Raw genomic sequence first — 115,343 nt, 5'->3', positions numbered from 1 at the left:
AAGCGTAAGCAAAAAGCACCCATAGCATAGTTGCATTCCTGAAAGACGGGGATAATTCATAAACTGGATTAGCTTGATTGCAGAGTTCTTTTTTTACGCAAATACGCACTGGGGTTCCTTCTCTCCTCGCAAAGGAACCCTTTTCTTTTGATGACGTTACGAACAAACATAAATCCTGAAACATAAAGAAAACTTTACCAAGTAATGACGGTGCGATCGCTACCTCGAATACTCCTTGGAATTAAGTTGGCTAAATACTGGACATCACCTAGAACTAGAGGTTATGACATAAAGGTCTTATTTGGGACTCGGTATGCACTACCTCAACGATTTAACTTTTCAGCTATTTTGGCATTTGCCGATGAATGTAATGGTGTTGGCGCAGCAAGTTAGTGACCCCAATCTTATGGGTCAGGTGCAGAAAGCTTGGAATCACTTTATACAAACAGGTCAAGTCTGGGCTTTACTGATTGGTTTGGTGATTGGTTGGCTATTTCGCAATCTTACCAGCTACGGTTGACACAGACAGGGGGTTGGTAGTAGGGATTAGAGTATTTGCCTACTTCCAATTCCCCTTTGTTTTATGACGCAACAACAAACCTGGAGCCAGCGATTTGAATCAGCCTTACATCCTGCGATCGCTCGTTTTAATGCCAGCATTAATTTTGATATTGAATTAATCGAATACGACCTGACTGGTTCTCAAGCTCATGCCAAAATGTTGGCGCATACAGGGATCATTTCTGCTGAAGAAGGCGAACAACTCGTTACAGGTTTAGAACAAATTCGTCAGGAATATCGCCAAGGCAAGTTTCAACCAGGAATTGATGCTGAAGATGTACATTTTGCCGTAGAACGACGACTTACCGAAATTGTCGGCGATGTGGGGAAAAAGTTACATACGGCGCGATCGCGTAATGACCAAGTAGGTACAGATACTAGACTTTATCTCCGCGACCAAATTCAGCAAATTCGCACTCAACTGCGAGAATTTCAACAAGTTTTATTAGATATAGCCGAAAATAACATTGAAACCCTGATTCCTGGCTATACTCACCTCCAACGCGCCCAGCCTTTGAGTTTAGCCCATCACTTGTTGGCTTACTTTGAAATGGCACAGCGCGACTGGGAACGTTTGGGTGATGTTTATCGCCGCGTGAATATTTCGCCTTTGGGTTGCGGTGCTTTGGCGGGAACTACTTTCCCCATTGACCGCCATTACACAGCCCAATTGCTAAATTTTGATAATGTTTATGCTAACAGCTTAGATGGCGTGAGCGATCGCGATTTTGCCATTGAATTTTTGTGTGCGGCTAGTTTGATTATGGTTCACCTCAGCCGTCTTTCAGAAGAAGTGATTCTCTGGGCTTCTGAAGAATTTCGCTTCATCACCATCAAAGATAGCTGTGCTACTGGTTCTAGCATTATGCCCCAAAAGAAAAACCCCGATGTACCAGAATTAGTACGCGGCAAAACTGGGCGTGTTTTTGGTCATCTACAAGCAATGTTAGTGATTATGAAGGGCTTGCCTTTGGCGTATAACAAAGATTTACAAGAAGACAAAGAAGGTTTATTTGATGGCGTGAATACTGTCAAAGCTTGTTTAGAAGCAATGACAATCTTGCTACGGGAAGGTTTGGAATTTCGTAGCCAGCGTTTAAACGCAGCCGTCGCGGAAGACTTTTCTAATGCTACCGATGTCGCAGATTATTTAGCTGCTAGAGGTGTTCCCTTTCGAGAAGCTTATAATCTGGTGGGCAAGGTAGTAAAAACTAGTATTGCTGCTGGCAAACTCTTGAAAGATTTAACATTAGACGAATGGCAACAAATACATCCTACATTTGCGGCTGATATTTATGATGCGATCGCCCCACGGACAGTTGTCGCCGCCCGTAATAGTTATGGTGGGACAGGTTTTGCCCAAGTCAGCAAAGCAATTTATAATGCCCGCAATCAAATCAGGGAATAGGTAATAGGTTACATATTATATCATGTCCGGTTAATTAGTTGTGATTCCCACAATCTTTGCACCCCACCCCCAACCCCTCCCCGTTGACGGGGCGGGGAGACATAGCGTAGCTGTGGCGGGGTGGGGTTCTTCGGTTTTTGTAAGTAATCAAGCGGACATGATATTACAAGGTTAAAAGTCTTGTATTGCCTTCATCCTTCAAAAAATAAGAGCGTACATCTGTACGCCCTTAAAATTAGAATCACTTAGAGAATCAGAAACTAAGCTGGCGGCTTACTCAGCGTCAACTGCTGCTGCGCCCTCATCTTCCTCACTCTTCGGTGATCTTTGCTGGAATCTTCTTTGCATTCTTCCCGTTGTAGTCCGTTTACGAAACTTTCTGGCGTATGCCTGGTTCCGTAGCGCCTTTTCTTTTTTCGGGTTACGGCGCTTTGCCATGTTCACCTCATTAATAAACAACAAAAAAAGATAAACTAGGCATCTCTTAGGCATTATCAGCTACTAAGGCTGATGCTATTGATATGATTTTCCCCTAGTTTAGCAGTCTAACTACTTTATTTGAACAGCATACAATTGTATCGCATTAATTTTAAGCATGTCAATATAAATTTTGCTGATTTATATCAGGCGAACAAGTCAAACACTGAAATAATCGCTAAAAGCAGCAATTAGTAAAACTTGAATTGGAAATTTTGAGAATAGCTTTATTTAAAAATCACAGGCGATCGCTAACTCAAAATTAGGACGATGATTTATATAATTTAGATAATGTTTTTCTACAAATAAATCAACTATTTTCTATAAATTAAATATTTCGTCAGGACAATTTCAATATATTCCTATCTATTCACCCACTTAAATAATGTATATAATACTACAAAAATAATTATTTAATTCAGTGCTAAAATTGATATATCATACAAAAACTATTAGATGATATTTGAAAACCATCAAGTATTTTGCTTGATTTTCTTAGTATAAATGTCCTAAATGAGACTCAAACAAATCTAGTTCCTGCGATGCAATGAACTTGTCGAAGTGTTCCCTGTTTCTCGTTCCCTGCGTTTGTGAATTAGTTTGTAAATCAAATAGGACTAGTCTGTGTCAATAGTTATCAGTTAGCCAAGCCTTGTAGCAATTCTTTGGGGAAAGACTTAACTGAATAATTGTCGATGAAAGTGCTTTCTCAATCAGTTGCCAACAAGTTAGTATAGATGTAGACGTATATTAAATTACTAAGTAAATCACTTAATACTTTTCAAATAACCTCTAAGAAGAAACTCTCAAAGCACAAGCATCTTTGTGTGGAATCAATCTCAATAATTAGCTATTTGAGTAAATGCGAGTGCAAGAAATCAAAAAACATAACACCAAAATTTTGAGCTTGAACGTTCTGGCTTTTTTTGGAGCATTTGTCCAGTCTATACGTGGTTTATGGCGCTATGGACAAACAGTATTAGGTATTATTTTTCGTCATCCTATTACTGGTACAAGTATTATTCCGATATTACCTGATGGTCGAATTGTCTTAATTCGCCGACGGGATAATGGTCTTTGGTCATTACCAGGGGGAATGGTGGACTGGGGAGAAGATATTCCCAGTACAGTCGAACGAGAATTGATAGAGGAAACAGGACTGGAATTAGTAACGATTAAACGTTTAGTAGGTGTTTATTCTGCACCAGACAGAGATCCTCGCATTCATTCGATTTGCGTTGTGGTGGAAGCCGAAGTCAAAGGAGAAATGGAAATTCAAGATGCTTTAGAAGTCTTGGAAATTCAAGCTTTTTCTCCGAGTGCTTTACCAACAGGGCCAATGTCCCATGACCATTCTCGACAGCTAAAGGACTACTTAAACGGCTTGACAACACTGGCGTAACAATACTTTAGATTTTCTCTGGGAGTTTTAATTACAAAATCCAATATAAAAACTACAATCTACTATGATGTAATTTTTATATATAAAATGGATACACTACTACGTAACTCCCGCAGAAAACTCTCCCAAGGATTGTTATTTTGGAGCGAAGCTGGTCAAGGTATTCCGGTGGTTTTGTTACATGGCGCTTGGAACGATAGTAGCCAGTGGTCATCAGTAATGGAAAAACTGGCGAAAAATTTCCATTGTTTTGCACCAGACTTGTTAGGCTTTGGGGAGTCTGATAAGCCAAACATTCATCACTCGATAGATTTACAAGTAGAGTCTATCGCGGAACTACTACAAGCCTTAAGACTGGAAAGAGTGTACTTAGTAGGTCATTCTCTAGGAGGTTGGATTGCAGCGAGTTATGCTTTGAAATATCCAGAACAGGTAGAAGGTTTAGTTCTCTTAGCACCAGAAGGTGTAGAAGTTGAGAAACAAGAAAAAACGTTGGCAACAACGACGCAAATTATTAGAATTTTCTCCGTTATTAGTGAAATTTTTCAAATTTATCAGACCCATCATTAAAATATTCGGTTGGCACGAAAAAATCGAGCAAGACTTACAGCAACGTCAACATTTACTCAAATATCCCGCAGCTTGTCAGTTATTATTTCAAAGACAGACAGCAGAAATTAAAGCTGAGTTATTACAAGATAAGTTGCATTTAATTGAAGTTCCCGTGTTAATTTTACAAGGTGGACAAGATACTTCTGATGCTGTTTTTCAAAGCCAAACTTATAAACAATTAATTCCCCAAGTTGATTTTAAATTAGTGGCTCATGCTGGCAATGATTTACCAGAAGAGTGTGCCGGAATTGTGGCAGAAGAGATTCATGATTTTATTAAACATATATGATTCCCCAAAAAATTAAGTTTGGTTCTACAATTAAATGGGCTGTTATTTCAGGGTATAAAGTTTGCAGATAGTTAAATAATAAAGTGCGATCGCCTCCTTTAATCGCCACTTTACTATTAGGATATAAATCCCACCATGCTGTCATAAAATCTTTGATTCCGGCTAACAAGGTGTAGATAACACCACTTTGAATAGCCTCTGGTGTATTTAGTGCAAAACGTGGTGGTAATGAGGTGAAGTTTTGTGTTTCTAATTGTGGTAATTGGCTGGTTTTTTGACCTAAAGTCGCAAATTGTAAACCCAATCCTGGCAAAATTGCACCGCCAACTAAATTCTGTTCGCTATCTGCGCCTGTAAAAGTTAAGGCGGTTCCAGCATCAATGACTAATATGGGAAATCCCAACTTTATACCTGCACCCCACAAAGCTAAGGCGCGGTCAATTCCTAATGTGGGATAGGTATTTTTTAAAGGTACATTCTCTAAGGTAATTACTCGCACATTGGGGTAACTTTGCCAAAGTGCGGTTTGACTGGGAACAACAGAAGCAATTACTAAAGGAAGGGAACTAGGAAGGGTAAAAATCTTGGCTGGGAACTCATCTAAGGTTCGACCGTTACCCAACTGCTGTATAACTGAATCAGGTAGATAGTCTGTATTCCATGTACAGTCAAGGGTTTCGCCTACGAATAATCCCCAATGCAGTCGGGAATTCCCTATCTCCAAAGCCAACCAAGGTTTCTGTATATTCATACCACCCGAACGACTAAAATCGCGGCTATACAAACAAAGTCCGCCTGCGCGGACTAGAGTAGAGTCTAGTTTTTCCAGTCTGGGTTGGCAGGCTTTATTCTTGTAGCTGCGATTCTAATGGTTAGCGCCAGATTTCAATATATGCGGTTTCATTCTTTTGATTTTTTTAAGTTAACTATAGAGTTTTTAATAAAAATTAACATTTAAACCGTGTCAAAATAGAACAAGCGGAATAAATACTCATTGTGTTTGAGAGGGGATTTATGGTATCGCTCACCGAGAAAACGGAAAAACGGCTGACTATACAGACTGAGGATATTGCTCAAGATACGACGGCAATTCGCTCTCTAGATTGGGATCGCGATCGCTTTGATATTGAGTTTGGGTTACAAAATGGTACTACCTACAACTCATTTTTGATTCGCGGTGAGCAGATTGCCTTAGTTGATACCTCCCATGAGAAATTCCGTAAGCTGTATTTTGATACGCTCACAGGGTTGATTAATCCTCAAGATATCAATTATTTGATTGTCAGCCACACTGAGCCAGACCATAGTGGCTTGGTGAAAGATTTGTTACAAATGGCTCCAGAAATTACCGTAGTGGCTTCCAAAGTCGCAATTCAATTTTTGGAAGATTTAGTACATCAGCCATTTAAACGGCAAATTGTCAAAAATGGCGATCGCTTAGATTTAGGTAACGGTCACGAGATGGAATTTGTCATCGCTCCTAATTTACATTGGCCGGATACAATCTTCAGCTTTGACCATAAAACCCAAACTCTTTTCACCTGCGATGCTTTCGGAATGCACTATTGTTCCGATGCGACCTTTGACGAAGACTTAAAAACTATTGAAGCTGATTTTAAATATTACTACGAATGTTTGATGGGGCCGAATTCGCGCTCGGTACTGTCTGCAATGAAGCGGATGGGCGAATTACCTGGGCTGAAAATGATTGCTACAGGTCACGGGCCGTTACTCTATCACAACGTTGAGGAACTTACCCAGCGTTACCGCAAATGGAGTCAGAACCAAGCGAAACCAGAAACTACTGTAGGTGTATTTTACGTTTCAGAATACGGTTATAGCGATCGCCTAGCCCAATCAATTATCAACGGTATCAGCAAAACCGACGTAGCCGTAGAAGTAGTAGATTTGGGTTCAGCAACGGATTTACAAGAATTGCGCGAACTAGTTGGGCGTTGTTCTGGTTTAGTCATTGGTGCGCCGCCATCGGCTGGTGATACCATTGCTCAAGCCGCACTCAGTACCGTGTTAGGTTCTGCTAAAGATAAACAAGCCATTGGTATATTTGAAACTGGTGGCGGTAATGATGAGCCGACTTACCCCCTATTAACAAAATTCCGTGCGTTGGGATTACACGTAGCATTCCCGGTCATCCAACTTAGTGACAAACCCAGCGAAAATACTTACAAGCAGTGTGAAGAAGCTGGCACAGACTTAGGACAATGGGTAACACGCGATCGCAGTATCAAGGCGATGAAATCTCTGAGTGCAGACTTAGATAAAGCCCTAGGTAGACTCAGTGGTGGATTGTATATTATTACTGCCAAAAAAGGCGACGTATCCAGCGCGATGTTAGCTTCTTGGGTAGCGCAAGCCAGCTTCAAACCCTTGGGATTCTCCATCGCAGTCGCTAAAGACCGGGCGATTGAATCCTTAATGCAAGTAGGCGATCGCTTCGTGTTAAATGTCTTAGAAGAAGGCAATTATCAAACACTCATGCGCCACTTCCTCAAACGGTTCGCCCCCGGTGCAGACCGCTTTGCAGGTGTGCGAACCCAGCCCGCCGAAGATGGTACACCTATCCTCGCCGACGCTTTAGCATATATGGAATGCGAAGTCGTCAGCCGGATGGACTGCGGCGACCACTGGGCAGTATATAGCACAGTCAATGGCGGTCGAGTTTCCAAACCTGAATCACTGACAGCCGTGCATCATCGCAAAGTAGGAAATCACTATTAAGGAAGTCTGAAGTCTGAAGTGTACTATTTTCGCTCAAGACTTTTCAAATGAAAAAGACGTTGCACTGCAACGTCTTTTTCATTACTCAGCACTACTTATTGCATCAAAATTTGCCGAGTTAAAATACTCATCACCTCATCTGGATTGTCGGTTGGGAGCAGTGGACTCCAATCTGCAACATTAGCGTAGCCCAGCAGATGCAAGTGATGAATTGTACTGGTGACAGCTTTGGGAGAACCGATGAGTAAATGTTTGATTGGTTCTCTGTGGGGAAATGGCTGTGGTGCGAATTGCTGGCGGCTGGGGCAGTTGGTATTTGCGCCTAAGAACTGCACTAATTTGGATTGGGCAAATTGTAGTAAATATGCAATCATGGTGTTGAAACTCCAGGTTTGGGTTTTTATAAAAGCGATCGCCGCCTTCTTGCCGGAATTACGCGATCGCTTTTATTCAGTTTTGGGTTTAGATAAGGGCGATCGCTTGTTTCTTGGTGGAATTGGGCGATCGCCTTTATCATGACTTTATATTAAAGTATAAAATTATACTTGTCAATCACTAAAGCAAAAAAATTTTATGAGAAATATCCCAATTTTTAGAGAGAAAAATAATGTTTAATTTAGAGAAAATCATTATAATTTTTTAATATAAAAATTGTTAATTTCAACTTGTTTTAATAAGAAGAAAATAGTGATTTAATGAGGTTTTAATATAAATCAAAAATGATAAAATTAATCTTGCAATAATTCGCATATTTAAATACTTTTGTGAAACGGGACTCTATTTATTATCAAATTTTCAAGCGATTTCCGGCGTTAATATTTGAACTCGTTGATAACCGTCCTGTACAGGCGCAAAACTATCGCTTTGAGTCAGTGGAAGTCAAAGAAACCACTTTTCGGATTGATGGGGTTTTCTTACCACCAGAAGACGCAACACCCAAAATTATCTTTTTTGCTGAAGTGCAATTTCAAAAAGATGAGGGTCTTTATCATCGTTTTTTTACTGAATCATTGATGTATTTGAACCGCAATCAATCTCAATACGATGATTGGTACTGTGTGGTAATATTTCCATCACGCTCTTTAGAACCAAACGATAAAAGAACTCATCGCATCTTTTTAAACAGCGACCAAGTGCAGCGCATTTATTTGGATGAATTAGGTACTTCTGATACGCTGCCAATAGGCATCAACTTAATGCAGTTGACAACCGCATCCTCGGAAACAATGGCAGAAAAAGCCAAGCAACTAATTCAACGAGTAAAATTAGAAGAAACAGGCAAACTGCCAAAAACCGAAATCATCGAAATTATTACGACAATTGCTGTTTACAAGTTTTCGTCTTTGAGTCGAGAGGAAGTAGAAGCTATGCTAGGACTGACTATAGAGCAAACAAGAGTATATCAGGAAGCCAAAGAAGAAGGTCGAGAAGAACGGGAAGCTGAAATTTTAAAAGTTGCTGTCCCACTGTTACTAAAAACTGGGATGAGTGTCGAACAGATTGCTCAACAATTTAATGTGGCTGTAGAATCTGTGGAGAAATACAGATAAGATTACCTTTTATGAGTTATGGCGATCGCACTTCATCTTACCCAATAATTAACTAAACAGCCGCTAAGAGCGATCGCCCTAGGTTTAGCGCATCAGTAGTTTTACCAGTAGAATAGACACATAAAATTTTGACGCTATTTGGTTTATTGATAGTGAATTTATGACACTTGATAGCTTCTTGATTGCTGTGGCTACTGTACTGTGGACTAAAGCACAGGAGAAAGTTGGCGAAAACATTGGTGATGTTTTATGGACTGCTCCTGGTAAGTTGATAGAATTACTGCGCCGCAAGAATCAAGCACCATCTCTTACCAGTGATGAACCACAAAGATTAGATTATGGTCAAGCAGTGCTGGAACTGACACAAGCCGCACAAGACCCCGAAATTGCTCAAGCTGTTGTGGATGTGGAAGCAGCAGTTAATAATGATCAGTCTGAAGCTGCTAAGGAAATTAAACATAAAGCAGATGAAATTAAATCTCATCCGTCAGTTGTAAATAACTTTGCGAAGTTAGCAGAGAACCTCACTGTAAAGAAAGGTGGAATTGCTGGTCAATCAATCACTATTGGGACAATCAATAACAACTGACTACAGTCGTCTCCAGGGGAGGAGGGGACAAAGTTAACTCCCGATGACTGGCGTGAAGTCTGTCGTGAAATAATTGCAGAACGGCGAAAGCTGACAACAAATCCTTTGACATCAACTGAAGGCGTTGCACTGCAAGTTGATGATGTATATATACCACTGGGATTAGTTGAGCGTAAAAAACAGTCGAAGCCTCAAGGTGATGTTTTTCCAGAACAGGGTTCAGAACTGTACAAGGAGACAGAAATCACTAAAACATTTGAGCATGATGCTTTTTTAGAAGAAGTTCTCAAACAGCAGAACACGCCAAAAAGCAAAGGTAAGCGAATTGCAATTATTGGTGAACCAGGCGCAGGAAAGACAACACTATTACAGCAGATAGCGGATTGGGTATCGCGTGAAATTGCCCAGTCGATTGTGATTTGGGTATCTTTAGCAGATTTGCAAGGGCAAAAATTAGAGGAATATCTATTAAAGACTTGGCTAACTGCTGCTGTGAGGAAAAAAGGTAAAGCTAAACCTACTCAGCAACAGGAAAATGATTTTGTTGCTTTGTTTAAACAAAATCATATCTGGCTGGTACTAGATGGATTAGATGAAATGTCTGCATCTTCAGGGAATCCGCTAACAGAAATTGCCCGACAATTTCGTGAATCAGGATTAATTAGTCAAGCGCGAATTGTGTTAACTTGTCGGGTTAATTTGTGGGATGGCGGTATTAATGCACTTGATAATTTTGATATTTATCGCACTTTAAATTTTTCTTATCCAGAACAAGTAGAGAGATTTATTCACAAATGGTTTGCGGCTAATCCCGAAGCTGGAAAGCAGCTATGTAATGCTTTGAAAGAACCAGGTAAAGAACGGATTCAAGATTTAGTAAAAAATCCTCTGCGGTTGACGCTGCTGTGCTTTAATTGGCAATCAGGAGATGGCAAGTTACCAGAGACACAAGCAGGACTTTATCAGCGATTTGTTGATGATTTTTACAAATGGAAACAAGACGAATTTCCTACAACATCTCACCAAGAGCAAAAACTCAATATCAAACTTGGGGAATTAGCTAAAACAGCAATAGATAAAGAAACAAGGCGTTTTCGCTTGCGGCAAGATTTGGTTAATTCCGTTTTTAAGAAAGAAGAAGATGAGGTGCTGCTGAAATTGGCACTAAATCGCGGCTGGCTGAACTGTATAGGGGTAGATGAGCAGAAAGTTTACGCTTTCTTTCATGCTTCATTTCAAGAGTATTTTGCTGCTACAGCAGTTGATGACTGGCACTTTTTTCTCAACCACGTTCCCAAAAATCCGAATCAAGGAACTTATCGTATCTTTGAGCCACAGTGGAAACAGCCTTTTTTGCTCTGGCTTGGACGAGAAGAGTTAGCTAAAGATAATAAACAAGCGTTAATTACAGCTTTAATTAAATTTAGAGATAGATGTGGAGTAAGGTTTTTTCACAATAAAGTAAACAAAGGTTTTTATGAGTATCGAGCGTACTTTCTAGCCGCAGCAGGAATTACAGAGTTTAAGGATTATTCAAGAACAGATGAAATAGTAGTCCAAATCGTTAATTGGACTATTAATGGTCTAAGCTCCATTGAAGAGCAAGCTAGGTTAACACTGCAACAAACAGATCGTACACAAGTAATAGATGCTCTGGAGATACTGTTGGATTCAAAAGATGTGTTTGATATTCACGTCTGCCAGATAGCAGACAATTTAGGACAACTCGACCCTGGTAATAAAAGTGCGATTGCGGCATTGGTAAAATTACTTCATTCAACTGATGAGTATTATGAGATTATCCGTTGGCTGGCAGCAAAAAGCTTAGGACAAATCGACCCTGGCAACGAAAAGGCGATCGCAGCATTGGAACATCTGCTGCAATTAACTGATTTGCATAAGAATACATATATGCAAGCAGCAAAAAGCTTAGGGCAAATAGACCCTGGTAATCAAAACGCAATTGCCGCTTTGGTGCAGGTGCTGCAATCAAGCGAATTAGATGAGGATATACGTTGGCAAGCAGCCCATAGTTTACAAGAAATCGGCACAGGTAATAAAAATGTAATTGTCGCTTTGGCGCAACTGCTGCAATTAACTAATTTAGAAAAGGATACCCGTAAGATGGCGGCATCTATTTTACGGGAAATAGGTACTGGTAATGAAAATGTTAGTGCCATCTTAGTACAACTGCTGCAATTACCAAACCTTGATCAAGATACCCGTTGGCTGGCTGCATATAGCTTACAGGAAATCGGCACTGATAATAAAAATGTGATTGTCGCTTTAGCACAACTGTTACAATCAACAGACTTAGACGAAGACACCCGTATTATGGTGGCATATAGCCTCTGGGAAATTATCATTAGTAGTGAAAATGAGATCGCCACTTTGGTAAAACTAATAGAATCAAAAAAAATTTGATCACGAGATTTGTAGACAAGCAGCATTTAGGTTAGGGCAAATCGATCCTGGTAATGCACAAGCGATCACAGCCTTGGTGCAAATACTTCAATCACCACAAGTGGATGTTAGTATCCGTATGTATACAGCAGAAAACTTAGGGCAAATCGATCCTGGCAATGAGCTTACCATTGCTACCTGGGTGCAACTAATAGAATCAACACAAATGGATGACTACATCTGTAAGCGGGCAGCACAAAATTTAGGAAAAATTGGTAGAGGCAATAAGAAAGCGATTGCTGCTTTGGAAAAACTGCTGGAATTAATCTATTTAAATGACGACACCCGTATGTGCATAGCAGAAAACTTAGGGCAAATTGACCCTGGTAATGATGGTGCAATCACGACCTTGGTACAACTGCTAGAATCAGCACAAGTGAATAGAGATACGCGTAGGCTAGCAGCACGAGGCTTAGGGAACATTGGCACAGGTAATGAAAAAGCTATCATCGCTTTAGTGCAAATACTACAATCAAAAAACGAGGATAGCCTCATCGGTAGGTTAGTAGAAGAAAGCTTAGGACAAATTCTCGATAATAAGTATCAATTTGCGGTAGTTCAAACTTTAAGTGGTTATCAGCAATTTGATGATAATTGCTACAATGTTTTGTGGAATTGCGCCCAGAATATGCCTTACCCCGATTTCTATCAAGCTTGGCATCAGCATAATTTTGCTACTCGTGCAATGCGAAGCTTAAAGAAAATCTTCTCCACTAGAATAATTTAAGCACTTTTGCAACAGCAACGTTACTAATTAAGTTCTTGTGGTAACAACAGCTTTTCCATTCGTCACGAACCAAGAAGCAGACGTTAAGAATAAAGTTGTTGTCGTTACCACAGCTTATCCGTTCGTCACGAACCAAGAAGCAGACGTTACGACAGCTTATTCATTTGTGGCGATCGCTTATGTTGTCGTTACGCCTGCATTAACAAAACTTATGAATGTATTTGTTGTCGTAACGACAGCTTGTTCATTTGTAGCGATCGCTTATGTTGTCGTTAGCACAGGATAAACAAAACTTATGAATACAAGCGTTAAACTGTATATTTATAGTCATTGTTTACAAAAATTCTAAAAATCATCTATCTGAGCGTATTTTAAACTTCAATTCTCCACGCAGTATAGGCAAAGTCCTATACTATTAACAGCAAACTCAGATTCACGCCAATGAAAGCAATTGAGGTTCAAGGAACTGTTGATGAACTTGGTCAACTTTCCTTAGACGAACCGTTAACCATAGCAAAACACAGCCGCGTCCGAGTCATTGTCCTCATTACAGAAGAGAATGAAGATGATGAGGAACTTGTTGAATCAGCAAAAGAAAGTTTTCGTCAAGGTTGGTACGATGCGATGAATGGAAATACTGTACCTATTTCTCAACTTTGGCAAGGGATTGATGCAGAGTGAGCCACCATTGATTCAGGTTGAAGCTACTGCTAAATTTCAACGCAACCTGCGTATTCTAGCCAAGAAGTATCGCAGTATCCGTAATGATGTACAGCCAGTTGTAGAACAACTGCAATCAGGGGAATTACCAGGAAACCCAATACCTGGAGTTGGATACATAATTTTTAAGCTACGAGTTAAAAATAGTGATGTTCAAAAAGGTAAAAGTGGTGGGTATCGAATAATTTATTATGTCAAGACAGATACAAATATTATTCTAATAACCATTTACTCGAAATCCGAGCAAAAAGATATATCAGCAGAAGAGATTAAACAAATATTAGCTGATTTTGAGCAACAGCAGGAAGAATAGGCGATCGCTTTCGCAAATCCCAATCTCAGCAAGATGCGATCGCTAGTACAGGTCGGCGTAAATAAACAGACCATAAGAAATTGCTAAAAGGTTTGTGGTATCAATATTCTTTCTTTTTCCTTTTGACTTTTAACTTTTGCCTTGTTGTACTAGATATCTGCAATTAATTTTGTTATCCTCTTCATAAGAAATGCTAAAAATTTAATCAACACAATTAAGCTTTAATTTAAATGGGTACTCTTGTGCGGCAATTGTGGACTTCTGTGTAGCAATTGCTGTTTAATTCAAGATAAATGCTTAAAAATAAAGAATTTATTCAAAAATTATGCCAGATACTAAACCGCGTGACGTGCAGATTCTACCCATTGCTACCGATACAACTGTAATGCGATCGCGCAGTTGGGCAAGACTGAGATTTGAAATAGAATATGCCTTAGCCAAAGGAACTACAGCTAACTCTTATTTAATTCAAGCAGATAAAATTGCTTTGATTGACCCGCCTGGGGAGACTTTCACGCAAATTTATCTGGATGCGTTGCAACAGCGTATTGATGTAACAGCAATTGATTATGTCATTCTCGGTCACATCAACCCTAACCGCGCCGCTACTTTAAAAGCTTTACTAGAAATTGCACCCCAAATTACTTTTGTTTGTTCTAACCCTGGGGCGATAAATTTACGCGGTGCTTTAGAAAATCCCGACTTACCAATTATTGTGATGCGGGGGGATGAAACCCTTGATTTGGGTAAGGGACATAACCTGCAATTCATCCCTACACCCAACCCCCGCTACGCCGATGAACTCTGCACCTACGACCCCCAAACTGAAATTCTCTATACAGATAAGTTATTTGGGGCGCATATCTGCGGCGACCAAGTATTAGATGAAGGCTGGGAAATTATTAACGAAGACCGCCGTTATTATTATGACTGTCTCATGGCTCCCCATGCGCGGCAGGTGGAAACAGCATTAGAAAAACTGGCGGATTTTCCAGCACGTTTGTATGGTACTGGACACGGGCCTTTGGTACGTTACGGCTTAATTGAGCTAACTAAAGCTTATCGCCAATGGAGTCAACAGCAAACCTCTGCTGACTTGACAGTAGCCTTAATTTATGCGTCGGCGTATGGCAATACTGCCACCTTAGCCCAAGCGATCGCCCGTGGCATTACAAAAGCTGGTGTGGCAGTAGAATCAATTAACTGCGAATTTACCGAACCCGAAGAAATCCGCGCGGCTGTGGAAAAGTCGGCTGGTTTTGTCATGGGTTCGCCAACTCTGGGCGGTCACGCACCCACACCAGTACAAACAGCTTTAGGGATTGTTCTCTCCACCGCCACGAATAATAAACTAGCGGGTGTGTTTGGTTCCTTTGGTTGGAGTGGTGAGGCTGTCGATTTAATTGAAAGCCGACTCAAAGATGCAGGCTATCGCTTTGGTTTTGATACCATCCGCGTTAAGTTTAAACCTGACGATGCGACTCTGCAATTGTGCGAAGAAGCCGGAACCGACTTTGCCCAAGCCTTGAAGAAAGCCCAAAAAAGTGCGATCGCAAAGCGTCCCCGCGACCAATGTCGAACAAGCAGTTGGACGCATCGTTGGTTCTCTGTGTGTGCTGACAGCTAAACAAGAAGATAGAGCCAGTGCGATGTTAGCCTCATGGGTAGCCCAAGCCAGCTTTAATCCGCCGGGGTTAACTATTGCCGTTGCCAAAGAACGGGCGGTAGAACCACTGACTCACTCTGGTAATGAATTTGTCCTGAACATTCTTAAAGAAGGCAGTCACATAGGGTTGATGAAACATTTCCTCAAACCCTTCGGCCCTGGAGAAGACCGATTTGCAGGTGTCGCCACCGAAGAAAGTAAAAATGGTTCTCCAATTCTGGCAGATGCTTTAGCATATCTGGAGTGTAAAGTGCAGAACCGAATGGAATCGGGAGATCACTGGTTAGTTTATGCCACTGTAGAGGACGGTAAGGTGTTAAATCAAGATGGTGTGACGGCTGTGCATCATCGCAAGACAGCTACGCATTATTGAGTGCTGAGTAGGGAGTAGAGGGAGACAAGGTAGAGGGAGTAGACAAGGTAGAGGGAGTAGACAAGGTAGAGGAGGGAGACAAGGTAGAAATAGAAATATTGCTCCCTTGTCCCCCTACACCCTGCACCCCTACACCCGCCCCTGCCTTCCTCTTCCCTCCTGCCTCCTGCCTCCTGCCTCCTGCCTTCTTCCCCCGCCAAATCAGCCAACTGCGGCCAATACGCCACAGCCGTTTGCCAATCAGCATTGTGTAGGCTATAGACAATGGTTGGTTGTGTAGTTTGCCAACTGCCTTCTTGAGGATATATATAGATGTTGCCGGATGTTAATATTCGTCCGTCAGCGTGGAGTAATTTGCCGCGACGCAATAGCCAAAGTCTAGTGTCTTGAAATAATTTAGCTGGAGGTGCGCCAGTCTCTAAATTGTGTCGCCGAAAGAGAGATAAAGCTTGAAGCATCTCTTCGACAGAGCCATTGAGGGTGATGGGCGCACTTTGGCAACATAATAAAAGTAAGTTCCAAAGTTCGGCTCTTTTTTGCAGGCGATCGCTCATACTAGGATATTGCTGCATCATCGCCTGCAACAGTGCTTCCGGTAAATAGCCTAATTTGAGGTTAACAGAAGCCCTCGCCACGTAAGAACGAAACTCTTCTTCGGGAAACAATGTTGATTCACCAAACGCACCCCCAGCTGTGAGGGTAGTGATTAAGTTATTGGCATTATCCAACAGTCTCACTTTCCCAGTAACAATAATATAAATCCCTGGATTTGCGCTTGTTGCTTGCCAAAATTGTTTAGCAACAGGCGGTTCGACAATTTGCACTTCTGTCAAGCATCTTTCCATATCTTGACTTGATAATGTCTCGCCCAAAGTATGAGTAATTTGTTGCGCTAACTGTTCTTGAGAAAATCCTAATGGCATTTTTCCACCTTCAGAAATTGGATCTATACAAATTAGATCCCCCCCGCCTACGGCGACACCTGAAAAAAGGGGTAAAAAATGTTATATATAAGCCCCCCTTTTTAAGGGGGGTTGGGGGGATCTAAAATTCTTCAAGGTCATAAAGAGTATTTTCAAAACCAAGTTTAGGGGCTAAGAGTAATTATTAAAACTTCTGCCTCCTGCCCCCTGCCTTCTGCCTTTTATTGATTTGTCTGCATTAAATTAAATGACCAAGGAAAAGTAGGCTCACTGTGAGTTTGTAAGTCACCAATAGTAATACTGTTATCTTTTGTCTCTTCTATTTTTTGTTGGTTGGAACTTTTAGGTTTAGTCGAAAGTCCCATTTGTTTGAGTAGACGATTAACATGGCGATCGCTAATCGAAATCCCCAATTCATTTGCTAAATGTTTGCTTAACCATTGGGCTGTCCAATAAGTAAATGCGTAGCCATAATCACGCGGACTATGACTTACCAATTCTTTCAATCTATCCATATATTGAGCATTCACAATTTTTGGTCTCCCAATTGGTCGCTCATTCCATTTATGCGCTAAACCTGCTTCTGCTATGCCAATCCAGTAACGTGCCATTTCTTGAGAACAACCCACAATTTCACATATTTGAGTTTGAGATTTACCCATATCTGCCAGCAACATAATTTCAATTCTGCGGAGATATTCTGGCTGTAAATTACTTTGTAAGTTTTTCAACAAAGCTTTCCTTTGAAAAGGTGTTAAAAACTTACTGTCTTGCGGATCGTAATTTTCTAAACCTTGGTATTGGCTAGAATAGTTTGACATAATTACTACCAGTTATTGTTGACAGTTGTGTGTTTGATGAGAAGTCAGAATTTGGCAATGATGAAGAGATAAACGTACTCTTGAAAACCTGTTGATTTTGAAGGCTGACTTCTGACTGATGAAAAATGAAAACTTTTAGCCGACGTTGAATGTTTACCCCTTGATATTTGTGAATAATCAGGGGAACTTTTCATATTGCATTTGTTGGGACAATCTAGGATTTTGTCTGAATAGCTGCTACTAGAATCATCAAATTACAAGTATTTCTAGTAGTAACTATTCTACCTTTAGAGAAAAATTGTGTTAAAAACTGCGCTCCTAAATTGTGAGCGCAGAGCATTGAGCAGTAGTAGTTTATAAACTTGACAAAATATTTAGCCAGCATAGCTGTTGTTTGCCTCAATGAACAGCAGTTTCTGGTAAACACCTAAACACAATAAACTATGAACTAGTAAGACTGAATACTGTGGCAAACTTTCCTATAGTTTGGTGTAACGCTGGTATTAGTTTCACAAAATTGCTTGATGAGTATAGGAAAGTAAGTTATAAGAGAAATTTTGCCGAAAACCTGTAGTTCCTCACTTTGTTAAGTTAGCCTAACTGTTATTCTTTTAAGAATTTTTCTAAATATAGTCAATAGGTTTTATGAAAAAAAGGTGAACTTAATGAAAAAAATATATTTTCTTTATCAAAAATTTAATAATCAGATTTATGTCAAATAAAATAACCAATATTTAGGACAAAAAGTACATTAAAAAATATGGCAGTGTTTAATATATCCCAGTAAGTGCATTCAAGATAGGTTGGATGAAGCGGAGCGAAACCCAACCTATAATTTTTTTTACAATATTTTAGCTTAGTATGAATTATTAGCTTAAATCTAAGTATCCTCTGAGCCATTGAGTTATTTGATATTGAGAATACATTGCAGTTCTGTATTCAGCCAATGGAGAAACATTTTATTCATAATCTCTTGATATCTTTCTTTGTTTAATTCAGCCGGGATAAATTCTTCAACTAAAAAAAAGGTGATAACCTTGCTCGGTTTTGTAAGGTAATGTTACCTGTTGTGGTACTGCTCGAAATACAACAGTGGCTATATCTGGTTGGAGCGCAAAACGCTCAACTATACCTTCATATCCACATTTACGCCGACGATTAATATCAATATCATAAATTTTGGCGGTATGATAAAAACTAATTTCACCATCTTCAATTTGATAGTATAGCTCTTGTGCCAATGTTTCTGAGTCAATGATCATTTGATACAAAATCACTTGCTCAAATTCGGCACGATTTTGCTGAAAAAAATGCTCTACTTTATCTGCAAATAATACTTGTGCGAGTTTGTGAGATAATAAGCGATCGCAAATTCCCCTTTCCCAATCATTAGGCGTAATTAATTGATCAGCTAACCACTCCAGTGTATCTGCGGCTCTTTCTAAATGTCTTTCCCGGCGCTGCTTTTCTGCTTCCGCTTCAATTTCTGCCGATGTGATGGTAATACCTCTAGCCTCGGCGGTTTGCCGGATAATTTTGTGAAATAAAATCTGTTGATATACTTCCTTCAACCTCATTTCTTTTTTGAGGAATTGCATCACTTCCTCTGATTCAAGCAAAACTTTTGACAAATCACTCATTGGTATTAGTACAACTTAAGAACATACCAGCTTATATAAAAAACTGGAAGCTATTTGGGCTTTTAGCTTCCAGCCAATACTGTATCCATTATGTGTTATTACAGCAGAGATTATCCTGTTTGGTAGAACTAGGATTTAGAGCATCAAAACAAAAGTGTAGTAGTTATATGCTCTATCAGTTACAACAACTGTTAACTGTTAGGTTGTCTATTTCTCTAACTACAAAAGTATGGAAGGCTCTACTAAGTTTCCCCCACCATTGAGAAACTGACTAGAGGGCATTTAAAGTTAAAGTTGCGGAAATCCAACTTTTTAACTTGTTAATGCTCAGGCTTCCTGAGAAACAAAACCACCAGTAGCAACAGTTCGATTGTCTGTCTTGGTTTCAGAGTTATGTACTCTTTGGGATACTGACTGCTTCAGCAAAAACAATCAGTTAAATGTATTTCATAGTCAGATATTCAATGATTTTATCATTGTTGATGAGCTTATTGACTCATCTGCTCTATGTATAATTTAAATGATATTGATAGTTTAAATTTGCCATTTTGGCACATTTTGGTAGATATTTTTATCCTTAATTTCAATCTTTATACCAAGGCTAAATTAGACTCTCTATACTCTAGAAGCTGGAATCTATAACAACAAAACCCATCTTGAGAAATTGTCTCAAAGACGGGTTAGTTAATTGGAAACAGTACAATTAACGTGATAATTTTACATAAATTTCAATAATTAGTATCATCAAGTTATTTGCTGTTTGTCAAAGTTTCACATTTAGGATTTACGCATAAAGATTGTCTGTTAAGAATGGGTGTAAGGGTATGAGGGTTGAAGAGTGTATGAATACTTACCTCCTGACACCCCTATACCCTTTCATCCTTCCCCAAACTCTTGATTTTTCGTCTTATTGCGTACTCCTAGGCTTATAAGGTAGGCAACTGAAAGCGGAAATGAAAATGTCCACCCTACACCTAAAATCTAAAATCCAAAATATTATTAGCACCACTGAATTTTAAGGAAAACTCTTGAGTGTTGTCGCTATTTGATGCGGATGTTTGGGGTTGTTCTTCTTGAACTTCTTGAGCTAACCATTGCTCCATATTACCCCCACGAATTTCGGTTTTTTGTTTACCTACAACCTCAAGGTAAGTTAAGTCTTTAATTTTGCCCAAGCAATTAGTTGCTACAGATTTATCCACAGATGATACTTCTTGTTGTTGCGTTCTACTTGGGGAAGAGTTTTCTTTGAGCAACCTGTTATAAGTGCGATAAGGAATGTAATGTAATGGGTTGTAACCAGCCACACGCAGCATTAACACACATGCCCAAGAGTACTTACCAGCCAGAATTGCTTCTACTATTTGGTCAAATTGTTGGGGATTGATACCTTTATTAAAGTTACTGACGCTAGTTATGTTGTGATTCATAGTGTTAATTGCACTGGGGAATTAGGTGTTACAGGTAGTCAATGATTAATCAATAGTTGTTGCAGTTGTATGTTGTAACAACTACCCTCTAAATTTATGTTTAGTTTTATCTATAAACCTGTGGAGAATGACTAAATAGAGCCGTGAAAGCTGCTTCATTCTTTGTACTGAGGTTAGAACTGCATGTGTTCTGATGGTGATGTCCATGAGCTTGACTTTGGAGTAGAAAGTTAACTGTATTTCATGTAGTAGTTAGTTACTTTTCAACCTTTGGTAATGTCATTTTAATGACTATAAAAGTCTGGTTTGGCTCTTGGTAGATGCAGTTTTTCCTCTATTTTGCTTCTCAATACTTAGTTTAATCTACTGCCCTGATAATTTTACCGTATAATCTTTCGCTTTAGTTTTTCTAACAAAACTTTATGAAAAGGCTATAGTTTTCCCTGAGAACATCAAAGTTATTGAGCAAAAAAATTAATAGCTACTTTAGTATTTATACTACGTTTTTTCCTAAATGTCATCTTCTCAATTAAAACTTTACCAGTGAAAAATACGGAATTTTTTTGATGTCTCCATTTGTATTATCTAAGTTTTAGTATTGTCACGGATTCGCTGTTTGCTGAGGGGTTTGACCCCTCATTTATTGTTCATTAGAAACTTTTATTTGGTTCAAATTCATATAGAAATTTACCATTAACTTGTCTAATAAACAATCACTAAATATCGTAATTCCGAGAGCATTATCAATTACAAAGTAATTTCATGTATTTGGTGTTGTTAAAAATATTTTTAACAAAATATAAATTTCATCCGGAATCGTGAATAGGAATTACGCACCACAATTATGTGTGGGGATTGGGTGAAGGGGTATAGGTCAGTAAAATCAGTCTGGGGCTATACAAACAAAGCTTGCCTAGCCTATCGCCTTCAAGTTATTCCCGCCTAGAACTAAAGTTCCAGGCTCATAGCCAAAGTCCACTCAAGTGGACTGGAATACATTTTTCATATATTGCACCAAGCGACTGAAGTCGCGGCTACACGAACAAAACCCGCCTGCGCGGGTTCAAAACCCTTGATTTGATATTAGTCCGTCTAAGCGGACTTAGTTTTTATAGCAGCGAATTCCAACTGGACTGTATTGATTAATCAAGACCTTTAGTTGCCATCAAATTTTGATGGGTGCTTTGTTCAACTAACATACCTTGGTTAAGAACTAGGATGTGGTCGGTGTGGCGCAGACTAGAAAGCCGATGGGAGATGATAAAGGTAGTGTGGTGCTGGTTCAAACGAGCTAATTTTTGGTACAAACAACGCTCAGATTCAGAGTCTAGACCGCTAGTAGCTTCGTCTAGAATTAAAATTTTGGGGTTGCTCATTAAAGCACGAGCAAGAGCAATTTTTTTGTTTTTGTCCACCAGAAAGCCGCAAACCCCTTTCCCCGACTGGGGTGTTGTAGCCTAAAGGTAGTTCGCGGATGAAACTGTGAGCTTCGGCTAATTTGGCTGCGGCGATCGCTTTTTCATGATTCAAATCTGGATTATACAAGGTAATATTTTCTAAAATCGTGCCGGAAAACAAAAAGTTATCCTGTGGGACAAAACCTATTTGACTGCGTAACGATTGCGGCGATACCGTACTAATATCGATGCCATCAATTAAAATCCGCCCACTTTCGGGACGATATAAACCAGCCAGTAAATTGACTAAAGTACTTTTACCGCAACCACTCTGACCAATTATCCCGATGGTTTGTCCTGGTTTGACACGAAACGAGACATTTTGCAAAGTCTGACGCTGGTCATCAGGATGATAACGGAAAAATACATTCTCAAACTGTACTTCACCGCGAATTGTCGGCATTACCTGTAAAGGTTTTTGGGAATTTTCTTCTGCCTGAAAATCTAAGACATCGTTAACTCGCTCTACGGCTGTGAATACTGCGGGTAATTCATCCCATAACTCTACCAACGCCAACACAGGATTAATCACATTACTCATCAGCATATTAAATGCCACCAATTTACCCAATGACATATCCCCAGTGATGACTAGTTGCAACCCACACCATAAAACAACTGTTGTCGCAACGTGACTAACTAAATTCCGCAGCATTTGTAAGACATTGGCTAACTTCTGTCCCCGTAACCGTGCCTTGAGCATTTTTAGTAATCGCTTTTGCCAATATGTCTGCACTGAAGCTTCGGCGGCGGCGGTTTTGACGGTGACAATTCCTGTAATGATTTCCCCTGCGGCAGAATTTTGGCTGGCTGATGTTTGCAAAACTTCCCGCGATATCTGCTTGAGGAATGAATTTGCGCCTACAGTCAACATCACAACGGGGATAATTCCACCAACAACTAATAATGTGAGTTGCAAATTCAGATTAGCCATCACCCCAAAATAGACAAAAATCATCACCGCATCAATTGGACTAGTAATAGCGCGACGGGTGAAGAACTGTTGAATTTTGCGATTTTCGGGAATGCGGCTGAGAATGTCTTCGACTTGGCGAGTGGTAAAAAACTGCAATGGTAGCTGTAAGGTATGTTTGACGAAACCACCAATTAAATTAACATCGATGCGGCTGGCAAAATAATCGAGCAGATATTGTCGCTGTGCATTTAAAACAATACCCCAGACACCCAAGCATAAAAAGCCGAGTACAAAAGCATTTAATGTGGAAAAATTCTTCAGTAATAGTATTTGGTCGAGAACAACTTGAGTAAGTAGAGGAATTGCCAACCCAAATACTTGTATGACCAGAGAAACCAAAATAATGTATTGAATAAGTTGGCGATCGCGCTGTAATGTCTGCCAATAACGATGTAAGGAAAGTTTCTCGCTGTTGCGGCTGTGAAAGTTGGCTGTTGGATCTAATAAAAGTGCGTATCCTGTCCAATTTGCTTCAAAGTCTTGGCGCGACAGCCATTTTTTTCCCTTCGCTGGGTCAGCAATTAAAATGCGATCGCCTTGAATTTGCCAAACCACTATATAATGATTACCTTGCCAATGAGCAATCCAAGGATGAGTTTGCGACTCTAGCTTAGTTAAACTCGCCCGCACTTGTAACGCTGTGTAACCCAAGGTTTCGGCGGCTGTAGCTAAACCTGCTAAAGATGCGCCTGTACGGTCTATGGCTGTTAAGTTGCGTAAAGTATTGAGGCGGAAGCGTTTACCCCAATATTGGCTAATCATTGCTAAACAAGCCGCACCACAATCTGATGAACTTTGTTGCAAAATCAAGGGATATTTCCGCCTTGGTTTAGCTGTTGGCTGTTGGGGAAAATCAATTTCTGAGACTGGGGAAATTTCTGCTGGGGAAGAGTCTGGTTTAGGAAGTGGAATTTGGGTGACTGCGGAATGATCAACTCCCTGCGGGAGAGGGAACAGAGAACGGGCAACAGGGGAAAGTTCGTTTGTTTGTTGCCTATTCCCTGTTCCCTGTTCCTTGTTAATAACTGGGGCTGTTGGTTGTAGATTTTGACTAGTAAATATTTGGGCTGATTCCCACTGTTCAATCGGTAGCTGGTAAATCAACAAATCTGTCTCAGCAATTGCATCGGGAGATGCCACATCAGGATATCCCCAGCTATCGCCAATTAAGAGTGAGGTTGTTCCTCCGGCTAACCAAAAACGTCCTGTATTGGCTGGTGTGGCTGTATTTAAAGATGCGCCAGCCGGAATTTTGTTAGTAATTATATAAGGTAAAAATTGCCGTAAACTGACACTGTTGAGCGATCGCAATTCTGTATAACTTTTAAAGAATATCAGTGCTTGACGCTCGACTGCTAACTTTTGCCAATGCTTTTCAAGATTTGGTAAGCGTTGCAACCACAGTTGTAAATCGGCAATTGTAATTTGCGCTACAAAACCCGGACTAGCACCAATGGCACGGTATGATAAAGGGCGATCGCAAAACAAATGATCTGCGCCAAATGTTTGTTCTGCTAATAACAACTGTGGAGAAACTTCCCTGCCCAAAGTCTCATCAAAACTCAACAAGCGCACTCTACCTTGACATACCAAGTAAAAAAAAATTGCTGTTACCTGATGTAGCTGTATTCTCAAGGTATTTAGTTAAATCATCACCTAGTTGAAATTCCTGAATTGTCCACAACTGAATAAATTCTGCTGCTAAATCTGTATCCCCAGTAACTAAGTTCAAAAGTTTAATAATGATTACTGCTAAAATATTAGACTGCTTTTGTTGACTTAATTTTAGTTCTCCCTGAACTCTGGACGAAGAAGCGGGGTTCATGATTTACTTGCTGTTCTTGGTGTAAGTTTTTTGATGTAAATTAATGATAATTTTTTGGGTTATACATAGCAATTTATCAATGATTGTTATATCAATTTTCGCACTTAATTAATTTTTTTTTATTTTAAACATGGGCTATTTTTTATTACTAATTGAGCAAATAAAAGGTGAGGATTATTTTGATTTATTTCTGAAATATGTTAGCGATTATTCAATTTTTCCTGAGTATTACTTACATTTTCTGTTAATTTGTGCAACACCCGGAAAATAAAATGACATTCTGTACAAGTCATATTTGTGCAGGAAACACAGTACTGTCCAAGACAGGAATATTAAGCCAGCTACAGTTTTTGTAATGTAACTAAAGTTACTGTTTTGTTAGGGCGATCGCTTGTTCATGCACCACATCGCTGATTTAGCTGCTTTGATGAGTGAAGTTGTGTAGAATACATCAACTTCATCAGAGCGATCGCATCATTAATCAATGGCATTGATAAAATCTAGTGTATTTACTTAAAGCATTTATTATGATGTTAATATGTTGTAAGTAGATTTAAAGGATTGATTTAAAAATCATAAATAAAAATAGACCAGTAAATAAAAAGCCCAAAATCTCACACAAACGGTCGAATTAGAGTAGAATATCAGGTAACTAACTTAAAATAACAAATTTGGGGCTGAATAAAGCCTGAAATAGCTAATAAATCAGGATTTACAGTGTTTTATACATTTTAGTATGAGACTAAAGTACTAATTTTTTCTGAATTTAAGCGTTCGAGCTTATTCTGCAACAAATTTCATTCGCTGATATAACAATCTGTCAAGTCATGGTCAGCAACTTTATAATTTCGTAATATTTTTTACACTGATATTTAGTAATGATACTGTATTAAAATCCCTTTTTTTATACAATGCTTTTGTTGGTGGTTTCTACGGTTGTTAAAACTTGAAATTCGGAATGTTTGACGCTGTTTAAATTCTTGGAGTAGTTGGATCATCAGATTCTACACAGCACTTCTTGCAAAAGTTGTAATTTGCGTGCTTCTATTAAGATTTTTGCGCTTATCCTCCGGGAAAGCCCACAGGGGAATGCACGAGGCGAAAAAGTATTGATGTAAGAAGATGAAAGTAGATTTTGTGTCCACAAAAAGTTGTTGGAACAAAGCCTATGCAAGTGAAACAAACTAAAAGCAAGAGAAGACGAGGCGTTATATTAACTCCTACTGGACTACAACGTTTGCAAGAAGCGATTGTATCTTGGGAGATGGCTAGAAAAAAAGGCGATCGCCTAACCCTACAGGAACTCAGCACACAGATTAGTATCTCGACAAAAACTCTCAGTCGATTATGGTCTTTGAGTAAAGCTGTAGATCAAAAAACTCTCAAACTATGTTTTAGTGCATTTAACCTCAAATTAAATGAAGCAGATTATGCTGTTTCGAGTGTAGAAGATGAAAGCGAAATCTTGGAATTTCTACCCAGAAATTCATACACAAAACTAGAAAACTCGCCTCGGCTTTCTACTTACGAAATCGAAAGTCGTTGGTCTTATCCGGATGGCCCTGTAGCGTTAGACTCGCCCTTATATATCGAGCGTCCACCTATAGAACAACTAGCTTATCGAGAAATTACTCGACCAGGCTGCGTAATTCGGATTCGCTCTCCCAGACAGATGGGAAAAACTTCTTTAGTACTACGTATTTTAGCTTTTGCTCAGAGACAAGGATACCACACTGTTAATATCAATTGTTATCAAATTGATGATTCTTGTTTAACCAATTTAAACAAGCTTTTGCGTTGTCTTTGTTGGCAAATTGCTCAACAATTAGACATTGAGCCGAACCTAGATGAAATGTGGGATGAAGAAGTTGGCTATAAGTTAGTTTGTAGTTTTTACTTGCAAAAGTATCTTTTTAAACAGATTGATAATCCCATATTGCTGGTTTTAAGTGATATTGATCGCTTTTTTGAGTGTCCTCACATTGCTCAGGAATTTTTCGCTTTGTTGCGTTCTTGGTGTGAAGAAGCCAGACAAAATTATGGTTGGCAGAAATTAAGATTAGTAGTGGTATACTCCACAGAACAATATATTTCTTTAGATATTAACCGTTCACCATTTAATATCGGTATACCTCTACATCTGAGTGAATTTACACAGTCCCAAGTAGACGAGTTAGCGAGTAGATACGAGTTAAACTGGAGAGTCGGTCAAGAATCTGCGGAATTAATGTCTTTGGTTGGGGGTCATCCAGCCTTAATTCAACTAGCCTTATTTCATCTGGTTTCTGGCAAGATGACTCTTAAAGAGTTGATTCAAGAAGCAATAGTTAATGGTGGTATCTACCGCCATCACTTGTGGCGACACTGGTTAAAACTCCAAGCCTATCCTCATCTGATCAAGATATATGCTGAACTTGTCGAAGCCAAACTCGGTCTAGTGATTGATCCTGTGGATGCTTATAAGCTCGAAAATCTAGGATTGATTTGTTTTGATGGCGATCGCATCTTACCGCGATGCAAACTCTACCGCGCTTACTTTCAAAAACAACTATCTATTATTGTCTAATACTGTTTTGATATCAAACTTCTGCAATCAACTCTTACCTAGTTACTATCTCATTGATCAAGTATCAACTTTGTGAAATCAATTTTCACAGCACTTTAAATTACTGAATAACAATAACATTTATCAAGTGGTGCGTTAGTCTGGAGTCATAACACACCCTTGTGTATTACCAATCTATAAACTTGTCATCACTTGAGTTAATTCATTCGCTAAATCGATATTTGATGGCTGGAATTTTTTAAATAGCACTCCAGCCAAGAAATAATAATCTCCAGAGTAAAATGCCTTATGATGTTTCTTTAATTCTTCTATATGTTTTTTAACTTTTGGCTCCGAGCTATAGTAACCAAACTGCAAAGGTAAAACCACAAATTTATTTACGCTGTAGCCGTTTTCTTGTGCTGTTTTAATAGTACTAATAGGATTGGAATAGCTAGAAACTAAAACCAAAACATTTTCATAATCCAAAGATAACAACTCGTTGGTAATCGCTGCTCCATCTATACCGCCAAATAATAACGGCATATAGATATCATCATCTGGAGCTGGCAGATATGGTGGATTAGCTACAAGATAATTGGCTTGAGGTTTATCAGCATCAAATAAACAAGAATTATGAATAACATATTTACTAGTCAGATTATATTCATCTATGGTTAAATTTGCAGCTTTACAGGCTGATTTATTCAGTTCATAGCCTTGAATTAATCCTTCAAACTTATTTCGCAGTAGTGAGTTGATTACTGGGCTGCCATCACCAGAACCAAATTCCACAATCGAGGTCGGATTTTGGCAATCTCTCATTACAAAATTTTCTAAACAGTTGGAATAGAAATTAGATTCTTCCGGACAGAAAAATATGTCTTTCATTTGATGGTAATACTTCCTGAAAGTAGAGTATTGAATTGGGCTGTAGTTAGTAATTTGTCACTACAGTAAAATCAAGTTAGCAAAAACTTAAAAATGCGATTTTTTGCTTGGTAAGTTATTTTGTAGGAAAAGTTGCTTGTTCGGCTGCTCGAATAGATTTGACAACAGCACAAGCAGCGCGATCGCCCATGAGTTTCTCTTGGTCGTATCCTAGTAGTAATTCCCACGCATCATGGGGATACTGCTCGGCTAAAGGTAACGCCACACTATCTAACATCCATTGGCCGTGGCGTTCATCTTCGCGGATGTGCAGTTCCCAATAACCCATTGCTGCATCTGAAAGTTTCAATCTTTGTGCTGCTGCTAAATAATTTTTGTAAGCTGCTGGGCCTGCTACTTCAAAATAAGTTAACGCACCACTATAACGGAGGAAATAACGTTTGCGTTCGGTGGTTAAAAAGTTTTGATTCGCGCAAGCTAACACTTCCCAAGGTACTAAATCAAAGTAACCTTCTGGTTCGGTATTCATCTCAAACTCAGTTAACATTTGGGCAAAAAATGTTGAGTGCTTGCGAGATAAGCGCCCATTGCCATATTCTTCTAAAAATACCCGCACCAAAGTACATTGCACCTCGTTGGCTGTACCGCCTAAAATCCGCGATAAACGACTACCTTCTACTAAACCATCAAATGAAGCGATCGCCAGTAAATGACGATAGCCAATTTCACTCATTTGTTCACGAATGTAGCGGCTTTCTGGTGATAATGGCGGATTTAAGTCAGCCGTAGCGCGTGCAATTAATGCTTGTTTGACATCTAATTTTTGTAATGCTGGCACATCAATTTGCGCTAATTCCCAAGCTTGCCAAGCAAGTTCAATTTGATTACGGCAACAACTTAAATAAAGCGATCGCTCATTTGTATAATGGCGTAAATCGTCATACCAAAATAACTTTAGGCGATTAATCCAATATAAAATTCTTTGCAGAAATAAATGCGCGCGATTATCCCCATTACCATTTTGATAAGCTGCTACAATTGCCGCAAAGAGTGTTTGTTCAAATTCTTTAACTTTCGCTGATACTTGATGTAATTGATTGTCTAAATCATCTATTGCTAGTAATTCTAAAAATACCTGTTCAGCTTGGTAATAATCATTAGCTGACCTTGCTTCAACCTCTAAATTAGGTAATCTCAATAAATTGCTCTGCATGGAATCTTAGATAACTTTTTTCCAGAGTGGATATAATTCCATCTCTAATATCTAAAATTCCACAATTCAGCCTACTTAACCTCTTTCGGTAGTTATAAACAAATATTAACTCTAGAGACACAGAATTACAGATTTCTAATTTTATTGTCGTATACTCCTTGGTAAGCGACTTTTGAGTGCTTTATTGAAAGCTGCTTTTCATGCAATGATCAAATTCCATCGATTTTATCGTGATTTAGACTTGTCATAATTTCCTTGGGGGACTAGGAGTACAGACTATATTTCGCCCACTTTCAGATAGATACAATACAATTGCGCGGATGAGGTATATCTGAGGGTAGGTATTTTTTGAGAACATTTTTTCTATATTCAAGCTAAATCGACAAACTTAAAAATATAGATAAGCTATTGGACATTTAACTAGCATATTTTTGATTTAGAAGAAAACGGTTAATTATTACTTTGATGATTATAAATCGCTGTAGTTGTGAGCTTTTTGGAAAAAAGAATCAATTATGTTTAATTTAAAATTATTTTCTACTAGTTTAGTGGCGATCGCTTTATCTCTAGCCACTGGTTGTACAACCACTCCTCAGCAAAATCAGAACACATCTGAAGCTCCATCTGGGACAACACAACCAGTACAGCAAGCTGAGACTCCATCACCAACTACAACAGAACAAAATAATCTGAGTTCTTCAGACAGACAGTTTATCAATGAAGCCGCGCAAGGTGGTTTAGCAGAAGTCCAACTAGGACAACTAGCATCACAACGTGCAGCTAACAATGCTGTAAAACAATTTGGACTGCGTATGGTGCAAGACCATACACAGGTAAACAATCAACTCAAACAGTTAGCTGCTCGAAAAGATGTAAAATTACCAACTACTCTCAACAGAGAAAATCAGCAACTCCAGCAACGCTTATCTAAGCTTTCTGGTGCTAACTTTGACCGCGAATATATGACTCACATGGTTCAAGATCATCAGAAGGATGTTTCTGCATTTCAAACTGAAGCAAAACAGGGGCAAGATGCAGATGTGAAAGCATTTGCCACCCAAACACTACCAACCCTTCAAGAACATTTGCAACAGGCTCGTTCTATTGTTAATGCTGGTGCTAATACGGGAACTTCGACTAGTAGCCCTAGTCCGACTAATGCACGGTAATTCGTCATTAACCGGACTTACACATTTTTGAGTCAGGAATCAGCTTCAGACCCATTGTAAAACTCTCATCTTGGTGTTTCGGCTGGGGAATTGAACTGTTCCGGTGGCAAGTGTTCCAAAGGAATTAAGGTTTCCATGACTGATTTGACAATTGGTGCAGCCACAGTAGAACCATAAGCGTTTTCACCCTTTGGCTCATCAACAATTGCCAAAATTACATAGCGGGGAGATTCCACAGGCAAAACTGCAACAAAACTGGTGATTCTCGCACCAGGGATATAGCCACCATTCGGACTAGCCTTTTGGGCTGTACCTGTTTTACCACCAATGCGGTATCCTGCTATTTTGGAAGGTTTACCAGTACCTTCAGAAACAACGGTTTCCATCATTTCCACAACTTGTTGGGTGGTTTTAGCGGAAAAAATTTGCCTTGGTGCGGGAAGTGTGGGTGAATAGTGCATTTTGCCATTGCTATCAACTAGTCCGCGAACTACATGGGGTGTGACTAATTTACCGCCATTAGCTAAAGCGCCGTGCAGTTGTACTAGTTGGAGGGGAGTGAGTGAAAAACCTTGTCCAAAGGAGGCGGTTGCTGGTTCAATGGGTGAAGCAATAAATCTGGCTTGGCTTTTCAGGGAACCACTCACGCCAAAAGGTAAATCTGTTTCTAATGATTGTCCTAAACCCAGACGTTCTAACCAAGTGTAGTAGACCGAGGGGCGCATTTTTTGAATGATTTGCACCATCCCGATATTGCTGGAATGCTGCAAAATTTGCGCTATGCTAATCCGCCCATAACCATTATTTTCTGCATTTTTAATAAACCGATCGCCAACTTTCAGCGAACCAGGATCATTAAAGGTATCATTTGGTTGAATCACTCCATTTTCTAATGCGATCGCGACATTTAATGGTTTAAAAGTTGACCCTGGCTCGTAAAGATCCGCTACCGTCCAGTTTTTAAATAAGTCAATTTTCGCCTTACCATACTCATTCGGGTCATAAGTCGGCTGCGACACCAGTGCAAGTAAAGAACCATCTAAGGCATCCATGACAATGACAGCCCCACGTTTAGCGCGGAATTTATCTACCTGGGCTTTTAGCGCCAAGCGAGCCGCCCTTTGTAAGCGTGTATCAATTGTGAGTTGCAATTTTAAGTCATCAGCATGAAGAAAACCTTCCGGCGCATTATCTGGCTTTAATTCACCTCTCCCAGACTGCATTAACCGTACCTTCTGCACAGAACGTTCTAGCAGTTTTTCTTGACTATATTCCACACCAGCTTGACCGCGACGCTCTAAATCTACATAGCCCACTACATCAGATGTGACATCGGCTTGCGGATATAAGCGCGAATATTTGGGCATGAATTCTAAGCCATTTAAGCGCAGAGCAATCACCCTATTGGTAATTTCTTCGGGTAGCGCCGGCATCAAGATAATCCCACTTTTGCGACTTTGAAAAGTGTTCACTAACTCCGCCGCATCTTTATCAATGATTGGTGCTAACTTTTGGGCGATTTCTTCATTAGACTTATCAAATAATTTGGGATGGGCATAAACAGTATATACAGGGCGGTCAACCGCCAAAACATTATTATTGCGATCGATTACTAAACGACGCGGCATAAACGTCCGCAAACTCACAATTTGTTGATTGCGTGCCTTCTGGGTGAGTTTTTTGCCTTGGAGAATTTGTAAATTATATAAGTTAAAAGCTAAACCTAATGCTGAAAATATTAAAATAGCCCAAACCGTTAACAGTCGGACTTTGCTGCTTTGTACAGGTTCTGGGGTTTTAGGTGTGAGTTTCTCCAGAAACCTTTGTCGGGAAACTTTCTGCCGCTTTTTAACTGATAGATTGCGAGAATTTCTAAATTTTAATCTACTGGATGACTTTTGCATCGGCTTCGTCCTTTGTTAAGTGTCATTTGTCTTTGAGAAATGACCAATGACTATTGCCTTTAATATCCTAATGGTGAAGAAGTTGGCTGTTGTACGGGAGAATTTGGTCTTGTATTTGATAGCGCAGAATTAGCCGTATCAGGTGCTGAAGGTAAGAAAATTGTTTTATCTGGCGTGGGGGATACTAATCCTGCACTTGGTTTTTCTGCTTCTTCTGCCATTTTGTTTTTTAACATAGCGTTGGTTGTGGTTAATTGTCGCTCGTTACGTTGGAGATTTTGCAAGCGGCGGAACTCTTGATTCCACCGTTCTTGAGAATAAACTGTCCAACCATAAACAACCAGTGCCACTGCAACTAATAAAAACGTCACCACAGATGAGTAACGATGAACAGTGTATAACCGTAACAGCCAATTTGGTAAAACTTCTGCAATCGGCACATGAGAGACTTTGGATGCCGTTAATTCTGGTGATCCTTTTGTTGTAGGAACCGATAAATTTTTGGCATTTCGTCGCCGATGTTTCGGCGATACCACTGGAGATTGCCCTGATAGTGGAGATACACTGCTGATGACGGAACCCCGAACAGGGGAGCGCCTTCTTGACACAGTTGGTTTAGAATTGCGTCCAAACCAAGTATTAGTTGCAGACACAGCCGATTTACGAACAGCAGCCATAAAATTTTTTGGGATAGGAAATACTGTATTTTAGTCTGTTTATGGAATTTTGCTCAGGTTAAAATAGCCTTTTCTGGGATTTGCATGAGTATAGCGTTAACTGTCAACTATCTTTGAAATGTTTTTGAGATATGACAATCCGTTGAGAAGTCGCACAAATATTGGTTTCTTACTTCTTGTTCTCTGTCTCCATCATCAAAGATTAGCCATTGGATCACTTGACATTTTAAGTAGTGCATCTGAGTATGGCAAGACAAGATAAAAAACAAGCCACTGATTGCGATCGCCTGCTCATCATTTGATATCTTCATCAGTCTGCGGCATCATAACTCAAACATCAATAATCAGTCCTAGGTAAGTTTTTCAATATCTCCGAGACAGGTATTGCAACAATTCGCAATAAATTAGGTTATCTTAGTCAAAAGGCACAAACATTTGATGGCCATAATTGGTGAAAGAGGAGTTATGAAAACAAAAATATTTGGTTTAGCTCTAATGTTAAGTTTGGCGGCAGTTTTAGGAGCATGTGAGGGTGGTAATACACCTAATACGACAACCTCACCAGCCGCTACAGGTGAACCCTCCGATACTGGGACTACTGCTCCTACAGTTTCTCCTATTGCTACTCCCACTGCTACTACTACTCCCACTGCAAGCCCTACTACAACACCCTAGTTCTTGGTCTGAAGTTTTGTTTCCAAACAAGCACTTGGTCTTGCAGTTTACGAAAATTGCTTGAGTGCTTGGGTAGCAAAAAAGAATCAGAGTATTCTTCAGAAAGTGACTACCCAACTCAAGCCCAATTTATACATCTGTTAAGCTAAAACATAACAGTAAATGGACACTGGTAATGTCGGTCAATGCCACAACCAAGTGTCCATTTAAATTTTTGGCTCAATCAGTATGACTTGAAGGTGATGCGATGGGGAAAGTGAAATCTCACAAGCGAATCATATTGGGGCTACTAAGTTTTATCTCTAGTGTGGGTGTATGGTTAATTAGCCATTGGGGATCAGCAGTTATGGCTTTACCACCTCCAGAAGATATCCCAGAAGAAATATTACGCACAGAAATAATTTTAGATGCGCGATCGCCCATAGATGGCAAACCCATCAGTGCTACTGAGTATGCAGAACTACAAGCACAACTCCAAAAAGTTCCGCCACCAAAATTAAGCACCAATCTACGGCAAACTCTCTTTTTGCTGCGGATACGTAATGCTTTGCTTCAGTTATTCCCATTTTTAGATTTGTAGAGATAGTAGAAGGCACTCTGGTAAAGCCGGAGAAGTCAAAAGTAAAAAACCAAAAGTCAAAAGTGTTCTTCATTTTTGACTTTTAACTTTTGCCTTTTGACCTTCGACTGCTACGCTTGCTATCTCACTGCTACCCCTTATCCCCTATGTCCCCATCTGATGTACTATAACGGTGGCAATAAATTGCAAATAAATGTAAAGAATAGATATACATATTAAAAAAGCCGGTTTAGTTAATCACTTTATTCAACATAGGTAGCTTCATGTCCATAGCCACGATCGCTCAGGAACAGGTTAACCGTATAGTTTGGAATCAGCATCACGATCCATTTGAAATACTTGGTTCTCATGCAGTAGAACAAAATGGTAAACAAGTGTGGGCTGTACGCGCTTATCTACCAAATGCCAGTGCAGCCTGGGTAGTTGTTCCCGAAGAACGTCAAGAGTACCCCATGCAGCCCGTACATCATCCCCATTTTTTTGAATGTACGATTGAAACCCCAGAACTTGCCAACTACCAGTTACGCATTCAAGAAGGAGAGCATGAGCGAGTTACCTATGACCCCTACGCTTTCCGTTCTCCGCGCATAACAGACTTTGACTTGCACTTATTTGCGGAAGGTAACCATCATCGAATTTACGAAAAACTTGGAGCGCATCCCACCGAAATCGACGGTGTAAAAGGTGTTTATTTTGCTGTTTGGGCTCCCAATGCGCGTAACGTTTCTATATTGGGAGATTTCAACCTTTGGGATGGACGCAAACATCAAATGCGTAAAGGCTCCACAGGGGTTTGGGAATTATTCATTCCTGAAATCGGGGTAGGGGAGCATTACAAATATGAAATCAAAAATATAGAAGGACACATTTACGAAAAATCTGATCCCTTCGCTTTTCAACAGGAACCCCGGCCAAAAACAGCATCCATCGTCACTAACTTAAATTCCTATCAATGGAATGATGAAGGCTGGATGGAAAAGCGTCGTCACACTGACCCCCTGACCCAACCCGTCTCTGTTTACGAATTACATTTGGGTTCTTGGCTACACGCTTCCAGTGCCGAACCGCCTAAATTACCCAATGGTGAAACTGAGCCTGTAGTGATTGTTTCGGAATTAAAGCCCGGTGCGCGATTTTTAACTTATCGGGAATTGGCAGACCGACTGATTCCCTATGTCAAAGATTTAGGCTATACCCATGTAGAACTATTACCCATTGCCGAGCATCCTTTTGATGGGTCTTGGGGTTATCAAGTTACTGGCTATTATGCACCTACTTCCCGGTTTGGCACTCCTGAAGATTTCATGTATTTTGTTGACCAATGTCACCAAAACGGCATTGGCGTAATTGTCGATTGGGTTCCTGGCCACTTCCCCAAAGATGGACATGGTTTAGCTTTCTTTGATGGTACTCACTTATACGAACACGCTGACCCCCGCAAAGGTGAACATAAAGAATGGGGTACGCTGGTATTTAATTACAACCGCAACGAAGTTAGAAATTTCTTAGTAGCAAATGCTTTGTTTTGGTTTGATAGATATCACATCGATGGCATTCGTGTAGATGCTGTAGCTTCGATGTTATATCTTGACTATTGCCGTAAAGAAGGTGAATGGGTAACTAATCAATACGGTGGTCGAGAAAACCTAGAAGCTGCGGATTTCTTACGTCAAGTAAATCACCTGATTTTTAGTTATTTTCCCGGTGTACTTTCCATTGCTGAAGAATCAACATCTTGGCCGATGGTGTCTTGGCCTACCTACACAGGCGGTTTAGGCTTTAACTTAAAGTGGAACATGGGTTGGATGCACGATATGTTGGATTACTTCAGCATGGACCCTTGGTTCCGCCAATTCCATCAAAATAACATCACCTTTAGTATGTGGTACAACCACAGCGAAAATTTTATGCTGGCGTTATCTCACGATGAAGTTGTGCATGGTAAGAGCAACATCATTGGTAAGATGCCTGGTGATCGATGGCAAAAGATGGCGAATGTGCGTTGTTTATTCACTTATATGTTTGCTCACCCAGGCAAGAAAACCATGTTTATGAGCATGGAATTTGGGCAATGGAGTGAGTGGAATGTTTGGGCTGATTTAGAGTGGCAATTGTTACAGTATGAGCCACATCAACAATTAAAACAATTTTTTAAAGAACTCAACCAACTCTACTGCTCTGAACCATCTTTGTATACCTTAGATTTTGCCAGAGAAGGGTTTGAGTGGATTGATTGTAGCGACAATCGTCACAGTGTGGTTTCCTTTATCCGCCGTGATAAAGATTCTGAGGATTTTGTAGTAGTAATTTGTAACTTCACACCCCAACCGCATTCTCATTACCGCATTGGTGTGCCAGTAAAAGGATTTTATACCGAGTTGTTTAATAGTGATGCCCGTCAGTATGGCGGCAGTAATATGGGCAACTTGGGCGGTAAATGGACAGATGATTGGTCAATGCACAATCGTCCTTATTCTTTAGATTTGTGTCTACCACCTTTGGGTGTGTTGATGTTCAAGTTAGATAAGGAAAAAACGGCTGCGGCTTTAGGTGCTTAATTTTGTCGGTGGGTAAAGTTCCAACTGTTTGATTTCAGAAATTTTCCGTTGGGACTGGGTGTAAGGGTGAAGGGGTGTATGTATCTAAAACCCTTACACTCCTTGACCCAATCTCCGCAGAAAATCTTTGTGGGTAAGTCCTGGGATTACTGGTTTTAAATAGAGAAATAGTTTGAGATGTTATGGATAAATTAAATACCTCAAAGCGATCGCTCTGAGATTTGGTATCATGTCGCAAGCTAAAATCCTCTATGAGACAATCTGCAAACTTCAGAGGGGAATATATGCCAGTCAAAAAAGGAGACATTGTTCGTGCTATCCGCGAAAAGCTAGAAAACAGCGTTGAAGCCACAGCCAGCGACACTCGTTTTCCGGCTTACTTGTTTGAGACTCAAGGTGAAGTTGTGGATATTAAAGGTGATTATGCCTTTGTGAAATTCGGACAAGTCCCAACACCAAATATTTGGTTGCGCTTAGACCAATTAGAACAATTTAAGTAGGCAGGAGGCAGGAGGCAGGAGGCAGTGGTTCGGCTACGCTCACCAATCGGAGGTAAAAGTCTGACTATGCCTAAATTCTTGCTTTTTAAACTTCCTTACCTATACTTCGACTGCTATATATAAAGGGTGGGCATTGCCCACCTTTTATAATTACTTCTGACTCCTGAGTCCTGAATTCTGTTGTCAGTTAAGTTGTATACTCGGCATTGATTTTCACGTAGTCATAACTTAAATCGCAACCCCAAGCTTTACCTGTACCATGACCATTACCAACGCTAACAGCAATAATTACGGGATTATCTAAGCGTTGAGTTTTGATAGTGCTAGGATAATCGGTGGCTGCTTGTTTTAAATATGCACTGGCGGCGGCGCGGTCAAATTGCAGAGGTTGACCATTTTCTAACAGTAAGAAATCTCCTAACTTAATTTGCAAGTTTTCTTGCTCAAAGGGTACACCTGCACGTCCAGCGGCGGCGGCGATGCGTCCCCAGTTGGGATCACGACCGAAAATTGCTGATTTAACTAAGGATGAACCCGCAATGGTTTTGGCGATTTGTCTGGCGGCGAGGTCATCATGAGTACCTGTAACTTGCACTTCAATGAGACAGGTTGCACCTTCACCATCTCGTGCGATCGCTTTGGCTAAATGCTGACATACTGCTGTTAGCATCGCCTCTAATTTCTCGGCTTCTGCACCCATCTCGGTAATTGCTGGGGTACGGGATTGACCATTTGCTAAGGCGATTAAACTATCGTTGGTGCTGGTGTCGCCATCTACGGTAATGGAATTAAAGCTTTTATCTGCGGCTCTACTCAACATTTGCTGCCAAAGATGAGGGGAAACAGCCGCATCACAAGTAACAAATGCCAGCATTGTTGCCATGTTGGGGTGAATCATCCCCGAACCCTTGGCAATCCCACCAATACGGACTGGGCGATCGCCTATAGTTGTTTCTAGGGCAATGGATTTTGTGACTAAATCTGTGGTAACAATTGCCCCAGCCGCCGCATCAGAACCTGTTTCTGAAAGACTTGCCACTAACTTAGGAATCCCACTGCGTAAGGCATCCATTTTGATGCGTTGACCAATTACACCAGTCGAGGCTAACAATATCAATTCGGTAGAGATATTTAATTCCTTGGCTAACAATTCCGCACTTTCCTCGGCATCACGCACACCTTGACTACCTGTGGCGGCGTTGGCTTGTCCGGCATTGCAGAGAATAGCACGGGCGCTGGTTTTAGCTTGCAAGCGTTGACGGCAATAATCTACACAGGCGGCTTTGACTTGAGATGTGGTAAATACACCAGCTGCGATCGCCTCCACATTCGATACTATCAAAGCTAAATCTGGCAATCCCGATGGCTTTAATCCTGCGGTGATTCCTGCGGCTCGATATCCTTTAGGAGCAGTCACACCACCAGTAATTTCTTGCCAGTCTGCCATTTTTCCGTTCCCCCACAAAATTAGCGGCCTGACTGGCGATTATACCAATAGTCAATAGTCAATTGTCATTCGTCATTAGTTATTTTTCCGACTCCCCAAATCCATTGAAAAAGGAGAGCCACTTGAGCAGCTCTCCAGATCATCAGGGTGCATCTACTTAACACAGCATATCATTTTTGCCATGAGGAGTATCACCCATTATTTGTTTTTTTGTATAAATATTGTTAAGAATTTACCCTTAGATTACTGAGACATAAAATTTTAAACGAAAATGGTAAATTTTATTACTAGTTTGTGTCACCTCGCAAAATGCACATTGGCTTTTATGATGAGCTTGAATGAGATATCATTTGTTTTCTAGGTTAAATAAGAGTTTTAGGAAAATCAATCGGGTATTTAAATGTTATGGTGATTGCAAAGTTTTAGGTGCTGCGTGGTGAGTTTTGAGGATAAACCCAACTAATTTAATACTTTGAGCAATCAATACTGTTATCACTGCCATCAATATAGCTATTCCAAATCAAGATTTCTTATGTGAGAGAAACATAACTTTATCATTAATAAATAAGGAGAGCAGCACAGGCAACTCTCCGAAGCATTAGGGTGAATCTACTAACCATAGAATAGCCTTTTAATTGTGAGGGCTATTACTGAGTAGATGGTATTTTTAGTAAATATCCTGTAAAGAAATTACTGAACTAAACCTGGGCAGAATGCTTGATTTGAGGGAATTGACTCCCGGTCATACTAGGCATTGAGCTTTTTATCTACCAGTTCGTTAGTTAATTTCGGATCAGCACGTTTGCTAGTCTTTTTCAGCACTTGCCCCACAAAGAAACCTTTGAGATTGGTGTTACCGTTGCGATATTTTTCCAGTTCTTTGGGGTTAGCCGCAATCACTTCATCAACAATTGGTTCTAGGACACTGGGGTCAGTGATTAACTCTTGACCAGCAAAAGCTTTTTCTGGAGTCACACCTTGGAGTAAATCTGGCAATTTTTCTTTAGCTTGGGCGTTGCTAATTTTGCCTTTTTCAATGCGGGTGATGACTTCAGCCAAGTTCGCCGGAGTTAAAGCAATATCAGAAATGCTGAGTTTTTGCTTGTTGAGATATGCAGCGATATCTTGAGTAATCCAGTTAGCTGCGGCTTTGGGGCTTGCGCCAGCTGCGATCGCTGCTTCAAAATATTCGGATACGTAACGCTCTTCTGTCAAGACTCGTGCATCATAAGCCGAAAGTCCTAATTCAGTTTCGTAGCGATGACGCTTTTGGGCTGGGAGTTCTGGTAGTTGGCTACGCCATGTTTCTAATTGACTATCAGAAACCTCAATAGGTGCTAAATCTGGTTCGGGGAAGTAACGGTAATCGCTGGAACCTTCCTTTGTCCGCATACTAATTGTGCGTTGTGAACTTTCTTCCCACAACCGCGTTTCTTGAATGATGCGTTCTCCGGCTTCAACAGCCTCAATTTGACGTTCAATTTCGTATTCAATCGCCCGTTGAATGGCGTTGAAGGAGTTCATATTTTTAATTTCTACCTTCGTCCCAAATTCTTTTTGTCCGACGGGACGTACAGAAATATTTACGTCACAACGCAACGATCCTTCTTGCATATTTCCATCACTCACACCGAGATAACGCAAAATTCGGCGGAGTTCTTGGGCGTATTCTGCGGCTTCTTGTCCCGAACGGATATCGGGTTCCGAGACAATTTCTACTAACGGTACACCTGCACGATTGTAGTCTACTAAAGAATAACTGGAACCAGACAGGCGATCGCTCCCCGCATGTACTAATTTACCTGCGTCTTCTTCCATGTGCAGACGGGTAATTCCAATGCGCTTCTGCACAGGATTACCATCAGCATCTACCATCTCAATTTCGATCCAACCATGTTCTGCAATGGGTAGGTCATATTGAGAAATTTGGTAATTTTTCGGTAAATCAGGATAAAAATACTGTTTACGGTCAAATTTGCTATATTTGGCGATTTGGCAATTCAATGCTAAACCTGCTTTAACTGCGTACTCTAGCACTTTTTCGTTGAGTACTGGTAAAACCCCTGGTAATCCCATACACACGGGGTCAATGTTAGTATTTGGATCAGCACCGAACGCCGTAGAGCTACTAGAGAAAATTTTGGTATTCGTACTGAGCTGACAATGGGTTTCTAGACCAATAATCGCTTCGTACTCAGTTTTGACTGGAGTAGCAGAAGTCATAAGATTTAAAGTTCGACCAATTTACACGTAGATTACTATTTTAGCTTTATATAGCAGTCCTCATGGAATGACAAACAAATCGACTCCCCACTCCATACTTCCTCTTCCCTGACTCAACCAATACTTGAGAAATCAAAACTATGCACTACTACCGACTTTGACTAGGCTAGATTTTCTTGACACAATTAATTATTTGTATGAATTTATACTGCTTTAAAACCAACAAAGTCAACAGCCTAGACAAGAACAACAAGGCAGATAAGAGTTTTGTTGAGTAAATAAATTTGGATAATTTATTTTTTTAGTACTTTTACAAAAAGTAAAGAAACTTTATGGAATGAAGTCAGCTTTGATTTATCAATCCCAAATGATTTAAAAACCTCTCTCCCTTGTCTACTTTGTCCCTCTTATCTATCTCAATTAGGACTGCTATATTCCATCCCATTAGCTTCCGCGTAACGCTGCATAAAGCGCATAAAGCGTTCCCAATGATCATCTTGTTCAATTTCAAATTGGCATTCTACCCGTTGTAATTCATCACCCTCATCACCACCAAAAATAAACCGAGTTGAAGAAGGCGTTACACTAATTTCACCTTCTTCATCAGTTAACAATAAGGAATTTAAAGATGGTTTTGTAAAACTATTAAAGCCTTCTAAAGCTTGTAATTGATTAAAAGTCATAGCGACGATGCGGTTCCCGGAAACTTTGCCACGTCGCAAACTCACATTGCTGAGTTCTTCAAAAATGCCTGCAAAAAACTGAATTGTGGGTGTGGTAGATGTCATGGAAAATGCCAAACTACAAGTTTATCTTGGAGAATAATATTGAGGGTTAATAACTGGTGATTGATAACCAGTCATTGGTATGTTATTAGGGACAGTGGGATTAATTATAGGTGATTGATAACCACTCATGGGCATTACCCCAGTAGTATTAGGTATGGGAGAACTAATGGCTGGGGATGGATAAGTATTTGTGGGGATATTGTTATTGATTGTATTTGCTGGGCTACTTTGACTGAGATTTTCGTAAGTAATCCGAGAAATGGAACTAATGAGTTTTTCGGCACGGGGGTCATTATTTGGGCGTTTGACCATCACAGAAATGATGTAACGCTTACCATTGGGAATATCAACTAAACCTGTATCTGCCAGCATTGTGCCGATATCGCCTGTTTTGTGGTAAATTCTTGCTCCTGCGCCTAAACCAGATGGTAGGAGATGATCTCTTTCGGTACGACGCATAATATCCAGCATGATATCGCGCGATCTCAGACTCACAAAGTTACCTTGATTCACCATTGCCATCAAGTTACCCAGTTCTTTGGGACTGGTGATGTTTGTACCTTGTAAATCTGGCAATTTATTTTTAATTACTGTTGTGGTTAATCCCCAACTGCGAAAACGTTGATTTAATGCGTCTATGCCTCCCAGTCGCGCAATCAGCATATTTGTGGCGGTGTTGTCGCTGATGGTAATCATTTTAGTAGCAACTTCCAACGCACTATACTGTGTCCCAATTGGTTTAAATTGGAAATTTCCAGAACCGCCTGCTACCATATCTTGCTGCATGGTCAGCATTTCATCTAAGCGGATTTTGCCTGCATCAACATCTTGAAAAAACGCTACCAAAATCGGGACTTTAATGGTGCTGGCGGCAGGAAAACCAACGGCAGCATTAATATCTACATAGCCACCATTATCTAAATCAACTAAGAAAATACCTGGTGTCAGGTCTGGGGTGGTGGCTGCCAAATTCTGCACAGCATTTTTGAGTGGAGTAATTTCTTGGGACAGGTATAAACCAGAAGTTGGCGCTACAGGATTAGGAGTGCTTTGTGGCTGAATTTGACCAGAATTATTAGTATTTGATGACACGGGCGAGTTGGAATTAATGCGAGTAGCTGGGTCGAGGGCTGATAGTACTGTACCAACGATCGCACCCATACCGACTCCCACAATTAACAACCGCAGGATATATAACATCGTTCTCGCCATTGGCTTTAGCCGTGTCTTTTTTGACACTCTTTTAGTTCCTTTGGGCTGTGGCGGCTTCTGTACCCGCACTGTTTTTACCTTAACAGTGTTGGGGTACGGGGGTGGAACATGAGCGGGTTTTCTGGGGATGGGTTTGACAGCCGTTGGCATCACTAGCCCTGGTCTTGGCCGGGGAACTCCGCCCATTGCGATCGCGCCTGATGCCAGTATTTGTTCTCTACCCACAGGACGTTGCTGTGGCTGGGGAACTTTTGCTTTTTTTGGTTGTGCTTTCGGAGCTTTGCGCGATCGCGGGCGGCCATTTGGGGGTTGTCGCCGCGAGAAAGCTCTTAGTTTGTCACTTGATTCTGTCACTGCTACTCCTTGTGACTCACTCGAATTTTTTCTTGCAGACTCCCGGCCTAAAACTGACTGTTCATACAGCTTAATGCTGAAATCAACTTTGACTACTCAGTAGTGTGTTTAGTTTAAGCCATATTATCTATTTTGAGGGAGATTCCGTATATATTAATCGATACATCATAAGTTTTCATCATCATTACGATTGTTTAGCACCCACTCTACTTGCCGAAAAATTCCCCGCAACATCGCCACTTCATTAGTTGTCAGTCGGGCGCGATTATATAGTTGGCGAAATTTCTCCATCCGACTCGCGGCTGTATGGGGATAGAGATAACCAATATCTAACAGTAGCGATTCTAATTGTTGGTAGTAAGCCTCTACCAGTTCAAAAGGTGCTAATTCTGTTTGTTGACTGATCTGGGGTTGGGCAATTTCCACTTGTTGCGCCAGTTCATAACAACAAATCCCGACAGCCGTAGCTAAATTTAATGAGGGATAAACCTCACTGGTAGGAATGCGAATAAATCGCTGGGCATAATTTAATTCTTCATTACTTAATCCTCGGTCTTCTCTGCCAAAAATCAACGCTGAGGGTTTGTCTGGTTCTTCGAGTAACCAAGGTAAGGCGCTGCTGGGTGTTTCTAACGGTGTTCCCCAATCACGCACACGCGCAGTAGTCGCGATCGCTCTGACGCATCCTTGCAAAGCCTCTGGTAAAGTTGGTATTACCACCGCAGATTCTAAAATATCTTTGGCGTGGACAGCCATTTTCATCGCTTCTGGCGATCGCGGGTCACATTGGGGGTTAACTAATATGAGGTTATGCAAACCAAAATTTTTCATCACACGAGCGATCGCACCCACATTAATTGGGCCAGCTGGTTCTACCAACACAATCCTGACCCCAGTTAATGCCATTTTCTATCTCTCCATATCTTTTACTTTGTGCATTTTACATAATTCACCATTCCAAGCTATGGAAAATTTCCAGGATAGCTAAACTTCCTCATATTTCTTTAAACGCTCTTACCCTAACTTTTTTAGCGACTTTCTACTTATGATCTTATACCTCAAAAAAATTCCTCTCCGATAAATTACTGCCCAGCAGTACTTCTACTACAGAACCTTCCAAGGCTGGAAAAAAGAAATATCCTTGTCCTTGGTCGCATTGTAAGGCTTTGAGTTGGGCTAATTGTTCTACTGTTTCAATGCCTTCGGCAGTGACTGACATATTTAAACTGTGAGCTAATGTAATGATGGCTCGCACAATTTCTAAATTTTCCCCTCGACTACCAATATTACTAATAAAAGAGCGGTCGATTTTAATCGTTCTCAGTGGTAAGCGGTGCAAATAACTTAAGGATGAATAACCTGTGCCGAAATCATCCATGTGTAACTCGATATTCAAGGTAGTTAATTGCGAAAGCATAGCGTTGGCTAATTCAAAGTTATCCATCAGTAAGCTTTCGGTAATTTCCAACTTCAAACTACTGGGTTCTAAACCTGTATTGTGCAGAACTTGTTGCACTTGTTTGACAATATCCGGCTGCATAACTTGTTTACCAGAAAAATTGACGCTAATTGTCAAGGGTAAACAAGCAGGAAATTGTTGATGCCATACTTGCAATTGGCGACAAGCTTCATAAAGCACCCATTGACCGATAGAAGCAATCATTCCGGTTTCTTCTGCTAAGGGAATAAATTCTTCTGGAGAAATAATACCTCTTTCGGGATGATGCCATCTAATTAAGGCTTCAAAACCAATAATTTTACCTGTAACTAGAGAAACAATCGGCTGATAGTGCAGGCGAAATTCTTCTTGCTGAATCAGTGCATGACGCATCGCAGTTTCTAACTGTAATAGCAGAGATGCAGTTTCGTGCATGGTGGGATGAAAAATTTCATAACGTGCTTTACCATTAGATTTCGCTGAATACATTGCTACATCAGCATCCCGCAGAATATGTGCAGCTTGCTCATAATTATTTGTACTTAAAGCAATTCCCATACTTGCGTTAGTAAATACTTTATGTTCATTTAATTGAAAAGGTAAAGCGAGTAAATTTTGAATGCGTTCGGCGACTTGGATTGCACCGTTGATCCCATCGATTTCTTCCAGTAAAATTGTGAACTCATCACCACCAAACCGCGCCACCATATCGCCTGCGCGTAAAATTGACTGGAGTCGATGGGAAATGGCAATTAACAGTTGATTGCCGAGTAAATGTCCTAAACTATCATTAATTACCTTAAAGCGGTCTAAATCTAAGAATAGTACAGCAAATACATAATCTCTTTGTTGTTTGCTGCGTTCTAGAGCCAGTTTAACTCGCTCCATAAATAAAGATTGGTTGGGTAATCCGGTGAGGGCATCATGTAAACTGTTGTGCAGCAATAGTTCTTGGGCTCGTTGTCGTTCGAGAATATCTTGTTGCAGCTGTTGATTTAGTCTCATCAGTTCAATGGTACGTTCTGCGACTAACTGTTCCAGTTGACAACGGTATTGTTTGAGTTCTTCTTCGGCTAGTTTGCGTTGAGTAATATCACGCAGAATGACAACATATTGTCGTAATGACAAGTTAGAAGGCTGGGAAACAGTAGATTCTACAATGTATGAACCATGCTTGGTGGTGAGAGTTTGTTCACTCCGCATAGACCATTGTTCTGGTTTACCATGATGGTTGATTAGGAAAAGATTTAAACTCTGTCCGATTAATTGCTGGGTACTAATTTGAAATAATTCTTCAGCTGCTAAATTAGTCTGGAGAATTGTACCTTGCTCATCCAAAACTAAAACAACATCGGGAACAGTATTGAGGGTGGTAATAAAGAGATTTTTGGCTTGTTGCCGTGCCTGATCAATGGCTGCAATTTGTGGTAGGGTAGTCCAGCAGGCGATCGCTACCCCCACAAACGAAAGCATAACCAACACAATTGCCAGTAACGAATTGCCTGAGTTGTCATGAAATTCACCTAATAAATCACGCAAAATCCAACTGCCAATAGCGGAAGCACAAATCAGCGATACTAAAACAATTATCTGAAGTACAACAAAATCTGAGTTATTACTAGTGAATTTTTCTGTGTAACGTTCTGTCCACCATTGGGGATGAAATGGTGCAAAATTACAGTTACGCAAACCTGTATCTCCCATCATCAGCACCAGAGGGATAATCATTCCAGCTAATAAATCTTGCCAACTCCAAGCTAACCCACCAACTACTAAAACTACTGCTTCTACCAAAAAAAAACCCAACGACCACCAAGGCCACAAAACTTCTGCTTGATTGCGACATAACCACAAGCCAAAATGTAACCCCATAATTGCTAACAAATAACACGTACCTGCCACTGTCACCAGTTGAGATACACTGCCTAAATTCAAACAAAGCAAACTGAGTAAAAAAGTAATAAAAATAGCTGGCCCCAAAATGCCTTCGCGGGAAACTCCAGTGAACACAGGCGACAACTGACCATCCAAGGCTAATTGGTAGAGAATCCGAGGAGAATTAGTAACGGCTGTAGCACAACTTAGCAGACAAGAAAAAGCAATTAATAGTGTGACTAAAAAAGGGGCAAATGAACCCCAAAAAGGTTGTGATGCAGCTAATAAATTCAAGAATGTATCTTCACCAAGATTAGTATGGGTAACGGTACACATTAATACCCACGAACCACCAAGAAAAACAGGGGGAATTAGCCAAGCTGCTGTGGTTAAAAACTTCAAAGTTTTTTGCGGAGAACGGCTATCGGCAACAAAAGCAGATGTGGTTTCACAAGCATAAACTGAATAACTAGCCAGGAAAAACCACTTTGCCCATTCGGCAAAAGTTATGCTATTTGTACTGGGTGGAAATAAATTAATCCCCTGGGATAAAACTAACCAAAATATACCTTGAGTACAAAACAAAAGTACTAATGAAATTGCCGGAATCACAAAAAATAAGTGCAGTAGTGCGACAGCACGAGTCCCACTAAAGGCGACAATAAAGGGAATTGCTGTGAAGGTAATTTTTAAGAAAGTTTCTGGACAGGAAATGCCTAAAGGCTGAAAATTAACTTTAACTAAGTCTGTGAGGATAATCGCGTATAATGCTGGTGCAGCTGCCCAACTAAAGTAATATGCCAAAGCAACATAGAGACCCAAATGAGGATAGTTCTTGAGTAGCCGAGCCGTATAATTAGGTGTTCCTCCGGTTACATCCAGCCAATGTTTACCTAAACTTTGGATTTGTAAGTTCAAAATACAAGAAACGATCGTTCCAAACAACCACACAAAAATAGCTTTAGATCCCAGTGCTGCATGGATAATCGGTGCAGTGCCAATCCATCCCACATGACCCGTCAGCCCAAAGCCCCAAGTTTCTAGATAACTCAAGGTACGTGGCAGGCGCATTACTAACCGTTGGGTTTTGTCGGCCTGCACAGAACTATTACTGACCATAGTTTTCTAGCTAGATGTACTGACTATCATCCACTGAATAACTGATCTGATTTTTTATGGCTTCCGTGTAACTGCTGAACTTACCTAGAAAATCTTAAGTGTGGAGGTAGGAGTGGGGGTATAAGGGTGTAGGGGTTTAAGGGCAAATTCTGGACAAAAAAGGCAGAATTTATGGTTATTTCCTCCTGTCTAGCCTGATAGCAACGCTTTCGCGAACTTCATTCTGCCTTCTTTAACCAACTCGTTCTACCTCTTCTATTTCTTTGGGAACTCCGGCAGTTAATACTTCATGGCCTGTAGCTGTGACCAGTACATCATCTTCGATGCGAATGCCAATGCCAATCCAACGTGGGTGGGTTTGTGGTTGGTCTTCGGCTAGTTTTGTATCTGGGACGATGTACAGTCCCGGTTCGACTGTGAGGACTTGACCGGGTTGTAAAATCTGCGGTTGGTCGTCACCATGTTGGTAAACGCCAACATCATGCACATCCAAGCCTAACCAATGGCTGGTACGGTGCATATAATATGGTTTGTATTTTTCTTCTTCGATAATTTTGTCAATTTCGCCTTGGAGAATGCCAAGGTCAATTAAGCCTGCGGTGAGGACGCGCACAGCCGTATCGTGAACTGCTTTAAAGGTGTTACCTGGTTGGACTTGAGCGATCGCTTGTTTTTGCGCTTCTAGTACAATCTCATATAATGTCTTTTGTTCTGGCGTAAACTTACCACCCACCGGAAATGTCCGGGTAATATCAGAGTTGTAATAATTGTAGGCACAGCCAGCATCAATTAATAGCAGTTCGCCATACTGCATCTGACGATTATTTTCAATGTAGTGGAGGACGCAAGCATTCACCCCTGAAGCCACAATCGAAGGATAAGCAGGCCCCATTGCACCCCGGTGGCGAAACAGCCATTCGATTTCAGCTTGGATTTCGTATTCATAACGTCCGGGTTTGGTAATTGCCATTGCTTGATTATGTGCTTCAATTGCGATCGCAGCTGCTTGGCGCATCATTTCTAATTCGGATTCTGTTTTAATTAGGCGCATACTATGAAGCACTGTACAGGTATCTTCAATGGCAATTGGCCCTGTACCTCGTTTGGGATAAGTCCGCAGTAAACTTTGATAATGTTCTAAAATTTTTTTCATTAAATTGGCGATCGCGACCCAAGTGATAATAAATGCGATCAGATTTTTCGAGATATTGAGGCAATTTCTCATCTAATTCATTGATGGGATAAGCTGCATCAGCACCATAAATTTCTTTGGCTGCATCCACACCACAGCGATAACCAGACCAAACTTCTTTTTCTCGGTCTTTTGGCTGGACAAATAACACAAAGCGATGTTCGGGATGATTTGGTGCTAACACCGCCACGGCTTGCGCTTCATTAAAGCCTGTTAAGTAGAAAAAATCACTATCTTGACGATAAGCATATTCGACATCGTTGTGCATTACTGCCATTGGCGCACTGCGAAAAATCGCCGTGCCATTGCCAATTTTTGCCATTAATTGCTCCCGACGCTGCCGATATTCTAATTGCATAGTTTTTCAATTTGTCAGTTAAATACTGTGTTATTTTACCTTATCTACTACTGAAGGTTGAGTCAAAAACAAGTACTCAGCAATCTTCATACTGTTCCTAACTTACCTCTCAATAATTCCTGGTTGCAGTTACTTTAACCAATCTTTTCGCATGCTTGAGATATTGTACTCAGAACTTTTTGAGCATTTCATGTTTGTATTGTTTGGTCATTTTAAGTTTTATCTGCTGATAAATAGATGACAAACTTATTTTATATATTTAAAGCTTGACATAAATAAAATACGCTGACAAATTGCATGATTGATTATCTAGGACTTGCAAAAATAAATCAAATGATTTATACAAGAGAACTTGTATAGAAACCTTGATATTTTAATTAGTAAAATGTTTAGTTATAAAACCAGAAAAAGACAATAACTGTTATTAAATTACAGAAATGACTAAGAGCTTTAAGTTAAAACTTTGAGGACAACCAGTGATCAGAACGCACTATGTCTTCAACTTCAAAATCATCAGCATTACAAGTAACAGCATTTTCTGACTCTTTGAAAAAATCCAGTGAATTGTTAGACGTTCTCGACAATACTCAAGGAATTGGCAAAACTTTTTTAGGTAGTAGTTCAGCTTCAATATTAGAAACAAGCTCTTTATCAACCCAGCAAAGTACAACATCAAAAGTAACAGCCAGTGCCAATCCTAACCCCAACCCTTACTTAAAGAGTGCCGCGATCGCACCTGATTTTAACGGTGATGGTAAAGTCGATAAACTCTGGGTTAATGCTCAAACAGGTGAGATTGTGATTCGCCTCATGGATGGTGGACAAATTCTCTCCCAAGGTTCTATGGGTAAGTTTGATATCAACGCTTGGACTTACAGAATTGCTGATTTTAATAATGATGGCAAAACCGACTTTCTGTTGCGGAATAAGCAAACAGGTGAAAATAGAGTTGCCCTCATAGATGGTACTAAAAGTGGCTAGTACTGCCGCTTTAGAGAAAGTCGATGCTAACTGGAATCCTTTAATTGGTGATTTCAATGGCGATCGTAAAACCGATATCTTCTGGAATAATGCTCAAACTGGCCAAAATGCCCTTTGGACAATGGATGGCACAAAAGTTTCTAGTGCCAATGTTCTAGAAACCACAGCAGCTGGTTTAACTCCAACTGTTGTTGATTTTGACGGTAACGGTAGAAGTGATATCTTCTGGCGCAATGCCAATACTGGCGCTAACAGTGCTTGGTTCCTGAATGGCGCACAAGTCAGTAAGTTTAACCTGCAATCTCAATCTTCAGCTTTAACTCCCATCCTGGGTGATTTCAACGGCGACTTAAAGACTGATATTCTGTGGCGTAACAGTTCCAGTGGTCAAAACAAAATTTGGACGATGAACGGTATCGTCGTTACCGAAGCCGCAGCTAAGACCCTTGATTCTTCTTGGCAAGCTAACATTGGTGATTTTGACGGCGACGGCAAAACCGATATCTTCTGGCACAATCAAAAAACTGGTGAAAACACCGCTTGGTTAATGAATGGTACATCAGTTAAATCTGAAGCCTTCCTCCCCAGCAACAGCCCATCCTTGACACCATCCTTTGGCGATTTCAATGGCGATGGTAAAACAGATGTCTACTGGCGTGATCAAGCTTCCGGTGCAGACAAGATTTGGACAATGAATGGCACACAAGCTACAGAATCTACTGTCGCTACTAAAGATAGACTTGGTGCTGCTTGGTATACCGGCTAAAAATTGGTGATTTCGGGTGCGATTCTGACCACAGAAGGTAATGGTTATAATCAAAATTCAGAATCATTCATGAATCAGCACTCTACTAGATAGAAATTTTCATAGTACTGATTCTCCAACTCTGATCAAGTCTGGATTTTGAATTCTTAACCTTCTGTTATGGCAGTATGCTCTGACTTTGAGCATACTGCTTATTTAAAATTAGACGGATTGTAGCAGCGTCCTGTATAAGCGAGGTTAATCACTTTCTCACTCTAGCTTCTGTTCATCACACTAAGATAGGCTTTCTTTCCTACTCCCTACTCCCCACTCCTATCTACACAAGTAGATTCAGGCATCAAACCAGATTTTTATATATCTCAAGATAGAGTTAATAAATTATCTCTAAGTGGGAATACTAACTTTAACCAACATCATTGGTTAAGCACATTGTGAGGTTTATACCCATGTCAGAAATTAACATCGGTGATTATTTAGCTCACCCTTTGGTGAGATATCGCAATCATTTAGAATTCAATGGCTATCATGTTGATGAAGAAGATGAATTACTGTTATGTCGTCACCCAAGAAAGCATGGTTTAATAGTTAAAAATGTACCAAATCGAGGCGTATTAATTAGAATTCTTTATTCTTGTAATCTGAATGTATATAGACATAATCTTTTAGAATACGTAAATGAACTGAATTTATTATTTATGTTTATGAAAGCATATATTGATAATTCAGGCAGTAATTTATATATGGAAACCTTTTGTGAGGGTGAATATGATAGAACTAATTTTTCAATTGTCTTAGACAATATTGAATATGACATGGAAATGTTTATCAATCATCATCAAACTAGAGAATGTTTATTATAAAATAAAAATTAAATAGAGATTTTTGGTGGGTTATGCCCACCATTATTTTTTTATTAGAGGTTATTTCTAGCAGTTCTATTTGATATAAGAAGATACGAGACAAGGCAGACAAGGGAGATAGGTTTATAAATCATTTAGGATTGCTACATATAAAGTCAGTGATGGTCTTTTTTCATCACTGATTCATACTATTTAACGAAAAAAATGATCCAAATTCATGGGTTTTTTATTCTTTTCCCTTGCACTATGCCCTCTGTTACCCTGCGATCTATTTGTATCAGACTTAAAGTGAAACGGTATCAGCACCGAATTTAGTCGAGGTGTTGATTCTGACTCCTGAATTATGACTCCTGAATTCTGCAATTGTTAACAAGTATTAAGCAAAAATTGATAGATAATCTGTATAACCCAGTGATGTAAAATCCAGAAGATAGTAAAAGGCGATAACAGAGTCTAAATAGCAATGGCACAGGATCAGAAGTCAACCGTTGTAATCACAGGTGCGTCCTCTGGGGTGGGTTTGTACGCTGCAAAAGCATTTGCTCGCAGAGGATGGCACGTTGTCATGGCCTGCCGAGATTTGGCAAAGGCTGAAAAAGCTGCTCAAGAAGTAGGCATACCCAAGGACAGCTATACCATCATGCACATTGACCTGGGTTCTTTGGATAGTGTGCGCCAGTTTGTCAATAACTTTAGAGTGAGTGGCAAATATTTAGATGCCGTAGTGGCGAACGCGGCAATTTATATGCCATTAATCAAAGAGCCATTACGCAGCCCCGAAGGCTACGAATTAACCATGACCACTAATCACCTTGGTCATTTTCTGCTGTGCAAACTTTTGCTGGAGGATATGAAAAAATCTCCAGCTGCGGATAAGCGAATGGTAATTTTGGGAACTGTTACCCACAATCCAGACGAACTAGGTGGTAAGATTCCACCACGTCCAGACTTGGGTGATTTAGAAGGCTTTGCCGCAGGCTTTAAAGCACCGATTTCGATGATTGACGGTAAGAAATTTGAACCCGTTAAAGCTTACAAAGATAGTAAAGTCTGCAACGTATTAACCATGCGCGAACTGCATCGACGCTATCACGAATCAACTGGTATTACCTTTACCTCTCTCTATCCGGGATGTGTGGCTGAAACACCACTATTCCGCAACCACTATCCTTTATTCCAAAAACTCTTCCCCTTGTTCCAAAAATACATTACTGGGGGATATGTCTCTCAAGATACAGCAGGAGAACGGGTTGCAGCCGTGGTGATTGAGCCAGAATATAAGCAATCTGGTGCTTATTGGAGTTGGGGAAATCGCCAGAAAAAAGATGGTAAGTCTTTTGTGCAGACAGTTTCTCCCCAAGCGCGGGATGATGCTAAAGCTGAACGCCTGTGGGATTTGAGTGAAAAGCTAGTTGGGTTAGCGTAACTGAAGTTACGGTGATGAAGATGGGGTGTAAGGGTGTAGGATATTTACAACCTTACACCTTATAAGTGATGAGACAAGGGGGATGAGGTAGACAAGGGGGACAAGGGAGAAAAAACTGATGGGTTTATACCGTTTCACTTTAAGTTTGATACAAATAGGCCGCAGGGGGGCTGGGGGAAAGAATGAAAAACCCATAAATTTGTATCATTTTTTTCGTGAAATGGTATTAGATAAGAGATTTTCGTCACCCTTTGAAGAAAAACCTCAACCCTTCTAACAACAAATGATAATTCTAATCATGGGAGTGGCTGGTGCTGGTAAAACCACCATTGGTCAAGCATTAGCAGCAGCAACAGGATGGGAATTTTGCGATGCTGACTGGTTTCATTCAACTGCTGCGAAAACCAAAATGAGTCGAGGGGAAGCGTTAACAGATGCCGATCGCCAACCTTGGTTACAATCATTGCAAACTGCGATCGCTCAATGGTTGGCAGCAGAGAAAAACGTGATTTTGGCTTGTTCGGCACTCAAAGCAAGTTATCGTGATCTTCTTTGGGATCATGATCCACGGGTAAAGCTAGTGTATCTTGCTGGTAGTTATGAGTTAATTGCTCAAAGATTGCGCGATCGCCACGGTCATTTTATGAACGCCAATCTTTTACAAAGCCAACTTGATACCTTAGAAGCACCCACACCCAAAGAAGCCGTTTATATTGATATCTCTCAAGATTTAGGTGCGATTTTACAGCAAATCAGAAATAGCCTCAAGATTTAAGCCCCTGTTGCCAGATTTTTTACTTACAGCAGTTTGTATATTCGTGGAATACTGTAGAGACATTACATGTAACGTCTCTACAGAGTTTTGGTTTTTAATAGAAATATTTTGTAATATATATCACACAACTTACTTAAATTAACAATAGGTAAGGTAATACAAAATAAGCATTAAAATTTACATTTTTTTTTGATTGAATGTGTATATCAGTATATTTTAATTTCGTATAAATTGATATAATCTTCGATACCCAATAAAATCAAACGCAGATTATACATATATTTTTATAATTCTGCAACATTGAATTGCCTATTAATTGAACTCTTAAACCAGCTAGAAATCCATCATAGAATTGAGCCTAATTACTACAAAAATCTTATTAATAACTCATGCAGATTTTGATATATTCCTATAACTATCATCCAGAACCAATTGGAATTGCACCTTTAATGACGGAATTAGCAGAGGGACTAGTAAAAAAAAGGTCATGAGGTGCGGGTAATTACAGGAATGCCAAATTATCCACAACGCGAAATTTATCCTGGTTATCAGGGTAAGTGGTACATCACCGAAAAAATTAATGGTGTCACTGTTCAACGCAGTTACTTGCGAATTAAGTCTAAACCTAATCTGCTGGATAGATTACTATTAGAATTAAGTTTTATTTTGACGAGTTTACCACAAGCTTTTAGAGGTAAACGTCCCGATGTGATTTTGCTGACGATACCGCCTTTATTAGTGACATTACCTGCTGCTTTATTAGGAAAAATATACAATTGTCCGGTAGTGTTAAATGTCCAAGATATTCTGCCAGAAGCGGCGGTGCGTGTCGGGTTAATGACGAATAAAAGAATGATTAAATTTTGTGAATTCTTAGAGAAATTCGCTTATCAAAATGCTCAAGCCATCAGCGTCATTGCGGATGGTTTTTTAGAAAATTTAGTGAGTAAAGGCGTTTCTCGCAAAAAAATTATTTGTATTCCCAACTGGGTAAATGTTAATTTTATTCATCCTTTACCACAAAATCAGAATACCTGGAAAATTATCCATCAATTAGAGGGAAAATTTGTGGTGATGTACTCTGGTAACATCGCTTTAACTCAAGGTTTAGAGACAGTAGTGGCGGCGGCGGCTAAGTTGCGTCATCTTCCCGAAATTACCTTTGTGATTGCGGGAGAGGCGATCGCTCTGCGAAGATTACAACAATATTGTTTAGCCTGTGGTGCAGATAATGTTTTACTCTTACCGCTACAGCCACGTGAACAACTCCCGCAAATGTTAGCGGCGGCTGATATTGGCTTAATTGTCCAAAAACGCAACGTCATTTCCTTTAATATGCCTTCTAAAATTCCTTTGCTGTTGGCGAGTGGTCGTCCTATTGTGGGTTCAGTACCAGCCACAGGTACGGCGGCGAAAGCAATTCGAGACAGTGGTGGCGGTGCAATTGTTGAACCAGAATCTCCAGAAGCCTTAGCCGATAAAATTTTAGAGTTGTACCATCAACCACAGTTAAGAGAAACTTTAGGGCAGCAAGGTAGACAATTTGCGGTTGAAAATTATGCTTGTGAACAAGCAATTGCCAGATATGAAGAGTTATTTATCGATGCGATCGCCAAACAGCAATCAACCGTTGATCATGTTTTAAAATTAAATTCTCCAGACTCTCAGATTGATATTCACCAAACTCCAAAATTGCGCGATCGCCGTACGGTAAAAACTGGAAAATAGAAACTAGTAACAAGTGAGATGAAAAATCAAGGCTGTGAGCAAGGGTGTAGGGGTGTATGTATTCAACACCCTTACACCCTTACACCCAATCTCCACAGACAACTTTTGTGCGTAAGTTCTGTTAGGTATACCGCTTTTTTCACAAATCAAATATGAGTCCTATATATATTCAAATTGTTAGTCAAACTCCAGGACGGCTAAGGTTGCGAATTTCTCCTCAAAATCTCGAACAAGCAGAAATTCAGTTAACTGCTAATTACCTCAAAACCTTTTTCCCACAGGTGGAACAATTGAAGGTAAATTCTCAAACAGGCAGTGTGACCTTTTATGCTGATGCAAACGCTGATTTTGCAGAAATTATCGATAAGTTACAGGCTCAAGGCATCATTATTATTGAGACTCCCAAGGCAAAACCCCAGTCTGCAAGTTTTGCCCCCAGCTTATTAGAACTAAATGAGCAAGTTAAAAAAAATTACAAAAGAAAGTGTAGATTTACGAGTTATTATACCTTTTACTGTTGTGGCGATCGCCCTCAAAAGTCTGCTACCCCCCTTAGCGCGATGGAAAACAACCACTTTGTATTTGCTGTTGTGGTATGGCTTAGAAAGTTTGGTGAAACTTAGCGATAACGAAAAACCACCGACTGATACAACAGAGGATGGGGAATAGGGGAGAGGTTATATCGTGTCCGGTAAAAGACTTATCATATAGACCGCAGGGGGCAGGAGCAGGGAGCAGGGGGAAGAAGAGTTTTGTTTTTCTGCACAGATGTGCTGAATCATCACTGATTTGCCAGACATGATATTACAGGTTTATAGCGAGGATTTAAAACTAATTCTTCAGAAATTGAGGATAATACTGTTGTATCTGCATCAAAATGCGTCTACTCACACCTGCTCATGGATGAACAGCGCCTACAAGCTTATTATCAGCTTATTGAAAGCCTAATCAGTTGCCCTAGCGGAGAAGAACCAGAGATATTAGCCGCAAATACAGAATTGCTAGATGCAGGCTTTGTGCAGGTTGTAAAATTAGCGGCAGAGCATTTTGCAGAACAGGGAAATGATAACACCGCTAATTGGCTGAGAAACTTAGCCGCACATCTCACCCCAGAAACACCCACCATCACGGAAGCAGATATAGAGATTTACCTGCGATTTATCTTAGAAGTATTGCGAACCACAGCAGAAAGCAACGGTGATCCTCAAGTAATTTACCCGTTGCTGGCAGCTAACACCGATAAACTCAACCCGATTTTTGCAGAATTATTGCGGCGTTGGGCAACCAATACCCTAGTGGATGCAGAACCAAATACAGCAACATCCATCGGCGCATACATTGGTAACTTTAGTAGTAGTATTCGGCAATTTCCCTTGGGTAGCAAAGCCAACCATATAGAAATTGCTATTACTGGTTACGAAATCATCCAAACTGTTTACACCCGCACTGCCTTTCCCCAACAATGGGCAACAACGCAAAATAATTTAGCGACTGCTTACTCTGAAAGAATCTTGGGAGAGAAAGCCGAGAATATTGAATTGGCGATCGCATCTTATACTGCGGCACTGGAAGTAAGAACCCGCACTGCCTTTCCCCAAGATTGGGCAGGTACGCAAAATAATTTGGCGGTTGCTTACCGTAACAGAATATTGGGAGAGAAAGCCGAGAATATTGAATTGGCGATCGCATCTTATACAGCGGCACTGGAAGTAAGAACCCGCACCGCCTTTCCCCAAGAGAATGCTCAGACTTTATTAAATCTGGGCATTTTATACCAAAACCAAAAACAATTTGACTCTGCTTACAATAGGTTTAACCAAGCCATAGAAACAGTCGAAACTTTGCGAAGTGAAATTAAATCTGGCGAAGAAGCCAAGCGCAAACAAGCCGAAGAATGGAATCAGCTTTATCGCCGGATGATAGAAGTTTGCCTAGCATTAAACAAAAACACCGAAGCCATAGAATATATCGAACGCAGCAAAACCCGTAACTTAGTTGAACTGTTAACCAAAGCCGATTCCAAAACTACAGAAACTCTACCTTTAGTTAATAACAGCATCAAATTCCCAGAAATTCAAAACTTGTTAGACAATCAAACCGCAATTATCCAGTGGTATATCTTCACTGATTGTTTTCGCGCCTTCATCATCACCCGTGACAAATTAACAATCTGGCAATCTGAGGAAAAAGATTTAGGTAAACTCCTAGACTGGCTCAAAAATTACCTCTTCCTTTACCTCGCCGATAAACCAAAGTGGCGTTCTGAATTAACAGCACAACTCAGCCAACTCACGCAAATCCTCCACCTAAATCAAATAATTTCTCTCGTTCCCCCACATTGCCAAAAATTAATTCTTATTCCCCATCGTTATTTACACCTCTTACCTTTCCACGCTATCCCCTTATCTGCTAACAACACCACAACACCCGAATATTTATTTGATAAATTTCTTGGTGGCGTGAGTTATGCACCAAGTTGTCAATTATTGCGGTTTACTCAACGCAAGGCTCAAAATTTAGATAACTCACAGTTAAATCAACTTAGTCATCTTTTAGCAATTCAAAACCCAAGCAATGATTTAATCTTCACCGATATCGAAGTTGAAACCATCGCCACCGACTTTCAACCCCACCAAATCCTCAAACATCACCAAGCCACCAAAACAGCATTAGCAACACAACCAGTTAATCAAAACCTCAATAATTCTCAATGGCTGCACTTTTCTTGCCACGGTTATTTTAATTTTGATTCACCCTTAAAATCAGGTTTAAAGTTAGCCGATGCAGTTGTTTCTCAAACTCCAGCTAATAGCAACTCATCCCGCCACCTCCGAGTTGATGACGAAACAAACTTAGATTTAGATAAATGCCTCACCTTAGAAGATATCTTTCAAATCAAATTAAATAACTGCCGTTTAGTTTGTCTTTCCGCTTGTGAAACTGGCTTAATAGACATTAAAAATAACAGCGATGAATATATCGGTTTAGCCAGTGGTTTTATTAGTGCTGGTGCAGCCAATATTATCAGCACTTTATGGGCTGTCAGCGATTTTCACACAGCTTTATTAATGATTAAATTTTATGAAAACTTACCTAAATATCAATATAATATGCCGTTAGTTTTAAATCATACCCAGCAATGGTTACGCCAAGCAACTCAATCACAAATAATTGCTTGGCTGCAAAATTTAGCTAATATGCAAGTTACGCAAAAACAGTTAATTATTAAATTTTTAGAGGAACAATATAAACCAAAACATCAGCCATTTAAAAAACCAGAATTTTGGGCAGCTTTTTGTGCAATTTCTCCTGTTTTTTGATTCCCCCCTTAATCCTAGGGGTAATTCATGTTCTACAGAGAAAAATAAGAATCTTATTTCTGGGTAGGCTACTTACCGTGACAAAATAACTGAGGAACGAAAATATCAAGTGCCTAAAATTTTCTCTCACCACAAAGAATCAGCCCTAGGATTAAGGGGGGTAATAATGCGATTAAAATCACAGCTAATACCATTTCACGAAAAATTTGATACAGATGCAAACCCTAAAAGCTTTGCTGTATCTAAGTTTTTTAATTGCGAATTGCGAATTGTGAATTGGTATAACCACTTTTCAAACAACCTCTAAAGCAAGCTACAAAATTAGCGATCGCATTTGTAATTTTTGCGATCGCTAATTTTTAGAAGCACTATTCTAAAGTATGGCAGAAGATTTCAAAAGCACGAATGCTAATAGGTACTTTACCTCATACCTCCTGCCTCCTGCCTCCTTCAACGTTGTCTTTAACCAACAACAAAGTTCACCAACTTACCAGGTACGACAATCACCTTTTTAATCTCCTTCCCTTCTAAGTGACGCTGCACAACTTCTGATTCACGGGCGTATTTTTCCAACTCTGCTTTATCTGCTTGTGACGGAACTTGAATATCAGCCCGCTTTTTGCCGTTAATTTGAATTACCAAAGTAATTTCATCGGCTATTAAAGCAGCAGCATCAAACGTTGGCCAAGTTTGGGTGTGAATTGAATTTTGATTACCCAATAAATGCCACAATTCATCAGCAATATGTGGTGCAAAAGGAGCTAGTAAAGCTACTAAAGCTTTAATCCCTTCGGCATAAATTGGCGAATTTTTACAGTCGCTATCAGTTAACGAGTTACTCAACTTCATCAATTCCGAAATAGCAGTATTGAATTGATATTGATCTTCTAAATCTTCGGTAATTGATTTAATTGCCGTGTGAATTGCCCGACGTAAATCTTTTTCTGGTTTACTTAAATCAGCGAGTTGCGCTTGCTTGCGTGATACCCCAGCCGCCGCATAATCTGTTACCAACCGCCACACCCGATTTAAAAAGCGGAATTGTCCTTCCACATCGGCTTCATCCCATTCCAAATCTTTTTCTGGTGGCGCTTTGAATAAGATGAACATCCGCGCTGTGTCTATACCATATTTAGCAATTACATCTTCTGGTGCGACACCATTACCCTTAGATTTGGACATGGTAGCGTACAGGCGTTGTAATGGTTCTCCGGTTTGGGGGTCGCGGGGGTCGGCGGGGTTAACCAAATGGGAGGGAACCCATTTATCTTTGCCGCCCTTGTTGGGATTCATGTAAGTTAAACCTTGTACCATGCCTTGAGTTAACAACCGGGCAAAAGGTTCATCAAAATTCAACAAGCCGCGATCGCGCAATACTTTAGTAAAGAACCGAGAATATAACAAGTGCAGAATCGCGTGTTCAATACCGCCTACATACTGATCTACAGGCATCCAGTTGTTAGTTTTGGCTGAGTCAAACACCTGTTGTTCATTCTTTGCATCGGTAAACCGCAAGAAATACCACGAAGAATCAATGAAAGTATCCATCGTGTCGGTTTCCCGTTTTGCTGGTGTACCGCAAGTTGGGCAAGGGACATTTACCCAACTTTCTAACTGCGCCAACGGTGAACCACCGCGTCCAGTAAATTCCACTTCTTCAGGTAACTGTACTGGTAAATCTTTGTCTGGGACTGGTACAATTCCGCAATTGGGACAGTGAATTACTGGGATGGGTGCGCCCCAATAACGTTGCCTAGAAATCAACCAATCTCGCAAGCGATATTGAATGCGTTCTTTACCAAAACCCTGTTCTTCGGCATATTTGACAATCGCAGCTTTCGCATCTACAGAATTCATCCCTGTAAACTGCTCGGAATTAATCAAAATCCCTGGCTCAGTGTATGCTTCGTTATATTCAATTTGTATGAGTTGAGTTACTTCCTCCGTTTCAGATGCGGGAGTTAAATCAAACCCGTCCACATCTGCTGGTGCTGCAATCACAAACTCAATCGGCAAATCATAAGCCTGGGCAAACTTAAAGTCGCGCACATCATGGGCTGGTACACCCATAACTGCCCCAGTACCGTACTCATACAAGACATAATCAGCAATTAAAATCGGTACTTCTTCCCCGGTGAAAGGGTTAATTGCTTTACCACCCGTAGGAACACCCCGCTTTGGTTTGTCTTCCGCCGTTCGTTCCAATTCACTTTGATTGGAAACTTCAGTAATAAAAGCTTCAACTGCGGCTTGTTGGTCTTTGGTGGTGACGCGCTTGGTTAAGGGATGTTCTGGGGCTAAAACCACATAGCTGACACCAAAAACAGTATCAGGGCGAGTGGTGTACACACCGATTTTTTCCTCCATCCCCACAATCGGAAATTCTAAATAAGCACCGACAGATTTACCAATCCAGTTTGCCTGCATTAACTTTACACGTTCCGGCCAACCTGTCAATTTATCCAAATCGTTGAGTAATTCTTCGGCGTAGTCGGTAATTTTGAAAAACCATTGCCGCAATAATTTACGCTCGACCTTTGCACCACTGCGCCAAGAACGGCCTTCGCTATCAACTTGTTCGTTAGCTAATACAGTTTGGTCAATCGGGTCCCAGTTCACCGCCGCTTCTTTTTGGTAAGCTAACCCTGCTTGTAAAAACTGCAAGAAAATCCATTGTGTCCACTTGTAATAATCTGGTGAACAGGTAGCTACTTCTCTGTCCCAATCGATAGATAAACCCAAACGCTGTAACTGTTGGCGCATTTGAGCAATATTTTGATAAGTCCACTTGGCGGGAGGAACTCCACGGTCGATGGCCGCGTTTTCTGCGGGTAAGCCAAAGGCATCCCAACCCATTGGGTGCAAGACTCGATAACCTTGCATTCGCTTGAGACGAGCAATCACATCTGTAATTGTGTAATTACGGACGTGACCCATGTGTAAGCTACCCGATGGATAGGGAAACATGGATAGAGCGTAGAATTTTGGCTGATTGTTTTCTGTAGGGGTATTATCTAAACCCAGTTCCGCCCAGGTTTTTTGCCATTTTTCCTCAATGGCGGCGGGAGAATATTTATTTAACGCAATATCATTACCTATAGCCTTTAAATTCTCAGTCATGCTCGCTCTAATGCTCAAAAGTGTAATTTTCAGTGTTTGAGAGGAAATTTTGAGCAGAATTTTAGACTAAGAGTCTATGCCCAAAAATTTCTCATTCTTTATTATCCCTTTCTCTTCCTTTTATGTAGCTCAGAGCTAGGGAAGAAATCAGTGAAGCGATCGCAGCATAATTTATTTTTGCAGATGTTTGCTAAACCTCAACAAGCGATCGCCATTCAACAATTAAAAAAAAAGGCGTTGCTGAATCACAATATGAATTATGCGATCGCTATATCCTCGCGGGGGCTTTGCTCCCGCATTGGAATACAACGATGCTGGAGATAATAAACTAACAATCTAATAGAGAGTTCCAGCATTTCTACTGACTTAGAATAACAAAAAGTCTTTCTATGTAATCGGGCTAAATAATGTCTTAATCTGCTATTTTCACCTTCTACTCGTGTCATATAAGTTTTACACACAAGATGGTCTTCTTGATTAATAAAACATGGATAAACCGGATAGCCATCCGTTACATAAAAATATGAGTTCCACGCTTTAATCCTCTGCCACAACTGTTGAAAAGTTTCTGAACTTCTATCTCCTAAAACCCATCCTAAAATCCCCGAAGTCTTGTGGTTGACTACACTCCATACCCAAATTTTGTTTTTTTTTGACCCGACAAAAGTTTCTAATTCATCAATTTCAGTTATTTCAGGTATTTCAGCTGTTTCGGGATGTTCTGGTAACTGACCACCCATTTGTTTCACCCAATAAATTACTGTTGTATGATGTACTTTTTTTACTCTTTCTATGGCACGGAAACCAGAACCATTAACATACATTTCTAAGCATTCTCGTTTAATTTCGTCACCATAACCCTTTTGATTGTGATATTCAATAAATTGACGACCACAATCTGCACAAATGTAGTTTTGTTTACCTCTTTGTCTACCGTTCTTACGGATATGAGAGGAATTACAACGCGGACATTCCATGAAGATTCACCCTAATTCATATTCTCATTATGCAACGCCCAAAATTCGGTTACTTACAGGTTGAACGTCGAGTTCATGGTGTAGCTTACTACAGTATTTCTCAACCAGATTTAGCCAAATTATTAATTCCAATTTTACCAAAACATCGGCAGCAAAAGATTGTTGAAAAGATAAATTCATCATTTTCATTAAAACTAAAATCCAAACAACTGCTAGAAATTGCTAAAACAGGAGTAGAAAGGGCGATTGAGACTGATGAAGCCGCAGCAACCACTTGGATAAACCAGCAACTTGAAGCATTAGGCATCAACCTAACTGCTACCACTTAAATTATCTGGGAGTAATCATGAAAGCACTTAAAGTCATGGCAACGATTAACGATCAGGGACAACTAACTTTAGATCATCCGCTTTTAACTGATAAAAATAGCAGAGTAGAAGTGATTGTGCTAATTCCTGAAGAAGAAGTTCTAGATGAGCAATCTCAAGCAGAAGTATTAGCAGATTTCCGGCAAGCTTGGCACGAAGCCATGACTGGGCAAACTATCCCAGTGGCTCAACTTTGGGAAGGTCTTGAAGATGATTGATCAGCCTTTTATTCAAGTTGAAGCTTCGCCAACTTTTAAACGAAATCTACGCGCTCTTGCTAAGAAATATCGCAGTATTCGGAATGACATACAACCTGTTATCGAACAACTTGAGCAGGGAGAGTTACCAGGAGATCAAGTACCTGGAGTTGGTTATACAGTCTTCAAGTTGAGAGTCCGAAATAGTGATACCCAAAAAGGTAAAAGTGGTGGCTATCGTTTCATTTACCATGTCAAAACAGCAACAGGAATCATTTTACTGACTATTTACACAAAATCTGAACAAGTCGATATTGCCGCAGATGACATTCAGAGGATCATTACAGACTATGAGCAACGAACACTTACCGAACAAGATGATATCTAAGACAATGGCTAGAAATTGCTAAAACAGGATTATAACGGGTAATTGAGACTGATGCTGCGACAGCAACGACTTGGAGAAACCCGCAATTAAAAGCCTTGGAGGTAGAATTTTTATGACGATTACCGCAATAGAACTACCAATGGAGCAGATTCAAGAGTTTTGTCAAAAGTGGCAGGTAACAGAATTTGCTTTATTTGGTTCTGTATTGCGTGATGACTTCCGCACAGACAGCGATATTGATATTCTGATTACTTTTTCCCCAACTGCGAAACGGGGGTTAACTGAAACTCTGCAAATGCGTGATGAACTGCAAGCTATTTTTAACCGACCTGTAGATTTGATTGTAAAAGCTGCGATCGAGCGTAGTGAAAACTGGCTAAGACGTAAGAATATTTTGGAGTCTGCACAAGTTATTTATGCCGCGTGACCAAGAATCTCTGATTGATATTGCAAACGCTATCAAACGTATTTTGCGCTACACAAAAGGAATCAGTAAACCAGAATTAGAAGTCAATGATGAAAAATTATCTGCAATCCTCTACCAAATTAAAATTATTGGCGAAGCCACTAAACGCCTTTCTCAATCGTTCCGTCAGCAACATCAAAAAATTCCCTGGCGACAAATGGCAGGAATGCGAGATGTGATAGTCCATGAATACGATCAGCTTGATTTTGATGTGATATGGGACGTGGTTGAAAACAAATTGCCAGAACTTTTGAACTTGATTGATTCTTTGCTTTAAAGGTGTTCTGTCGGCAAAGTCCAAAAAACTGCTACAAATTTATAAAACATTAATAAAACGGGCAATTGAGAGTGATGAAGTAACGGCAACGACTTGGAGAAACCAGCAACTAAAAGCCTTGGAGGTCAACCGATCATGATTGCTCAACCTGATACTAAAAGATACACCATTGATGAGTATTTAGAACTGGAAATTGCTTCAGAAACACGCAACGAATATTGTGATGGAGAAATTATTCCTATGACTGGTGGGACACCCAACCACAACGATATTGCTGGAAATTTATATATTTTGCTGAAATCTGCTCTAAAAAACAAAAACTACCGGACTTTCTATGTCGATCAGCGACTCTGGGTTCCCGATGCAAATCTCTATACTTACCCTGATGTCATGGTTCTGCCTAAACCTTTAGAACTTCAAACGGGACGTAAAGATACTGTGGTGAATCCCTGCTTTATCGCCGAAGTTTTGTCTAAATCCACCCAAAACTATGACCGTGGTGAGAAATTTGTTGCCTATCGGACAATTTCTAATTTTCAAGAATATTTGCTAATTGATCAATACCGTATACACGTTGAGCATCATCTCAAAACAGCCGCGCATCAGTGGCTATTTTCAGAATACGATGACCCTAATGTTACCCTTTCTTTGAGTACTTTGGAGTTGCAAATTTCAATTGCCGAACTTTACGAAAATATTGATTTTTCAAATGTTTGAGTTGAATGGCTAAAACAGGAGGAGACTGCGGCAGCGATCGCGATTTTATAACCATCATATAAGTGATACAATATGATGCCCCTAGAACTGTATTCTTACAGTTGTCTAGTTAAGAAACATTACTTCTCCCACTTAGGAGCAATTATGACAAAGAAACATCTGTCGGCGTTGGCATATCGCACACTGGTTATCTTTGTCACTATGCTAATGTCATCAGAGTTAATGATTACGGCGGCTAGGGCGAATCTTCTCTACATAGCCCAAAAACCGCAAAATACTAGTCCTGAAAGGCAAAGAGCCGCAGCACAAGCCAAACAACTGCTCGAAGAAGCACAGCAATTATATGAACAAGGTACAGCTACAGAGCGGCAGGCAGCGATCGCAAAATATGAAGAAGCATTAAAAATTTGGCGGCAAATTGGCGATCGCAGTTATGAGGCTACCACATTATTAGCGATCGGCACACTTTACTACACACAAAATGACAACCAAAGGGCTTTGGGATATTTTCAGCAAGGGTTAACCATTCGCCGCCAACTTAAAGACCGTTTTGGTGAAGCGGTGATGTTGAATTCTGTAGCTAATGCTTACGCTAACTTGGGTCAACCTCAAAAAGCCTTAGAATTTTATAGCCAAGCATTGCGATTATTTCGCGCTGAAAATAAACCTGATTATATTGTTAATACGTTAATTGGCATTGGGGGCGTTTATTTCAATGCAGGCGACACAAAACAAGCACTACAAGCTTATAATCAAGCCCTGGTAATTCAACGTCAGCAAAAAAATTTAGATGGGCAAGCTGATATTTTACAAACTATCGGGATTACCTATACTAATTTGGGCGAAACACAAAAAGCCTTGGAAGCTTTTCAACAGTCATTAGAAATTCAACGCACAAAAAATGACTTGGGTGGACAAGCTGATGCACTCAACTATATCGGTGTAGTTTATTTATCCATTGGTGATGAGCAGAAATCTAGGGAAGCTCTCAATCAATCATTAAAACTACAACAACAAATGGCAGCTAATCTTTCTGGTGTAGCTTTGGCATTTAGCCTCACAAAGCAAGCCATAACTCTAAGTGGACTTGCTGGTAGCTATTCTTTTAGTGAACCACAAAAATCTTTAGAATACTATAACCAAGCGCGATCGCTGTTACAAAAAGCAGGTAATCCCCATTCGGAAGCGGAACTATTAGGTCAGGTGGCTTTAGTCTACGATCGATTGGGTGAAAAGCAAAAAGCACTTGATGTTTTAAATGAAGCAATTGCCTTGCAACGTCTAACTAAAAATCGGGCGCGGGAAGCTTTCACTCTGGATACAATTGGTGGAATATATGCTTCATTAGGTGATTATCAAAAAGCGATTAATACTTACAACCAAGCCCTAACTATTGAACGTGAAGTGCAAGATGTTGGTGGGGAAGGCAATACACTAAAAAATATTGGTTTAGTGTATAGTTTACTTGGTGATCATAAAACAAGTATTGACACTTATAATCAAGCCCTAGAAAAATTTAAAAGCACAGGCGATCGCGATAAACTAGCTTTAACTTTAGATAACATTGGCAGCGCCTATCGGGCTTTAGAAAATTATCCCAAAGCCATAGAATATTACAACCAAGCACAGCAGGTAAGGCGTGAACAAGGAAACGTGATTGGCCAAGTTAGCGCCATTAGTGGTATTGTCCGAGTTTACGAATCATTAAAAGATTATCCCAAAGCTTTGGAAGCGACCAACCAAATTTTGGCATTGGCACAGCAAACAAAAAATAGCTTTGCCCAAACCAGTGCGGATGGTTTTTTTGGCAGAGTTTATTTAGCGGCTGGTGACTATCAAAAAGCTTTAGAATTTTCCCAAAAAGCTGCGGCTGGCTGGCAAAAATTAGGGCTAAAAACTGCCCAAGCCAATGTTATTGGTAATTTGGGTAGAACTTATAATGCTTTAAAACAACCACAACAAGCGATCGCCACTTACAATCAAGAATTAAAATTGCGGCAGATGATAGGCGATCGTACCGGGGAAGCAGAAACGCTATACTATATAGCTCAGACAGAACGCGATCAAGGCAATCTCACCGCCGCCCGCACCCACATCGAAAACACCATTAAAATTGTTGAAGATATCCGCACCAACGTTACCAGTCAAGATTTGCGGACATCTTACTTTGCATCTGTGCAGAAATATTATCAGTTTTACATCGACTTGCTCATGCAACTACATAAACAGCAACCATCCCAAGGTTATAATGCTTTAGCATTGCAAGTCAGCGAACGTGCCAGAGCGCGGAGTCTTTTAGACTTACTCACAGAAGCCAACGCAGATATCCGTCAAGGCGTAAACCCCAAGCTACTGCAAACAGAACGCGACTTACAACAACAACTCAATGCCAGAGAAAAATTACGCATCCAACTTTTAAGCGGTCAATACACAGAAACTCAAATTCAAAATTTAGACAAAAAAACCGCAGAACTGCTGCAACAGTATGAGCAAGTCCAAGCAGAAATTAGAAATAGCAGTCCACGTTACGCTGCCTTGACCCAACCACAACCCTTATCATTAAAGCAAATTCAGCAGCAAGTATTAGATGATAATACCTTGCTTTTAGAATATTCCTTGGGAGAAGAACGCAGTTATCTTTGGGCTGTGAGTAAAAACAGCATCACCAGCTACGAACTACCCAAACGCGCTGATCTTGCCTCAGCCGTGCAGAAATTCCGCGATGCTTTAACCGCCCCATCCCAAAGAACGAGTATCGCCAGAAGCAGCAAAGCCGCAATGGAATTGTCTCAAATAATTCTCGCCCCAGTCGCCCAGCAACTCGGAAAAAAAACGCTTAGTCGTGGTTAGTGATGGCGCTTTACAGTATATCCCCATCACAGCATTAGCAGTACCAAACAGTCAAACTTATCAACCACTAATCACAACCAACGAAATTATCTCCCTCCCCTCAGCCTCAACCATCGCTTTACTGCGCCAGGAAGTCAAAGGGCGTAAAAAAGCCCCAAAAACCTTGGCTGTACTGGCAGATCCCGTATTTTCTGCTAAAGATGAGCGTATAGGTCAAAAATCAACTGGTCAATCTATGACTCAAAACTTAACAACCTTTGACCAGCAACAATTAGCACGTTCAGCCAGAGAAGTAGACATTGACTTTGAACGGTTGCGCTTTACCCGCCAAGAAGCCGAGACAATTCTCTCCCTGGTATCTAATAAAGAACAACGTAAGCCAGCCTTAGACTTTACTGCTAGTCGGAATTTAGCCACCAGCCCAGAGTTAAGCCAATATCAAATCATCCATTTTGCCACTCACGGCATCCTCAACAGCCAAAATCCTGAATTATCTGGGGTTGTGCTGTCGCTGTTTGATAGCAACGGAAAGCCCCAAAATGGCTTTTTGCGCCTCCATGATATTTTTAACTTGAATTTGCCAGCAGAGTTAGTCGTTCTCAGTGCTTGCCAAACAGGGTTAGGTGAAGAAGTCAAGGGAGAAGGATTAGTCGGGTTAACTAGAGGATTTATGTATGCAGGTAGTCCGCGTGTTGTCGTCAGTTTGTGGAGTGTGGATGACGAAGCTACATCAGAATTGATGAAGCTATTTTATGGCAATATGTTACGCAAAAATTTAAAACCTGCGGCAGCGTTAAGGGCAGCACAAATAGAAATGTCTCGTAATCAAAATTATGCTGCACCTTATTATTGGGCTGCGTTTACATTACAAGGCGAATGGAGATAATGAGGAAAGAATTTAGCAGTAATAATTTTAAATTTGGCTGATGGTAGAGTGAAGCGAGCGCCAAAGAAACATACCAGGAATTACGCACCAAGATTGTCTATGAAGATTGGGTGTAAGGGTGTAAGGGTGTGTGGCGGAAGGGTTTTAGATACATACACCCCTATACCCCTGTACCCCTACACCCTCGCCAAAACCCTTGATTTTTCGTTTTTATGCGTAAGTCCTACATACCATAAATTAATATGTGAAAACCCCTAGATATTCATCTTAGGGGCTTACGTCAAATAAAATTGTCAAAATGTCAGAAGTCACAACTGCTCAGAGTTGGATAACTAATCTTAATTAGACTATTCAAATTTCTATCTAGCAGATTTTTGATTGACTAACGATTCTAAATCCTAATATCACAGTGATTCAGGTTTATCGGTAGTGGCTACTCTGGGTTGGTCTAAATAGCCATAAACCATACGAGAAACTTGATTAATAAAATCTCTCGCTTTCAAATCATTAAAAGGTCTTCTGACAAAAATTCCAGCTAAGTATCGCTTACCAGAGGGCATTTGAATAATCCCCGCATCACCCAGTACAATGCCTAAAGTGCCAGTTTTATGAGCAATCACCGCACCTTTCCCTAGACCAGCCGGTAATAATTTGGTGTTATGAACACGCTGCATAATACCTAAGACACGACCACGACTAGAATCACTCAACAAGCGATTATTCGCAACCAACGCTGACAGCCTAACTAAATCTTTGGCGCTGGTTGTATTTGTACCCTTGAAGTCGCCAAGTAAATTTCGTACAACGGTGTTTTGCAGTCCCCAACTACGAAAACGCGGATTTAACTTAGCCTTACCACCTAAGCGGTCAATAATCATGTTGGTAGCAGTGTTATCGCTGATGGTAATCATCTTAGTTGCAGTTTCTAATAGACTAAAACGAGTTCCAGCACGTTTATATTGGAATTCTCCTGAACCGCCAGTGATTAAGTCACGCCGCATTACTAAGGTTTCATTCAGTTTGATTCTACCTGCATCAATTTCTTGAAATAAGGCAACTAAAATTGGAAACTTAATTGTGCTGGCAGCAGGAAAAACTTTCTCACCATTGAAATCGAGATAGTTACCTGTATCTAAATCTAAAAAGAACAATCCTGGGTCAAGGGAACGATATCGAGATGCTAATGCTTGTACCCGCGATCGCAATTGTGGTATTTCCTTACCTAAAGGTACAACTCCCGCAAACAAAGAAACATCACTAACAGCAACAGGAATTTGTTCCTCATTAGAAACAGAAACATTATCATCAGTAGGATTTTGAATCCGCTGCACTGAAGGAAATTTTACTATCCAATGAGTTGAAGAATCACCTTGAACCAATAACTTCGCCGGGTCTACAGTATACCCTGGTGCTAATTCCACTACTAGTCTTGTGGTGTTATCGTCAACCTTACCAACACGGATTTCGCGGACTGTCGCACCATAGTTTTTCCGAATTGTATTTGTATTCAGTTTTGTACCCGGAAGATCAATAACTAACCGCGTGGGATTTTGAATTAAAAATGCTCTGGGTTTCACACCAGAGACAGTAGTAATGTTAAGTTGATTTTGGGCGGTGTCAAAACTCCAAGATTCTAAGCGAGAGGCTTTTGCTGGAGAAGAAAGCAGGACAATACTGACAACGCTAAGCAGAAATAAGCGTAATCTCATGCGTGTGATTTATTGAGAGCGACAGTTGAATTTACTTGCACTAATTTTCGAGACCGTACCGGTTGATCCGGAATAAACTCGAATCATAATTCGTAGCAAATCATTACGTCAAGACACGCAAACCACAGAATAGTTCCTTCACCATAAATTTAATCATGAATATCAGCGAGATAATGAACTAATAAATAGAGATTATTGCCGATATTTGGGATAATTTGCAGCATTCTGGGAACGAGATCAAAAATTCTCTTGATAAAGGTTATTTTTGTCAAAAGTCCACAATCAATAGTTAAAAATCCAGCTTTTTTAGACTATGGACAATTGACAATAAATTTCTGATTTGGGATTTTTTGGCGTAGATTAAACAAAAATCGATGAAATGCTAATTTTGCCTAAACATACAACAGATTTTAACCAATTGAAATACAGCCTTTCAGGTCAAAACTAAGTATATAGCCTGTTTCTATTTTGTATTCTGACTCCTGACTCCTACATTCTGCTGTAATTGACTCAATGGTGTTGGTAAACCATCAATGCTGATGCTGTTTTTTTGTTGTTGATATTCTCTCACTCCCTGTTCCCCTTTTTGAATCGCCCAATTGACTAGCGTTTGGCGTTGACCTTGGTATTCATAAAGAGGAACGCCAAGCCCACAGGAACTTTGCACAATCTCAATATCAGCAACAATAATTTGTCTAGTCCCTGGTATCTGAGGAAACACCGAAGATAACGAGTCCCATTCAGAAGAACTCGGTAAAACTACGTAACCTTTACCATAAAGTCGCAAAATGCGTGGTGGTTCCACAAAGGCGCAAAACATAAACGTAATGCGACCGTTTTCTTGCAGATGGGCTGAGGTTTCGTTACCACTACCTGTCAGGTCGAGGTATGCTACTCGGTGAGGTGACAAGATTCGCAAGCAATCAAGACCTTTGGGAGATAAATTAACGTGACCCGTAGGACTCAGGGGTGCAGTCCCTACAAAAAACAGGTTTTGGGCTGCAATAAACTCTTGCAGTTCTTCGGTTATCGAGTCAAATAGTTTAGCCATAGATGCTCAAGAATCATAAAGTACGTCAACAAATTTGATTTATAAACTACCTGTAGAAGTAGGTCATGAGGAGTAAGGAATAGATTTTATAGGTAATCTCACAACTTGTTGCAAGTTCTTGTTAGTTATTGATCCCAGTTAAAACTAGCTGTCGCCAAAGTCAAGCAATCAATTGCCAAAATCCCTGAGTCTACTGTTGTCTACAGTATCCTTGGGCAAGTCCTTGATTTATCAGGGTTTGAAATAATCCAGATGGGAGGCAGTATCAATAATTATGTCATCGAAAGAAAATTTAACTTGACAGAACTTTTGATTTTTTTGGTTACTTATTGATAAGATATATCATTTAGTGCTGTAAACTATTAATCTAACTGTAACGTTGTCCATTTAGTTCTTTAGAGATATTGCATGTTCATCAATCAACTGTTTCAAGCAGGCGGCGTAGTGATGTGGCCGCTGCTAGCGTTTAGTGTGGTGGCGATCGCATTAATTATCGAGCGAGTACGCTTTTGGTATCGGATTAACACTCGGCAAAATCGTGTAGTCCGCGAAGTTTTGCATCTTTACCGCCTGGATAATGTGGTGAGTGCGTTAGATAAGTTGCAAAAGAATGCAGACTTACCTGTAGCCCGCATTTTTTTAGCTGCACTGCAACTAGAAGAACCCACACCCGAAGAATTTCGTCTGGCCTTAGAAAGTGAAGCCCAAGCCGAAATTCCGGTTCTCAAACGGTTTCAAAATATGTTTGATACAATTATTGGTTTAGCGCCACTTTTAGGTTTATTGGGTACTGTATTAGGGTTGATTGTGTCTTTTGCATCATTAAACTTGGGTGATGTGGGAGGTACTAAAACCGCCGGAGTGACCGCAGGTATTAGTGAGGCGCTGGTTTCCACAGCTTCGGGATTAATTGTAGCTATTTTTACGCTATTATTTGCTAACACCTTTCGAGGGTTATATCAACGCCAAATTGCGGCTATGCAAGAATATGGTGGACAATTAGAACTGCTCTATCGTCACCGCTATGAACGGGGAGACAGAACCTATGCGTCTACAAGATGAGCCAGATTTACCACCGCAAATCAACATCGTACCGATGATTGATGTGATATTTGCGATTTTGACATTTTTTTATTATGTCAACTCTATTTTTAACTCGCTCAGAAGGTTTGCCAGTCAACTTACCTAAAGCTGCAACAGCTAGACAGCAGCAAGTTCCCGCCAAAATAACCGTGACAGTTGATAAAGATGGAGTAGTGAGTGTCAACCGTCAACCTACAAGTGTTGATGCTTTAGCTGGACAATTGCGGACTTTGGTTGGCAATAACCAAGAAGCATTAGTGATTGTGAATGCTGATGAAACAGTCACACATGGTAAGGTAGTGGCGGTGATGGATCAAGTCAGACAAGTCCAAGGGGCAAAATTAGCGATCGCAACTCAGAAACCTTAGCTAAAATTTTGGTCATTGGTCATTTGTTCTTTGTCACTACAAATGGCTAATGACATCCTAAATTTTCCTGCTGCTAAAGTTGCTACCAACACGATGCGATGAATAACGAATGTCGTTTGGTGGTAGAGCAAGTTAATATATAATCGATAAAATTCATCTCATGACTCTCGTGGTTTTCCAGCACTGAGGAAAACTTATGAGCATTTACCAAAATTGACTATATAATTAATTCCCCACTCCCCACAATCACAGGGGTCTACCATCAATACGAGAGAGTCAATTTTAATCAAGGGAAATATCGGGGTTAACTTAGTAAAAATTTTTATGCAGTCGCACCTGTCAGATAATGATCTGCTGCTTAAATCCCGATTGCCCAAATCCTCTAAATCCCAAAGGCAAGCAGTCATGCCAAACTTGTAGCACTCCCTTAGTGCCACTGTTAAGAAATCGCTTCCGAGTGATTCGGGTGCTTTCCGATGAAGGAGGGTTTGGCAGAACTTATTTATCAGAAGATACTGATAAACTCAATGAACTTTGTGTAATTAAGCAATTAGCGCCAAAATTTCAAGGAACTTGGTCGCAAAAAAAGGCAATGGAGTTATTTGCAGAAGAAGCAAAGCGACTGCAAGAACTTGGCGAACATCCCCAAATTCCCACACTAATTGCTTACTTTGAGCAAGATAAATGCCTTTATTTAGTCCAACAGTTTATTAATGGGCAGAACTTGTTAAAAGAGTTACAACAACGCCGAGTTTATAAAGCAAATGAAATTCAAGCTATTTTACTTGATTTATTGCCTGTACTTAAATTCATTCATGATCGCGGTGTAATTCACCGAGACATTAAACCAGAAAATTTAATTCGCTGTCGTTATGATGGGCGACTCAGTTTGATTGATTTTGGTTCTTCTAAACAATTAACCGAAAAAGTCAAAAATAAAAGTGGCACATCTATTGGTTCGCATGGTTATTCCCCACTGGAACAAATTCGAGATGGTAAAGCTTATCCAGCCAGTGATTTGTTTAGTTTGGGGGCTACTTGTTTTCATTTGCTAACAGGAACATCCCCGTTTCAATTGTGGATGGAACATGGCTATGGCTGGGCAAATAATTGGCGACAATATTTGCGGAGTCCTTTGTCGCCAGAATTAGATAACGTCATGAATAAGTTGTTGCAAAAAGACTTAAGTCAACGCTATCAGTCAGCCGATGAAGTTATAAAAGATTTAATTCCCACCTTACCACGCGCTTTACCAGCCGCCGGTCAGTCATCGGGCAAATTTACCGTAACTCAACCAAAATCAACTTTTTCATTTCAATATGCTGTTGTAAAAATTTCAGTTTTGGCGGCTGCATTTATCTTATTATTTGGATTTAGTGATACTTGGTATCAACAATATCGTCAAATTCAAGTGATTTTGTTATCAAAACTCAAGCCAGCAAATTACAGTCATTCTCAAAATGAAGTTGTTTTTGGTCAGTCACCGAATATTCCAGTTAAAAATATTGCCTTAGCTAATACCCTCCAAGGTACAGCAAAATTTGTTGTCTCTGTTGCCATTAGTCCTGATGGGCAAACAATTGCTAGCAGTGGCGAAGGGGAGAGGATAATTAATATGTGGAATATTGCCACAGGAAAAGAAATTTTAACCCTGAATGGACATTCGCAAAAAGTCAATGCTGTGGCTATTAGTCCTAATGGCAAAACTTTAGTGAGTGGAAGTGATGATAAAACTATTAAAGTTTGGAATTTGACAACAGGTAAAATCGTTTACACATTAGAGGGACATACAGATTCAATTCAAGCCTTAGCTATTAGTCCCAATGGCAAAACTTTGGTTAGTGGTAGCGATGATAACACCCTCAAAGTTTGGAATTTAGGCACAGGAAAACTGATTCGCACCCTGAAAGGACATAAATTTTGGGTGCGTTCTGTTGCTATTAGTCCTGATGGGCGTAATTTAGCCAGTGGGAGTTTTGATAAAACCATTAAACTTTGGCATCTTTATCAAGATGACCCAGCCCGCACCCTCAAAGGTAATACAAATACAATCACATCAGTAGCCTTTAGTCCTGATAGTACCACCTTAGCCAGTACCAGCCGCGATCGCACCATTAAACTTTGGGATGTCGCATCCGGCGAAGTACTTCGCACCTTTACAGGTCATGCTAACACCGTGACTTGTGTTGCTTTTAGCCCAGATGGAATGATCTTAGCTAGTGCCAGCCGCGATCGTACCATCAAACTTTGGAATTTAGCCACAGGGGAAGTGATGAATACCTTGACAGGCCATGCAGATACCGTGACATCTGTTGGTTTTACGGCTGATGGTAGGACAATTGTCAGTGGCAGCGAGGATAATACCATCAAAATTTGGCGAATAGCAAAGTAATCAAAGGCAGGAGGCAGGAGGTAATTTATACTTGAAACCTCAGCCTTTGAACATGAACAGACCTCTTATGATATTGCTGCACTGTGAATTTACGTCTTAATAACTGCACAGTCATAATCACTTCCATTGTTTCTGGTATTTTAATTATGGAATAAGAAATGCTGGGAAATAATGGAGCGATCGCACTTTCCAAAGACAATGACAACACCTCTAAAACTCTTCTTTGCGCTTTTGCGCGAGTAAAATGTGACTGTTGATTGTACGCAAGTAAGTCGGCGGGAAAAAACAAAACTATATTAAGAAAGGTTAATTAAGCTAAAACCCTCTTCCCTCCTGCTTTCTGTTTACGGTTGATGAGCTTGTCCTCAGCCTAGCCGAACCCCTACCTCCTGCCTTTTTCTAAGTACAATTATTTACGCCCTTATACTTACAAGGGAACTTTTTGTGGATTATTCGGTCTACAAGGCTAAAGTGTCTTGTTGGTGTTGATAAGTCAAGTTTAAATATCATTCAAAAGATATATTGACTCAAAGCCAATCAATTTGCACTATTTTATCAAATAGAATTCAGGAGTCAGGAGACAGAATATCAGAAGCTAGAATGTGGAACAATTGAGTCAAACTCTCTCAATCAATAGATGAATCAGGCTGAATTGTTTTTAAAGTCTGACTGCTGAACGACAGTTGCGCGACTTTCAGTAAACTCGCCTACTGTACAGTCTTTTACTGAGTGGTGAATTCTTACCAAAAATACTTTTGACTACTTCCATACTTGGAGTTAATTTTTGACTAGAGCAGTTCTATTTCAGAGATGTTAATTATTTATGCTGCAAATAGCTGTATCGGTCATTTGATGTATTGATTACTTGCAGATACTCTTGAATTACTCTCTCAATCTGGTAGTGATTAATGAAGAGAGTAATTGATTATTGACAGTCATACTACTTGAGTATTTATATTACTTCACAATTGCTTTATAAAGTTAGCGATTTTTAAAACAAAGGATGAAGATATCAAGCTTGCGTAACAGTAATTTCTACAAGGGTGATATAAATTATTTTTAGTATAAACAGTTAAAAATCAGTGATTATACTATAAAAATGCCAACAAAACTAAGTTCATCAGAAAGTTTAAGTGTAGTAGCCTCTAGAGAGCAAATCTGTTCAGACTTGCAAGGAGAGGTGGTAATCCTTGATATTAAATCTGGTGCTTACTATGGATTGAATCAAGTAGGAGCCAGTATATGGAACTTCATCCAATCACCAAAGACTGTCCAAGAAATTGAAGATGCCATCCTAGCGGAATATCAAGTAGATGCAGAGGTATGCAAACGTGATATATCCGCTTTACTAGAAGATTTAGCAGCTAAAGGATTGATAGAAATAAACAATGAAGCGTCTGCTTAAATTATTGCAACTAAGCAACAGCGATCGCCAATTTTTATTGAAGACGTTCGTTTTGCTGGGGTTAGTTCGGCTAGGAATGTGGTTACTATCGTTTAATACTTTAAGAAAACTGATCAACAAAATCAGTAAACCAAATTCCCAGTTAGAACCAATTTCTCTGCACAAAATTGTTTGGGCAGTAAATGTTAGCACACGCTACACACCAGGGGGAGCCAAGTGCCTAGCGCGGGCTTTAACTTGCCAAGTATTAATGACTCGTTATGGTTACACACCAGAATTGCGAATTGGAGTTGTTAAAAGTGAAGCTGGCAAATTAGAAGCTCATGCTTGGATTGAAACTCAAGGGTATGTTGTCATTGGCTACCTACCTGATCTCTCGCGCTTTACTCCATTACCGTCTTTGGCAAGGATATAAATCATGAGCGGTATAGTTGGCATTTACAATCTAGATAATCAGGCAATTGAACAGAAAAAGCTGGTCTTGATGGTAGATGCGATCGCTCATCGGGGGCCAGATGGTGCAGATATCTGGTGTTCTGATGCAGTTGGCTTAGGACATCGGATGCTGTGGACAACACCAGAATCACTGCTAGAAAAATTACCTTTTGTTGATCAAACCACTAAGTTAGTCATTACAGCCGATTTACGCATAGATAACCGTGATGAACTAATCTCTGCATTATCAATTAACCACTGCCCACCTGAAAAAATCACAGACAGCAAGTTAGTACTAGCAGCTTACGAAAAATGGGGTGAACAATGCCCAACCAAATTGCTAGGTGACTTTGCATTTGTGATTTGGGATCAAAATCAACAGAAATTATTCTGTGCGAGAGATCATTTTGGTATCAAACCCTTATATTACTGCTATCAACCAGGCAAGAAATTTTACTTTGCTTCAGAAATGAAGGCGCTGTTGTGTTTACCAGAAGTGCCGAAAAAAGTGAATGAAATTGCGATCGCCAATCACCTGCATCCATTTATAGAAGATAAATCGATTACCTCCTACAAACATATATATCGATTACCTCCGGCTCACACAATGACAGTGAATGCCACAGGTAAATTAAAAACTCGCTCCTACTGGTCTTTAGAAATCGGTGAAGAGTTAAAACTTAACTCCGATGCCGAATATGCCGCCGCTTTCCGTGAGATATTTACCGAAGCAGTTCGTTGTCGTTTACGCAGTGCATTTCCTGTCAGCTGTCATTTGAGTGGTGGCTTAGATTCTTCGTCAATTGCTTGTGTAGCCAGAGATATCTTGCAACCCAAAGGTATCAAACTGCACACCTTCTCCAACATCTTTGAAAAAGTTCCAGAATGCGACGAACGTCAATACATTAACCCTGTATTGAATCAAGGTGGATTTGTCCCTCATTACGTCCATGCTGATCAATCAGGCCCCTTATCAGAATGGCAGAAATACTATCAATATATGGAAGAACCCTTTATTGGGCCTAGCCATTTTCTCGTGTGGGGGTTAAATCGTGCCACCCAGCAAGCAGGTATTCGCATTTCTTTAGATGGTTTTGATGGTGATACAACCGTATCTCATGGTGTGACATACTTTGCAGAGTTAGCACGTCAAGGCAAATGGCAGCAATTTATCCAAGAAGCTAAAGCCATATCGCAACACTTTAATACATCACTAGCCGCCCTTTTTTATCAATATGCCATTACCTACTTACAAGAATTAGTCAAACAGAGAAAATATCTCACCTTTGGGAAGACTGCTTGGCAAATTGGACAGCACTTTCGAGTGTCGCGGCGGAGATTGTTTGTCAGATATGGAATTAAACCCTTAGTTCCTGAGTATATCTTGAAGATTTGGCGATCGCTCCGGGGTTATAAACAAAATCAACCCCAAGTCACTTCTTTAATCAACCCGCAATTCGCCCAACAAATCGGGATAAATCCCCTCACATCATCTCCAGAACAAGACCAAAATCCGGCAATTACAGTTAGAGAAGAACAGTGGCGTACCTTAAATTCCGCCTTGTTTACCACAGTACTGGAATTAGGAGATTTATGTGCTGCGGCATTTTCTCTAGAGTCGCGTCATCCCTTTATGGATAAACGCTTGATTGAATTTTGCCTATCTTTACCACCAGAGCAAAAACTCCATCAAGGATGGTCTCGCTTCATTATGCGGAGAGCTTTAGATGGTATTCTTCCCCAAGAAGTGCAATGGCGTGGTGGCAAAACAGATATGACACCAAACTTCCAACGCGGATTATTACATTTTGATCGCCAGCTACTAGATGAAGTGATGACTAGTGATGTCAGTAATATTCAAGAATTTGTGGATCTCAAATCCCTACACAGATTCTACAACAACCTTATATCTACATCAGAGGATATAAACGATGATTCAACATTACCAGTTTGGAAAGCTTTAACACTTTCTCTGTGGCTGAATCATACCCAAAAAACCATAAGTCGGACTAGGGGCAGTGCAGTTTCAGCCTGCTCCTACCTAGACTAATTTGGTGAAATCTCAAAGCCAATATCTAGTCCAGTCAAAAACCAACAAAACAAACAGGAGACTTAACAATGAAAAAAGCTTACGCAGCTCCTCAACTCACAAACTACGGTAGTGTTCAAAGCGTTACTAATGCTTTTGGTAGAGCAGGTGGAAGAGACACTTTCTTAATTGGAAGTAATCCTACTCCTGTTCCTGGTTCAACCATTGGACTCAGTGGTTCCCAAAATGGAGTACTCATTCCCAATCGCTAAGACCAAGAACAGCGAAACAATACCAATTTGGTAATTTGTTACCCTCGCTCTTTGGCTAAATCATAACTAAAACAAACCATAGGTCTGACTAGGGGCAGTGCATTTATAGCCTGCTCCTACCTAGACTGAAGTTGGGAGGACTCCAAGCCAATATTTATAGCAAAGTGCTAAGTATCAACCAATTAGCTATAAGGCTTTGAGTAATCAATATTGACCTACCCTAAGTGACTACGGCTATATGTTCCAGTTAGAGATAAACGAAGCCAGCAAAAGACAGAAAATATGAAAAAAGTCTACGAAGCTCCTCAAGTAAAAAACTACGGTAATGTTCAAGATATTACTAATGCTTTTGGCAGTGATGGTGCAAAAGATACTTTTCAAATCGGCAATAATCCGACTCAGTTTCCTGCCGAAATACTAGGACTAAGTGGTTCTGCTGGTAATGGAATACTTATTCCCGTAGGTAGAGATCGAGGAAGATAAATATATTGAACACTTGCTCTGGATCTGAATTATATCCCCATTAAAACCATAAGTCTGACTAGGGGCAGTTTATTTTTAACCTGCTCCTACCTAGACTGAGTTGGTGAATGTTTCAAAGCCAATATCTAGTTTAGTAAGAAATCAAAAAACCAACAGGAGACTCAAACAATGAAAAAAACTTACGAAGCACCCAAATTAACAAACTACGGTAGTGTTGAAAACATTACCCACGCTTTTGGTAGACCAGGTCCAAAAGATACTTTCCAAATCGGTAACGATCCTACTCAGATTCCTGGTGAAGTACTAGGACTAGATGGTTCTCAAAATGGGGTACTTATTCCCCAACCATAGCTTGAGTAAAGATATAGGTGTAATAGCATCACTGATACTATTATCCCTAAATCAAATCTAGAGCTAGTAAATAAGTAATCCTAAAAACTAGGTTTTTTTAGGATTACTGCAAAATCTAAATGAGATGTTTGGAAACATCAGGAACGCTATTTCCTGATGGCTTCCTTTATTACAGATTATCAGGGCTTTGTCAATTAAAAAGCGTTAGAAAACTGAGTTTTGCGTAAATAAAATAATTATTCACTCCTCATCCAACAGTATTTCCGATGCACGTTTACACCGCATACAACTTAGGCATTCACTCTGAACTACCCTTACCTGAACTCATCCCCAGTGACAAACCAGCAGATGTAGTGATCCGTTTTGGTAAGCTCAATGATCCACAACAAAAGCGTAGTGATGGAGGCAATTACTTATTCGCGAGAATTGACGAATTCGGTATGGTGTTGGTGAAAGATGGTAAAGAAATTGTTCTTGATCCCAACCCTGGTGTTGATGAAGCATTAATTCGGACGTTTCTGTTGGGTGTGATTATTTGCGTATTGCTCAGACAGAGGGGCTTGCTTGTACTTCATGCTAGTAGTGTAGTCATTAATGGTAGTGCAGTTGCCTTTATGGCAGACTCAGGTTTTGGCAAGTCAACCTTAGCGGAATGTTTTCACGCTTACGGATATAGCATTTTGACAGATGATGTTTTGGCAATTCAAGTTGGTAAACAACAGCCGCTAGTAATTCCGGGTTTTCCGCAAATTAAGCTGTGGCCTGATGCGGCGGCTTCTTTTGGTCATGTCCCAGATAGTTTACCTTTACTAAATTCCCAAACTATCAAGCGGGTTCACCGACTGCAAGATGGGTTCTTTCAAAAATCTGTACCCCTGAAGAAGATTTATGTTTTAGCTGGCGGAACCCACCCAGAAATCGTTCCTTTAGAGCCGAAACAAAGCTTTGGTGAATTAGTCCGACATTCTAGAGAAATGCAAGCATTGACTGCACCAGAATTTCTCAAAGCACATTTCCAGCAATGTATGAGTGTAGTTCAACAAGTGCCGATTTATAGTTTACAACGGCAACGTTCTTTAGCTGCACTACCTGAGTTGGTGAAGTTAGTGGAAAATGATTTGACTGAAAGAAACTTGTCTCCAGTTACAATCAAGGTTTAAGAAATTAAATTTAGTGCGATCGCCATTTTCAATATGCGACTAGGCAAAAAAAATTCGAGATAAACTGCAAAATACTCTGCGACTTTTGCCTGCATTGCGCTTAGTATGGCAAAGTAGCCCCCGTTGGACGATCGCCCGTGTAGTCTTACTGACGATTCAAGGTATATTACCTGTAGTTTCAATTTATCTTTCAAAACTGATTATCGATGCGGTCGCTGCTAACTTGAGCCTCGCAGATAAGACAGTAGCATTTCGGAATGTCTTAATATTAATTGCGCTGGCGGGTGGAGTTACTTTATTAACTACCTTGGCTAACTCCTTAACAGAACTAGTCACCACTGCCCATTCTCAACGGGTAACTGACTATATGCAAGGAATTATTAATGCTAAATCGATTGCGGCTGATTTAGAGTATTACGAAAATCCCTTATACTACGATACCTTACAAAGAGCGCAACAAGAAGCACCTTATCGACCACCGCAAATTCTCAATCGTCTAGCACAAATTGGTCAAAATAGTATTTCGTTAGTAGCAATGATTGGTTTGTTGCTAACACTACATTGGGGAATTCTTGGGGTTTTATTTGTAGCTGCTTTGCCTGCTATGTTAGTGCGGATAAAATATAGCCGTGTGATGTATGATTGGCAGCGTAAATGGACACCAATGCAACGCCAAGGTTTTTATTTAGCTTGGATGTTGACATCAGACCAATTTGCGAAAGAAATCCGCTTATTTGATTTAGGTCACTACTTTAGTGATTGGTATCTTCGTATCCGCAGACAAATCTATAAAGAAAGCCTGAAAATTTTCACCAGGCGCTTTATTGCTAACTTTTTCGCCGAAGCGATCGCCGGAGTTCTCATATTTGCGATTTATGCTTTAATTATCTATCAAGCGATTAATGGTGTTCTGCGTTTGGGTGATTTAGTTCTTTATTACCAAGCACTCCAACGAGGACAAAATGATATTAAAAGTTTATTAGCCAACGTTTCAGCACTGTACGAAGATAATTTATTTTTAGGTAATCTCTACGAGTTTCTCGACCTCCAGCCCAGATTAGTTGAGCCAATAAATCCTAAACCAATACCACGACCAATGCAAAGTGGTATTGTGTTTCATGATGTGAGTTTTCAATATTCTACTACCACTCGTCAGGCACTACATAATATTAATTTGAGTATTAAACCAGGAGAAGTAGTAGCACTGGTAGGTGAAAATGGTTCGGGAAAAACGACTTTAGTTAAATTGCTGTGTCGCTTGTATGACCCCTCCTCTGGCTACATCACAATTGATGGTGTTGATATTAAAGATTATCAAATCTCTGAATTACGCCGCGACATCAGCATAATTTTTCAGGACTATGCTAAATACAACTTTACCGCTCAAGAAAATATTTGGTTAGCTAATATTGACTTGCCAGCTAATCGAGATAGCATTATAGCGGCGGCGCGTCGTTCTGGCGCAGATGATGTAATTAGCAAATTACCCAAAGGGTATGACACAATTTTGGGTAAATTATTTGACCAAGGAGAAGAATTAAGTATTGGTCAATGGCAAAAAATAGCTTTGGCGCGGGCGTTCTTAAGAGATTCTCAGTTGATAGTTTTAGATGAACCAACCAGTGCAATGGATCCGAAAGCGGAATATGAAGTGTTTGAAAAATTCCGCCAACTTATCCAAAATCAGGCGGCGATTTTAATTAGCCATCGCTTGTCTACTGTCAAAATGGCCGATCGCATTTATGTGATGGAAAACGGCACAATTATTGAAAGTGGAACTCATGATGAACTGATACAAATGGGTAATCGCTACGCCTACCTATATGAAACTCAAGCCCAGCAATATCGTTAACAATAGCAAAGTATGCTATTGTTCTGCGAGAAGTTTGTAAATCTCACGCTTTACTTGAACAAGCAATTCGCGGACTCGATTTGCTTGTTCTAAATTGCCACTGCGAGCAATTTGTGCAACGGCATCATTTAACTGTGTTAAAGTCCGGCGCAACTCAATCAATTCTGAAGACTTGTTTTCTGTAGAACTATCTTGAAGATTTTGTGAATGAGATTGCTGTTTGCGATCGCTAAATAATTGTCTACCACTATCTGTAATTGTGTAGACACGCTTACCTTCGACTTGTTCACTAGTCAAATAACCGCCTTCTTCCAACATTTGTAGCGTTGGATAAACTGAACCAGGACTCAGCTTGCGAAAGCCTCCACGACGATTTTCTAGCTCTTTAATCAGTTCATAACCATGCTGGGGACGCTCCGATAAAAGCCCCAGCAGCATAAATTTGATGTCACCGCGACGGGTACGTGGTTCTTCTCCCCAGCCACCACCAGATGAACCCCGATGTCCATGTCGCCCACTCATCAAAAATTGATGATGCTCAGATAAAAGTCCCAACAGTTTAAATTTGATGTTACCGCGATGGGTGCGTGGCTCATCTTGCCAGTCATCACCCGATGAATTTCTGTATTCACGTCGCCGCCTACCTCTCGACAATTGATGGTCAATTCCTTCTCCAGCATGGGCTGGTAAAGGAAAATGTGAATGAAATTGGCCAAACATTAATGTAACTCCTTGTGTTTATTTGAAGTATCACGATATATCGTTATCACTAAATTAAATATATTGCGATATATCGGATTTGTCAATCAAAAATTTTAAATACAGGATTTAGAGTATGGGTTGACTGATTTTATTGATGTGTCAGGTAATGATACCAGAAGCGATCGCACCACTACCAAAGCCGATACCTAAGATTTGAATGGAATTTTCTAGGGAGCGATCGCGTTTTGCTTGTTTTTGGTATCTATGCAGAATATGATTGCTTGAATTTTATCGATAAATCAAGGGTGTCAATTGCTGTAAACGATCCCCTTGATAATAGTTACTTAAAATATTCAGAAAAATAACAGCAATATAATTCATCACTTAATAATCACTGTCAGAAACACAAATTCCTTTACATTTAATCCCATTTTTAGCAGTTCGCAAACAATGAGGACAGAGAATTTTTTCTGCTGAAATTTCTTGATTTATCGCTACATTAGTGCTTGCTTGTAATTTATCTTTCTCTGTCTGGGTTTGTACAGTCATACCAATTGCTAAATTTTTAGAAGTTTACATCAAATGCTGGCACTACCATAAGTATAGCTTTAGAAGATGTTTGAAAATTTGACTTGATTTTGTCCCTACATCATTTCTTGATCAAGATGTAATTAATGGGTTGTTGTAGAGACGTTATGTATAACGTCTCTACAGGATTTTATAGAATTTAGTTTCTGGGAGTATTGTTATTACACCCAGTCTCAACCGACAATCTTTGTGCGTACTTCTTATTTACATTCCCACCAACCAAGAGAAGAAGTTTTCCCACCAAGAAGAGTTTAAATCGCCCACAGTCAATTTCATTTTGCGGCGAATATCTTGGATATTCCAATTGGTGAGCTTGGCTAAGGTTTGGGCTTCTTGTTCAAACCGCTTGGGTAAAGACCGTTTATATTCTCTACCAGCTTGACATTTGAGTTCCCCTGTAAAGGGATGCTGTAAGATGTATCTTCCTTGGAAAGATTCTTGATTGGATGTGGCTTGAAAAATTGGGTCTTCTGGGAATTTGTCGCGGGTGTAGCGAATATGCAATCGAGTGATGAAAACGCTGCTACTAGGAAACGGCCGACGACGGGAACTTGACGGGAATGGCTCGTCATCGCTGGAATTATTATCTAGCCAAAATACACCCGCTTGCTTGAGTTCTTCTGGGTTCAGTGGTTCTGCGGAACAAGGATCGCAACTACTCATATCCCAAGCATATTCCAAGAAAGCTACCTTTCTGTCTTCTCTCAGGTATGCTGTCTGGAACATGGACTTGTAAAAATCACTAAATTCATTTTTGATAAATACCGGAATGTTGGCATCGGAAGGAACTTTCACGGTGCGGTAGTTGGTGATTTCTGCTTGCCCTTTGGGTGAGAGGACATAGACAATTAAATCTTGAGCAGCATTGGCATTAATCATACCCAAACGAATGGGCAGCATGAATTTGCGTGATTGGTAGGAAATTTGTAGCGGACGTAAAAACTGATAACCAGATTCTTCAAATTTATCGAGGTTGACTTTCGCAACAAAAAATTTCATCCCAGAGCGGACATAAGGTTGAAGTAGCTGTTTTGCTCCTCTGGGAATTTTGTAGCCGTTGCGATTTAGCCAAGTTTCCAGTCCACCGGATTCTTTAGCACTTAAAATCACAATGTCATATTCCCCAACATTGAAACGTGCTTCGACGGTTACGCCTAAATCACTCGCACCACCTCTGACTGCTCCGGCTCTAGCTCTAGTTGCTGGTGCGGGTACGGCTTCATTAAATACTCGGTCATATTCAGTGCAAGGATCAGAGTCAAAATATTCTACTAAGCGTGGTGCGCTAAAAGCATCTAAACGCTCGACAATTTTGGGCGGAGCAACACGGACTTGTTCTTTTTTGATGACTGTGGGTACAGGTACAACCATTGCAAAATCTTTGACTTCGCCTTTGAAGTCATTCGCCATAGTTAAGACAGTGCGATCGCCATCCCGCGCTAAAATTACTTGAGATGCTTGGTTATATAATTTACTATCGGCTTTGGCGACATAAAAGCCACAAAATGCCCAGGCTGTGGGGGCAAAGCACAGTACAGCTAATACAGTAATTAATAATGATGAAATTACTATCTTAAATCGCTTCATTTTATACCTCTTGTTGAAGTGCTGAGTTTGGCGTTTTATCTTCTTCTCTGGCTTCTAGCCAAGAAAATCTGGGTGATGACCACAGCCAATCAATCAAAATGGTCAATGGTGCAAGGGCGAACAATGACCAAAATACGGCTGTGGAAATGAAGAAATTATTTCGCAGGATAAAAGTTAAGCTGGCAATGCAGATAGCCCAAACTATCCGCCCGATTTTGGCGTTGGGAATTGAGCGTGGATCTGTCACCATAAATAAGGCAAACAGCAGCAAAGACCCACTCATTAAGCGATGCCAATACACATCCCAAGTCCAACCCAGCCACAGGTTGCGTATGGCTTCTAACACAGAGTAGGAACCTAAAAAAGCGGCTGTGGTGTCCCAACGACCAATGCGTTTTAGAATCAAACCGCCAGTCCCAGCAAATAACAGCCCATACCACCATTCTTCGCCCCATTGTCCGGGAGATACCCACGCATCGGAGGTGAGGGTTAAGGCGGTGATAATGCCAAAATTGGCTGGGTTGAAGAAATGTTTCTCGCCGACTTTGAAGCAAAATTTACTGGCGATCGCACTCATTCCTGCTAACATCATTGTTGTCCAATGGTCAGCCCGCAGTAGTAAACTTAATCCCAGGGAAGTAATCAAGGCACTACGCAGATTTAGCTTTTGTTCTGGCTCTTGGCTATTGAGCTTTGACAATATCCACTGCGTTGATAAACAAGATGCGATCGCTACACCAATAAATTCTGGGTGCAGTGTCCAGTCTCTGGTGCCAATTCCCAAGACTAAAAATGAACCGAGAAATAGAATTTGATAGTCCCGTATATCTTTCAGCAACATTACCAATATATTCAGGGATTACCCGTAGATTTTCCACCAATCTAGTCGAGTAAAAGCTGAAATACTATTGCTGTTACAGATTTTGTTACAAACAGGACTAACGCACAAAGTTTATTCGTTGAGACTGGGTGTAAGGGTGTAAGGGTTTTTGCGCCTCATACTATAAACTTCACTCAAACCCCTCTGATAGTTACTAATTAGGACTGTGTGTAAATTTCTCTTAAACCTAACCCCCAGCCCCTTCCCTTGTAGGGAAGGGGAGCAGAATCAAAGCCTCTCTCCGTTGCGGGGAGAGGTTTGGAGAGGGGTCTGAAAAACTAAGTTGCACGTCTCTTTACTTGCGTTTTGGTTGTATATTTCCCCAAATGTTGACTCTGCCATCAAAACCGCCACTAGCTAACAATCTGCCATCTGGACTGAATGCGATCGCATTTACCCAATCACTATGTCCATAAAGTGTACTTAATAACTCGCCTGTAGTTAAATCCCACAGTTTAATGCCATCTCTGCCGGCACTGGCTAAGATTTGGCCATTGGGGTTAATTGCGATCGCATTTACCCAGTTATTATGTCCTTTCAGGATACGGGAGAGGCTTCTTGATTGCAGATTCCAAAGTTTAATGGTGCGATCGCGGCTAGCACTAATTAAGGTTGTACCATCGGGGGTAAAAGCTACAGCATTCACAGCTTGGGAATGTGCGGCAAATGAGCGAATTAATTTGCCGCTCTCCAAGTCCCAAAGCTTGATTTCGCCTTTATTATCACCACTGGCCACTGTCTGACCATCAGGGCTAATCGCTACTGTATAAATTGAGTCACTAACCTTGACTAAAGTTGTCAATGGGCGTTGCTGTAATAAATCCCAGACGCGAATACCGTCTAAAGCACCACTAACCAAGACTTTACTATCAGGGGATACTGCTAAAGATAAGACGTTGCTGGTGTGTCCGACAAAGGAACGACGAAATTTATTATTTTTAAGATTCCAAATATTAATTGAGTGATCCGTACTACAACTAACTAGGGTTTGACCATCTGGCGCAATCACCAAGGATTCTACAGAGGTTTTGTGAGCTTTGCTATTCGCCAACTTTTTGCCAGTTAACGGATTCCACAGGCGAATGGCACCTTCATTTTCTGCACCGCCACTGGCGAGAATTTTGCCATCGGGACTAAAAGCCAGAGATTTCACCGTTCCAGTATGTCCCACCAAACTATAAATTAAGCGGAAATTGGCAAAATTAGTTTGAATTGGGGAATCTGGTGTTTGGGCGATCGCAGCATGAGCAGTATAAATCTCTAAACTTTGCCAGATAGTTATCGGCACAGTCAAGATTGCCATAAAAGCCAATAAAATATACGGGCGCAGCACAAAGCTGCTCCCCATTTTTCCCTCACTCCTCACAAATTTTTCCTCACTGTTTAAATGGTCAAGTCAATTTACTTCACATTTGTGACTCAACACTATCAACGGGGGGGTTTTTTCTTTGCAACAGTTAGTATCGGTAGCGTGGGACTCGACGAACGGGAAGGTAAGTAATGTTGTACCACAGGTTCCTCTGGTATGGGGCGATGCTGCTGCATTCGCCACAACTTAAAGGCGAGACTAATACCTGCGGTTCCCAACCCAACGGCTAACAATGACCAACTATCATCGAATCCACCAATCACAGCATCTACTACGCCCATTGTTATCAAGATACTGATAATTGGCTCTTTTCTGTAGGCTGATTTCAAAAAACGAGGTAATGCAGCATTCATCACAGCTTGGTTTATCCAAATCACCTTTGTGTCAGTTTACCGAGAATACCTCACCGCAAGATGTCTTTTCTAAAAAAGACATCTAAATATTATAATTTGGATCAGTAGGTGAGGGATTGTAACAATTTGTCTTCTTGCTGATTTGCAAGCCTACAAAGATATAGACAGCAAATTCTCCAAGATAGTTCTCTTGATAAAGTTTTAACCAGCCGACTATGCCAGCTGGTTAAACCTGTTCTACTTACTAGCTTACATCTAGAAAGCTTTTGCTTTTGAATAGCACTACTTGAGACCAAGCCAAGATAGCACACCTTGATTGGTGACATATTCAATAATCACCATCAAGCCAAAGCCAATCATCGCCGCCCGACCATTGAGGCGTTCAGCATATTCACTAAAGCCAAACTTGGGTTCTTCTAACTTGGGGGTAACTGTGGGTTGTGGTTGTGTCATGTTCAATAAACCTCTTTTCGGCAAACGGGACTTAAAAGTAATAGCCTTGAATCTGGACTTTTGTAAGATTGGAGCCAGATGAACCTAGCAGCTTCTTAAATATAGCTGTGCAAAGGTTCTGTTAACATTTTGTAATTATTCTTTATATATTGTAGTCAAATATGGCAATAGTCAAGGGTAAGAGTTTTCAGCTTTGTTACCGTGGAAGGGAAAACTAATGTTGTAGATAGCTATATCTAATACGGAACTGTCAGTCTGAGACTGGCAGGCTAAATTAAACCAAAAATTCATCAGAGGCGTTATATGGAAATCGGCGTTCCCAAAGAAACGAAGGATCAAGAGTTTCGCGTCGGGTTGAGTCCTTCTAGTGTCAGAGTACTAAGGGAAAATGGTCATAGTATCTTTGTCCAAACACAAGCAGGTCATGGTGCTGGTTTTACAGATGCAGATTACATTAATGCGGGAGCAGAGATTGTCCCGACAGATGAAGCCGCTTGGAATCGGGAATTAGTCGTTAAAGTCAAAGAACCATTATCCAGCGAATATAAATTTTTGCAAAAAGGGCAAATATTGTTTACATATTTGCATTTAGCAGCCGATCGCAAATTAACCGAACATCTAATTGATTGTGGCACTTGTGCGATCGCCTACGAAACTGTCGAACAACCAGGCCCGAACAGACTACCCCTACTCACACCCATGAGTGTCATCGCTGGGCGGCTATCAGTGCAGTTTGGCGCGAGATTTTTAGAACGTCAGCAAGGCGGTAGAGGAGTACTTTTAGGTGGTGTACCCGGTGTTAGACCAGGTAAAGTTGTAATTTTAGGCGGCGGTGTAGTCGGCACAGAAGCAGCGAAAATTGCTGTGGGGATGGGTGCGACTGTGCAGATTTTAGATGTAAATGTAGAACGTTTATCTTATTTAGAAACCTTGTTCGGTTCGAGAGTAGAATTACTTTATAGTAACTCTGCCCATATAGAAGCTGCCGTTAAAGAAGCTGACTTACTCATCGGTGCTGTTTTAGTTTTGGGACGCAGAGCGCCAATTTTAGTATCCCGCGAATTGGTCAAACAAATGCAGCCTGGGTCAGTAATTGTAGATGTTGCAGTTGACCAAGGCGGTTGTGTGGAAACCTTACACGCCACCTCCCATACCAACCCCGTCTACATTGAAGAAGGCGTAGTCCATTATGGCGTTCCTAATATGCCAGGAGCAGTACCTTGGACATCTGCTCAAGCCCTCAATAACAGCACATTACCATTCGTTGTGCAGTTAGCAAATCTAGGCATCAAAGCCCTAGATGTTAATCCATCCTTAGCCAAAGGTGTAAATGTGCAGAATCACCGCATTGTGCATCCGGCAGTGCAAGAAGTCTTTCCTGATTTGGTGAGTTAATTTTTTCGTATTTATTAATATCAGTATTTGATGTTATTACATCAGTGAAGAGATAGACAAGCCATTGGCTGAAGCCAATGGCTCAACTCACTATTGCCTAATCAGTTACTTACAAAAACTAAAAATACCATGCTCAATCAGTGTCTATATGCGAACACGCCTCAAGTTGACCACTATACAAAAATTGAGTTAGAAGTGTTAAATGAGCATTTACGTCAGGCAAGACAAACATTTAACCTGTGCTTAATTGCTAGTTGTACTTTTCTTTGTATTAGTACAGTTGGTACTCTACTAATCTTATATGGGAAGACAAGCGAAGGGACTGTAATCACTGCAACAGGTGTTTTTTCTACCACTTTCATGATATACATGAATCGCCTGTCTAGTTATAAGATGAAAGAAATTATCCGGACATTAGAAAAGCTCAATCGCACCAGAAAATAGTTTAAGGTATGAGCCGTTACACCGAGTGGTAATTACGCATAAATGTAAGAAAACAGGTGTATAAGCTGAAGAAGTTGTCAGTTGGTCTTGGTTTAATATATTATCTGACTTATCCAAGACCTTTTTTTGGCTGAAGTTTGACTAATTGTCTTTTGACAATAATTACTAATTGGCTCAGAATTTAAAATAAATTCCCTATCTATAGATAGATGTTGATTCACGGAATAAGCTTGCATAAGTAAATAATAATCTAGCAATACTTTGATTTTTTAAAGTATTAATTGTCTCTGAAAAAGCAAACTTACTATTCATAATAAATTACTACTACTAAAGTTTTGAGTTTTACTTATTTGTGGAAAATTATATTTGAGCAGTTAATGATATTTATGCTTAAATAAGTCTTGCAAAAATCAATAGAAAATTCTAGTGATAAACTTTAATACCTAGAATTAGGTTGAATATTTAATAAATAGGGAAATTCTGAGATGGAATTTTTATCCGATTCAGTGGTGCTATCACGGATGCAGTTTGCGCTGACAGCGATTTTTCATATACTTTGGCCTGTTCTGACAACGGGGATGGGGATTTATCTTGTCATCGTTGAGGGACTATGGCTGAAAACTCGCAATCCTGATTATTACCTTCATGCACGCTTTTGGTCGAAGTTTTACGTCCTCAACTTTGGTATTGGGGTAGCCACTGGTATTCCAATGGAATTTCAGTTTGGGACTAACTGGGCTCCTTTTTCGGAAGCTGTGGGGAATTTTTTTGGTAGTGTGATTGGTTTTGAAGCTTCTTGGGCGTTTATGCTAGAAGCTGCTTTTTTAGGAATTATGTTATTTGGTTGGGAGCGTGTCAATCCTGCGGTTCACTATCTCTCGACAATTTTGGTGGCTGTGGGTGCGAACCTGTCAACTTTGTGGATTTTGACGGCAAATTCTTGGATGCAAACACCAGCCGGCGGAGAGATGGTGAATGGCAAGTTTGTGGTCAATGATTACTTTCAGGCGATGTTCAATCCTTTTATGGCTAACAGTGTGCTGCACATGTTTTTTGCCACGCTGGAGACTTCGCTGTTTGTCATTGGTGGAATTAGTGCTTGGTACATTTTGCAAAAACGCCATCCAGAGTTTTTTGCCAAGTCTTTAAAGATAGTTTTAGCAGCTGCGATCGCAGTTGCTCCATTACAAATATATATTGGTCACTTGAGTGGCGAACAAGTTTATCATTATCAACCAACAAAACTCGCCGCAATGGAAGCACAGTGGGAAAGTACACCCGCCGGACAACCTGCTGACTGGAGTTTATTAGCAATACCGAATGAAAAAGCGCAGAAAAATGATTGGGAAATTACCATTCCCAACGCTTTGGGTTACATTCTGGAATTTAAACAAAATCTTTCTGAACCTGTGCGTGGTTTGAAGGAGTGGAAACCAGAGGATCGTCCCCATTTGGTAGGTTTAATTTACTATGCTTTCCGGGTGATGATTGCCATTGGCTTTTTCTTTGCTGGATTAATGCTGCTCACTACAGTGCAGTGGTTACGTGGTAAACTTGTAGCCAAAAATATTACTCAGCAACGTTGGCTGATGTTGGCTTGGGTATTTGCCGCCCCTTTAGGATACATTGCTGTGGAGTCAGGCTGGATTGTGCGCTGCGTGGGAAGACAGCCTTGGACACTTTATGGACAAATTCGCACAGTTGATTCAGCTTCACGTTTACCTGCAAGTAATGTGTTAACTTCACTCACAGCTTTTGCAGTAGTTTACAGTTTATTATTTATCGCCGCGATGTATTTTGGTAGTCGCATCATTCGCCGAGGGCCAAATCTCAATTTACCAATTCCCGGTACAGAAATTACCAAACCTGCTGTCGATACAACTCCGGGTGAATTTATGCCAGATGAACGTCCTGTGGAAGCACAACAATAAATAAGGGAGTAGGGAATAGGGAGTGGGGAGTAGGTTAAATAATTAAGATCCCCGACTTCTTAAAGAAGTCGGGGATCTGAGATCAGGGTTACTAAGTGTAAACAAGAGATTTTATGGAAACGCTGAAGTATTTTTTACCGCAAGTTTGGTTTGTCATTTTAGCTTTATTTTTATTCTTGTACGTGATGCTAGATGGCTTTGATTTAGGAGTGGGAATTTTATCTTTGACTTCTTCTGATGAAGAACGCCGAGGAATTTTGATGACTAGCTTAAGCAATATTTGGGATGCGAATGAAACTTGGCTAGTGTTGATGGGAGGGGGATTATTTGGAGCTTTTCCTTTGGCTTACGGCACGATTTTAAATGCTTTATATATTCCGATTTTGGTGATGGTATTTGGCTTTATTTTTCGGGGTGTAGCATTTGAATTTCGAGAATTATCCAGACGCAAATTATTTTGGAATTTTGCTTTTGGTGCGGGAAGTTTTATCGCTGCACTTGGTCAAGGTTTTGCTCTTGGTGCTGTACTCAAAGGTATTAATGTTGATGAGACGGGACATTTTATTGGTAGCACTTGGGATTGGTTGAGTTTGCCATCTGTGTTAGTAGCTTTAACTTTAATTCAAGGATATGTTTTGATTGGTTCAACTTATCTTGTGTGGAAAACCACAGGAGAGTTGCAAGAAACACATTATAAAACTGCCAAAATAGCAGCGTTGACAACATTAATTGGTGCGATCGCCATTACAATTAGCACACCGATAATTTATGAAAGTGCTAGATATCGCTTATTTCAACAGCCTTTAGTTTATATATTTACGCTGATTCCTGTATTGGGAGTTTGGCTAATTTGGCAGCTTTTACAAAGTCTCAACCGCAAAGAAGAACGCGCACCTTTTGTTTGGACAATTCTGTTATTTGTGTTGTCTTTTATTGGACTGGGATTAATTATCTTCCCCTACATTATCCCGACAAAAATCACGATTTACGAAGCATCGGCTGACCCTAGTTCTTTGGTAATTATGATTATTTTCATCGGTTTCCTTATCCCAGTGATGTTGTTTTATAACCTTTATCAATACATTGTGTTCCGGGGTAAGGTGACTGGTGGCGGCTATGAGGAATAAGATGAGGATTTACCCACACATAAAGATTATCGATTGAGACGGGTATATTCACATCTTGCACCTAGCGACTGAAGTCGTGGCTACACAGACAAAACCCTTAAACCCCTCAACCCTTTTTTATTTTTTCACTTCCTTCAGGGTGCGCCATTTTGCCAACCAGTTTAAAAGTTCTCGCTCACTGATGCGCTGTTTTCGGGTAGATAATTTTAATACTGCATCGAGTTCGGTGGAACTTTGACCTGTTTTTTCTTGCCACACTTGTAATAATGCTTGGCGTTCTAGAGGTATTGTGCCTAATCCTAAAGATTTTTGTAGTTGTATTTGTTCTTCTTTACCCACCATTTCTACAACAAAATCGCTAGATTCGGCTTTTTGTAATACTGCTGCTAGTGCTTGGATATATGCTTGGCTGTTATCTATTACTGGAGTTTCTAAGGCTATTGGTTTACCAAAGCGTTGATTTTTTGCCCAAATTAACACTAATAGTAAAACTCCTACTTGAATCAGTGCAGGGAACAGAGGTGTTTTAGCAAAATATTTGAATATGCTACCTTCCCCTTCACTTTCTTTAATATCAGCATCTTTGTAACCGTGAATGTATTCGTCTACAAATAATTTATTGTTTTTTTGGTTGACTAAACTGGCAAGATATTGAAAGTTATTTAAATTATCTTGATAGGCATTGGCAGCTAAATAGGGGGTAGCTGAAAAAATTACTTTACCTTTATCAGATTTTTTTTCCCAAACAATAGCCCCAAAGCGATCGCCTAAAGATATACTTTGTTTTTCTACTTTGATATTACGTCTTTTTGTGGCAATTTTGACATCACCAAAAGCTGAATTTTGCAGAGAGTTAAATTTAGCTTGTGTTACAGGTTTCTTGAAACCTAAAATTACTAAATTATTGCCTTTCGCTAACCATTCCTGTTCATCAAATAATAAATCTTCTTCTCTAAGAGAACTCATAACTCGCAGTAGGGTAACTGGCGTTTTTTTCTGGTTGAAAATCTTCTAAAGGCTTTTGCCAACGCTGGATAGTAATACCCTGCTGCTGCATATAAGCATACCAAGCACCATAGCCATCAGGAGACCGACTATAAGTTGATCCACTGTAAATTTTTGTATTAGGAGCAGCAAAGAAACTGAGTATAATAATGACAGCAAGTGCGATCGCTCCTATCCAAGCAACACGATTTGATTTTTTCATAACTTAAGTGCTGAGTGCTGAGTTGTGTTGTTGATTAATAATTTCTTGATAGGCTTGCTGGCATTGTTGATAATTTTCTGGCGATATCTCAGCATTGCCAAAACATAATTGTTCGTGGGTAGTAATCAAGGTCTCGTAAGGTTGAACTGGGGTGACAGTTGAGCGTAAAACCTGCAAATATTCGCCATCTGTGCGGCTAAATTTATGGGGAATGAGTTTAGTATCATGCAGATGTTGTAAGATTGCCAAGTACAGACAACGACAAGCTTCACGGTAATTACCTTGGCGGTAAAGTGATTGCGATCGCTCCAGCCATAATGCTACAGATAAATCATGATCGCCATGATTAGCTCCAGCATTCGCATTATTATTGCCCACAGATAACCAAGCATATATGTATGGACTGAATTCTTGCCATAAACGCCAAAGCACAAAAGCAAAAAATAACGCAAGTATCAACCAAAATAACAAGACTAGCAAATTACTTAACCAAGGACTAATCTTCCAGTCTGGTGATAAGTTTGGTAAAGAATTTTGAAAGCGGTCAAATTGGTATTCTATCAATTCTCCAATTTGTTGCTGAAATTGAGATAACTGCCAACTCCAGCTAGTTTTTTCAAAGCCATCAGTAGACATAAATAACTAGTAACTTTTTTTGCTCTTTTGTAGCATTATCCAGCCAATTAATACAAGCAGCGCACCAAATAATATGAATCCTAAATCCCAAGCTAACTGATTTGATCCTGGTTTCACATGATGGATACCGAGAATTTGATGGTCAATTATGCCTTCAATTACGTCAAATAATCCCGCACCGATGAGTATAGAGCCAAAAAAGGTGGATGAAGACCAATCAACATCATCACGCTTGCCAGCACGCCATAACAAGATAATTCCTGTCACAGTCAACACAAAGTCTAAGACATGAAATAATCCATCCCAGACCATGTTTAAATCTATATTTGAGTCGTTAGTCAAAGGCTTAACACTACTAAGCATGTGATGCCATTGCAGAATTTGATGCAATAAAATTCCGTCAACAAAGCCACCTAAGCCAAGACCTATAGTAATTCCTGCAACAACTAGTGGTTGCTGTTGATACAGAGGTTCACTTTTAGTCACAATTATTAACCTTATATAGAAGTTGCGTTATTACAATAAATTTTTTATCCCAGAGATATCTTCTATCTTTTGGTATTACCTGAATTTTCAGCTTTTCTATTATTTGCGAAAAAGATACCAGGCTTCTTTAAGAAGTCGGGTATCTGAACCTCACCATATATTAAGTAAATATTAAATATTCAAATGTATATTTGATTTGTGAAATATACGTAGTGGCGTGACAAAACTCATCAATTATTAAGATATAAAATCCGCCAGTTATAAAATATGAAAATTCTATCGCCAGGGTGCAGTATAGTTTTACAGATATTAGCCACACTTACTTTCGCAACTCCGGTATTTGCCGAAATTGTCAATATTAATTTATTGCAACTGAATGACATCTACGAAATTACGCCAGTAGAGGGGGGAACTCGTGGTGGTTTGGCGCGTGTTGCTACAGTCAGAAAACAACTGCGTCAAGCAAACCCACGCACCTATACAATTTTGGCTGGAGATTTTTTAAGTCCTTCGGCTTTGGGAACTGCCAAAATTAACGGTACACCTTTAGCTGGACAGCAGATAGTAGCTGTACTCAATGCTTTAGGTTTGGACTATGCAACCTTTGGTAATCATGAATTTGATATACCAGAAAATTCATTTTATCAACGATTGCAAGAATCGCGGTTTTGGTGGTTTTCTGGGAATGTATCAGATAGTAAAGGTCAACCTTTCAAAAATGTTCCCAGGTCGATAGTATTTAATGTGAAAGGCGATCGCGGTGCTGTTGTCAGATTCGGGTTAATTGGTGTTACTCTCGATAGCAATAAAGCCAATTACGTCAGTTACACAGATCCTTTGATGGTAGCCAAACAGCAGGTAGCAGCACTGAAAGGAAAAGTGGATATTTTGGTAGCTGTGACTCATTTACCCATACAGAGCGATCGCATACTTGCAGAAACAATACCAGAAATTGACCTCATCCTCGGCGGTCACGAACATGAAAATATTCAACAATGGCGGGGACGAGACTTTACACCCATTTTTAAAGCCGATGCCAATGCACGTACAATTTATATTCATCAACTACGCTACGACACCAAAAAGCGTAGTCTGCAAATTAACTCTCGTTTAATGCCAATTACCGATAAAATCCCCGAAGAACCAAAAACGGCACAGGTGGTTAAACAATGGCTAGACAAGGGTTTTGCAGCATTTCGCGCCAATGGTTTTGAACCTAATCAAGAAGTGGCTAAAATTTCGCATCCTTTAGATGGCTTAGAATCAAGTGTTCGCAACAAATCTACAGAACTCACCAAGTTAATTGCTGAAGCAATGTTGCAAGAAGTCCCAAACGCAGATTTAGCTATATTTAATGGCGGCTCAATTCGCGTTGATGATGTCATTCCGCCTGGGTCAATTACTCAATATGATGTCATTCGCATCTTGCCTTTTGGTGGTAAAGTCGTAGCTGTAGAAATGAAGGGTGAATTATTAAAAAAAAGTCCTAGCGAAAGGTCAAGAAAATAAAGGTACTGGTGGTTATCTCCAAACAGCAAAAGTTACTCAAGAAAAAAATTCAGGTAATTGGTTAATTAATGGTCAGCCTCTTGACACCGAGAAATTTTATAAAGTTGCTATTAGTGATTTCTTAATTAGCGGCAAAGAGCAAGGATTAGATTTTTTAAATCTTCAACAGCCAGACATTAAGCTAATTTCTGAAAAACGTGATATTCGTTTTGTCGTCATTGACCAATTAAAAAAACAAGCAACTTCTCTAACTCGTTGACTGATCATAGCAAATCGCTAGATAATATTGATGCCTCAGTTCTGGATAACCTAGTTTACAAGTTGAATATTTTCTCTTGTGAAATATACCTCTGTTTGAGTACCAAGAGTATCAAGCTGATTACTACCTGTATTCACAATCACAGTTGATGCAGTAATTTTGGGGAATGGATATAAATGAGAAAGATAAATTTTGTCATTAATAACTATCTTTCCTAGAGAAGTGCTTGTCAGCTTGTTGATTGACTCAACTTCAGCATCGCCATTGCGATAACAAAGTCTTCCAAAAGCTAAGGCTGTTGTTTGTGCAGGAACTTCCAGCAAATAAAAGTAGTCGGGACGTAACCATTCTTTCCAACTATCATCACCACCTTTTCCTAGATACTGAATCGATGATGAATCTATTTTTGTCCATGTTTTTGGAGACAGCCCTTTAGGAAAAATAATGACTTTAATGTTTCTTTTACCATCAAGAGAAACTTGTCTAGTAAATGTGCCACTATGCCAATAAATTCCTAGTTCATCATAATCATTAACTTTGACTTCAGTGAGAGGTTTAGCATTACGGCAAATCTGAGCGCGTCGATCATCTGGCGCTTGTAATTTAACCCACAGAATTAGACAAATCACAACTAAAAAAAATTGGGACAACAATCTTGAGAAATCGAGGAAATTTCATCGATATGATTAGCACAAGGATGATTGACTCTGTTATAGCCAGAATAATTTAGAAATGGTAAAGATATAGGAAAGATGTTGATCATGAACAGCTTGGAAAGGGGGATTTAGATTTAGGGGGATCAAAAACTACTGTCCAAGTTCCTGCATATTATTCATGACTTGTTGATACAAGTCGTTATTACCTTGACGTTGCAAAATGGTGGCGGCTTGTTCTAAATCTTTCATTGCGCCTTGTTTGTCACCTTGGGCGGCGCGGGCGTTCCCGCGATTGTTATAAGCTGGTGCAAAGTTGGGATTTAGGCGTATAGCTTCGTTGTAGTCGGCTATGGCTCCTTGTTTATCTCCTTGAGCAGCCCTAGCGTTACCCCGGTTATTGTAAGCAATCGCATAACGCGGATTGAGAATAATTGCTTGGTCGTAATCTTCTAGTGAACCATCTCTCTCACCGATGGCTGCACGGGCATTGGCGCGGTTATTATAAGCTTCGGCATAGTTGGGTGAGAGTTTAACGGCTTGGGTATAATCTGCGATCGCACCTCGATTATCTCCCAAGGAAGCGCGGGCGTTTCCCCGACTGTTATAAGCTTCGGCATCGTTGGGAGACAGGCGCAAGGCTTCATTATAATCATCAATGGCTTTTTGTTTGTCTCCTGTATCAAAATAAGCCAGTCCCCGCCCCTTATAAGCTGCACTATAGTCAGGGTTGAGGTTGATGGCTTTAGTATAAGATGCGATCGCTGCTTGTAAGTCGCCTTTGAGGTGCTGATTTTGTCCTTGAAGATACAGCGCCCCAGCTTGTGAAGTTTTAATAGTACGGCGGCTAGGAGGATTGAAGCCGATTTCTGTCACCAAAACATTCTTATCTCGATTGCAAGAGACAAGGGTAATTGCACTCAACACAGTCAGCACAACCATAGCCAATGCTTGTTTTTCCTTCACCCGCTTTTGCTCCCATAACCGCAGCTTCATAAGTTGCTTTCAACCACCATTCCACCTAGATTTAATTAGCACCCAATTTTCTTAGTTCTGGAATTTTACACTTAACTGATATTCCCTAGGTTTAATAACGGTTAACTCTTGCCTTAACCGGGAAGTTTATCAACTTTTTGTGTTTTAGCTTGTAATTTAACTGTAAAAAATTATACTTTCTTTTTTATTTCTTAATAAAAATTGCATTCCAATTAATCACTCTTGCTACTCATCTTCACTATTAGTTTCTTGAGTTTTCGGAGTTAGCCGCAAAGCATTAGATGTATCTATTTCTACAGATAATTGTTCTAAATTTTCCCCTAAATCTTTTTGCAGCTTTTGAGTCAAGGTAATCGGAAAATCTAAATTTAATCCTTGAGTTTGTACCAGTCTTGCCAATTCTAAGAATTGGGCTTTTACGGTTTTGCGTTCATAAGCTGTCAACTTAAAAGCAGATGTTTCTGATACATTTTGAGCCTGCATAGCTTTTTTAATGCGCTCTTGTAAATGTTCATATTCAGAGTTTAATAGCTTCCATTGTTCTTCTATTTGGGTATATCTAGCATTCAGAGCTATTAAATCTTCTGTATCTGGATTAGGATTACCTTCTGCTTGTAATTCTAACAAATGTTTATGCACTTGAGCAAGATAAATGCAGTCAAGATAAGCGTAGTCTATTTGTTCTTCCGATAAAGGTCTTCTGCCCCAGTCGCTACTTTGTGCTTGTTTATCAATATAGTGAAAGTTACACAAAACAGTTGCAAGTGTTTTGAGTTGATAATTTGGTACTGGTAACAGATAATAAGGAATTTTTTTTCGCTATTTCTAAGGTACAAGTAATATTTTTAGCTTTTTTATTACCGAGGAATTTCACATCATAACTGGAATTATGAAATACTTTTTCAATATTCGGATTTAACATTACTTGCTGAATAAAATCAGCTACCAATTCATCTTGATTTAATACATCCAACAGAAAAACGCGATCGCCACTCATATCATCAGGATCATCTAACACTTGAATCAGGGATAATCTAGGATTCCGGCTATTATAATCAGCTACTTCTGTATCTATCCACAAAGTTGGCGATCGCGTATATTCAGTAATCAGGTTACGAATTGCACTAGCAGCAGTTAAATAAGGCATTGTAATAATTTATTAATAGGTATACTGCGGTATATAATACTTTCATTAAATTATAAAATATTTACCAATAGTAAATTTTAATTTACTGGTTTACGTCCAAAAGTAAAAAATACAGTGATATCATTCCTAATGCCTTTTTCAGTTTCTAATGCAGATAATTCTAATTCAAATTCAGATTTAACTGCCTCTATTTGTTCAGTTGATAACTGCAATAAAGGATTCGGAAATTGACCCGGTGCTAGATACTCATTACCTGACCACATCTGTTTTGCTTGTTCTAAACTGACATAGCTAATGTATTGCTCAGATTTGATTTCAATGCAGTCATAACCGGATATTTTTAGCAAATCATGGCACTTAGCTGCTGTACTTGTAGGCTTACTGAAATGAAGTGAAATACCGTACTTTTCCACGATTTTCTGCACAACAACAACACCAATAAAAGATGTATCTGCAAAGGCATGAAACCCAATTAAACCTCCAGGTTTTAAAAATTGATGCCAATGCTGTAATGCACCTGCAACATTTTCCATCCAAATTAATGCCGAAGAACATAAGATGCAGTCAAAACTGTTAACTGGAAAGTTGAGTGATTCTGCATCTGCTAATAGAAATTCAATATTTGTTAGTCCTAATTCTTCCACCTTGCGTCTTGCTTGTTCCAGCATTCCCGGCGAAATATCTATACCAATCACCTTACCACCAGCGCCTACAACTTGAGCCGCCGCAATTGCAGCCATCGCCGTACCAGTTGCAATATCTAATACCTGATCTCCTGGATGCAGTTGTGCATATTCCACCAAACGATGAGCAATTTGTAAATGCCAATCGCTTTGATCATAAGTTGGACTTCTGCGACTATAGGTGTCGGCGATTTGTTGCTTATATTCATTTAATGGGAGTGGATCGGTCATTGGCTCTGGCTAGAGTGAGATAATTGCAGTGTAACAGCGATCGCATTTTGCAGTTTTAGCGCAATACATGGAGTGATTTCCGTAAGTTGTGGTCAAAAATTGGTATAACCGCATCTGAAAATTGGTAAAATTCAAGTTCAGAGAGAAGAGAACATTCAAACATGGTAGCCGCCCATACGGATTTAAATATTGCAGCTTTAGAAGCAGAATATAGCCAAAAATCACCGAGAGAAATTCTCAAATTTGCCTTGGACACTTTTGACAACATGGCAATTTCTTTCAGTGGTGCTGAAGATGTTGTATTGATTGATATTGCTTCTAAAATCACCAAAAACTTCCGAGTTTTTACCCTCGATACCGGGCGCTTGCACCCAGAAACATATCAGTTGTTAGATAAAGTCAGAGAACATTATGGCATTAAGCTAGAAGTTATGTTCCCTGATGCCGCAGAAGTCCAAGCTTTGGTAGAAGAAAAAGGATTGTTCAGCTTTTATCAAGATGGTCACAAAGAATGCTGTGCTATCCGCAAAGTTAGACCACTGCGTCGCAAGCTAAATACTCTCGATGCTTGGGCGACAGGACAGCGTAAAGACCAAAGTCCCAGCACCCGCAATCATATTCCCGTCATTGAAGTTGATACCGCATTTTCCACAGAAGACCATCAGTTAATTAAGTTCAACCCCTTAGCTAACTGGTCTTCTGCACAGGTATGGGAATATATTCGCGCTTTAGATGTACCTTACAACAAATTACACGAACGCGGTTTTATTAGTATTGGTTGCGAACCTTGCACCAGACCCGTTCTTCCAAATCAGCACGAACGCGAAGGCCGTTGGTGGTGGGAAGAATCTACTGCTAAAGAGTGTGGTCTGCATGTAGGGAACTTACAAAAATAGGACTTACCCATCAAAATTATCTGTGAAAAATGGGTGTAGGGGCTTCGCCGTGAGCATCAGCCGAACGGTGAAAAGTATAGGGTGTAAGGGTTTTGGATACATACACTCCTATACCCCTACACCCTGGTTACTGACTATATTAGTTTTGCATGGATCTACGACTGTGCCTTTCAACAACCCAGCAAAAAATTATATAACTGTTGTCAGCACTGACTTCCAGGGTTTTCACATCACTTGAAGGTGCTTGCATTTTATTTTAGAAGCTTGAAATTGAGATGATACAAGGCTTTCAAGATTAGCATCTGTTCAAAAAAATTAGATTTAGGTAAAAATTTGTTTTATGTATTGCTCCTGGGTGATAGGTGCTTGTAATATCAAATCTCAGGGCAAGCAGGATATGTATTTCCGCGATCGCTCTGACAAAACCTTTGATGCCATTAGGCGTTGATCACCCCAAGCGCGATCCTCGCAGGCAACAACAGCAATACTGACAAAACCTTTGATGCCATTAGGCGTTGATCACGAAGTAATAGCCGAGGAAGAAATCAACTTGCCTTTACTGACAAAACCTTTGATGCCATTAGGCGTTGATCACTTGTTAATGCCGATGCTACAAGAAGTAACTTTGGATTCTCTGACAAAACCTTTGATGCCATTAGGCGTTGATCACGAAGGTGGGGCAGTTGAAGTTAACGCCCGTGTTGGTCTGACAAAACCTTTGATGCCATTAGGCGTTGATCACTCGATGGAGTTGCGCGTAAGATTAATGAAGTATTTAACTGACAAAACCTTTGATGCCATTAGGCGTTGATCACCAGAGGCTTAAGGCAGTCTGTTTCTTCGTCTTTTGACTGACAAAACCTTTGATGCCATTAGGCGTTGATCACAAAGCCCCTGCCCGATTTTAGGCAGAGGTGATAAGGCGCTGACAAAACCTTTGATGCCATTAGGCGTTGATCACAATTCACAAACAACTCGAACTAATGCAGTAGGTTCCACTGACAAAACCTTTGATGCCATTAGGCGTTGATCACGTGCGTAACTAGTTAGCCTGTGAGTCGTTTGTAGAAGCTGACAAAACCTTTGATGCCATTAGGCGTTGATCACCTGGTGAAGTTGTTACTTTCAACTCACCAGGAATCCTGACAAAACCTTTGATGCCATTAGGCGTTGATCACTATCGCCAAATCAGCGATCGCTACAAACATCGGATACTGACTAAACCTTTGATGCCGTAAGGCGTTGATCACACAGACACAAAGATTCAGGGAAAGTTCTACCCGCTCCTGACAAAACCTTTGATACCATTAGGCGTTGATCACGCGATCGCAATTTTCATCACTACATTTGGTGTAGCCTGACAAAACCTTTGATGCCTGTAGGCGTTGATCACTTTACTGCCGAGAGTGAAAATACTTAGTTCCTACTTAGCACTCAGCACTCAGCACTTTGCTATACCAAGGATACCTATTCTAGGTATAAGAAATTAGGAGTTTTTTGAGGGAAAAGTCAAAATATTCAGTTATGCAATATTAACTTTTATCTTTTTTATTTTCTTCTGAAGGCGGAAACGATTTTGCCGGGTAATCTTTCTAAGATGAGTTAAATCAATGAGGCGATCACTATGTCTCGTCATCTAGAAAGATTATTACAACTAGATTCTCTGTTAAGAACTAGGCAACGTCCAACAACTGTTAGTCTTGCTCAAGAGTTAGAGGTGAGTGAACGGACAATTCGTAATGATTTGGCTTTTTTAAAAGATCGCTTTCATGCTCCTTTGGAGTATAGCCATAAATTAGGACATCACTATACTGAATCAGAATGGCGATTGCCGAGTATTCCTTTATCTAAAGGCGAACTATTTGCCTTGACTGTGGGAGCCAGAATGCTAGAGGCCTACGCTGGTTCGCCTTATGCTTTACAGTTACGGAGTGCGATCGCACGATTGAGTGAACGCCTGCCAGAAACAATCTGGGTAAATGTTCAACAACTAGCGCAGGAACATATTCTATTTAATGCTGGTGCAGAAATTGACTTAGACCCGGATATTTGGCACAAAATAGAAGACGCTTGCAGTTTACGGAAAAGGGTAATGATGACCTACTATACTGCGAGTCGTGATGATATTTCTGAACGCAAGCTTGACCCTTACCTATTACACGTTTATCGTGGTACTAATCTATACTTAATCGGCTACTGCCATAATCGCCAAAAGTTTCTTTGGTTCAGAGTAGACCGAATTAGAAAGTTAGAAATATTACAAGAATACTTTACTCCCGATCCTCAATTTAATGCCAAGGAGTACATCGGGAATGTATTTCAGCATGAAGTAGGAGATAAGCAGCTTGACGTGAAAATTTGGTTTGATGCTAAAACTGCACCGTATATCCGCGAACGCCGTTGGCATTATACCCAGGAAATTGAGCAGCATTCCGATGGTTCGCTGACTTTGAAAATGTGTGTACGCGGCATTAACGACTTGAAGCGGTGGGTGATGTGGTACGGCAAAGGTGCAGTTGTAAAGAGTCCGCCTGAGTTGGTGGAGTTGGTGCGGCAAGAAGTCGAAGCGATGAGTAATAATTACGCTGTAAAAACAATTTAAGGATTTAACTATGAATTTTTTGGAAATTCAATTTAATTTAAGAGGTAAAACATTACCATCTGACCAAGGTTATTCTATTTATTCAGCCGTGAAAAAGACTGTTTTAAATGAAAAACCTTTACCACCAGAAATATTACTTTGTAGTGTAGCTGGTGTGCCAGCCAAAGATGGAATGATTTACTTAAATCGCTCATCAAAATTAAGGCTGAGGTGTCCAGCCGAACAGGTGCAACAGTGGTATCGTCTGTTGCAAAATACAGTACTTGATGTGCAGGGTCATTTGGTGCGCCTGATACAACCTAGATTATGCTTACTTCAAGCTAGCGCAACTCTCAAAGCTAGATTAGTTACGTTTAAATTAGACACTATTCATCATCAAGAATTGCCATTTTACTTTCTGGAATCTTGCAATAAGGCTTTAGAAAAACTGGAAATTAAAGCTCAAGCATTTATTGACAGTAACCCAAATGGTGATTTGGCTAGACGTGCTTTGCAAATCAAGGGTAAGCATATTGTCGGCTTTGGAGTTGTCATTGAAGGGCTAAACGAGCAAGACTCGATAAAACTTCAGTGTTATGGAATAGGTGGACGCAAGCACTTCGGTTGTGGCTGGTTTTATCCTACTAGGGAGATGTCAGATGCGTCCTAATTTAGAACCTGACTTTCTACTAGCAAAGTCACGAGCAAAACCTTGGCGAGGTACTTATACCCTAGTTGGTCATACCGCAGCTGTTGTTGAGGCTGTAACAATATTAGTTGATGTGTTGGGCGATCGCTTAATTTCCCAGTTTGGTTTGCAATGCAGTTTATCTCATTTCCGGGCAACAGCAAGACTCGCGGCTTATTTACATGATTGGGGCAAAGCAAATGACCATTTCCAGATGGTTGTACGTAAAAATCGCAATCCACTGGAAAGCCCGCAGTTAATTCGGCATGAAATAGTTTCCGTGCTTTTAGCATACTCATACCGCGAATGGTTACAACAATGCGAAGGTGACTTTTTTACAGCTTTATCAGCAGCAGGTGGACATCATCTGAAATTTGGTGGCAATGTCAAAAAGGGCGATACTGGAGAACTCGGTGAAATTAGAGCGGGGAGTGGGAGCGATCGCATTTATTTATATACTGACTCAAAATCTTTCAAAGCGTTATTGAAGTATGGTGTCAAAAACCTTGGCTTACCGCGCGAGTTGAAACTACCCCGCAAACATCCAACTTGCTGGACAGTTACAGACATTAAGACTCTACAAAATGAAGTATTAGATGCATTTTTTGATTGGCAGCATGACACAGTTTTTGCAAGTGTAGTTAAAGCTTTGCTGGTAGCTGGAGACTCTATTGGTTCTGCCCTACCACCAACGAATTTAAAAATACAGACTTGGATTGAGCAAGAACTTAGCAAAACCCTTGAGATTGAAGAAATTCAACAGGTAATAGATTCATGTTTACAAGGAAAAGAGCTACTTAATTTCCAGATTTCTTTAGGTAACAGTAGCAAACGAGTTACATTAGCGCGTGCAGGGTGTGGTACTGGTAAAACCTTGGGTGCTTACAACTGGGCAAAGCAATACGCTGTTGGTGGTAAGCTATTTTTTTTGCTATCCCACTACTGGTACAAGTACAGAAGGATTTTTAGATTACGTACATGACGAAATTAGCTCTGTACTGCTACACTCACGCGCTGACGTTGATTTAGAACTATCCACAACAGGAGAAGAAGCGGAAGCCGGAGATAATCAAGAAGATGAACTTGCTAAAAAATTAGAATCCTTTCAAACATGGGGTACAAAAGTTAGTATCTGTACCGTTGATACAGTCTTGGGATTACAACAGTGTAATCGACGACCACTATATTGCTTTCCGGCGATCGCTCAGGCTGCCTTTGTATTTGATGAAGTTCATTGTTATGATGAACGCTTATTTGGTGGTTTATTGCGGTTTCTAGAAGTTGTTAAGGCTCCAATCTTATTGATGTCTGCGTCATTTTTACCCTGGCAGTTAGATGCAATTAAAAAAGCTGTGGGTGAACCCCTAGAAATTATTCCTGGCCCCAAAGAGTTGGAAGAATTACCCCGATATCGATTTAATTTAGTTGATACTCCAGATTGGCAAAGGGTAGAACAAGAATTAATCAATCAGGGGAAAGTGCTGTGGGTATGTAACCAAGTAGGGACAGCAATTGAGGTTTATCAAGAAGCGAAATCTCGCGGAATTAATGCCCTGCTTTATCACAGCCGCTATCGTTATGAAGACCGAGTAAAACACCATCGATCAGTCATTCATGCATTTAAGCCAGATGCTCCGCTCACTTTTTGGTTGAAGTGGTACATCGCTATTCAAAACAAACAGACTGTAGAAATTGAAAAGCTCAATGTATGGTGGTGTATCAGTTTTATATCTCATATCATATATGGATTGCCAGTATTAGCGATCGCTACACAAGTCGCGGAAATGTCCCTTGATTTGTCAGCTACATTATTGGTTTCCCAAATTGCTGATCCACCCGGATTAATTCAACGGCTTGGCAGATTGAACCGTCGATACTGCGGTCAAGCACTAGATGCCTTTTTCTATCCTGACACAAAAACAGGTTTTCCTTATAGCAAAGACAACTTGAAAAGCGGTAGAGAAATGATAGAAACCTTTAATAATGAGGTATCTCAAGCTGATTTAGCCACTTGGTTAGAACAGAACCCTACTCAGGGAATCCCAGATAAAGAAACTGTTTTATTTAGTACATTTAGAAGCTGGCAAATGTACCCTGCACCCTGTAGAAAAGCTGGTCATACAATCACAGCATTGCTAGAAGATGATTTACCAAGAATTGAAAAAATCTCTGCAAAATTACTTCCTCGTTACACTGTGCCATTATTACTTACTAAAGGGGTAGAAAAATGGGAACGTCACAAAAAAGGTTATTTAATTGCACCTGCTGATAAATGGGGTTACTCCGAGGAATTGGGAGCATACAAACTGCAAGGAGGTGAAGAAATTTGAGGCAGTTTACATTGTCATTGTTCGATCCGAATACCTTGCTTCCTCATCGTACGGGAATTGCAGGGTTAGCACTGGCATTATCCGATATTAATCAAGAAAATGCCTTGATTCAGTGGGATATTAGCGAGGATACTGTTGATTTAAGTTGGGAATGCAACGATAAAGAAGCACTGGAATGGTTGATGCAGCAAACTTATCAAATTCAAGATGGGTTATTGATGGTGCGATCGCTTAAACTAAGTCAACAAGGACGCTATGCTTTTAGTCAAGGTGTACTTTCCACTTTTCTCCAACATAGCAAACAAAAGGGTTTTAAAGAAGATCCGAACAAACCAAGACAAGGTAAGAAAAAATTCTACATTACCCAAACTCTTGCTTTTACTGTAGAGCCAGAAAAACCTGAGATCTTTGAAAGCTACACCATTCTTGATTGGTGTTACTACTCAGACCTAAAGAGAATTAGCGAAGCCTTTAACAACCAGGGGAACTTTCGACCAGAAATTAAAGTTAAAGGGCATCATTTACCTGGTTTAGTTGAATGCTTTGTTAATGGTGAATACCAAGAATCACCAACAGGATTTATTGCCTTGCTATTTTTGCCATTAGCTTGCAGTTATTATTTGATGTCTTCTAGAAAATATGCATTAGTAATTCCAGAGGTAACGAATTTAAATGCCTGGATTAAACGTCGTCAACAGCAAGGAAGCCGTAGTTATAAGGATTTTCGTTCACCTAGTGCCGGGGAAGCAGGACTTCGTCTATTACTCGAAGAACAAACTATCAGTAACCTCAATCGGCACAAAGTTAACTACTGCGAGGTTTATCAACTTGGTAAACAACCTTGGGATATGCAACAAACAGGCTTAAAGCAAGCTGTATATCGTATTCATGCCTCAGATAATATATTGGCAATTTACCAAAGTGCAATAGTTTTATTTCCTGCAAAAATGCGAGTTAATGACAAAGGTGAGTCTTGGTTAGCACTCTCAAAAGTACTACCTTGGATTGCAGAAAATCTTGTTGCTAGACGTGCTTGGTATTCAGGTTTTTATGAATTTCGTAAGGCGAATGATATCTATGAACGCAAAGGACTAGTTTCGATGACAGAAAGTTTCTTACAAATGCACGAAAAAAAAACTATTTAATGCAGTGCAAGGTGCTTTTAGTAATTATTTGCGAAACCAATTTCAGTTTCGTAAAGATAAATTAAAACGAGAGCTTACAGACAAAGAGAGTATTGATGTGTTTGAAAGCAGCAAAGATAAAATAATTTATCGCTTACAGCGTCCTAATACCCAGCAAGAATTTGCCAAAGCATTAGTAGATTTCCTCAGCCAATTTCGCAGCAAAGCTTCAGGAGGGATCGGAAAGGAAATCTATGCTTGGCTTCATGGATCTGAGTGGCGAAAAGCAAGAGATTTGTCTTTATTAGCAGTCGCCACCTATCAAGGTAAAAGCCAAGATAACAAACCTGATATAACGAATGCAGATAGTACAAATATTACTGAAGAAGTAGAAACCGAGACAGAAGAAGAATACGTAGAAAGTTTGTAATCCAGGAAATAGAAACTATGTCTAAGCATTTATTTGCAACGATTGTTACACCTACTGCTATTGCAGCAAATAACCGAGGAGAAGGTGACGGTAGTACTTTATCTACATTGCAAAAAATCACTTTTGGTAATGACCAATACAGCACGGTAAGCGCAGAAGCCATTCGTTGGGCATTCCGTGAGTATTTGCAAAATGTCACGGAATCGGAAGTTAATCGCACATTTGACCCTGATGAAGATAAATATAATCTCAAGGGTGAAAAAGATAAAAAAGGTGCAACTTTTGATTCCCAGAAGTACATCGATGATGACCTATTTGGTTATATGGATGCCAAAAAGGGGGCTGACAACGAAAATGATACAAAAAAGCGTCGGGGAGTCTTAGAAGTCAGTAGAGCTATCAGTCTCGATCCATATTGGGGAGATATTGCTTTTGGTTCAACAGGTGGGCAAAAAGGTAAAACTTCTATCCACAGCACCGAAGTTCACCGCACAGCTTATCAATATACGATCGCCCTCACTCCCGAAAGTTTGAAAAAACAAGAACGAGCAGCATTGGTACTAGATGCGATCTCTGCTATTCGTCATGTAGGTGGTAATCATTCTCGCTTTTTATATGAATTTCGTCCAGAATCGATTGTAATTCGCCTTACTGACGACCCTAGCCCTTGGATTATGAATTGTTTTCAACGCTCAGGAGATACAGTTGGTTGCTCTGAGTTGATTTGTCTGATTAATGCAAAAGATATCGACCCTAGCGAATTAATTGTGGGTGGAAAAATTAGTAAAACACCTTATGCTGAGAGTCTTAAACAGGCAAACGTCAAAGTTTGTGATGGTGTAAAAGAAGCAATTCAAATTGCTAAACAACGTCTTGCACAAACAAAGAAAGAGGCTACTTCTTTATGACACTACTTTATATTGAGTGTCCTTGCACTAGCTTCCCCCGTAGTTTTGCAAGAGATTACAAAGAAACTTACCTTTATCCTCCGCCTTCAACTATTTATGGTTTTTTGCTATCCCTTGTAGGAGAAGAAAACCTCACCACTCATTTAGGCGTAGAACTAGCATTAGGTATTATTGGTGATGACCCCGCCATTTCTCGTATTGTTCGCAAGCAAAGACATCATAAATTTGCCATTGGACAGGAAGCAAAAAAACGAATTGCTAAATATGGTGAAGGTGTCTATCCAAGTAGCAATTTTTCTAAACTAAATCATCAAGAATTATTAACCAATGTCAGAATTGTAGTGCAGGTTAATTCTCATCAAGAAACAGCATCAATAAAATTAACAGAACGTATATCAATTGCACTTTCTACTCCTTCTCAAATCACGCGCTTTGGGGGCTTATCTCTAGGAGAATCTAATGGATTAGTTAATGGAGTAAGAAGTTATCGTGAGAGTGACGGAACTATCCGTTGGTTAGTTAAAGACAAACGGGGTTTAATTGGTTTACCAATTTGGATTAATCGCACAACAGGACAAGGGACTTTTCAGCGTTTCAGTTTTGGTGATTTTTGCTCCGACTGTTGGGTAAGTATTAAGTTACCAGTTTCCAAGTCAAATACGAAATTGAGCAAATCGAAAGCATCTAAATAGCCAACGCGGAAGTATTTTTGCCGATTCATTTTAGTAGCTTAATTATTGTTAGTTAAATTGATTAAGTCTCGATATGCAAGCATTAGAATTGAGTCGTGCAACAGAAGTACAAGTTTCTACCATCCGCGTTTCTGCCCTCCATGCTCTCGCCTATTGCCCTCGGCTGTTTTATCTGGAAGAAGTCGAGGAACTTTACACCCAAGATGCAGCCGTGTTTGCCGGACGCAGACTTCACACCCAACTGGAAAAACAAGAAGATGAGGAATGGGAAGAACTATTTCTCGAAAGCGAAGAACTAGGTTTACGTGGTCGGCTTGATGCCCTTCGTACCCGTGATGGCCAAACAATTCCCTACGAACACAAACGCGGTCGCGCTCACCGCGATGAAAATAATCAGCCCCAGGCTTGGGAGAGCGATCGCCTACAAATTCTCGCTTATGCTTACTTGTTAGAATCCGCGCATGGAATCACTGTTCAGGAAGGTCGCATCCGCTATCACGCCGATAATGTAGTTGTTCATGTACTACTGGATGAAGCAGGGCGTTTAAAAGTAAAACAAGCAATTCAGCAAGCCAGGATTCTCAGACAATCAACTTACCGACCACCTGTAATTGATAATGAGCGATTGTGCGCCCGTTGTTCCTTGGCTCCGGTTTGTTTGCCAGAAGAAGCGAGACTTGCCCATAATCGAGAATGGCAACCAATTCGCTTATTTCCTGAAGATGACGAGCGGCAAGTAATTCACATTTTAGAACCTGGCACATCAGTTGGCAGAACTGGAGAACAAATCAAAATTACCCGTCGCAATCAACCTGTTGAGACAGTTCCGGCGCGTCAAATAGGACAACTAGTGTTGCATAGTTTTTCGCAAATTTCTACCCAAGCACTACACTTTTGTGCCGCACAGGGAATAGGAGTGCATTTTATTTCTGGGGGTGGTCGCTATCTTGGTAGTTTTGACACGCGACAAGGTAGCATTCAACGCCGTATTCGTCAGTATGCCGCACTGAGTAATCCTGATGCTTGTCTAGAGTTAGCCCGTAAACTCGTAATTTGTCGCGGTCAGGGACAACGCAAATTCTTAATGCGAGGTACAAGGAGTAAAGCTAAAACAGAGAAATTAGAAAAAGCGATCGCACAAATGAAAGCGGTTCTCAAACAAGTTCCGCAAGCGAAATCTCTAGAGTCGCTTTTAGGATATGAGGGAAATCTAGCTGCTTTATATTTCAGTGCTTTACCCGATTTGATTTCGCCAGAAGTACCCAAAGAATTACATTTTGCTGGCAGAAATCGCCGTCCACCACTAGACCGATTCAATGCGATGCTGAGTTTTGGTTATGCTTTGCTACTCAAAGATGTGATGAACGCAATTTTAACAGTTGGGTTAGAACCTGCTTTGGGTTTTTACCATCAGCCGCGATCGCAAGCTGCACCCTTAGCATTAGATTTACTAGAAATCTTTCGCGTGCCTTTGGTAGATATGACTGTGATGGCTGCGGTTAACCGGGGTCAATGGGATGCCAAAGCAGATTTTGAAATTCGCGGAAAACAGGTTTGGTTAAGCGAACTAGGGCGACGTAAATTTGTTGAGTTATACGAATCTCGCAAACAAGAAAGCTGGAAACATCCTGTTACTGGTTACTCCCTCACGTATCGCCGTTTATTTGAGTTAGAGGTGCGACTGTTAGAAAAAGAATGGTCTGGTGAGGGTGGTTTGTTTGGTCAATTAATTTTGCGATGAGGTGTAGCAATGGGTGAATCACAAAACTGCTACCTGATTTGCTACGACATCCGCGATCCTAAACGTTGGCGCAAGGCTTACAACTTACTCCAAGGATATGGCGAAAGGATGCAATACTCTATTTTCCGTTCTTGGTTGACCATGCGATCGCGCGAAAAGTTGCGTTGGGAACTTGAGAAAATCTTAGCCCCAGAAGACAGTCTGTTATTAATTCGGCTGTCAAATCAGTGCGTTAATTCTATTCCGGCTTACAATCGTCCTGGTGCTTGGTCAAATCAAGACGAACCTTACCGGATTGTCTAAAAACATGGATCTGAGTCTGTGGAATATAAAATAGAACTCAATCAGGATAAAACTCGTACTAGGCTTGCTTTTGAGCCTTTTTAGATTAACAGGAGGTGCTTGCATTTTTTTTTCGTGAGGTGAAAACCTAGTTCTGGTAAGCGTTCTAAGCTCAGGCAGAAACTAGAAACTTAAATTTTTGGTAAGCAATTGACTTCTTTTGTTGCTTTTTAACCTAGATGCTTGCAAAATAGCAACTGAGTGGTCTGATGACATGGGTTTGAGCGATCGCTCTGATTAAACCTTTGATGCCGTAAGGCGTTGATCACAAAATACTGAGCTTCACAAAGAACTTAAACAAATCCTGATTAAACCTTTGATGCCGTAAGGCGTTGATCACTTACATCGTCGACGCGTCCAATGGGATGTCGATCTGCTGATTAAACCTTTGATGCCGTAAGGCGTTGATCACATAATTTATAAAATTGATTCCCTTTTAAAAGGGTGGTACTCTGATTAAACCTTTGATGCCGTAAGGCGTTGATCACATAATTATAAAATTGATTCCCTTTAAAGGTGGTCACTCTGATTAAACCTTTGATGCCGTAAGGCGTTGATCACTGGTAGGAACGGGTAGTTTTTTACCAATGGTGAAAAACTGATT

General features: G+C 40.2%; 96 protein-coding genes, 8 pseudogenes and 2 CRISPR repeat arrays (1 of these 106 cut by a window edge). Of the genes and pseudogenes, 63 read left to right on the top strand and 41 right to left on the bottom strand.

The window, feature by feature from the left end; translation table 11 throughout:
- The 5 genes and pseudogenes from ACX27_RS06280 to ACX27_RS06255 all read left to right on the top strand — a co-directional run.
- On the top strand, positions 1 to 30 hold the 3' portion of the coding sequence (locus tag ACX27_RS06280; protein WP_062289803.1) for a PEP-CTERM sorting domain-containing protein. The gene continues 630 nt to the left of window position 1, outside the view; only the last 30 of its 660 coding nucleotides appear in the window; the start codon falls outside the window, past its left edge; it ends in the stop codon at positions 28 to 30.
- A gap of 283 nt (positions 31 to 313) precedes the next feature.
- Positions 314 to 520, top strand: a complete 207-nt coding sequence (locus ACX27_RS06275; protein ID WP_062289799.1) for a hypothetical protein — start codon at positions 314 to 316, stop codon at positions 518 to 520.
- A 63-nt stretch (positions 521 to 583) separates the two neighbouring features.
- Positions 584 to 1,969: an argininosuccinate lyase gene (gene argH, locus ACX27_RS06270; RefSeq protein WP_062289796.1), complete on the top strand. Its 1,386-nt coding sequence runs from the start codon at positions 584 to 586 to the stop codon at positions 1,967 to 1,969.
- A gap of 1,384 nt (positions 1,970 to 3,353) precedes the next feature.
- Positions 3,354 to 3,848 carry an NUDIX hydrolase gene (locus tag ACX27_RS06260; protein ID WP_062298188.1) on the top strand — a complete coding sequence of 165 codons (495 nt, stop codon included), beginning with the start codon at positions 3,354 to 3,356 and terminating at the stop codon, positions 3,846 to 3,848.
- Positions 3,849 to 3,935: 87 nt separating this feature from the next.
- Positions 3,936 to 4,749: pseudogene (locus ACX27_RS06255) on the top strand (alpha/beta fold hydrolase).
- Here ACX27_RS06255 and ACX27_RS06250 read toward each other — a convergent pair.
- Positions 4,736 to 5,500: a pantothenate kinase gene (locus ACX27_RS06250; RefSeq protein WP_062298186.1), complete on the bottom strand. Its 765-nt coding sequence runs from the start codon at positions 5,498 to 5,500 to the stop codon at positions 4,736 to 4,738. The pseudogene ACX27_RS06255 and the gene ACX27_RS06250 sit on opposite strands and share 14 nt — an antisense overlap.
- 263 nt (positions 5,501 to 5,763) lie before the next feature.
- Between ACX27_RS06250 and ACX27_RS06245 the strand changes: the two genes are divergently transcribed.
- Positions 5,764 to 7,488 (top strand): diflavin flavoprotein, encoded by a 1,725-nt coding sequence (locus ACX27_RS06245; protein WP_062289790.1) that lies wholly within the window; start codon positions 5,764 to 5,766, stop codon positions 7,486 to 7,488.
- Between the two features lie 95 nt (positions 7,489 to 7,583).
- Here the strand turns inward: ACX27_RS06245 and ACX27_RS06240 are convergent, their stop codons facing one another.
- Entirely contained in the window at positions 7,584 to 7,862 is a 279-nt protein-coding gene (locus ACX27_RS06240; RefSeq protein ID WP_062289787.1) for a hypothetical protein, read from the bottom strand.
- Between ACX27_RS06240 and ACX27_RS32265 the strand changes: the two genes are divergently transcribed.
- The 9 genes and pseudogenes from ACX27_RS32265 (at position 7,861) to ACX27_RS06205 (ending at position 15,889) form a co-directional block, all read left to right on the top strand.
- The gene (locus ACX27_RS32265) at positions 7,861 to 8,007 is read left to right on the top strand and encodes a hypothetical protein (RefSeq protein ID WP_158507349.1); all 147 of its coding nucleotides are present in this window, start codon (positions 7,861 to 7,863) and stop codon (positions 8,005 to 8,007) included. The two genes, ACX27_RS06240 and ACX27_RS32265, sit on opposite strands and share 2 nt — an antisense overlap.
- Positions 8,008 to 8,252: 245 nt before the next feature.
- On the top strand, positions 8,253 to 9,038 hold the full coding sequence (locus ACX27_RS06235) for an Rpn family recombination-promoting nuclease/putative transposase (protein ID WP_062289784.1): 786 nt from the start codon (positions 8,253 to 8,255) through the stop codon (positions 9,036 to 9,038).
- Between the two features lie 160 nt (positions 9,039 to 9,198).
- Positions 9,199 to 9,627 carry a hypothetical protein gene (locus ACX27_RS06230; protein WP_062289781.1) on the top strand — a complete coding sequence of 143 codons (429 nt, stop codon included), beginning with the start codon at positions 9,199 to 9,201 and terminating at the stop codon, positions 9,625 to 9,627.
- Between the two features lie 105 nt (positions 9,628 to 9,732).
- Positions 9,733 to 12,051 (top strand): NACHT domain-containing protein, encoded by a 2,319-nt coding sequence (locus ACX27_RS06225; protein ID WP_235526526.1) that lies wholly within the window; start codon positions 9,733 to 9,735, stop codon positions 12,049 to 12,051.
- Between the two features lie 76 nt (positions 12,052 to 12,127).
- Positions 12,128 to 12,817 (top strand): HEAT repeat domain-containing protein, encoded by a 690-nt coding sequence (locus ACX27_RS33425; RefSeq protein WP_235526652.1) that lies wholly within the window; start codon positions 12,128 to 12,130, stop codon positions 12,815 to 12,817.
- Between the two features lie 37 nt (positions 12,818 to 12,854).
- On the top strand, positions 12,855 to 13,103 hold the full coding sequence (locus ACX27_RS06220; protein ID WP_062289779.1) for a hypothetical protein: 249 nt from the start codon (positions 12,855 to 12,857) through the stop codon (positions 13,101 to 13,103).
- A gap of 155 nt (positions 13,104 to 13,258) precedes the next feature.
- Complete coding sequence (locus ACX27_RS06215; RefSeq protein ID WP_062289776.1) at positions 13,259 to 13,498, top strand: type II toxin-antitoxin system RelN family antitoxin; 240 nt, start codon at positions 13,259 to 13,261, stop codon at positions 13,496 to 13,498.
- Positions 13,488 to 13,850, top strand: coding sequence for a type II toxin-antitoxin system RelE family toxin (locus tag ACX27_RS06210; RefSeq protein WP_062289774.1), 363 nt, complete (start codon positions 13,488 to 13,490; stop codon positions 13,848 to 13,850). Before ACX27_RS06215 ends, ACX27_RS06210 begins: the two co-directional genes overlap by 11 nt.
- Before the next feature lie 325 nt (positions 13,851 to 14,175).
- Positions 14,176 to 15,889: pseudogene (locus ACX27_RS06205) on the top strand (diflavin flavoprotein).
- Here ACX27_RS06205 and ACX27_RS06200 read toward each other — a convergent pair.
- From ACX27_RS06200 to ACX27_RS35170, 7 genes and pseudogenes are all read right to left on the bottom strand, one after another.
- On the bottom strand, positions 15,883 to 16,812 hold the full coding sequence (locus tag ACX27_RS06200) for a cyclic nucleotide-binding domain-containing protein (protein ID WP_062289771.1): 930 nt from the start codon (positions 16,810 to 16,812) through the stop codon (positions 15,883 to 15,885). The pseudogene ACX27_RS06205 and the gene ACX27_RS06200 overlap by 7 nt on opposite strands.
- Before the next feature lie 221 nt (positions 16,813 to 17,033).
- Entirely contained in the window at positions 17,034 to 17,633 is a 600-nt protein-coding gene (locus tag ACX27_RS06195; RefSeq protein WP_062289769.1) for a helix-turn-helix domain-containing protein, read from the bottom strand.
- A 904-nt stretch (positions 17,634 to 18,537) separates the two neighbouring features.
- Positions 18,538 to 19,273, bottom strand: a pseudogene (locus ACX27_RS06190) (peptidylprolyl isomerase).
- A gap of 974 nt (positions 19,274 to 20,247) precedes the next feature.
- Positions 20,248 to 20,703, bottom strand: coding sequence for a HetP family heterocyst commitment protein (locus ACX27_RS06185; RefSeq protein WP_062289766.1), 456 nt, complete (start codon positions 20,701 to 20,703; stop codon positions 20,248 to 20,250).
- A 1,142-nt stretch (positions 20,704 to 21,845) separates the two neighbouring features.
- Positions 21,846 to 22,079, bottom strand: a complete 234-nt coding sequence (locus ACX27_RS35175; RefSeq protein WP_335337766.1) for a hypothetical protein — start codon at positions 22,077 to 22,079, stop codon at positions 21,846 to 21,848.
- Positions 22,039 to 24,702 (bottom strand): peptidase domain-containing ABC transporter, encoded by a 2,664-nt coding sequence (locus ACX27_RS06180; protein ID WP_335337765.1) that lies wholly within the window; start codon positions 24,700 to 24,702, stop codon positions 22,039 to 22,041. Before ACX27_RS06180 ends, ACX27_RS35175 begins: the two co-directional genes overlap by 41 nt.
- 10 nt (positions 24,703 to 24,712) lie before the next feature.
- On the bottom strand, positions 24,713 to 24,961 hold the full coding sequence (locus ACX27_RS35170) for a hypothetical protein (protein ID WP_335337764.1): 249 nt from the start codon (positions 24,959 to 24,961) through the stop codon (positions 24,713 to 24,715).
- Between the two features lie 1,168 nt (positions 24,962 to 26,129).
- On the opposite strand from ACX27_RS35170, the gene ACX27_RS06175 reads away from it, so the two are divergent.
- Positions 26,130 to 27,527, top strand: a complete 1,398-nt coding sequence (locus tag ACX27_RS06175; RefSeq protein ID WP_062289763.1) for an AAA-like domain-containing protein — start codon at positions 26,130 to 26,132, stop codon at positions 27,525 to 27,527.
- A 174-nt stretch (positions 27,528 to 27,701) separates the two neighbouring features.
- Here the strand turns inward: ACX27_RS06175 and ACX27_RS06170 are convergent, their stop codons facing one another.
- Together ACX27_RS06170 and ACX27_RS06165 are read right to left on the bottom strand one after the other, a co-directional pair.
- The gene (locus ACX27_RS06170; RefSeq protein ID WP_062289760.1) at positions 27,702 to 28,397 is read right to left on the bottom strand and encodes a class I SAM-dependent methyltransferase; all 696 of its coding nucleotides are present in this window, start codon (positions 28,395 to 28,397) and stop codon (positions 27,702 to 27,704) included.
- A gap of 115 nt (positions 28,398 to 28,512) precedes the next feature.
- Positions 28,513 to 29,610 (bottom strand): iron-containing redox enzyme family protein, encoded by a 1,098-nt coding sequence (locus ACX27_RS06165; RefSeq protein ID WP_062289758.1) that lies wholly within the window; start codon positions 29,608 to 29,610, stop codon positions 28,513 to 28,515.
- Positions 29,611 to 30,125: 515 nt separating this feature from the next.
- Between ACX27_RS06165 and ACX27_RS06160 the strand changes: the two genes are divergently transcribed.
- Positions 30,126 to 30,779: a DUF4142 domain-containing protein gene (locus ACX27_RS06160; RefSeq protein WP_235526525.1), complete on the top strand. Its 654-nt coding sequence runs from the start codon at positions 30,126 to 30,128 to the stop codon at positions 30,777 to 30,779.
- Between the two features lie 65 nt (positions 30,780 to 30,844).
- Here ACX27_RS06160 and ACX27_RS06155 read toward each other — a convergent pair whose 3' ends face one another.
- The 3 genes from ACX27_RS06155 to ACX27_RS31565 all read right to left on the bottom strand — a co-directional run bounded on the left by ACX27_RS06155 (position 30,845) and on the right by ACX27_RS31565 (position 33,671).
- Positions 30,845 to 32,683, bottom strand: coding sequence for a peptidoglycan D,D-transpeptidase FtsI family protein (locus ACX27_RS06155; RefSeq protein WP_062289754.1), 1,839 nt, complete (start codon positions 32,681 to 32,683; stop codon positions 30,845 to 30,847).
- 59 nt (positions 32,684 to 32,742) lie between these two features.
- Positions 32,743 to 33,360, bottom strand: a complete 618-nt coding sequence (locus ACX27_RS06150) for a hypothetical protein (protein WP_062289753.1) — start codon at positions 33,358 to 33,360, stop codon at positions 32,743 to 32,745.
- 107 nt (positions 33,361 to 33,467) lie between these two features.
- Entirely contained in the window at positions 33,468 to 33,671 is a 204-nt protein-coding gene (locus ACX27_RS31565; RefSeq protein WP_144427409.1) for a hypothetical protein, read from the bottom strand.
- Between the two features lie 154 nt (positions 33,672 to 33,825).
- Here ACX27_RS31565 and ACX27_RS06145 point away from each other — a divergent pair, with 154 nt between their 5' ends.
- The 4 genes from ACX27_RS06145 (at position 33,826) to ndhO (ending at position 37,673) form a co-directional block, all read left to right on the top strand.
- Positions 33,826 to 34,035, top strand: coding sequence for a hypothetical protein (locus ACX27_RS06145; protein ID WP_062298184.1), 210 nt, complete (start codon positions 33,826 to 33,828; stop codon positions 34,033 to 34,035).
- Positions 34,036 to 34,282: 247 nt separating this feature from the next.
- Complete coding sequence (locus ACX27_RS06140; RefSeq protein WP_062289751.1) at positions 34,283 to 34,615, top strand: type 2 periplasmic-binding domain-containing protein; 333 nt, start codon at positions 34,283 to 34,285, stop codon at positions 34,613 to 34,615.
- 263 nt (positions 34,616 to 34,878) lie between these two features.
- Positions 34,879 to 37,173, top strand: a complete 2,295-nt coding sequence (gene glgB / locus ACX27_RS06135; protein ID WP_200929917.1) for a 1,4-alpha-glucan branching enzyme — start codon at positions 34,879 to 34,881, stop codon at positions 37,171 to 37,173.
- A 284-nt stretch (positions 37,174 to 37,457) separates the two neighbouring features.
- Positions 37,458 to 37,673, top strand: coding sequence for an NAD(P)H-quinone oxidoreductase subunit O (gene ndhO / locus ACX27_RS06130; RefSeq protein ID WP_062289749.1), 216 nt, complete (start codon positions 37,458 to 37,460; stop codon positions 37,671 to 37,673).
- Between the two features lie 187 nt (positions 37,674 to 37,860).
- Here the strand turns inward: ndhO and argJ are convergent, their stop codons facing one another.
- From argJ to ACX27_RS06095, 7 genes and pseudogenes are all read right to left on the bottom strand, one after another.
- Positions 37,861 to 39,120: a bifunctional ornithine acetyltransferase/N-acetylglutamate synthase gene (gene argJ, locus ACX27_RS06125; RefSeq protein WP_062289746.1), complete on the bottom strand. Its 1,260-nt coding sequence runs from the start codon at positions 39,118 to 39,120 to the stop codon at positions 37,861 to 37,863.
- A 747-nt stretch (positions 39,121 to 39,867) separates the two neighbouring features.
- Positions 39,868 to 41,343 (bottom strand): Asp-tRNA(Asn)/Glu-tRNA(Gln) amidotransferase subunit GatB, encoded by a 1,476-nt coding sequence (gatB, locus tag ACX27_RS06120; protein WP_062289743.1) that lies wholly within the window; start codon positions 41,341 to 41,343, stop codon positions 39,868 to 39,870.
- Between the two features lie 416 nt (positions 41,344 to 41,759).
- Positions 41,760 to 42,131, bottom strand: a complete 372-nt coding sequence (psb28, locus tag ACX27_RS06115; protein ID WP_062289740.1) for a photosystem II reaction center protein Psb28 — start codon at positions 42,129 to 42,131, stop codon at positions 41,760 to 41,762.
- Positions 42,132 to 42,152: 21 nt separating this feature from the next.
- On the bottom strand, positions 42,153 to 43,697 hold the full coding sequence (locus ACX27_RS06110; RefSeq protein WP_083468679.1) for a serine hydrolase: 1,545 nt from the start codon (positions 43,695 to 43,697) through the stop codon (positions 42,153 to 42,155).
- Between the two features lie 165 nt (positions 43,698 to 43,862).
- Entirely contained in the window at positions 43,863 to 44,603 is a 741-nt protein-coding gene (locus tag ACX27_RS06105) for an RNA methyltransferase (RefSeq protein ID WP_062289734.1), read from the bottom strand.
- A gap of 145 nt (positions 44,604 to 44,748) precedes the next feature.
- Positions 44,749 to 48,129 carry an EAL domain-containing protein gene (locus ACX27_RS06100; RefSeq protein WP_062289731.1) on the bottom strand — a complete coding sequence of 1,127 codons (3,381 nt, stop codon included), beginning with the start codon at positions 48,127 to 48,129 and terminating at the stop codon, positions 44,749 to 44,751.
- Between the two features lie 232 nt (positions 48,130 to 48,361).
- Positions 48,362 to 49,679: pseudogene (locus tag ACX27_RS06095) on the bottom strand (aminopeptidase P N-terminal domain-containing protein).
- A 492-nt stretch (positions 49,680 to 50,171) separates the two neighbouring features.
- On the opposite strand from ACX27_RS06095, the pseudogene ACX27_RS06090 reads away from it, so the two are divergent.
- The 7 genes and pseudogenes from ACX27_RS06090 (at position 50,172) to ACX27_RS06060 (ending at position 59,535) form a co-directional block, all read left to right on the top strand.
- Positions 50,172 to 51,426: pseudogene (locus ACX27_RS06090) on the top strand (FG-GAP repeat domain-containing protein).
- A gap of 446 nt (positions 51,427 to 51,872) precedes the next feature.
- A complete protein-coding gene (locus tag ACX27_RS06085; RefSeq protein WP_062289728.1) occupies positions 51,873 to 52,286 on the top strand; it encodes a hypothetical protein in 414 nt (137 codons plus the stop codon).
- A gap of 463 nt (positions 52,287 to 52,749) precedes the next feature.
- On the top strand, positions 52,750 to 53,712 hold the full coding sequence (locus tag ACX27_RS06080) for a protochlorophyllide reductase (protein ID WP_062289726.1): 963 nt from the start codon (positions 52,750 to 52,752) through the stop codon (positions 53,710 to 53,712).
- A 283-nt stretch (positions 53,713 to 53,995) separates the two neighbouring features.
- Complete coding sequence (locus ACX27_RS06075) at positions 53,996 to 54,487, top strand: gluconokinase (RefSeq protein WP_200929916.1); 492 nt, start codon at positions 53,996 to 53,998, stop codon at positions 54,485 to 54,487.
- A 389-nt stretch (positions 54,488 to 54,876) separates the two neighbouring features.
- A pseudogene (locus tag ACX27_RS06070) lies at positions 54,877 to 56,215 on the top strand (glycosyltransferase family 4 protein).
- A gap of 152 nt (positions 56,216 to 56,367) precedes the next feature.
- A complete protein-coding gene (locus ACX27_RS06065) occupies positions 56,368 to 56,838 on the top strand; it encodes a hypothetical protein (RefSeq protein ID WP_235526524.1) in 471 nt (156 codons plus the stop codon).
- 276 nt (positions 56,839 to 57,114) lie between these two features.
- On the top strand, positions 57,115 to 59,535 hold the full coding sequence (locus tag ACX27_RS06060) for a CHAT domain-containing protein (RefSeq protein ID WP_062289720.1): 2,421 nt from the start codon (positions 57,115 to 57,117) through the stop codon (positions 59,533 to 59,535).
- Positions 59,536 to 59,997: 462 nt separating this feature from the next.
- Here ACX27_RS06060 and leuS read toward each other — a convergent pair whose 3' ends face one another.
- Together leuS and ACX27_RS06050 are read right to left on the bottom strand one after the other, a co-directional pair.
- Positions 59,998 to 62,655, bottom strand: coding sequence for a leucine--tRNA ligase (leuS, locus tag ACX27_RS06055; protein ID WP_062289717.1), 2,658 nt, complete (start codon positions 62,653 to 62,655; stop codon positions 59,998 to 60,000).
- Positions 62,656 to 62,912: 257 nt separating this feature from the next.
- The gene (locus ACX27_RS06050) at positions 62,913 to 63,632 is read right to left on the bottom strand and encodes an IS1 family transposase (RefSeq protein WP_062289714.1); all 720 of its coding nucleotides are present in this window, start codon (positions 63,630 to 63,632) and stop codon (positions 62,913 to 62,915) included.
- Positions 63,633 to 63,661: 29 nt separating this feature from the next.
- On the opposite strand from ACX27_RS06050, the gene ACX27_RS06045 reads away from it, so the two are divergent.
- The 8 genes from ACX27_RS06045 (at position 63,662) to ACX27_RS33420 (ending at position 69,781) form a co-directional block, all read left to right on the top strand.
- The gene (locus ACX27_RS06045; RefSeq protein WP_062289711.1) at positions 63,662 to 63,961 is read left to right on the top strand and encodes a restriction endonuclease subunit S domain-containing protein; all 300 of its coding nucleotides are present in this window, start codon (positions 63,662 to 63,664) and stop codon (positions 63,959 to 63,961) included.
- Positions 63,962 to 63,978: 17 nt separating this feature from the next.
- Positions 63,979 to 64,218, top strand: a complete 240-nt coding sequence (locus ACX27_RS06040; protein ID WP_062289708.1) for a type II toxin-antitoxin system RelN family antitoxin — start codon at positions 63,979 to 63,981, stop codon at positions 64,216 to 64,218.
- Positions 64,211 to 64,585, top strand: a complete 375-nt coding sequence (locus tag ACX27_RS06035; protein WP_062289705.1) for a type II toxin-antitoxin system RelE family toxin — start codon at positions 64,211 to 64,213, stop codon at positions 64,583 to 64,585. The genes ACX27_RS06040 and ACX27_RS06035 overlap by 8 nt, the downstream gene beginning before the upstream one ends.
- A 112-nt stretch (positions 64,586 to 64,697) precedes the next feature.
- On the top strand, positions 64,698 to 65,012 hold the full coding sequence (locus ACX27_RS06030; protein WP_200929915.1) for a nucleotidyltransferase family protein: 315 nt from the start codon (positions 64,698 to 64,700) through the stop codon (positions 65,010 to 65,012).
- Complete coding sequence (locus tag ACX27_RS06025; protein ID WP_062289701.1) at positions 65,002 to 65,328, top strand: HepT-like ribonuclease domain-containing protein; 327 nt, start codon at positions 65,002 to 65,004, stop codon at positions 65,326 to 65,328. The genes ACX27_RS06030 and ACX27_RS06025 overlap by 11 nt, the downstream gene beginning before the upstream one ends.
- Positions 65,329 to 65,463: 135 nt before the next feature.
- Positions 65,464 to 66,045, top strand: a complete 582-nt coding sequence (locus tag ACX27_RS06020; RefSeq protein ID WP_062289698.1) for a Uma2 family endonuclease — start codon at positions 65,464 to 65,466, stop codon at positions 66,043 to 66,045.
- 144 nt (positions 66,046 to 66,189) lie between these two features.
- Entirely contained in the window at positions 66,190 to 68,895 is a 2,706-nt protein-coding gene (locus ACX27_RS06015) for a tetratricopeptide repeat protein (RefSeq protein ID WP_235526523.1), read from the top strand.
- Positions 68,888 to 69,781, top strand: a complete 894-nt coding sequence (locus tag ACX27_RS33420) for a CHAT domain-containing protein (protein WP_235526522.1) — start codon at positions 68,888 to 68,890, stop codon at positions 69,779 to 69,781. The genes ACX27_RS06015 and ACX27_RS33420 overlap by 8 nt, the downstream gene beginning before the upstream one ends.
- 404 nt (positions 69,782 to 70,185) lie before the next feature.
- Here the strand turns inward: ACX27_RS33420 and ACX27_RS06010 are convergent, their stop codons facing one another.
- Together ACX27_RS06010 and ACX27_RS06005 are read right to left on the bottom strand one after the other, a co-directional pair.
- Complete coding sequence (locus ACX27_RS06010; protein WP_062289697.1) at positions 70,186 to 71,490, bottom strand: serine hydrolase; 1,305 nt, start codon at positions 71,488 to 71,490, stop codon at positions 70,186 to 70,188.
- A gap of 463 nt (positions 71,491 to 71,953) precedes the next feature.
- Positions 71,954 to 72,541 (bottom strand): pyridoxamine 5'-phosphate oxidase family protein, encoded by a 588-nt coding sequence (locus ACX27_RS06005; protein ID WP_062289694.1) that lies wholly within the window; start codon positions 72,539 to 72,541, stop codon positions 71,954 to 71,956.
- A gap of 408 nt (positions 72,542 to 72,949) precedes the next feature.
- On the opposite strand from ACX27_RS06005, the gene ACX27_RS06000 reads away from it, so the two are divergent.
- The 3 genes and pseudogenes from ACX27_RS06000 to ACX27_RS05990 all read left to right on the top strand — a co-directional run bounded on the left by ACX27_RS06000 (position 72,950) and on the right by ACX27_RS05990 (position 76,384).
- Positions 72,950 to 73,603, top strand: coding sequence for a MotA/TolQ/ExbB proton channel family protein (locus ACX27_RS06000; protein WP_062289691.1), 654 nt, complete (start codon positions 72,950 to 72,952; stop codon positions 73,601 to 73,603).
- Positions 73,587 to 73,992, top strand: a pseudogene (locus tag ACX27_RS05995) (ExbD/TolR family protein). The gene ACX27_RS06000 and the pseudogene ACX27_RS05995 overlap by 17 nt, the downstream one beginning before the upstream one ends.
- 346 nt (positions 73,993 to 74,338) lie before the next feature.
- Positions 74,339 to 76,384: a serine/threonine-protein kinase gene (locus ACX27_RS05990; RefSeq protein ID WP_200929914.1), complete on the top strand. Its 2,046-nt coding sequence runs from the start codon at positions 74,339 to 74,341 to the stop codon at positions 76,382 to 76,384.
- 25 nt (positions 76,385 to 76,409) lie between these two features.
- Here the strand turns inward: ACX27_RS05990 and ACX27_RS32260 are convergent, their stop codons facing one another.
- A complete protein-coding gene (locus ACX27_RS32260) occupies positions 76,410 to 76,583 on the bottom strand; it encodes a hypothetical protein (protein ID WP_158507348.1) in 174 nt (57 codons plus the stop codon).
- 900 nt (positions 76,584 to 77,483) lie between these two features.
- Between ACX27_RS32260 and ACX27_RS05985 the strand changes: the two genes are divergently transcribed.
- The 8 genes from ACX27_RS05985 (at position 77,484) to ACX27_RS05950 (ending at position 84,371) form a co-directional block, all read left to right on the top strand.
- On the top strand, positions 77,484 to 77,789 hold the full coding sequence (locus ACX27_RS05985) for a lasso peptide biosynthesis PqqD family chaperone (RefSeq protein WP_200929913.1): 306 nt from the start codon (positions 77,484 to 77,486) through the stop codon (positions 77,787 to 77,789).
- Positions 77,773 to 78,204 (top strand): lasso peptide biosynthesis B2 protein, encoded by a 432-nt coding sequence (locus ACX27_RS05980; RefSeq protein ID WP_062289682.1) that lies wholly within the window; start codon positions 77,773 to 77,775, stop codon positions 78,202 to 78,204. Before ACX27_RS05985 ends, ACX27_RS05980 begins: the two co-directional genes overlap by 17 nt.
- A gap of 3 nt (positions 78,205 to 78,207) precedes the next feature.
- The gene (locus tag ACX27_RS05975) at positions 78,208 to 80,274 is read left to right on the top strand and encodes a lasso peptide isopeptide bond-forming cyclase (RefSeq protein ID WP_062289679.1); all 2,067 of its coding nucleotides are present in this window, start codon (positions 78,208 to 78,210) and stop codon (positions 80,272 to 80,274) included.
- Between the two features lie 68 nt (positions 80,275 to 80,342).
- Entirely contained in the window at positions 80,343 to 80,525 is a 183-nt protein-coding gene (locus ACX27_RS05970; RefSeq protein ID WP_062289676.1) for a lasso peptide, read from the top strand.
- 282 nt (positions 80,526 to 80,807) lie between these two features.
- Positions 80,808 to 81,008, top strand: coding sequence for a lasso peptide (locus ACX27_RS05965; protein ID WP_062289673.1), 201 nt, complete (start codon positions 80,808 to 80,810; stop codon positions 81,006 to 81,008).
- A gap of 168 nt (positions 81,009 to 81,176) precedes the next feature.
- Complete coding sequence (locus tag ACX27_RS05960; RefSeq protein ID WP_062289669.1) at positions 81,177 to 81,359, top strand: lasso peptide; 183 nt, start codon at positions 81,177 to 81,179, stop codon at positions 81,357 to 81,359.
- A gap of 266 nt (positions 81,360 to 81,625) precedes the next feature.
- Positions 81,626 to 82,519, top strand: a complete 894-nt coding sequence (locus ACX27_RS05955) for a serine kinase (protein WP_062289666.1) — start codon at positions 81,626 to 81,628, stop codon at positions 82,517 to 82,519.
- 85 nt (positions 82,520 to 82,604) lie between these two features.
- Positions 82,605 to 84,371: an ABC transporter ATP-binding protein gene (locus ACX27_RS05950; RefSeq protein WP_235526521.1), complete on the top strand. Its 1,767-nt coding sequence runs from the start codon at positions 82,605 to 82,607 to the stop codon at positions 84,369 to 84,371.
- Between the two features lie 15 nt (positions 84,372 to 84,386).
- Here the strand turns inward: ACX27_RS05950 and ACX27_RS05945 are convergent, their stop codons facing one another.
- The 7 genes from ACX27_RS05945 to ACX27_RS32775 form a co-directional block, all read right to left on the bottom strand.
- Complete coding sequence (locus ACX27_RS05945) at positions 84,387 to 85,091, bottom strand: PadR family transcriptional regulator (RefSeq protein WP_062289660.1); 705 nt, start codon at positions 85,089 to 85,091, stop codon at positions 84,387 to 84,389.
- Positions 85,092 to 85,457: 366 nt separating this feature from the next.
- Positions 85,458 to 85,622, bottom strand: coding sequence for a hypothetical protein (locus ACX27_RS32780; RefSeq protein ID WP_200929912.1), 165 nt, complete (start codon positions 85,620 to 85,622; stop codon positions 85,458 to 85,460).
- 243 nt (positions 85,623 to 85,865) lie between these two features.
- A complete protein-coding gene (locus ACX27_RS05940; RefSeq protein WP_062289657.1) occupies positions 85,866 to 87,248 on the bottom strand; it encodes a DUF2330 domain-containing protein in 1,383 nt (460 codons plus the stop codon).
- Between the two features lies 1 nt (position 87,249).
- Entirely contained in the window at positions 87,250 to 88,089 is an 840-nt protein-coding gene (locus ACX27_RS05935; RefSeq protein ID WP_062289653.1) for an RnfABCDGE type electron transport complex subunit D, read from the bottom strand.
- Between the two features lie 334 nt (positions 88,090 to 88,423).
- A complete protein-coding gene (locus tag ACX27_RS05930) occupies positions 88,424 to 89,476 on the bottom strand; it encodes a WD40 repeat domain-containing protein (protein WP_235526520.1) in 1,053 nt (350 codons plus the stop codon).
- Positions 89,477 to 89,556: 80 nt separating this feature from the next.
- Positions 89,557 to 89,850, bottom strand: a complete 294-nt coding sequence (locus ACX27_RS05925) for a hypothetical protein (RefSeq protein ID WP_062298180.1) — start codon at positions 89,848 to 89,850, stop codon at positions 89,557 to 89,559.
- A gap of 282 nt (positions 89,851 to 90,132) precedes the next feature.
- Positions 90,133 to 90,303, bottom strand: coding sequence for a hypothetical protein (locus tag ACX27_RS32775; protein ID WP_190590106.1), 171 nt, complete (start codon positions 90,301 to 90,303; stop codon positions 90,133 to 90,135).
- 303 nt (positions 90,304 to 90,606) lie between these two features.
- On the opposite strand from ACX27_RS32775, the gene ald reads away from it, so the two are divergent.
- The 4 genes from ald (at position 90,607) to cydB (ending at position 95,200) form a co-directional block, all read left to right on the top strand.
- Positions 90,607 to 91,698, top strand: coding sequence for an alanine dehydrogenase (gene ald / locus ACX27_RS05920; protein WP_062289647.1), 1,092 nt, complete (start codon positions 90,607 to 90,609; stop codon positions 91,696 to 91,698).
- A gap of 129 nt (positions 91,699 to 91,827) precedes the next feature.
- A complete protein-coding gene (locus ACX27_RS35165; RefSeq protein WP_144427408.1) occupies positions 91,828 to 92,142 on the top strand; it encodes a TRADD-N-associated membrane domain-containing protein in 315 nt (104 codons plus the stop codon).
- Positions 92,143 to 92,627: 485 nt separating this feature from the next.
- On the top strand, positions 92,628 to 94,073 hold the full coding sequence (locus ACX27_RS05910) for a cytochrome ubiquinol oxidase subunit I (RefSeq protein WP_062289641.1): 1,446 nt from the start codon (positions 92,628 to 92,630) through the stop codon (positions 94,071 to 94,073).
- Between the two features lie 113 nt (positions 94,074 to 94,186).
- A complete protein-coding gene (cydB, locus tag ACX27_RS05905; protein WP_062289638.1) occupies positions 94,187 to 95,200 on the top strand; it encodes a cytochrome d ubiquinol oxidase subunit II in 1,014 nt (337 codons plus the stop codon).
- Positions 95,201 to 95,317: 117 nt separating this feature from the next.
- Here cydB and ACX27_RS05900 read toward each other — a convergent pair whose 3' ends face one another.
- Genes ACX27_RS05900 through ACX27_RS05890 form a run of 4 tightly spaced genes read right to left on the bottom strand, consistent with a single transcriptional unit; the run spans position 95,318 to position 97,532 of the window.
- Positions 95,318 to 96,166 (bottom strand): DUF4350 domain-containing protein, encoded by an 849-nt coding sequence (locus ACX27_RS05900; RefSeq protein ID WP_418006776.1) that lies wholly within the window; start codon positions 96,164 to 96,166, stop codon positions 95,318 to 95,320.
- Positions 96,153 to 96,407: a DUF4350 domain-containing protein gene (locus tag ACX27_RS35645; protein ID WP_418006775.1), complete on the bottom strand. Its 255-nt coding sequence runs from the start codon at positions 96,405 to 96,407 to the stop codon at positions 96,153 to 96,155. The genes ACX27_RS05900 and ACX27_RS35645 overlap by 14 nt, the downstream gene beginning before the upstream one ends.
- A 3-nt stretch (positions 96,408 to 96,410) precedes the next feature.
- Complete coding sequence (locus ACX27_RS05895; protein ID WP_062289635.1) at positions 96,411 to 97,043, bottom strand: DUF4129 domain-containing protein; 633 nt, start codon at positions 97,041 to 97,043, stop codon at positions 96,411 to 96,413.
- A gap of 6 nt (positions 97,044 to 97,049) precedes the next feature.
- On the bottom strand, positions 97,050 to 97,532 hold the full coding sequence (locus ACX27_RS05890) for a DUF2243 domain-containing protein (RefSeq protein ID WP_062289632.1): 483 nt from the start codon (positions 97,530 to 97,532) through the stop codon (positions 97,050 to 97,052).
- Between the two features lie 264 nt (positions 97,533 to 97,796).
- Here ACX27_RS05890 and ACX27_RS05885 point away from each other — a divergent pair, with 264 nt between their 5' ends.
- A complete protein-coding gene (locus ACX27_RS05885) occupies positions 97,797 to 99,038 on the top strand; it encodes a bifunctional metallophosphatase/5'-nucleotidase (RefSeq protein WP_235526519.1) in 1,242 nt (413 codons plus the stop codon).
- Positions 99,039 to 99,347: 309 nt separating this feature from the next.
- On the opposite strand, the gene ACX27_RS05880 is transcribed toward ACX27_RS05885, so the two are convergent.
- The 4 genes and pseudogenes from ACX27_RS05880 to ACX27_RS05865 form a co-directional block, all read right to left on the bottom strand.
- Positions 99,348 to 99,926: a hypothetical protein gene (locus ACX27_RS05880; protein ID WP_235526518.1), complete on the bottom strand. Its 579-nt coding sequence runs from the start codon at positions 99,924 to 99,926 to the stop codon at positions 99,348 to 99,350.
- Positions 99,927 to 100,103: 177 nt separating this feature from the next.
- Positions 100,104 to 100,946 (bottom strand): tetratricopeptide repeat protein, encoded by an 843-nt coding sequence (locus ACX27_RS05875; RefSeq protein WP_062289627.1) that lies wholly within the window; start codon positions 100,944 to 100,946, stop codon positions 100,104 to 100,106.
- 225 nt (positions 100,947 to 101,171) lie between these two features.
- A pseudogene (locus ACX27_RS05870) lies at positions 101,172 to 102,093 on the bottom strand (ribonuclease D).
- A 77-nt stretch (positions 102,094 to 102,170) separates the two neighbouring features.
- Entirely contained in the window at positions 102,171 to 103,007 is an 837-nt protein-coding gene (locus tag ACX27_RS05865; RefSeq protein ID WP_062289624.1) for a class I SAM-dependent methyltransferase, read from the bottom strand.
- Positions 103,008 to 103,168: 161 nt separating this feature from the next.
- Between ACX27_RS05865 and ACX27_RS05860 the strand changes: the two genes are divergently transcribed.
- The 11 genes from ACX27_RS05860 (at position 103,169) to cas2 (ending at position 114,700) form a co-directional block, all read left to right on the top strand.
- Positions 103,169 to 103,903, top strand: coding sequence for a phosphoadenylyl-sulfate reductase (locus tag ACX27_RS05860; RefSeq protein ID WP_062289621.1), 735 nt, complete (start codon positions 103,169 to 103,171; stop codon positions 103,901 to 103,903).
- A gap of 416 nt (positions 103,904 to 104,319) precedes the next feature.
- Positions 104,320 to 105,296: direct repeats of the CRISPR family, unit length 36 nt; unit sequence CTGACAAAACCTTTGATGCCATTAGGCGTTGATCAC.
- A gap of 231 nt (positions 105,297 to 105,527) precedes the next feature.
- Positions 105,528 to 106,505 carry a helix-turn-helix transcriptional regulator gene (locus ACX27_RS05855; protein ID WP_062289618.1) on the top strand — a complete coding sequence of 326 codons (978 nt, stop codon included), beginning with the start codon at positions 105,528 to 105,530 and terminating at the stop codon, positions 106,503 to 106,505.
- A 10-nt stretch (positions 106,506 to 106,515) separates the two neighbouring features.
- Positions 106,516 to 107,154 carry a type I-MYXAN CRISPR-associated protein Cas6/Cmx6 gene (gene cas6, locus ACX27_RS05850; protein WP_062289615.1) on the top strand — a complete coding sequence of 213 codons (639 nt, stop codon included), beginning with the start codon at positions 106,516 to 106,518 and terminating at the stop codon, positions 107,152 to 107,154.
- On the top strand, positions 107,144 to 108,154 hold the full coding sequence (locus tag ACX27_RS32770; RefSeq protein WP_200929911.1) for a CRISPR-associated endonuclease Cas3'': 1,011 nt from the start codon (positions 107,144 to 107,146) through the stop codon (positions 108,152 to 108,154). Before cas6 ends, ACX27_RS32770 begins: the two co-directional genes overlap by 11 nt.
- Positions 108,084 to 109,502 carry a CRISPR-associated helicase Cas3' gene (gene cas3 / locus ACX27_RS32765; protein ID WP_200929910.1) on the top strand — a complete coding sequence of 473 codons (1,419 nt, stop codon included), beginning with the start codon at positions 108,084 to 108,086 and terminating at the stop codon, positions 109,500 to 109,502. Before ACX27_RS32770 ends, cas3 begins: the two co-directional genes overlap by 71 nt.
- 11 nt (positions 109,503 to 109,513) lie before the next feature.
- Positions 109,514 to 110,647, top strand: coding sequence for a type I-MYXAN CRISPR-associated Cas8a1/Cmx1 (gene cas8a1, locus ACX27_RS05840; RefSeq protein WP_200929909.1), 1,134 nt, complete (start codon positions 109,514 to 109,516; stop codon positions 110,645 to 110,647).
- A gap of 28 nt (positions 110,648 to 110,675) precedes the next feature.
- Entirely contained in the window at positions 110,676 to 111,056 is a 381-nt protein-coding gene (locus ACX27_RS32760; RefSeq protein ID WP_200929908.1) for a hypothetical protein, read from the top strand.
- A 17-nt stretch (positions 111,057 to 111,073) separates the two neighbouring features.
- Positions 111,074 to 111,964, top strand: coding sequence for a type I-B CRISPR-associated protein Cas7/Cst2/DevR (gene cas7i, locus ACX27_RS05835; RefSeq protein ID WP_062289614.1), 891 nt, complete (start codon positions 111,074 to 111,076; stop codon positions 111,962 to 111,964).
- Complete coding sequence (cas5, locus tag ACX27_RS05830) at positions 111,961 to 112,656, top strand: CRISPR-associated protein Cas5 (RefSeq protein WP_062289611.1); 696 nt, start codon at positions 111,961 to 111,963, stop codon at positions 112,654 to 112,656. The genes cas7i and cas5 overlap by 4 nt, the downstream gene beginning before the upstream one ends.
- 73 nt (positions 112,657 to 112,729) lie before the next feature.
- Complete coding sequence (locus ACX27_RS05825) at positions 112,730 to 114,397, top strand: type I-MYXAN CRISPR-associated endonuclease Cas4/Cas1 (RefSeq protein WP_062289608.1); 1,668 nt, start codon at positions 112,730 to 112,732, stop codon at positions 114,395 to 114,397.
- A 9-nt stretch (positions 114,398 to 114,406) separates the two neighbouring features.
- Positions 114,407 to 114,700 carry a CRISPR-associated endonuclease Cas2 gene (gene cas2, locus ACX27_RS05820; protein ID WP_062289605.1) on the top strand — a complete coding sequence of 98 codons (294 nt, stop codon included), beginning with the start codon at positions 114,407 to 114,409 and terminating at the stop codon, positions 114,698 to 114,700.
- A 272-nt stretch (positions 114,701 to 114,972) separates the two neighbouring features.
- A CRISPR array of direct repeats spans positions 114,973 to 115,300; the repeat unit is 36 nt; unit sequence CTGATTAAACCTTTGATGCCGTAAGGCGTTGATCAC.
- Positions 115,301 to 115,343: the final 43 nt, after the last annotated feature.

It is taken from the genome of Nostoc piscinale CENA21 (genome assembly GCF_001298445.1).
Lineage (GTDB): Bacteria > Cyanobacteriota > Cyanobacteriia > Cyanobacteriales > Nostocaceae > Nostoc_B > Nostoc_B piscinale_A.
This window is presented reverse-complemented; position numbering and strand designations above follow the sequence as displayed.

Coding starts and splice junctions, on each gene's coding strand:
- ACX27_RS06275 (WP_062289799.1), top strand. CDS start 314: ATGCACTACCTCAACGATTTAACTTTTCAGCTATTTTGGCATTTGCCG.
- argH (WP_062289796.1), top strand. CDS start 584: ATGACGCAACAACAAACCTGGAGCCAGCGATTTGAATCAGCCTTACAT.
- ACX27_RS06250 (WP_062298186.1), bottom strand. CDS start 5,500: ATGAATATACAGAAACCTTGGTTGGCTTTGGAGATAGGGAATTCCCGA.
- ACX27_RS06245 (WP_062289790.1), top strand. CDS start 5,764: ATGGTATCGCTCACCGAGAAAACGGAAAAACGGCTGACTATACAGACT.
- ACX27_RS32265 (WP_158507349.1), top strand. CDS start 7,861: ATGGTGTTGAAACTCCAGGTTTGGGTTTTTATAAAAGCGATCGCCGCC.
- ACX27_RS06240 (WP_062289787.1), bottom strand. CDS start 7,862: ATGATTGCATATTTACTACAATTTGCCCAATCCAAATTAGTGCAGTTC.
- ACX27_RS06230 (WP_062289781.1), top strand. CDS start 9,199: ATGACACTTGATAGCTTCTTGATTGCTGTGGCTACTGTACTGTGGACT.
- ACX27_RS06215 (WP_062289776.1), top strand. CDS start 13,259: ATGAAAGCAATTGAGGTTCAAGGAACTGTTGATGAACTTGGTCAACTT.
- ACX27_RS06210 (WP_062289774.1), top strand. CDS start 13,488: ATGCAGAGTGAGCCACCATTGATTCAGGTTGAAGCTACTGCTAAATTT.
- ACX27_RS06200 (WP_062289771.1), bottom strand. CDS start 16,812: ATGCCATTAGGATTTTCTCAAGAACAGTTAGCGCAACAAATTACTCAT.
- ACX27_RS06195 (WP_062289769.1), bottom strand. CDS start 17,633: ATGTCAAACTATTCTAGCCAATACCAAGGTTTAGAAAATTACGATCCG.
- ACX27_RS06185 (WP_062289766.1), bottom strand. CDS start 20,703: ATGAATCACAACATAACTAGCGTCAGTAACTTTAATAAAGGTATCAAT.
- ACX27_RS35175 (WP_335337766.1), bottom strand. CDS start 22,079: ATGAGCAACCCCAAAATTTTAATTCTAGACGAAGCTACTAGCGGTCTA.
- ACX27_RS35170 (WP_335337764.1), bottom strand. CDS start 24,961: ATGAACCCCGCTTCTTCGTCCAGAGTTCAGGGAGAACTAAAATTAAGT.
- ACX27_RS06175 (WP_062289763.1), top strand. CDS start 26,130: ATGCAAGTGAAACAAACTAAAAGCAAGAGAAGACGAGGCGTTATATTA.
- ACX27_RS06170 (WP_062289760.1), bottom strand. CDS start 28,397: ATGAAAGACATATTTTTCTGTCCGGAAGAATCTAATTTCTATTCCAAC.
- ACX27_RS06165 (WP_062289758.1), bottom strand. CDS start 29,610: ATGCAGAGCAATTTATTGAGATTACCTAATTTAGAGGTTGAAGCAAGG.
- ACX27_RS06160 (WP_235526525.1), top strand. CDS start 30,126: ATGTTTAATTTAAAATTATTTTCTACTAGTTTAGTGGCGATCGCTTTA.
- ACX27_RS06155 (WP_062289754.1), bottom strand. CDS start 32,683: ATGCAAAAGTCATCCAGTAGATTAAAATTTAGAAATTCTCGCAATCTA.
- ACX27_RS06150 (WP_062289753.1), bottom strand. CDS start 33,360: ATGGCTGCTGTTCGTAAATCGGCTGTGTCTGCAACTAATACTTGGTTT.
- ACX27_RS31565 (WP_144427409.1), bottom strand. CDS start 33,671: ATGAAGATATCAAATGATGAGCAGGCGATCGCAATCAGTGGCTTGTTT.
- ACX27_RS06145 (WP_062298184.1), top strand. CDS start 33,826: ATGAAAACAAAAATATTTGGTTTAGCTCTAATGTTAAGTTTGGCGGCA.
- ACX27_RS06140 (WP_062289751.1), top strand. CDS start 34,283: ATGGGGAAAGTGAAATCTCACAAGCGAATCATATTGGGGCTACTAAGT.
- glgB (WP_200929917.1), top strand. CDS start 34,879: ATGTCCATAGCCACGATCGCTCAGGAACAGGTTAACCGTATAGTTTGG.
- ndhO (WP_062289749.1), top strand. CDS start 37,458: ATGCCAGTCAAAAAAGGAGACATTGTTCGTGCTATCCGCGAAAAGCTA.
- argJ (WP_062289746.1), bottom strand. CDS start 39,120: ATGGCAGACTGGCAAGAAATTACTGGTGGTGTGACTGCTCCTAAAGGA.
- gatB (WP_062289743.1), bottom strand. CDS start 41,343: ATGACTTCTGCTACTCCAGTCAAAACTGAGTACGAAGCGATTATTGGT.
- psb28 (WP_062289740.1), bottom strand. CDS start 42,131: ATGACATCTACCACACCCACAATTCAGTTTTTTGCAGGCATTTTTGAA.
- ACX27_RS06105 (WP_062289734.1), bottom strand. CDS start 44,603: ATGGCATTAACTGGGGTCAGGATTGTGTTGGTAGAACCAGCTGGCCCA.
- ACX27_RS06100 (WP_062289731.1), bottom strand. CDS start 48,129: ATGGTCAGTAATAGTTCTGTGCAGGCCGACAAAACCCAACGGTTAGTA.
- ACX27_RS06085 (WP_062289728.1), top strand. CDS start 51,873: ATGTCAGAAATTAACATCGGTGATTATTTAGCTCACCCTTTGGTGAGA.
- ACX27_RS06080 (WP_062289726.1), top strand. CDS start 52,750: ATGGCACAGGATCAGAAGTCAACCGTTGTAATCACAGGTGCGTCCTCT.
- ACX27_RS06075 (WP_200929916.1), top strand. CDS start 53,996: ATGATAATTCTAATCATGGGAGTGGCTGGTGCTGGTAAAACCACCATT.
- ACX27_RS06065 (WP_235526524.1), top strand. CDS start 56,368: ATGAGTCCTATATATATTCAAATTGTTAGTCAAACTCCAGGACGGCTA.
- ACX27_RS06060 (WP_062289720.1), top strand. CDS start 57,115: ATGGATGAACAGCGCCTACAAGCTTATTATCAGCTTATTGAAAGCCTA.
- leuS (WP_062289717.1), bottom strand. CDS start 62,655: ATGACTGAGAATTTAAAGGCTATAGGTAATGATATTGCGTTAAATAAA.
- ACX27_RS06050 (WP_062289714.1), bottom strand. CDS start 63,632: ATGGAATGTCCGCGTTGTAATTCCTCTCATATCCGTAAGAACGGTAGA.
- ACX27_RS06045 (WP_062289711.1), top strand. CDS start 63,662: ATGCAACGCCCAAAATTCGGTTACTTACAGGTTGAACGTCGAGTTCAT.
- ACX27_RS06040 (WP_062289708.1), top strand. CDS start 63,979: ATGAAAGCACTTAAAGTCATGGCAACGATTAACGATCAGGGACAACTA.
- ACX27_RS06035 (WP_062289705.1), top strand. CDS start 64,211: ATGATTGATCAGCCTTTTATTCAAGTTGAAGCTTCGCCAACTTTTAAA.
- ACX27_RS06030 (WP_200929915.1), top strand. CDS start 64,698: ATGACGATTACCGCAATAGAACTACCAATGGAGCAGATTCAAGAGTTT.
- ACX27_RS06025 (WP_062289701.1), top strand. CDS start 65,002: ATGCCGCGTGACCAAGAATCTCTGATTGATATTGCAAACGCTATCAAA.
- ACX27_RS06020 (WP_062289698.1), top strand. CDS start 65,464: ATGATTGCTCAACCTGATACTAAAAGATACACCATTGATGAGTATTTA.
- ACX27_RS06015 (WP_235526523.1), top strand. CDS start 66,190: ATGACAAAGAAACATCTGTCGGCGTTGGCATATCGCACACTGGTTATC.
- ACX27_RS06010 (WP_062289697.1), bottom strand. CDS start 71,490: ATGAGATTACGCTTATTTCTGCTTAGCGTTGTCAGTATTGTCCTGCTT.
- ACX27_RS06005 (WP_062289694.1), bottom strand. CDS start 72,541: ATGGCTAAACTATTTGACTCGATAACCGAAGAACTGCAAGAGTTTATT.
- ACX27_RS06000 (WP_062289691.1), top strand. CDS start 72,950: ATGTTCATCAATCAACTGTTTCAAGCAGGCGGCGTAGTGATGTGGCCG.
- ACX27_RS05990 (WP_200929914.1), top strand. CDS start 74,339: ATGATCTGCTGCTTAAATCCCGATTGCCCAAATCCTCTAAATCCCAAA.
- ACX27_RS05985 (WP_200929913.1), top strand. CDS start 77,484: ATGCCAACAAAACTAAGTTCATCAGAAAGTTTAAGTGTAGTAGCCTCT.
- ACX27_RS05980 (WP_062289682.1), top strand. CDS start 77,773: ATGAAGCGTCTGCTTAAATTATTGCAACTAAGCAACAGCGATCGCCAA.
- ACX27_RS05975 (WP_062289679.1), top strand. CDS start 78,208: ATGAGCGGTATAGTTGGCATTTACAATCTAGATAATCAGGCAATTGAA.
- ACX27_RS05970 (WP_062289676.1), top strand. CDS start 80,343: ATGAAAAAAGCTTACGCAGCTCCTCAACTCACAAACTACGGTAGTGTT.
- ACX27_RS05965 (WP_062289673.1), top strand. CDS start 80,808: ATGAAAAAAGTCTACGAAGCTCCTCAAGTAAAAAACTACGGTAATGTT.
- ACX27_RS05960 (WP_062289669.1), top strand. CDS start 81,177: ATGAAAAAAACTTACGAAGCACCCAAATTAACAAACTACGGTAGTGTT.
- ACX27_RS05955 (WP_062289666.1), top strand. CDS start 81,626: ATGCACGTTTACACCGCATACAACTTAGGCATTCACTCTGAACTACCC.
- ACX27_RS05945 (WP_062289660.1), bottom strand. CDS start 85,091: ATGTTTGGCCAATTTCATTCACATTTTCCTTTACCAGCCCATGCTGGA.
- ACX27_RS32780 (WP_200929912.1), bottom strand. CDS start 85,622: ATGACTGTACAAACCCAGACAGAGAAAGATAAATTACAAGCAAGCACT.
- ACX27_RS05940 (WP_062289657.1), bottom strand. CDS start 87,248: ATGAAGCGATTTAAGATAGTAATTTCATCATTATTAATTACTGTATTA.
- ACX27_RS05935 (WP_062289653.1), bottom strand. CDS start 88,089: ATGTTGCTGAAAGATATACGGGACTATCAAATTCTATTTCTCGGTTCA.
- ACX27_RS05930 (WP_235526520.1), bottom strand. CDS start 89,476: ATGGGGAGCAGCTTTGTGCTGCGCCCGTATATTTTATTGGCTTTTATG.
- ACX27_RS05925 (WP_062298180.1), bottom strand. CDS start 89,850: ATGAATGCTGCATTACCTCGTTTTTTGAAATCAGCCTACAGAAAAGAG.
- ACX27_RS32775 (WP_190590106.1), bottom strand. CDS start 90,303: ATGACACAACCACAACCCACAGTTACCCCCAAGTTAGAAGAACCCAAG.
- ald (WP_062289647.1), top strand. CDS start 90,607: ATGGAAATCGGCGTTCCCAAAGAAACGAAGGATCAAGAGTTTCGCGTC.
- ACX27_RS35165 (WP_144427408.1), top strand. CDS start 91,828: ATGCTCAATCAGTGTCTATATGCGAACACGCCTCAAGTTGACCACTAT.
- ACX27_RS05910 (WP_062289641.1), top strand. CDS start 92,628: ATGGAATTTTTATCCGATTCAGTGGTGCTATCACGGATGCAGTTTGCG.
- cydB (WP_062289638.1), top strand. CDS start 94,187: ATGGAAACGCTGAAGTATTTTTTACCGCAAGTTTGGTTTGTCATTTTA.
- ACX27_RS05900 (WP_418006776.1), bottom strand. CDS start 96,166: ATGAGTTCTCTTAGAGAAGAAGATTTATTATTTGATGAACAGGAATGG.
- ACX27_RS35645 (WP_418006775.1), bottom strand. CDS start 96,407: ATGAAAAAATCAAATCGTGTTGCTTGGATAGGAGCGATCGCACTTGCT.
- ACX27_RS05895 (WP_062289635.1), bottom strand. CDS start 97,043: ATGTCTACTGATGGCTTTGAAAAAACTAGCTGGAGTTGGCAGTTATCT.
- ACX27_RS05885 (WP_235526519.1), top strand. CDS start 97,797: ATGAAAATTCTATCGCCAGGGTGCAGTATAGTTTTACAGATATTAGCC.
- ACX27_RS05875 (WP_062289627.1), bottom strand. CDS start 100,946: ATGAAGCTGCGGTTATGGGAGCAAAAGCGGGTGAAGGAAAAACAAGCA.
- ACX27_RS05865 (WP_062289624.1), bottom strand. CDS start 103,007: ATGACCGATCCACTCCCATTAAATGAATATAAGCAACAAATCGCCGAC.
- ACX27_RS05860 (WP_062289621.1), top strand. CDS start 103,169: ATGGTAGCCGCCCATACGGATTTAAATATTGCAGCTTTAGAAGCAGAA.
- ACX27_RS05855 (WP_062289618.1), top strand. CDS start 105,528: ATGTCTCGTCATCTAGAAAGATTATTACAACTAGATTCTCTGTTAAGA.
- cas6 (WP_062289615.1), top strand. CDS start 106,516: ATGAATTTTTTGGAAATTCAATTTAATTTAAGAGGTAAAACATTACCA.
- ACX27_RS32770 (WP_200929911.1), top strand. CDS start 107,144: ATGCGTCCTAATTTAGAACCTGACTTTCTACTAGCAAAGTCACGAGCA.
- cas7i (WP_062289614.1), top strand. CDS start 111,074: ATGTCTAAGCATTTATTTGCAACGATTGTTACACCTACTGCTATTGCA.
- cas5 (WP_062289611.1), top strand. CDS start 111,961: ATGACACTACTTTATATTGAGTGTCCTTGCACTAGCTTCCCCCGTAGT.
- ACX27_RS05825 (WP_062289608.1), top strand. CDS start 112,730: ATGCAAGCATTAGAATTGAGTCGTGCAACAGAAGTACAAGTTTCTACC.
- cas2 (WP_062289605.1), top strand. CDS start 114,407: ATGGGTGAATCACAAAACTGCTACCTGATTTGCTACGACATCCGCGAT.